82 protein-coding genes (2 of these 82 only partly in view) are annotated in these 115343 nt (G+C 45.7%); 11 read left to right on the top strand and 71 right to left on the bottom strand.

Annotated elements, in window-relative coordinates; genetic code table 11:
• From ASL11_RS22790 to ASL11_RS22745, 10 genes are all read right to left on the bottom strand, one after another.
• Positions 1–743 carry the beginning of an ABC transporter substrate-binding protein gene (locus ASL11_RS22790; RefSeq protein WP_056620136.1) on the bottom strand. The gene continues 808 nt to the left of window position 1, outside the view, so only the first 743 of its 1551 coding nucleotides appear in the window; it begins with the start codon at positions 741–743; its stop codon lies off the left edge, out of view.
• 82 nt (positions 744–825) lie between these two features.
• The gene (locus ASL11_RS22785) at positions 826–1710 is read right to left on the bottom strand and encodes a carbohydrate ABC transporter permease (RefSeq protein ID WP_063795659.1); all 885 of its coding nucleotides are present in this window, start codon (positions 1708–1710) and stop codon (positions 826–828) included.
• A 20-nt stretch (positions 1711–1730) separates the two neighbouring features.
• Positions 1731–2678, bottom strand: a complete 948-nt coding sequence (locus ASL11_RS22780) for an ABC transporter permease (protein ID WP_235550540.1) — start codon at positions 2676–2678, stop codon at positions 1731–1733.
• Positions 2679–2880: 202 nt separating this feature from the next.
• Positions 2881–5079 (bottom strand): helix-turn-helix domain-containing protein, encoded by a 2199-nt coding sequence (locus tag ASL11_RS22775; protein ID WP_056620133.1) that lies wholly within the window; start codon positions 5077–5079, stop codon positions 2881–2883.
• Positions 5080–5246: 167 nt separating this feature from the next.
• Positions 5247–6005 carry a DeoR/GlpR family DNA-binding transcription regulator gene (locus tag ASL11_RS22770; protein ID WP_056620131.1) on the bottom strand — a complete coding sequence of 253 codons (759 nt, stop codon included), beginning with the start codon at positions 6003–6005 and terminating at the stop codon, positions 5247–5249.
• 28 nt (positions 6006–6033) lie between these two features.
• Entirely contained in the window at positions 6034–6582 is a 549-nt protein-coding gene (locus ASL11_RS22765; protein WP_056620129.1) for a D-lyxose/D-mannose family sugar isomerase, read from the bottom strand.
• 3 nt (positions 6583–6585) lie between these two features.
• Entirely contained in the window at positions 6586–7809 is a 1224-nt protein-coding gene (locus ASL11_RS22760) for a carbohydrate kinase family protein (RefSeq protein WP_056620127.1), read from the bottom strand.
• A gap of 2 nt (positions 7810–7811) precedes the next feature.
• Positions 7812–8969 (bottom strand): Gfo/Idh/MocA family protein, encoded by a 1158-nt coding sequence (locus ASL11_RS22755; protein ID WP_056620125.1) that lies wholly within the window; start codon positions 8967–8969, stop codon positions 7812–7814.
• 28 nt (positions 8970–8997) lie between these two features.
• Positions 8998–9831 carry a class I fructose-bisphosphate aldolase gene (locus tag ASL11_RS22750; RefSeq protein WP_056620123.1) on the bottom strand — a complete coding sequence of 278 codons (834 nt, stop codon included), beginning with the start codon at positions 9829–9831 and terminating at the stop codon, positions 8998–9000.
• Positions 9832–10074: 243 nt separating this feature from the next.
• Positions 10075–12102: a beta-galactosidase gene (locus ASL11_RS22745; protein WP_056620120.1), complete on the bottom strand. Its 2028-nt coding sequence runs from the start codon at positions 12100–12102 to the stop codon at positions 10075–10077.
• A gap of 120 nt (positions 12103–12222) precedes the next feature.
• Between ASL11_RS22745 and ASL11_RS22740 the strand changes: the two genes are divergently transcribed.
• Positions 12223–13044 carry an AraC family transcriptional regulator gene (locus tag ASL11_RS22740; RefSeq protein WP_056620117.1) on the top strand — a complete coding sequence of 274 codons (822 nt, stop codon included), beginning with the start codon at positions 12223–12225 and terminating at the stop codon, positions 13042–13044.
• A 62-nt stretch (positions 13045–13106) separates the two neighbouring features.
• Here the strand turns inward: ASL11_RS22740 and ASL11_RS22735 are convergent, their stop codons facing one another.
• The 10 genes from ASL11_RS22735 to ASL11_RS22690 all read right to left on the bottom strand — a co-directional run bounded on the left by ASL11_RS22735 (position 13107) and on the right by ASL11_RS22690 (position 32704).
• Complete coding sequence (locus tag ASL11_RS22735; RefSeq protein ID WP_056620114.1) at positions 13107–16172, bottom strand: glycosyl hydrolase; 3066 nt, start codon at positions 16170–16172, stop codon at positions 13107–13109.
• 121 nt (positions 16173–16293) lie between these two features.
• Positions 16294–18510, bottom strand: coding sequence for an AraC family transcriptional regulator (locus ASL11_RS22730; protein WP_056620111.1), 2217 nt, complete (start codon positions 18508–18510; stop codon positions 16294–16296).
• A gap of 162 nt (positions 18511–18672) precedes the next feature.
• Positions 18673–21090, bottom strand: a complete 2418-nt coding sequence (locus ASL11_RS22725) for an alpha-L-rhamnosidase-related protein (RefSeq protein ID WP_235550555.1) — start codon at positions 21088–21090, stop codon at positions 18673–18675.
• Positions 21091–21120: 30 nt separating this feature from the next.
• Positions 21121–22614 (bottom strand): glycoside hydrolase family 28 protein, encoded by a 1494-nt coding sequence (locus ASL11_RS22720; RefSeq protein ID WP_056620105.1) that lies wholly within the window; start codon positions 22612–22614, stop codon positions 21121–21123.
• Between the two features lie 157 nt (positions 22615–22771).
• Entirely contained in the window at positions 22772–26347 is a 3576-nt protein-coding gene (locus ASL11_RS22715) for a polysaccharide lyase 8 family protein (protein WP_056620102.1), read from the bottom strand.
• A 176-nt stretch (positions 26348–26523) separates the two neighbouring features.
• On the bottom strand, positions 26524–28203 hold the full coding sequence (locus ASL11_RS22710) for an extracellular solute-binding protein (RefSeq protein WP_056620098.1): 1680 nt from the start codon (positions 28201–28203) through the stop codon (positions 26524–26526).
• A 124-nt stretch (positions 28204–28327) separates the two neighbouring features.
• Positions 28328–29203: a carbohydrate ABC transporter permease gene (locus ASL11_RS22705; RefSeq protein WP_056620095.1), complete on the bottom strand. Its 876-nt coding sequence runs from the start codon at positions 29201–29203 to the stop codon at positions 28328–28330.
• Between the two features lie 43 nt (positions 29204–29246).
• Positions 29247–30233 (bottom strand): ABC transporter permease subunit, encoded by a 987-nt coding sequence (locus ASL11_RS22700; protein ID WP_082595705.1) that lies wholly within the window; start codon positions 30231–30233, stop codon positions 29247–29249.
• A 163-nt stretch (positions 30234–30396) separates the two neighbouring features.
• Positions 30397–31521: a glycoside hydrolase family 88 protein gene (locus ASL11_RS22695; RefSeq protein WP_056620092.1), complete on the bottom strand. Its 1125-nt coding sequence runs from the start codon at positions 31519–31521 to the stop codon at positions 30397–30399.
• A gap of 598 nt (positions 31522–32119) precedes the next feature.
• On the bottom strand, positions 32120–32704 hold the full coding sequence (locus ASL11_RS22690) for a TetR/AcrR family transcriptional regulator (protein ID WP_056620089.1): 585 nt from the start codon (positions 32702–32704) through the stop codon (positions 32120–32122).
• A gap of 244 nt (positions 32705–32948) precedes the next feature.
• On the opposite strand from ASL11_RS22690, the gene gdhA reads away from it, so the two are divergent.
• Positions 32949–34319, top strand: a complete 1371-nt coding sequence (gene gdhA / locus ASL11_RS22685; RefSeq protein WP_235550538.1) for an NADP-specific glutamate dehydrogenase — start codon at positions 32949–32951, stop codon at positions 34317–34319.
• 1011 nt (positions 34320–35330) lie between these two features.
• Here gdhA and ASL11_RS22680 read toward each other — a convergent pair.
• The 11 genes from ASL11_RS22680 to ASL11_RS22630 all read right to left on the bottom strand — a co-directional run bounded on the left by ASL11_RS22680 (position 35331) and on the right by ASL11_RS22630 (position 51179).
• Positions 35331–36221 carry a glycoside hydrolase family 43 protein gene (locus tag ASL11_RS22680; protein ID WP_056620267.1) on the bottom strand — a complete coding sequence of 297 codons (891 nt, stop codon included), beginning with the start codon at positions 36219–36221 and terminating at the stop codon, positions 35331–35333.
• A 23-nt stretch (positions 36222–36244) separates the two neighbouring features.
• Entirely contained in the window at positions 36245–37900 is a 1656-nt protein-coding gene (locus tag ASL11_RS22675) for an MGH1-like glycoside hydrolase domain-containing protein (RefSeq protein WP_056620074.1), read from the bottom strand.
• Positions 37901–37951: 51 nt separating this feature from the next.
• On the bottom strand, positions 37952–38830 hold the full coding sequence (locus ASL11_RS22670; RefSeq protein WP_056620066.1) for a carbohydrate ABC transporter permease: 879 nt from the start codon (positions 38828–38830) through the stop codon (positions 37952–37954).
• A gap of 17 nt (positions 38831–38847) precedes the next feature.
• A complete protein-coding gene (locus ASL11_RS22665; RefSeq protein WP_056620062.1) occupies positions 38848–39741 on the bottom strand; it encodes an ABC transporter permease in 894 nt (297 codons plus the stop codon).
• A gap of 108 nt (positions 39742–39849) precedes the next feature.
• Entirely contained in the window at positions 39850–41511 is a 1662-nt protein-coding gene (locus ASL11_RS22660) for an extracellular solute-binding protein (RefSeq protein WP_056620059.1), read from the bottom strand.
• 114 nt (positions 41512–41625) lie between these two features.
• The gene (locus tag ASL11_RS22655) at positions 41626–43290 is read right to left on the bottom strand and encodes a response regulator transcription factor (protein WP_056620057.1); all 1665 of its coding nucleotides are present in this window, start codon (positions 43288–43290) and stop codon (positions 41626–41628) included.
• On the bottom strand, positions 43291–45039 hold the full coding sequence (locus ASL11_RS22650) for a sensor histidine kinase (protein WP_056620055.1): 1749 nt from the start codon (positions 45037–45039) through the stop codon (positions 43291–43293).
• 216 nt (positions 45040–45255) lie between these two features.
• Entirely contained in the window at positions 45256–46662 is a 1407-nt protein-coding gene (locus tag ASL11_RS22645; RefSeq protein WP_056620052.1) for an MATE family efflux transporter, read from the bottom strand.
• Between the two features lie 52 nt (positions 46663–46714).
• Entirely contained in the window at positions 46715–48565 is a 1851-nt protein-coding gene (locus ASL11_RS22640) for a cache domain-containing sensor histidine kinase (protein WP_056620049.1), read from the bottom strand.
• Complete coding sequence (locus ASL11_RS22635; protein WP_056620046.1) at positions 48541–50049, bottom strand: extracellular solute-binding protein; 1509 nt, start codon at positions 50047–50049, stop codon at positions 48541–48543. Before ASL11_RS22635 ends, ASL11_RS22640 begins: the two co-directional genes overlap by 25 nt.
• A gap of 29 nt (positions 50050–50078) precedes the next feature.
• Positions 50079–51179, bottom strand: coding sequence for an SGNH/GDSL hydrolase family protein (locus ASL11_RS22630; RefSeq protein WP_056620043.1), 1101 nt, complete (start codon positions 51177–51179; stop codon positions 50079–50081).
• 226 nt (positions 51180–51405) lie between these two features.
• Between ASL11_RS22630 and ASL11_RS22625 the strand changes: the two genes are divergently transcribed.
• From ASL11_RS22625 to ASL11_RS22615, 3 genes are read left to right on the top strand one after another with little or no spacing between them, the layout of a single operon-like run.
• Positions 51406–53004 carry an FAD-dependent oxidoreductase gene (locus tag ASL11_RS22625; protein ID WP_056620041.1) on the top strand — a complete coding sequence of 533 codons (1599 nt, stop codon included), beginning with the start codon at positions 51406–51408 and terminating at the stop codon, positions 53002–53004.
• A 32-nt stretch (positions 53005–53036) separates the two neighbouring features.
• Positions 53037–54095: a Gfo/Idh/MocA family protein gene (locus ASL11_RS22620; protein WP_056620035.1), complete on the top strand. Its 1059-nt coding sequence runs from the start codon at positions 53037–53039 to the stop codon at positions 54093–54095.
• 19 nt (positions 54096–54114) lie between these two features.
• Positions 54115–57270, top strand: coding sequence for an Ig-like domain-containing protein (locus tag ASL11_RS22615; protein WP_056620032.1), 3156 nt, complete (start codon positions 54115–54117; stop codon positions 57268–57270).
• A 94-nt stretch (positions 57271–57364) separates the two neighbouring features.
• On the opposite strand, the gene ASL11_RS22610 is transcribed toward ASL11_RS22615, so the two are convergent.
• Positions 57365–58288: a ketopantoate reductase family protein gene (locus ASL11_RS22610; protein WP_056620029.1), complete on the bottom strand. Its 924-nt coding sequence runs from the start codon at positions 58286–58288 to the stop codon at positions 57365–57367.
• A gap of 148 nt (positions 58289–58436) precedes the next feature.
• On the opposite strand from ASL11_RS22610, the gene ASL11_RS22605 reads away from it, so the two are divergent.
• Positions 58437–58988 carry a TetR/AcrR family transcriptional regulator gene (locus tag ASL11_RS22605; RefSeq protein WP_056620026.1) on the top strand — a complete coding sequence of 184 codons (552 nt, stop codon included), beginning with the start codon at positions 58437–58439 and terminating at the stop codon, positions 58986–58988.
• A gap of 125 nt (positions 58989–59113) precedes the next feature.
• Here the strand turns inward: ASL11_RS22605 and ASL11_RS22600 are convergent, their stop codons facing one another.
• The 31 genes from ASL11_RS22600 to ASL11_RS22450 all read right to left on the bottom strand — a co-directional run bounded on the left by ASL11_RS22600 (position 59114) and on the right by ASL11_RS22450 (position 101521).
• Entirely contained in the window at positions 59114–59950 is an 837-nt protein-coding gene (locus tag ASL11_RS22600) for a Gfo/Idh/MocA family oxidoreductase (RefSeq protein ID WP_056620023.1), read from the bottom strand.
• A 114-nt stretch (positions 59951–60064) separates the two neighbouring features.
• A complete protein-coding gene (locus ASL11_RS22595; protein WP_056620021.1) occupies positions 60065–61597 on the bottom strand; it encodes an extracellular solute-binding protein in 1533 nt (510 codons plus the stop codon).
• A gap of 110 nt (positions 61598–61707) precedes the next feature.
• Entirely contained in the window at positions 61708–62628 is a 921-nt protein-coding gene (locus ASL11_RS22590; protein ID WP_056620017.1) for a carbohydrate ABC transporter permease, read from the bottom strand.
• A 30-nt stretch (positions 62629–62658) separates the two neighbouring features.
• Positions 62659–63564 carry an ABC transporter permease gene (locus tag ASL11_RS22585; protein WP_056620265.1) on the bottom strand — a complete coding sequence of 302 codons (906 nt, stop codon included), beginning with the start codon at positions 63562–63564 and terminating at the stop codon, positions 62659–62661.
• 246 nt (positions 63565–63810) lie between these two features.
• Positions 63811–65409 (bottom strand): response regulator, encoded by a 1599-nt coding sequence (locus ASL11_RS22580; RefSeq protein ID WP_056620014.1) that lies wholly within the window; start codon positions 65407–65409, stop codon positions 63811–63813.
• A 19-nt stretch (positions 65410–65428) separates the two neighbouring features.
• Positions 65429–67054 carry a glycoside hydrolase family 10 protein gene (locus tag ASL11_RS22575; protein ID WP_056620011.1) on the bottom strand — a complete coding sequence of 542 codons (1626 nt, stop codon included), beginning with the start codon at positions 67052–67054 and terminating at the stop codon, positions 65429–65431.
• A gap of 182 nt (positions 67055–67236) precedes the next feature.
• Complete coding sequence (gene hisD, locus ASL11_RS22570; protein ID WP_056620008.1) at positions 67237–68523, bottom strand: histidinol dehydrogenase; 1287 nt, start codon at positions 68521–68523, stop codon at positions 67237–67239.
• A gap of 42 nt (positions 68524–68565) precedes the next feature.
• On the bottom strand, positions 68566–69468 hold the full coding sequence (locus ASL11_RS22565; RefSeq protein ID WP_268796218.1) for an aldo/keto reductase: 903 nt from the start codon (positions 69466–69468) through the stop codon (positions 68566–68568).
• An 81-nt stretch (positions 69469–69549) separates the two neighbouring features.
• The gene (locus tag ASL11_RS22560) at positions 69550–70335 is read right to left on the bottom strand and encodes a phytanoyl-CoA dioxygenase family protein (RefSeq protein ID WP_162261669.1); all 786 of its coding nucleotides are present in this window, start codon (positions 70333–70335) and stop codon (positions 69550–69552) included.
• 48 nt (positions 70336–70383) lie between these two features.
• Entirely contained in the window at positions 70384–71403 is a 1020-nt protein-coding gene (locus tag ASL11_RS22555; RefSeq protein ID WP_056619999.1) for a Gfo/Idh/MocA family protein, read from the bottom strand.
• Positions 71404–71442: 39 nt separating this feature from the next.
• On the bottom strand, positions 71443–72273 hold the full coding sequence (locus ASL11_RS22550; RefSeq protein WP_056619998.1) for a carbohydrate ABC transporter permease: 831 nt from the start codon (positions 72271–72273) through the stop codon (positions 71443–71445).
• 17 nt (positions 72274–72290) lie between these two features.
• Complete coding sequence (locus ASL11_RS22545; RefSeq protein ID WP_056619996.1) at positions 72291–73178, bottom strand: carbohydrate ABC transporter permease; 888 nt, start codon at positions 73176–73178, stop codon at positions 72291–72293.
• A 79-nt stretch (positions 73179–73257) separates the two neighbouring features.
• Entirely contained in the window at positions 73258–74691 is a 1434-nt protein-coding gene (locus tag ASL11_RS22540; RefSeq protein WP_056619993.1) for an extracellular solute-binding protein, read from the bottom strand.
• Between the two features lie 447 nt (positions 74692–75138).
• Positions 75139–77382, bottom strand: coding sequence for a helix-turn-helix domain-containing protein (locus ASL11_RS22535; protein ID WP_056619989.1), 2244 nt, complete (start codon positions 77380–77382; stop codon positions 75139–75141).
• Between the two features lie 149 nt (positions 77383–77531).
• Positions 77532–78320 (bottom strand): SDR family NAD(P)-dependent oxidoreductase, encoded by a 789-nt coding sequence (locus tag ASL11_RS22530; protein ID WP_200962467.1) that lies wholly within the window; start codon positions 78318–78320, stop codon positions 77532–77534.
• 37 nt (positions 78321–78357) lie between these two features.
• Positions 78358–79149 (bottom strand): SDR family oxidoreductase, encoded by a 792-nt coding sequence (locus tag ASL11_RS22525; RefSeq protein ID WP_056619986.1) that lies wholly within the window; start codon positions 79147–79149, stop codon positions 78358–78360.
• A gap of 13 nt (positions 79150–79162) precedes the next feature.
• Positions 79163–79990 carry an HpcH/HpaI aldolase family protein gene (locus ASL11_RS22520; RefSeq protein WP_056619983.1) on the bottom strand — a complete coding sequence of 276 codons (828 nt, stop codon included), beginning with the start codon at positions 79988–79990 and terminating at the stop codon, positions 79163–79165.
• A 35-nt stretch (positions 79991–80025) separates the two neighbouring features.
• Positions 80026–80967, bottom strand: a complete 942-nt coding sequence (locus ASL11_RS22515) for a Gfo/Idh/MocA family oxidoreductase (RefSeq protein WP_056619980.1) — start codon at positions 80965–80967, stop codon at positions 80026–80028.
• Between the two features lie 13 nt (positions 80968–80980).
• A complete protein-coding gene (locus ASL11_RS22510) occupies positions 80981–81772 on the bottom strand; it encodes an IclR family transcriptional regulator (RefSeq protein WP_056619977.1) in 792 nt (263 codons plus the stop codon).
• A gap of 21 nt (positions 81773–81793) precedes the next feature.
• Positions 81794–82552: an SDR family NAD(P)-dependent oxidoreductase gene (locus ASL11_RS22505; protein ID WP_056619975.1), complete on the bottom strand. Its 759-nt coding sequence runs from the start codon at positions 82550–82552 to the stop codon at positions 81794–81796.
• Between the two features lie 12 nt (positions 82553–82564).
• Complete coding sequence (locus tag ASL11_RS22500) at positions 82565–83884, bottom strand: aspartate aminotransferase family protein (RefSeq protein ID WP_056619971.1); 1320 nt, start codon at positions 83882–83884, stop codon at positions 82565–82567.
• A 55-nt stretch (positions 83885–83939) separates the two neighbouring features.
• On the bottom strand, positions 83940–85442 hold the full coding sequence (locus tag ASL11_RS22495) for a M81 family metallopeptidase (RefSeq protein WP_056619968.1): 1503 nt from the start codon (positions 85440–85442) through the stop codon (positions 83940–83942).
• A gap of 1 nt (position 85443) precedes the next feature.
• On the bottom strand, positions 85444–85839 hold the full coding sequence (locus ASL11_RS22490) for a RidA family protein (RefSeq protein ID WP_056619966.1): 396 nt from the start codon (positions 85837–85839) through the stop codon (positions 85444–85446).
• A gap of 41 nt (positions 85840–85880) precedes the next feature.
• Positions 85881–86990: an alanine racemase gene (locus ASL11_RS22485; RefSeq protein WP_162261668.1), complete on the bottom strand. Its 1110-nt coding sequence runs from the start codon at positions 86988–86990 to the stop codon at positions 85881–85883.
• 136 nt (positions 86991–87126) lie between these two features.
• Positions 87127–88278, bottom strand: coding sequence for an N-acetylglucosamine-6-phosphate deacetylase (locus ASL11_RS22480; RefSeq protein ID WP_056619961.1), 1152 nt, complete (start codon positions 88276–88278; stop codon positions 87127–87129).
• A gap of 600 nt (positions 88279–88878) precedes the next feature.
• A complete protein-coding gene (locus ASL11_RS22475; RefSeq protein ID WP_056619959.1) occupies positions 88879–92097 on the bottom strand; it encodes a discoidin domain-containing protein in 3219 nt (1072 codons plus the stop codon).
• 87 nt (positions 92098–92184) lie between these two features.
• Positions 92185–95295, bottom strand: coding sequence for a glycosyl hydrolase family 95 catalytic domain-containing protein (locus ASL11_RS22470; protein ID WP_056619958.1), 3111 nt, complete (start codon positions 95293–95295; stop codon positions 92185–92187).
• A gap of 46 nt (positions 95296–95341) precedes the next feature.
• Positions 95342–96214 carry a carbohydrate ABC transporter permease gene (locus ASL11_RS22465; protein ID WP_056619957.1) on the bottom strand — a complete coding sequence of 291 codons (873 nt, stop codon included), beginning with the start codon at positions 96212–96214 and terminating at the stop codon, positions 95342–95344.
• A gap of 12 nt (positions 96215–96226) precedes the next feature.
• On the bottom strand, positions 96227–97204 hold the full coding sequence (locus ASL11_RS22460; RefSeq protein WP_082595694.1) for an ABC transporter permease: 978 nt from the start codon (positions 97202–97204) through the stop codon (positions 96227–96229).
• Positions 97205–97291: 87 nt separating this feature from the next.
• Entirely contained in the window at positions 97292–98932 is a 1641-nt protein-coding gene (locus ASL11_RS22455) for a hypothetical protein (protein WP_056619953.1), read from the bottom strand.
• Between the two features lie 234 nt (positions 98933–99166).
• Positions 99167–101521, bottom strand: coding sequence for a helix-turn-helix domain-containing protein (locus ASL11_RS22450; RefSeq protein WP_056620261.1), 2355 nt, complete (start codon positions 101519–101521; stop codon positions 99167–99169).
• A gap of 185 nt (positions 101522–101706) precedes the next feature.
• Here ASL11_RS22450 and ASL11_RS22445 point away from each other — a divergent pair, with 185 nt between their 5' ends.
• The gene (locus tag ASL11_RS22445; protein ID WP_056619949.1) at positions 101707–102699 is read left to right on the top strand and encodes an aldo/keto reductase; all 993 of its coding nucleotides are present in this window, start codon (positions 101707–101709) and stop codon (positions 102697–102699) included.
• Between the two features lie 23 nt (positions 102700–102722).
• Here the strand turns inward: ASL11_RS22445 and ASL11_RS22440 are convergent, their stop codons facing one another.
• The 4 genes from ASL11_RS22440 to ASL11_RS22425 form a co-directional block, all read right to left on the bottom strand.
• A complete protein-coding gene (locus tag ASL11_RS22440) occupies positions 102723–103562 on the bottom strand; it encodes an AraC family transcriptional regulator (RefSeq protein ID WP_056619946.1) in 840 nt (279 codons plus the stop codon).
• 47 nt (positions 103563–103609) lie between these two features.
• On the bottom strand, positions 103610–104218 hold the full coding sequence (locus tag ASL11_RS22435) for a pentapeptide repeat-containing protein (protein ID WP_082595693.1): 609 nt from the start codon (positions 104216–104218) through the stop codon (positions 103610–103612).
• A 164-nt stretch (positions 104219–104382) separates the two neighbouring features.
• Entirely contained in the window at positions 104383–105210 is an 828-nt protein-coding gene (locus tag ASL11_RS22430; RefSeq protein WP_056619942.1) for an AraC family transcriptional regulator, read from the bottom strand.
• Positions 105207–107495: an AraC family transcriptional regulator gene (locus ASL11_RS22425; protein WP_056619939.1), complete on the bottom strand. Its 2289-nt coding sequence runs from the start codon at positions 107493–107495 to the stop codon at positions 105207–105209. The genes ASL11_RS22430 and ASL11_RS22425 overlap by 4 nt, the downstream gene beginning before the upstream one ends.
• 264 nt (positions 107496–107759) lie before the next feature.
• On the opposite strand from ASL11_RS22425, the gene ASL11_RS22420 reads away from it, so the two are divergent.
• The 3 genes from ASL11_RS22420 (at position 107760) to ASL11_RS22410 (ending at position 111251) form a co-directional block, all read left to right on the top strand.
• Positions 107760–108737: an ABC transporter permease gene (locus ASL11_RS22420; RefSeq protein ID WP_082595725.1), complete on the top strand. Its 978-nt coding sequence runs from the start codon at positions 107760–107762 to the stop codon at positions 108735–108737.
• Positions 108738–108749: 12 nt separating this feature from the next.
• The gene (locus tag ASL11_RS22415; RefSeq protein WP_056619934.1) at positions 108750–109631 is read left to right on the top strand and encodes a carbohydrate ABC transporter permease; all 882 of its coding nucleotides are present in this window, start codon (positions 108750–108752) and stop codon (positions 109629–109631) included.
• 84 nt (positions 109632–109715) lie between these two features.
• The gene (locus ASL11_RS22410) at positions 109716–111251 is read left to right on the top strand and encodes an extracellular solute-binding protein (RefSeq protein WP_056620257.1); all 1536 of its coding nucleotides are present in this window, start codon (positions 109716–109718) and stop codon (positions 111249–111251) included.
• A 147-nt stretch (positions 111252–111398) separates the two neighbouring features.
• Here ASL11_RS22410 and ASL11_RS22405 read toward each other — a convergent pair whose 3' ends face one another.
• Positions 111399–112280: an SDR family oxidoreductase gene (locus tag ASL11_RS22405; protein ID WP_056619931.1), complete on the bottom strand. Its 882-nt coding sequence runs from the start codon at positions 112278–112280 to the stop codon at positions 111399–111401.
• 130 nt (positions 112281–112410) lie between these two features.
• Here ASL11_RS22405 and ASL11_RS22400 point away from each other — a divergent pair, with 130 nt between their 5' ends.
• Positions 112411–113403, top strand: coding sequence for a helix-turn-helix transcriptional regulator (locus tag ASL11_RS22400; RefSeq protein ID WP_056619925.1), 993 nt, complete (start codon positions 112411–112413; stop codon positions 113401–113403).
• A gap of 35 nt (positions 113404–113438) precedes the next feature.
• Here ASL11_RS22400 and ASL11_RS22395 read toward each other — a convergent pair whose 3' ends face one another.
• The 3 genes from ASL11_RS22395 to ASL11_RS22385 form a co-directional block, all read right to left on the bottom strand.
• Positions 113439–113687, bottom strand: a complete 249-nt coding sequence (locus tag ASL11_RS22395) for a hypothetical protein (protein WP_056619923.1) — start codon at positions 113685–113687, stop codon at positions 113439–113441.
• Positions 113684–114214, bottom strand: coding sequence for a GrpB family protein (locus ASL11_RS22390; protein ID WP_056619921.1), 531 nt, complete (start codon positions 114212–114214; stop codon positions 113684–113686). Before ASL11_RS22390 ends, ASL11_RS22395 begins: the two co-directional genes overlap by 4 nt.
• Before the next feature lie 407 nt (positions 114215–114621).
• Positions 114622–115343, bottom strand: the 3' portion of a protein-coding gene (locus ASL11_RS22385) for an acyltransferase domain-containing protein (protein WP_056619918.1). The gene runs 430 nt beyond the window's last position; 722 of the gene's 1152 nt are visible here — the last part of the coding sequence; the start codon falls outside the window, past its right edge; the stop codon is at positions 114622–114624.

Below are 115343 nucleotides of genomic sequence, written 5' to 3'. Positions count from 1 at the left end.
CCGCTTGGTAATCCGCGAACGAATTCTTCTTTGAAGTTTAAGTCAAAGGAGGTGTTGCTTTGGCTCAGCGGTATGATTTCAGGATTATTTTTCTTCACTGCTGCGTAGAAGGCTAACATATCATCCAATGTTTTGATTTCCGGCAGCCCGTATTTTTCTCTTAGATCTTTTCTGACCGTGAATGTGGCATAGCCGGCAGCTGTGCCGATCTGTGCGGCAGGCACACCGTAGGTCTTACCTTTCACTTGAACAACAGGCCAGTAATAATCCGGAATATTCGCTTTTAAATCTTTACCTACCTTAGCAATCGCATCGTCAAGCGCTGCAACGGAATTAGAGCTGATTAATTGGGCAAGCAGCTCCGGATGTGTCCAGAGAATATCTACGTTTCCACCTGTCGAAGTCATCACTTTGACTTTCGTTGCATAATCGTCCCATGGCACGTACGTATAATTGAGCTTCACATTTAACTCATCTTTGACTGCTTTCTCAATCGCTGCATTGACAGTGGCTTGATCAGGCTGCGGATCCCCAGGGAACACAATGTTTAAGGTGACTTGATCAAGAGGCTTAGTTGTTGCTACAGGCTGAGCTGTCGCCGTTGTAGCTGTGCTGGCGGCAGGAGTAGCTGGTGCAGTAGTGGATTCAGTCGTATTGGAAGTGCAGGCTGCAAGTGTAGCCATCGTGGTAATCATCATCGTTGAAACCAATATCTTGGAACCTTTCGTCTGTAGTCCTGACATGGTTTGAACCTCCCATTATTTAATAGTTTCTGGGTAAAACTTTATATAAACGGTGGTTAACCGCATATATCGAAACTTCGTGCTAACCTTTGACCCCGCCAACTGTTAATCCCTTGATAAAATACTTTTGCACAAAGGGATAAACAAAGACGATCGGTCCGATAGTGACAATCGTTATCGCCATTTTGATGGATTCTGCGGGTACTGCTGATGCTGCATACGTACTGCCAACACCGCCAGAAGAAATATACTGCATACTGGATAGGACCATTCGCAGCAAATACTGTACCGGATACAGCTTCTGATCATTAATCAACAGGAGTGGAAGCCACCAATCATTCCAATATTGCAGCGCATAGAACAATCCCACCGTCATAACGCCAGGTAGAGCCAATGGGAATACGATCCGAAACAAAATGTTGACTTCATTAGCACCGTCTATTCTTGCTGATTCCAACATCGCATCGTCAATCGCCCGGAAAAAGTTCCTCAGTAGAAACATGTTCCACGCGTTCACCGTATAGGGCAGAATGAGTCCCCAAACCGTATCGCCTAGATGCAAATACTTTGTCGTCACGATATACCATGGTACCAAGCCACCATTGAAAAGAATCGTAAAAAAGACGATGAATGACAGACTATTACGAAACTTCAATTCTTTTCTGGACAGTGAGTACGCAAGCAAACCAGTGATGACCATACTGAAAGCGGTACCAACTACAGTTACAAAAATGGTCACCCAATAAGCCTTACCTATCGACGAATTTCCAGAAAAAATGTAAGCGTATGCTTTTAAGGAAAATACATGAGGAAGAATACTGTATCCGTTCAACTGTAAATATTTCTCATCCGTTATGGAGCCAGAGAACATGATAAAAAAAGGAATGACGCAAACCAAGGCCAGCAAGGATAGAAATACATACGCTGTGTACGTCACGATTTTATCTTGCACATAGTTATTTTTCATGCACAATCTCCTAAACGTCGTTAGAATAATGAGCCTTCACTTTTGTACTTTTTGACAAGCGAATTGAATCCTAGTACCAAGATAAATCCAACCACCGACTGATATAATCCCGCCGCAGATGACATACCTGCATCACCAATGGTTCGTAAGGAGCGATAGACGAACGTATCAATGACATCTGTTGTGGCATACAGACTCGCATTATCACCAACGAGCGCATAGATCATGCCGAAATCCCCGTAGAAAATCCGCCCGACTGACAACAGTATCATAATGGTTATGGTCGGTGAAATAACGGGCAGTGTAATATAACGAATTTGTTGTAATTTCGTTGCCCCATCCAATGCTGCGGATTCAAAATACTCCGTGTTCACGCCCGTAATTGCCGCAATGTAGATGACCGTCAGGAAACCTGCATACTTCCATATTGAAAATAATACGAGAATGCCCGGCCACAAATCCGCTCGCTGTCCCCAGGCTATCTCTGGGATGTGGAGGAACGCAAGAATGCTATTAAGCAGACCACCTTCAGAAGCAAACAAATTATAGGCAAATACACTTACAACGATCCATGAAATGAAATAGGGCAAAAAGATAAAGGACTGCGTCACTTTTTTAAACAACTTGGAACTGACTTCATTCAGAAATAGCGCTGTGACGATGGCAATGGCTTGTTGAAAGAAGATAAACATCGCGTTCAAGAAGACGGTGTTCCACGTAACTCTAAGCACTTTATCGCTGCTGAAGAGGAATTTAAAGTTATCAAATCCCACCCATTTGCTGCCCAAGATGCCCAAATTTACTTTATAATCTTTAAATGCTACGATAATGCCGGCCATAGGCAGATAAGCAAATAGGATGAAATATAACAACCCAGGCAACATAAAAAGATATAAAGCTTTATTTTTTGAAATATCGAGCAGAAATTCAAAAATGATGAATTTTCTTTTTCTGATTTGGCTCTCCACCTTTCTCAGTCCTCTTATTGCTTGGCTGTTTACACCGTTAGTCTAAGAGCTTTTGAGCAAATGTGAAAGTAAAAAGACTATACATGGTTTATATTTGCATACTTCTACGCTCATAAATTGCATACCCAGATTGCAAAAACATACTTGCGCTAAAGAAAAGGCCACTCCTTGATGAAAGGACGGCCTTCACTTAACTTGGATATCAGATTTTTAGTTTATTTCGATATTCGCTCGGAGACATGCCGGTATGTTTTTTGAATAACGTAACGAAATAAGACGAGTTGTTAAAGCCAACTTTAGTGCCTACTTCTTTGATGGCGATATGATCTTGTGCCAAATAGATCTTGGACTTAGTTAATCTCAATTCCGTGATGTACTCCGAGAACGATTGGTTAAATAACTCCTTAAATAACCGACCGAAATACATCGGATTATAGTCAAATCGATTGGCAACCATCTCAACGGATAACTCCGTATTGGCGTAGCAGCCTTCAACGAATTCGCGGATTCGCTCTAGGAGGTCAGAATTGAGGTGCTTTCTTTTCTCCTTAATTCGTTGCATGTCATGAAGAATGTATTGAGCGAACCAAAGCTTCATCTGCTCTAACGTCTCCAATTGCCTTAGTTTGCTAACCGCATTGTTAAAGTTCGATAGTAGGTCATCTTTTACATCTTGTATCGAAAGCTCAGTCGTAATAAACACCGTAAGCAATAAATGATTGACCGATAGCTTAATCAATTCGTATTGGCAGTCTTTTAAAGCATTAAAAATATCATCCAGTGCTCCCCAAATAAGCTCCTCTTTACCTAGCTTGATTGCTTCCAAAAGCGCTTTTAAATGCTGCTGTGGATACTCAAACTCATGCTTCACATTAGCAAAGACGGTTTCATACGTTAGCATGCTGCCTAAGCCGTACACCATTCTATAATCTGCTGCTTCCAACGCTTCTTGAAAGGATGCGTGATAATTCGCTGCATCATTCACATAAGTCCCCCATGCTACGGTGACAGAGGTACCCATCGCTTGCCTGAATTGTTCTTGCAGCCTTTTTATCAGATTCACTAGATGCTTATGACTATTGAAAGCGTTGTCATGATTGATTAACAGAACCACATCTTTATTGATTACAAGGGATTCATAGGAAAAGTGCGGTTGTAAGAGATCGAATACCCTATTCAACAAGCTCAGCCTCATTTGATTGTGAACTTCATCTGCAACCTCTTCCACTTCTAATGCAGTTGCATCAAAATGCTCATCAATTTTGAGAATCAGGATGCTCGTACCCTTAAACAAATCCACACGCAATGCAAATTCTAGTTCACTGGAAACCTGCGGCGCCTTTACTCCACCTAGGATATCTTTTAAATAATCAACCTTCAAATTGTTCTTTGATTTCTCTTTCATTAACTCCAACGTTTCTACAAGACCGCGTAATGGCGAAGAAAGCTTCCCACTCACAAACAATGAGGCGATCCCGCTAAAAGCAAATAAAATCAAGCTGATCCAAATTACCGTGTTCCTAAGTCTGCTGATACTGACGACCGCTGCTTGATACGGTACAACATGAAGAAAATGCCACCCCAATTGAGTAGAATAGCTATGTGTTACCAATACTTTTTCGCCGCTTAAGCTTGTGTCAACGAAACTGTTCGATTCCGATTCCGTAAGACTCTTTTTAATAAAGCCTAGCTCTGAGTAATCCTTTAAAAATTCGCCGCCTGATGGATCTGAAATCACTTTGCCTGTGGCATCTACAATTAGAATATTACCTTGATCTACCCTGTCATCCGGATTAATGCCACTACGAACCGCTTCCTCTTTCACATTTACTATTAGCGCATTGAGAATAGCATTCGTTGATTTATCCCTATTGTAATAAAAAATTGAATACACATTTTCTTCTTGATTTTTGCCTGAACTCAGTTTTAATTTTCGGGGCAATAGTCGGATTTTCGTTTTAGGATCAGAATTGTTCAACATTTCAATAGCTTCGTTATCGATATTCGGGTAGTCACTGGTTAAAAACGAGGTGTTATTCCCATTGTAGATGCCGATCGAATAAATACTTTCATTAATGAAGATGATATCGTTCAGCTTTTTCAAAGAATTGTTTTCTACAATTGGATCACTTTCAGCGGTGTTCATCTGTTGTATGATCGGATAATCAAAAGATAACTGTGCCGAAACTTGCATAGCTTGGTTCATCAGATACTCGGTAGACTTTTGACCTTGCATCAGTGTCCGGTCTGAGAGCTCATTGATTTGACGAATGGAACTGTTCGAAAAAATGTGAAATAACCAAATCGAAATAACTGCAATTGCAAGCGTTAACATAAGAAGATACGCGAAAAAAAACTTGGCAAACATGGTTTTGACAGGAAACTTCGTTTGAAAGACCATGACACCCCGCCTTACATTTTTAATAAGCTATCTCTACTTTATTTTACCAACGCTATACTTATTCGTCCTCCACTAGTTGACCTCCTTGTAATCGGTCTTAAACAGACATGAAGCCGTTAACTCTTGCAGCAGCAAAGTTGACGGCTTCCCTTATAAGATCCCAGGATTCAGTTTATTGCCAAAATTTCCACGGCTTCTTCCTTGAAGGCGTCAAATAATTCCTGCTTAGGAAATTGGTCCGTAATAACGCGGTCTGCGGCCTTCAAGCTTGCGAAGGAGAACAAGTCCTGCCTGCCAAACTTGGAATGATCCATCACAATATTCACTTCGGATGACTGCTGGATCGCAAGACGCTTGATCTCCGTCTCGTGCATATTGGAGTTGCTGAAGCCATGCTTCAAGCTCACGCCTGTTGTTCCAATAAATGCCCTGTTAAATGCCATTTTCTCCAAGGCCTCCGTTGCAATTGGACCTACAAGTGTTGAGGTTTGACCCATCAGCATGCCGCCAATAACGATCGTAGAAATCTGCTTTCCTTGCAGCTCCGCAGCAATATTAAGTGCATTGGTGACAACCGTAATATGCTGGTTCACCTGGATAAACCTGGCCACCTGAAGCGTTGTTGATCCGCCATCAAGAAATATAGAATCCCCGGGCTGAATCAGCTGCGCGGCTAGTTTGCCAATCCTTATTTTCTCTTCTATAAAGACGCCGGACCGCTCGTGCAGCGCAATATCATTGCCGACTAATATCGCGCCACCGAATGTTCGCTTAATATATCCCCCTTGCTCCAGCTTCTCCATATCTCGGCGCAGGGTCATCTCCGTGACCTCGAACATTTCTTTTAATTCAGCCATTTTGACTTCACCATCGACAGCCATCCGATCCAGAATTTGCTGCTGTCGTTGATTGATTGGGTTCTGCATGTTGAAAGCCTCCGTGTTAGTTCTGATCTTACTCATCTTCTTCGATTCGCGGCATCCGCTCAATGCGCGGGTCGGTAAATATATCAAACTCATCTCTGCTGGTGCTGGAAAATTCAGAAACAACCGCGCCTTGATCCCCTGCTTGAAACCAGTGTTTAATACCTGGTTCAATGGTATACTGCTCACCTGGAAGTAATTCAATTTCGTTAAATACCGTAAAGTAAGCCTCACTTCCGACAGGAATTTCTGCTTTAATTACGGCAGGTGCTTCACCCTCCACATATAACCAAACGCTTCCTGAGCGGCAGCGAAACGTTTCCATTTTACCGGGATCATTTCCTACTGGAGGATGTAGATGCTCTGGGCAGGTCTGCCTTGGGAACAAGACTAATTCCTTCGCGCAATAACGGTCTGTATTCACATAGGTAACCAACTCAAGACCTTGAACTTCCAATTGCTGAAGCCCGAAACCAGCTACTTCAATGTACCGAATTTCATCCTCCGTCAACACAATTCCGCTTAACTCCAAAATGTGCGCCGTCCGCTCCTGAGCTTGACGAATTTGGCTTCTTTTCATTAACTATCGGCTCCTTTGGCTTTTTTTGTGATGAGGCCCGACCCATACCTGCTGCTCATCCAAGACCCAGTTAGGTAAATCTAACTTCATCTCATGTTTGGCCCAAGCGTTATTTATTCGTTCCCAAACCTCTGAACCCGTTCGAATTCCGCTTATCGCATCTGCATGCTCCACATTGCAAGCACCTACACCTACTGCGGTTTGCAAGACATGCTCAAGCTTCATCCCCTTCATAAGACTATATAAAAAGCCTGCTATCGTACAATCACCAGCTCCTGTTGTGCCAGCAACATCGACTTGATAACAGGATGAAATGAGTTCGTTATCCAACCAATTCTCACACACATCTTCCGAAGGGGAACATCTTCCCATTGCGGATAAACGAGCCTCTTCGGAGGTCGTTCGAACATATAGTCCATGCTCGCCTAACTTTAGTCCGACGATTGCGACGCCCATTGCCAACAGCTCCTCCGCTACCTCAGAAAGAACGTCTCCGGTAGCAAAAGCAAGCAAGTCACCTGAATCTGATTCACGCATCCAAACTTCATACCAATCCCGATGAAGCATATACACAATCTCTTCAAAGCTAGGCAGAAACACATCAACATAAGGGAGCGCTTTTGTTAATATTGCACGCCAATCCGCGCGCCCTGCATCGGATGCAGGGTCAGGCTTTGCTAGATCAAGAGATACCGTCACCCCATGGCTCTTCACCTTTTCCAGCAAGAAAGCAAGCTCATCACCATCATTCTGATACATGCTGCGCATCAAAGGTGGATACCCAAAATGAAATAAACGAGCAGCTTCTAGCTGATCTACGTGCAGGTCAGCCGCTGCATACGTATCATTTGCTCCCGTCGAATGCAGAAAGATCCGGTCGGTCTGCGGCGGACTAATGACAATGGAGTAGGAGCTGCTTTCACTAGGTGCTATGATCATGCCCGTTGCTAATGATGGATTGTGCCCGCCAAGAATTGATAGAATGGCTTCACCAAATAAATCATTGCCCACTTTGCCCATTAGACTAACACTACTGCCGAGGCGATAGAGAGCTATCCCTGTATTGGAAACAGCACCTCCTGTTGAGATCACCGCCTTGCCAACATCAACAAGCTTTCCCGGTACAAATAACGCATCCAAACCTATTTGCTGGCCACGAATCGTTGGGATAATATCCAAACAAATATGTCCGGCTACAATCACTTCCGCTTGGCTCTGCCTGGACAAGTTTAATTCCTCCAGTCAATGGGTATCGTTTGACCTGTTCGATGCGATGCCAATGCCGCTGTAAAAATGATATGGCTATCCCCTGCTTCCTCAGGAGTAGCGCAGTAGAATGGCTGTTGGATTACCTCAGTGTGAACCAACTCATCGCAGAACGCTGCCCACATTTGAAGAATAGAATCAGAGAAGCCAAATTCAAAAATGCCTCCTGTAATCGTAGCATAGGCTGATTTATAGGGTGCATCTGCCACGTGCCAAGCCTGAACCCCTCCTGGTGTATAGGGTAAGGATGATACCTGCTTCGGATTTTTCGTTGTGAATTCGGCAGAAAATGCCGTTCCCGTAATACGTATAAACCAAGTATTGGCATGGCCTGGAGCAATTCTTTTCGTAGACAGCAACATCGGAAACTGCTGGCTTTCCGTCTGAACTTCACAGGCGAGAATGGCATTATCCCAAGTCTCACATGGCACCATAACCCCATTGCCATCAGGTCGGTTAGGCACAATTTTGGACAAGAGCGCTCTGACCGATTGGGGCTTCCAACCGAACCGCAATGGCAGATGCAGGACATGCATGCCTAAATCTCCCATACATCCATATTCGCCATTCGTGGCGATTCGCCTTTTCCAATTAATCTGTTTGGTAGGGTCCAAATCGCTGGAATGCCAAAAGCCTGCCTCCACTTCAATGATTTTTCCGAATTTATTTTCATTCACCCACGTTGCGATTTGTTGCGCACCTGGAAAAAATGGAAACTCTGAAGAGCATCTAACGATAACATGAGGATTCTCTAGAATGGCTTGCTGGATAAGGGAATTCGCCTCTTGATCTATACCGAATGGCTTCTCCCCTAACAAATGTTTGCCGGCCTTGATAATATCGATATAAATTTGTGCATGTAGATTATGCGGAACGGCACAGTAAATTGCATCTATATTCGGATTGGCCAACAACTCTTTATAATCCGTATAAGCAGCTTCTACGCTGGTGACATTCTCTTGAAACCACTGTGTAGCGGAAGCGTTTGCATCACAAACGGCTACGATGCTTGGCACAAAATCTACCTGTGTCAAATGACACCAACGAGCAGCCGCGCTTGCGAATTCCTTGCCCATTAGTCCACAGCCAATAACACCAAAGCGAATGATCGTTTTTGACATGCGTGCATCCTCCTTATGGATAAGTTGATTAGATGGACAACTGGGCAAGTGCTTGCTCGGCAGTTGCGCCATGATGAACAATGGACATTAACGCCTTGGTCATTCCTGCAGGATTCGGATGTTGAATGACATTACGCCCATAGACAATTCCCGAAGCACCTTGCCTCATCAATTCAACCGTTCGCGTCATGATTTCTTCATCACTTGCTCGACCACCCCCGCGCACTAATACAGGAATACCGGAAGCAATCTCAATGACACGAGCATACTCCTCAACGTGATCGCATGGATCTGCTTTAATGACATCTGCCCCCAGCTCAACCGCCTGCCTTACCAGTGGGAGGATTTTATTAATATCTCCATCTACCATATAACCACCCTTAGCTTCGTTCGCCAACATGACAAGGGGTTCTACCATCAAAGGCATGGCATACTTTTCACATTCCGTTTTGAGGAGGGAAACGTTCTGAACACATTGATAATGAAGCTCAGGCTGATTTGGCAATAAGAGCAAATTGACACATACCGATACCGCGTCCATACGAACGGCTTGCTCGATAGCCTGATGAATGAGTTCACTAAACACAAAACGAGGAAGTGTATTTCCGTAGATGTTAGCCGCGTCAGTACGAAGTACAAGCCCTGGCTTATGACCGCCTGGAATCGATTGGAGATGTCTAGCTTGACCAATGCTGAGCTGGATACAATTCGGTCCTGCTTCTACAATCGTTTCAATCGCTTGCTTCACGTTTTCAATGCCAGACAAGAAACTGATTTCGTTAAAAAAGCCATGATCAATCGCAACGTCAAAGCATTTGCCCTGCTTGCTGAACATTCGGTTAAGTCTAGGTTTTAATGACATCTTAACGTTTCACCTCATTCTTATTTTAATGTTATTTTATAACAATATATGTTCGTTTTCAACATAATTTTATTGCTTTACAACAAAAAAAAGGAGAAAGTTTCACAGCAACCTTCTCCTTTTTTTTGAATTATTGCTTGCACCATAAAAAAAACATAAGCAACATAAGCCCTACACATGAATGCAGGGCTTACGTTGATTAGGTTCCCTTACCATGTCTATTTCACCATGGAGAAATGTCGCTTACTTTTCAATAATGAGAACTGCTTTAGGTGGGAGTGTCGCTTCATTTTCAATGAAATCGCCGGAAATTAAATCCGTCCCTTTCAAGTCCCCAAGAGAAATCCTAGCAGCTTGATCATTATGATTCAAAATAAAGACGAATGACTCATTCTGCTCATTGGTTCTCGTAGAAACCTCAACACCAGGCACAGGTGGGATTGGTGCAGTAATCCCTTTATCTTGGCACAAGTTGCCTAACAGCCCTTGTAAAAATGCTGGCTCAGGACTGGAAGCTACGTACCACGCTTGACCTGCTCCATATTTATTTACAGTCAGCGCAGGCATCCCTTGATAAAAATCCTTGCCATACACAGCTTTTACTTCGGCTCCCTCAGCATGGATTAAATCACACAGGATACCGCATTGGTAGTTCCCATTAAGGCCGCCCCATTGCTCATTCAGCTGAATTTGGTTGCTCTGATCGGGGAATAACGCATCGATTTCTTCTGCCCAAATACCAAGAACACTGCGCAGCTCACCTGGATATCCACCAAGGGTTACGCGATCATGCTCATTGACGATACCGCTGAAGAATGTAGTCAGGAAGGTTCCTCCAGCATGAACGAATTGTTCCACACGCTTCGCATATCCCTCTTTCACCATATAAAGTACAGGTGCAATGACAATATCATAGCCCACGAGATCCGGATCTGTGCCGATGAGATCAACTTGAATATTTTGCTGAAACAGAGCGTCGTAATATTTATGAACTTCATCTACATACTTAAGGTCGATTGTCGGTCCACTTGAAAGTTCAATCGCCCAGCGGTTTTCCCAATCGAACACAATGGCAACGCGTGCTTTCACTCTTGCGTCCAACACTTTATCCGATAAACGCTCCAGCTCATGCCCGAGCTCCGCGCACTCGCGGAATACCCGTGTATGCTCATGCCCAACATGCTCAATAACTGCGCCATGGAACTTCTCGCACGAACCTGCTGATCGGCGAAGCTGGAAGAAAAGAATGGTATCCGCGCCACGAGCAACCGCTTGATAGCTCCAGAGCTTCATAACACCAGGGCGTTTCAACGAGTTATACTTCTGCCAATTCTGTTGGCTTGGTGTTTGTTCCATCAGCATGAACGGTTGACCATCCTTTAATCCACGCATCAAGTCATGCGTCATGGATGTCAGACTGACCGGCGTATCCAAGGAAGGATAATTGTCCCATGAGATCACATCCAAATAAGGCGCCCATTTGAAATAATCCAATGGCTTGTAAAGTCCCATTAAATTCGTTGTTATTGGCAATTGTGGGGAGTGGCGTCTGATCGCATTGTACTCCAACTTATAGCAATCTAGTAAACTATCTGACATGAATCGGCGATAATCTAAGGAAATAGGTTGAAAGAACGAACGATCTCCAGGCTCTTCCTCGGAAAGGGCATTGGGCGGAACGATTTCTTCCCAATCGTAAAAAGTATGACCCCAGAACCCTGTATACCATGCTTTGTTTAACTGATCTAGCGTCGTATATCGTTCTTGCAGCCAGGTGCGGAATGCGTCGGCGCAATTATCACAATAGCAATACCCGCCATATTCATTCGATACGTGCCAGATCAGAACAGCTTCATGATTGTTATAGCGTTCAGCTAACTTCTCAGCAATTCGTTCCGAATAGGTACGGTAAGTTGGACTATTGGGACAAGAATTGTGCCTCTTCCCAAATTTATGTTTGCGTCCTTCAAAATCTACACGACAAACATCCGGATATTTCTTGGCCATCCAAGCAGGGTGAGCCCCTGTACTCGTAGCTAAACATACATAAGTTCCATTCACATGTAGACGATCAATGATGTCATCCAGCCAAGTGAAATCGTAGGTATCTTCATTCGGTTGTGATAGTGCCCACGAGAAAACATTGATCGTCGCCACATCAATTCCCGCAAGCTTAAACATGCGTAAATCCTCATCCATAACTTCTTTATCCCATTGTTCTGGATTGTAATCTCCACCGTACCAAATTTTTGGCAGCTTAGCATGTATCACGATTCGCACCTCTTCATCTAAATTCATATAAGAATAAGTACATTATATTTGATTCATATTCATGTTAAAATATAATATAAATGCATTCTTATATAAGAAAATGGAACAGGATGATTCATTGTGCATACCCGATTTCTACTAACCCCTAGTACAGCCCAGCCTTACCCTTTATTTATAGACAGCATTGGTCATCACGAAGATCAGGAGAAACTTAATCGTAAAGATGGCCTCCCTCACTATCATTGGCTGCAGACTTTTTCTGGTGAAGGCGAATATGAAATGGGCAATCGGAAAGTCCTTTTATCAAAAGGTTCCGGTGTCCTCATGCTGCCCGGTGAACCGCACACTTATTATGCCGTTACGGATACCTGGTGCACACAGTACGTCACGTTCGGAGGCACTAGTGTGCATACGATCTTAAGCACATTAGATATGCTGGAATCCGCCGTCTTCCGTTGGGATGAGGAAGGTCCTTTAAACCTAGCTCTCACCCATATTTTGAATAAACTTCAGACACAAGCTGATTATTCCGGCTATGATGCATCCGCGGATTTGTACCATTTCTTGATTCAGATTAAAAAGCACGCACAAATCAATAATCGCACCTCGATTACGAATCAGATGCTTCACTTACAACCACTTACGGATTGGCTAGAAGATCACTATCCGAATCCGGATACCGGGATCGAACAGATGGCCGCGGTCTTAGCGATTACACCACGACATTTGAATACGTTGTTTCAGCATGCTTTCGGGCTATCGCCTTATGCCTACCTCATCATGATGCGACTTCGCAAATCCAAGGAAATGCTGCTAACCGACAGACATCGAGCCATTAAAGAGATTGCTGTGCGTGTAGGCTTTCGGGATACGAGCCACTTTATTGCCAGCTTTCGCAAACAAATTGGCCTTACGCCGGAGCGATTTAGAGAGTTGAATTAAGCGGCTGGCCAGCGAAAAAAACAGATCACAGGCAGATGATCCTCTGTCTATGATCTGTTTTTTTAGATAGATGAAATCACAATACGCGGCGGGAGTGGCAATCCGAACCTGACAAAAGTGTATCGGTCTACATACATCGAGACTCCCTGAGGTATCCCTTTGTCCGTCCAACCTGGTGTATTCGTGAAACTGGATGGGCCTACTTTGTAAATTTCACCATGGATATGATGATGTGGGCCAAGTAAGTTCCGGCAGTTATTCGTTAGCTCCATCTCGATGACATTCTCCCCAGCAACCAGGTATCTCCCAATGTCAGCCTCATACGGTTCCCATAAGAAGGTTCGAACTTCGTGTCCATTCAACCACAGTTTGCATACAGCAGCATGAGGTGGCTCAGGAAAGAACCATTTGGCAGCAGCGCCATCATTCCAATTCACAACGATGTGCTGGCGCAATCGAATCGTACCCGCGAAGAAAGGAAGTCCTTGCTGAACAAGTTCGCTCGCATGAACAACCTGAGGAATCTCCGTAAGGACAAAAGGCCCCTCCGTCTGAACCGCCCTTCGTTCACCGTACACATACCCAGAGCAGGATTCAACACCAAACTCACCCAGTAGATAAATGCTCTCCATTTCGGTATCGAAAGTTAACTTATTGCCTTCTGATTCAAATTTCTTCGCATTCTCAATCGCTTGATACGTTTCAGGTGAATTATAGAAATGTCTGTTTAACCGAATGTGATTTTCCCCGCTTTGCACATTGCCGCTGATAGCGACTTTGTGGAATGAACCGTCTCGCCATGTTCCGCAGCTCTCGGAGGAGACCTTACCACCGTTAACTTCTATGATGAAAAGCTCAGGGCTTTCCATGACAACAAATAGCTCCCTGTTACATCCAGTTTCCCATCCAACATAGAAAGGAAAGTCTAACTCGATATCAACAGATCGACCCAGATCTAATAATTGTTCCTGGATAAGAATCACAGGCTGTAGTTCAGACCACTCGCCATCCTCCACACGTAATCGACACGTATCCAAGGTGAGGCTGTTCGGGGTGAGGGAGACTACGTCCCAATGGGAACTCAATATGGTTGTTTCTGCGGATTGACTCTCACTCTTACTCTTTTCCGACACTTGTTCAATAACATTCGCAGGATGTCCATTTCGTGACTCCAGCCGCAGCATATAGGATTGACCAGGATGCAGCGGCAGCTGAACCCGAATGCCATCCGCCGTTGTGATCTGAGCTAGGCATTCCGTGTCGCCGCTTGTAAGATCAATCAAGCTTACTTGCCCTTTATGAAGCAACTCGATGTCAACCTGAGCATAATGCTCGTCCCCGGAATTGACGACATAATACAAACGAGATCCATCAAGTTCCAAAGTTTGCACGTTAATTGTGTCTACTGCAATGGTAACTCCGCGCTCATCGGTCATCCGAATGGAAGGTGCACTGACCTTCGTTATGGCGTCAACCATGGCAGCCGATGACCACTCCGGTTTGTTCGCTTGCAGCAGCAACTCTGCAAGTTCACTGTCCGGCATACCCTCAACTAGCTGGGGATAGGGTGCACAAGCAATCAACTGTCCTCCTTGCTGCACGAATTGTTTCAGCAACGTAAGTGTCGTTCGACTAATCGTCACGCTTGGCGGCAGAACCACCACACGATAGGCTGCCTCGCCAATGATGAATTGGTCGTCCTTCACATGACCATGCCCCTCCATGATACTTTCACTGCCGTAATCATGCTCGATAAAGGCTTGGCACATCCAGCGGGACAGCTGGGCGAACGCCGTGTGGAACCGCGGAATGTCGGAGCGATCCTCTCCGCGCTGCAAGGTCCACGCACTGCGAATCGGGTGCAAGAGCAGAACTTCGACTTGTCTTGTCCCTTCTGATAGCAGCATCGACAATCTGGCGAAATAATCGTTGAAGCCTTTATAATCCTCCCACCAAGGCTGTTGGACGAACAGGGATGGCGGATAATCCCGCTTCCGCAGCCCTTTCAGGCTATAGCTCTGCAAATGCTGGCAAATCATCGTAATGCCATGCACGAACTGCCATTCACCAATTCGCTTCAAATCCGCGAAGCTAATGTCCCAACCGGAACAACCGAAGCTTTCGGTAATCGTTTGTTTTTTCCCAAGTTGATGAGCGACAGATCCGACCTGCTTCGGGACAATCGGTTCATCACCAATAAAACGGCCGAGCCAATCACAACCTGGCATGTTCAAATGTTCATAGAACGCCATGGGATCTCCAACAGAGGTTACTTGAATCTGCAGCGCTTGTTCGTCAACAACATGTCCCGTAAATGACCATCCTTTACTTTGACACCATTCACCGATTTGTTTCGCGTACGCCTTCGTGAACATCGCTGTTACACACGCCCAGTAGTCGTATCTGGCTTTCGTAGTGCCGTCGACTTGCAGGAATAACGCTGGCAATACGTCCTTCAACTCATACCCATTTGCAGATCGAAATGCCGCTTCCAATTCAAAGGACCACGGTAATTGACCGCGAGCAAATTGAGGTTCGTCGGTAAAAAATCCTTGAATGACATCCCCAAACTCCACTCCAAAGCGCTCCCAATACGCGTCATAGGCGGCTTCAATGAACGCCCTCACTGCCCGCTCACTTAAGGCATCTAAATAGTAGGGATTAACCTCATAGTACAATCGAAGCTGTGCCTTTTCTGTATCCTCATCCCCAAGTAGCTTATACCCGGTCTCTGTTTGCTCGTAGTACGCGATCGTATGTTGGGCAGGACTTTGAAAAGGCGCGTGTTCACAGAGCAGCTTCTTTTGCTGAAATGCCTCGCCTTTGGCAGTCACCTTCCCATCAGCGAAGCCGCTAGGCCACCCATTTTCATCATACAGCCATGGAGATAGGCCTAATTCTTTGCCTTTTACGATACAAGCGCGAATCGCATCCATCCACTCCTCCCCCATGTAGGGGGTTTGAAGCCCACCTCTCGCATGCATGAAAAAGCCGCCAATCCCCGCTTTATGCATCTCTTCAATTTGCCGTTCTAATTCGGCGATCTCCAATTTATCATTCCATGACCAAAACGGGATCGTCCGATACTCATTAGGCGGATGAAGCAATTGTCCCCATATATGTGACATAAAAACCTCCGAAAGTATTTGTAGGTGAAAGGCAACATCGCGTCACTTTTCACTCACTTTACCTACTTTGGAGGTGCTCTTCAATCTACATTTTTTTGCCCAGTTAACATGGAGGCCAATCTTATTGATGAACCTTCCGATAATCCCCAGGTGTTGTGCCAATCATTTTCTTAAAAGCGCGAATGAAAGACATCTGATGTAAATATCCTACACGTTCCGAAATTTCTTGGATAGGCAAAGGTGTCGTTCTTAGCAATTCTTTGGCATGCTCCATCCGTATTTGGCAGAGATAGACGACGAACTTCTCACCGAAATCCTCTTTAAATATGGTGCTTAGGCTGGACGAATTCATATTAAATTGTTCGCTTAGGCTCGATAAAGATAGATCAGGATCACTAAAATTGGCCTCGATGTAGTCCCTTACTTTTTGCACCACACCGTGATTGCCCTTGCTGACCCGAATCTCTTCCATTTGCTGTGCACAGGACGTAATGGTTACCAAATAAAATGATTCCAGCTCATCCAGCGTTTCAAGTGTCTCCATATTCTCATCCCACGGTGTGCGGAACTCCCGATTCCATAGTTCTTGATACTCAGGAGGCAGCTCCATCATTTCCCGATAGAAATAATAGTTCATGTAACTGAGAATGCCGCTGATCTCCTCTTTGGGAAGCAAAAGCCGACGTAAACCCTCAAATAGCAGTTTTAGCTGCTCTTGCCACCCATCGTTACCAACACGGAAAGCTTGAGCAATCGTCCGTACATACTGCAGGTAAACGTATAGATCATCATGCGACAATAGCTCGATTTCCCAATGGCCGATCACCCGGTTGCTGCCAAGCGCAGACTTATAGTCCAGTGCTCTTGCCGATGATTCATAGGACCGGTGTATCGCTTGAACTTCGTGTACCGTACAGCCCAAACCGAATGTCACCGTCAACTTCAAATTGTTCTGCATCCATTGACGTACTTGATCCGTCAGCGTCAGCATCATCGTCTCCAGTGGAATCTCTTGCTGCTCTTCAAGAAAAATAATACACAACCGATGATTCGTGACCCATTCCTGCCAAATGCGCAGACCACAGGCTTCTGCCGATTCGTCGACTACTTTTTTCAAAATATACTTAAAAAGCCCCTGATCCTCACGGGAATGTCTACTAATGAATTCCGTATATTTATCAATTTCAACGATGCTGACAGCGGCACTCCCCAATTGCTTCATGCCAAGTTCCATCAACTCATTGTTCCAATCTGCCTGCTCTAACAGGCGACTTCCATCAATAATCTCGTGGAATAATTGGATACGTCGATACTTCTGATTTACGAGACTCTGATTCTGATACTCCTGACTCACCTCAATGATGTTGCTCAACGTGTAATCAATATAACTAAGCTCATCGACCGTTGGTCCTTGTATTGGATTCTCTTTATGCACTTGATTGTATTTCTCGATTCGCGACATTATCGTTTCTATTGGCTTATAGTTTTTACGTGTAATATATACAATCCAACCTATCGCTAGCAGCAGTCCCAAGAACCCGACAATAAACCAACCACTTTTCATATAGTTAAAAATATTACCTAGCTCTTCCTTCTTAAGCGAGCTCGTATACGTCCAGCCTGTATAGTTGGATATGATCGTAATATCATCAACCTTCGGATCCTTGCCTTTTTGTTCAAAAATCATCTGGCCTTGACTATCTTTGAGTGCAATCTGATTCACTTCCGAAATCCCGTATTTGCTTAGAAACTCTTGAATCGCACTGACTTTTACATTAATAACAAGCATAGCGATCCCTTTACTTTGCAAAGGAACACCTTGGGCCATGGAAATGACTGTACTACTTTCCTGATTCCCTTCTTTTACAATCCGAAAGGAACGAGGCAGACTCCAGCTGTCTAGTTCAGGATGATCTAAATGACTAACAATGAATGGTTTATCTGCAAATTGTTCGACGTTCATCTTTGTTTTATCACTAATAACCGTCCCATCCCCTGCCCGATACAAGTAGGCAGAATCAATCCACGGATTGGTCGCTGTTAAACTTTGAAGCAGCCGGGAAAGCTCGATGAAAAAGTTAGTATCACTTTGCATCCCAGCGAACGTCGTTATGTTAATATTACGAGTTATTGTTTCTAACATCATTAATTCAATGGAGTTCAACGACATGTCGATGCTGTTCTGGATATTTTGGACATACACGCCACTGGATTTCAGGGCTTCTTTGCGGGACAAATCATTGAGTTGTACGACTCCAATAAATACGAATAAACAAACGATCAGGATTAATACAGGAACATAGGAAAGTAGCAAGCGACGGAACCAATTTCTTCTCAAGTTGGGCTCTCTCCTTCATGATAAGAGGGTATTTATCCTACCATTCTATCCTTGAACGGATGGCGGAGCAATATACAACCTTTCGCGGAGTTAACATGTATTAGGCAGAATGGGGAAAAAGCCCCTGCAGCGTAGAAACTGCTAGAGGCATATGTTTTTACATCAGGATAATGTTGGAAATCCAAACTCATTCTGCCCCTCTTGCAAGGAATAGCTTTCACTACCCCAAACCAACGTACCAGGCAAACCATGAGGCAGTGCAACTTCGACGTGCCATTGGCTGCCCCGACACTCCACGTTCACTTCGATAAATCCATTCGGATGCGGGAGCTTACCGTGCAGACTCGTCAAAGATCCTAGCTGCGGACGAATCACGACCGAAGCAAAACCCATTGATGTCGGGCGGATGCCAAGCAAGTTGGTGTAGAGATGGTAGACCGGATGAGCCCCCCAAGCATGACAATCCGAACGCGTGGAATCTAGGAAAATTTCTGGCGTCGTCTTAAGACCAGTTCCCTCCATGCCGAACCAAGGCTCAAGTCTGTCCAACAGTGCTTCAATTTGATTGGCAGACGCTAACACATCGAACGTATAGTGATCGAAATACACGCTTGTGCGCATCAAGTCGGTGGCCGTCTTCAATATTTCGGGTATAAGGCGTCGGTTCAGTCTGGGCGAAATCGACTCGCATAATAAGGAAAGCACCTGTGCATGCTCCGAATAATACTGATGGCCAGTATCGTCCGCAAACAGCCCTCTCTCCTCATTCCAGAACAACTGCTCGACTGCGCTGCCCAGTTCTTTTGCCAGCCGTCTCGCTCGTGATTCCAGCTCTTTTTCACCTAAGTAGTCTTCAAGCTTGGCGACCAGCTCCAACGTATAAATCATTTGCAGATTGTAGGCTGCATTCAATCGATCTGCTCCATGCGGCGGGGTACCAGAACTCCATGCATCTGAAGGCGCTGTCTGCCAGTCTATGAAGTTCCATGAAATAGGCAGCTTTACCGCTCCATTCGATGAACGATTGAACAATAGCCGATCCAACTCATCTCGAACGCTGCTCATCATGAAACGAATCCATTCCCGATCCCCTCTCCACAAAGCATAATCGTAAACCATCGCCACCCACCACAAGGAGAAGGAGGAAATATGTTTACCGCTTTGGTCCGGGTAAGCACAGTTCACAAGTCCTAGATGGTTGTTGCGCGAAGCTCGGAACATGTCCAGTGCTTTACGCGGTAATCGAGCGTCGAGCGTGCTCACGTAGGTAACAAGCGACTGAATGCGTGTATCCCCCACATACATCAGTTGCTCCCAATAGGGGCAATCCATGTATGTTTCATGTGCACACATTTGCAAAGTCCTAAATGATGTACGAACGACTTGGTTTAGGCGTTCATCACTACACTGTATGGAGCCTTCCATTTCCAAGGGATATCTCGTTTCCAGCAATCCAAACGCATCTATGACGAGCGCCTCGCTACCCGTTTCTACGATCAACCCACCATAACGTCCCGCATGCCACCACAACGTATCGAAACTTCGACCTAACCCGCCATCCGCACGAAAGATATCGCCATAACCTCTAAACCATTTACCTGCAATCTCGTTCCTATTCGTCTTGCGTCCGCCATCTGCTTCATCATAGAAGGACTCCTCCCAATGGAGTCGAATGACAGAACCTTTTCCTCCTGAAAGGATAAGCGCTGGATAGAAACAATAATAATCACCTAAATCGATAATGACTCTTCTACGGGTATTCGCTGGAATGTGAGTTGGTTGCCCAGTAAGTAAACTATTCCAACGCTCATGCTCCTCTTCTAGATCACGACTAGCAACGAGCTGATGTCCATCTGCTTCCACGATTCCAGCTTGCTCAACAAAACGTACTGACATCGTCGTCACGCGAACTTCTTGCATCGGTGGCAAAGTAGCTGGACGCATAAGACGCTGTACCGACGAGAAATGATAATTGTCCTTATTATGGTAGACATTCGCCAAAGGTTGTACGGGAAGCCATCCCTCCCCACCCCCTAAGAGGGCATCCCAATCAAAGGTAGCGCCGTCAATGTTCAGCTTTGCACCAGTACCGATGCTAGAGGGCAGTGGAATAAAACGATAACCTGGCATCGGCTTCGCATCCCACTGAGCAACGCCTGTACCCATAAGTGGCGCGAGTGCTTCATCATCTGGACTCAGAAGGAAACCTGGCTGTACGCTGACTTGTGCCCATGGCTTATGTTCGCCAATTGCCCAACTACGCGCAATCCATTGATGTTCCCCTGCGGCAAGCTCGACTTCATACGTCTCATAGAACCAATTGCTGCGGTCTCCACGTTCGCTGCCTCGGCCGATCCTTTTTTGATCCAGAAACAGCTCATATCTCTCGTCGCCCGATACGTGGACCCTTAAGCGTAGAGCTTCGCTAAGAGAGAACTTGCAACGGTAAACGATGACATGAGGAGGTTTATCAGCCGCTGTGCATGTCACCCAACGGCATGGCCAGCCTGAAGCTTGTTCCCACGGTTTTTGGGATTGATTTCTCTTGATATCTTGACTATAGGGTAAGTCAGTGAGCACTACACGCAATCAGAGCACCTTCTTCATTTATTATCGGATATCATTCACAACGTAGAGTTCGATATTGCGGATATTCATCTCTTCCAACGTAGCTGATGGCTTCGTGCTGCCCATCATATAGACCTGCTCAAAGGTAACCCCTTCAATCAGGAAAGGATCTGTTCCACGCAGCATGGATGGGAGTCGGCCTTGATCGCGTACCTTAATATTTTTAAAAAGCACCTGGGTAACAGGCCCGATCCCTCTCCCACTCTCTTCGATTTCAACATGCAGCCAAAAAGGTCCATTTCTTGTATGGATGACTTGCTCAATATCGATGTTCTCAAAGGTGATATTCTCCGCGGTAGCCTTGCCAAAGCGGTGATGAATCGCTAAAGCACGGCTGGCTTGATATACGTAACTATTTGTAAAAGCGATATTCCGTTGCGATTGCTCTACGCCCATCCCTACCTTAAAAGCAGCACAACAAGTCCATGCTACACAATCATCGAACGTTACATTCTCAAGCATTTGAGGCGATCCCGGCCAATTATCGGCGATATCCGTTGCTTCATTCCAGGTTTTGGTGGAGAACGGGTCATCCTCCGAAATGGCGATTGTATGTGTGACAAGCACATTCTGTGACTCTACAATATCTATAGCATCATCCTCATAATCAACCAACGATTGGAAGCCCTTGTAGTTCGTAATCTTCACATGATTGGAACGAGTAGGGATAAGCGCCCAGAGACCTGCATCTCGCCCAATAATGCCATCAATCGTAAAGTTGGAGGTCAGCATAGGCACAATTATATTGCTAACAAAGCTTTGATTCGCTCTCATCCAGGAACCATTCCCATCAATTGTCCCTCTACCAGTGATCGCAATATGGGTGGAATTAGGTTCTGTTTGGATGAGCCAAGTTCCGTCATAATTTAGACTATCTTTATGAAAATCGACCGTGTAATCCTCTTTATGATCGGTTGCCCTAAGTACGGCTCCTCCTTGCAAATATAGGGTAACATGGCTTTTCAGAACCAGATTGCCGATCAGGAAAACACCCTCAGGCACATAGACAACGCCTCCACCAGCTGAGCTCGCATCATTGATTGCCTCTTGAATCGCTGAAGTTGCCATCCTTTTCCCCGTGAGATCAGCGCCATAATTAGCCACTACATGATAGATGCCATGGCCTGATGCAGGCGGAACGCTCACTTCAAGTGGATCTGCGATGAGGACGAGCTCCTTCAAATTGTTAATTTTCACAATGAGATATCGGGACTCTTGGAGATCGAAGGTAAGCTTATTCCCCACTACCGTTCCTTGGATCTCAAATGCTAACGGACTTATCGAATGCGTATCGATCGGCTCGCACACCGTGATAGTTATGGTCGTTGATCCTGAAAATGAGAAATGAGCGTAATCATAATCACGATCCGTCAGAAAAGAGATCACCGGTATTTCGGTGTTCTCAGCTTTTACCGAGAAATACGATGATTCCACATAAATAGACGGTACGGTGTAGGTCTCTATCGTTGCAGGCATATTAATCCTCCTAAGCTTCTTAGCTAACAGGTTTAACATACCTATTTTGCTACGTCCCATCAATCTACATTTCTTTGTTGGATTAACATGCGGAATAAAACAAAGAAACCTGAGACTTTGAGAACTCAGGCTTCTTTGCGTTTCTGCTCCCTAACCCTTACGGATTATAACTCAACTTGACATCATCTACACTCATGGAGCTAGCGTTGCCACCGATCGAAGTGCTCAGCTTGTCGACCTTGGTCAACCCGGTATACCGATAGTTCCACTGCGAGCCTCGCAACTCGCCGTTTACGTAGACATCGAACTTTTTCGTTGCTGTATTAATAATCACTTTTAAACGGTACGGAACTCCGTTCTCGATCGACGTCAGTAGGTTCGTTTGGGTCCCCCCGTTGTAGCCCCAGATTCTACCACTCTGCATAATGAGATGGGCAGCACTGCTGTTGGAGGTAAGACTGCTATCTGCGACGATCAAGGCATTTTTCCAGTTGTTGTCATCGGCCGTCACAGTCGCTTCTACAATAACAGTGCTGCTTGCCGGTGCGGTAAACACCTGATACGCCTCGGCTTTACCGCTGGTGGACGTCGTTGTCAATTTAACCGCTTTGTTCGTAGTCGATCCGCTTACCATCTGCACTACGCCTGTGTTCCCCGTGATACCGCCGTTATCGAATACCCAACCGCCTTGCCCATTCAGGTTACCAAGCGCCAAGCTGTTAAAGTTCTCATTAACTAGTGTAGTTAAAGTAAGCGGTGCATACGATACTTTCACATCGTCTACGCTCATCGAGCTGGCGTTGCCGGCAATAGAAGTAGAGAACTTGTCGAGCGTGGTTACTCCCGCGAAGCGATAACTCCAACCCGAGGCGAGCAGCGCATCATTGACGTAGACGTCGTATTTTTTCGTTGACGCATTGATCACGACTTTCAAGCGATACGGCTGGCCAGAGGTGATTCCTGTTAACACATCGGTTTTGGTGCTGCCGTTATAGCCCCAAATTTTGCCGCTTTGCAGCACCAATTGAGCCGCTACGTTATTAGCAGTTAAGCTGTTGTCCGCGATGATTAACGCATTTTTCCAATTGCTGTCATCAGCCGTTACCGTCGCTTCCGCTGTGATGTAGCCGCCTTGAGGCGCATTAAACAGACGATAAGCTTCGGCACCACCGCTTGTTGAGCCTGTCGTGACTTTCAGGGATTTGTCCCCGCTCACGCCATTCTCCTTCTGCACAACAACTGTATTCGCAGCCACGCCTGCATTATTGAAAATCCAGCCATTTTGACCGGTCAATGTGCCAGGCAGCATGTCATCAAAATCTTCGTTGACCGTGTAACCAGTAACTGGGCCTGCGGAAGGCGTTGCAAAAAACGCCTTAATGCTCTTGCCGCCAGCACCGTTCACATTGACGGTAAGGGTAGTCGTACCACCGCTCGTGCTGGTTGTTATCCGTGAATCCTTATAAACCACTGGCCCCAGAGGTTGCGTAAGCGTAAGTTGAATAGTACCCGTATTGGCCAATGTTGGATCAGATACGGAAACTTCGGTTCCATTCTCGGTCGTGCGGACCATAACAGACGCTTTTTTGTTGCTGGTGACACCGCTAACGGTTTTGGCAGCATCATTCCAGAAGTTAATTCCTAGTATGCCAAGTGCATTTTCTTGCACTGCCTGTGCAGCAGTTGAATTCTCGATTACCGTAATGTCCGGATTAGCTGCATACGTATCCAACTGCCCGCTGGACATACCTGGCAGTAGCACATAGGCATACTGGGCATTAGTCGGATTCGTGCCATGATCGAACCATAGATTCAAGTAGTTGCGTGTATAGTTCGTAAAGTATTCCGCCCCTGTATAGTACTGGTTAATGCTCGACCATTGGGCTGTTCGCGCCTCGCGCAATCCCTTTACTGTCGTTGCTGTAGGGAAATAGTAACCGATGTCGGAACCTGCCACATTACCGGCCAAATGAATTCGGTTTACATTAGTCATCGTCTCATTCCACCCAAGCGCAGCAGATTTCGCAGCGCCGTTTACAGTAAGCGCATTGTTACCGCTGCTATTCAGCTTCCGGTTTTCAACAATGGTTTCAGCAACCTTGTTGTCTGTAGACGTGATACCAGCACCCAAACTCACAATCTCATCATCAAACATGAACCATGATTTCTTTGCTGTCAGCGTAGCGGCATTAGCCGTGTACTGCATGCCTGTGATCCCGTATTGTCCTGATATTTCTGTGCCTCCAACCCAGCTATTCGGATTTTTGGCATTGGCTGTTGCCGTCGTGTTCTGATTAACTGTTGTGCCCGGCAAACGATAGCTGTTTACGGTAGGCCAGTAAGAATCCTTATACTGAGTCAAATCAGAATTATAGAGATAGGTCATCCCGTCTCCGGTATGCCAGCCCTTTAAATTCTCATTATTAACAATTTCAAAATTCCCGATTTTATTCGATGACATACTGATGCCAAATGCGAATCCCGATCTATGATGGATGGTTCTAGCCATGTTAGGGTATTGTTTGTTCATGATAAGCGCATCTCTCGTGGTAACGGAAGGATCACTCATGATTTGTTTCGTTTGCACGATGGAGCTGATCATTACCAAATCTGCATACTTGGTAGGAGACGTAGCGTCTGTCATCCATTTTTTAACCATAGATTTATAGGCTGCCCGATCTTCGGCGGATGGTGCTGATAAAGCCATCCTTGCCACAGAAGCACCAAGCGCTCCCATTGACGTTAACCCATTATCATCGCTGGCTAATCTTGCAATGTTTCTTCCTCTGACCATATCGGCCATGGAGGTATTATAAAATAACGGCTCAAAGGCATTATAAATCCATTGATAGATGTTATTCACATCCGGATCCGTTATATCCCAAGTAGACCCTGCAACTACGTACATCACCTTGGTTAAATTGTCGAGCAAACTTATGCCATATCCGCCGTTGTAGGGAATAAGTGCAGTATGTTGAAGAAACGAACCGTCGCTATACATGCCTTCACCGGAAGTCACATAATCAAATACCGAACTAAGCTGGTCTCTTCCCTCAATGATTTTTGCACTGTTCTTAACAATAATCCCGCTTGTTATTTTAATGTTACAAGCCCATACACGATTGGCTCCAGTCAGACCAGCTCCCCAAGTAAGCGCTTGATAGTCTATAACAGCGTGCCAATTCGTAATCTGTGTTGAGGTTAAACTGGAATAAATCCAAGTTGTTATGTTGTTGATGCTGAGTGGTGAAGAGATTTGCCAATCAAACCAATTGTCATAGCCTCTAAACGGTACACTAGTGTTATATCTGTTCGTGTACATCCAATCCATGGCACTTTTAATATCTGCAAGCAAAGTCGCGTTGTTCTGAAGCGTTGAACCTCTAGTTACATAAGCTAGCGTCATCGCTTCTAACCTTTGGTAGCTTCCTGAAACATGCTCCGATTCCGTTGTCGTTGCCATATCACTCCACAGATACGTTCTTCCTGCAGCCTTATTCATCGTATCCCAGTTCGTCTGAGCAAGCGTCGTAATATTGGTAATCTTGCCGCTGATGTCAGGGTCTGCTGGGTCGTAAGTAGGTCCTCCCGTGGTAAAATCATAAATCTTCGCTCGTAACGTGTCATACTCATCTGCCGCATAGGCAGGTTGAATGGGCAGTGCCAGTACATTGACAATCATAGCCAGCACTAATATAAGCGCTTTCATAAAACGGAATTTACCCATTAACATAATTAGCCCCCTCTTAAGTCAAACGATTTGTTGGCCTTATTTCAGCCCCTTCTTGCAGAAATCGAGTCATTGTATTGAAAAAATGTGCTTCCTTCCAAACTAACTTGCAGCAGGAAGGAAGCACATGATGGACTAAAGTGTTGATTTAACTGGTTGTGTAAATGATTCTAGTTAACTTATTTCGTCAACAATTTATAGTAGTCTTTCGTGTAAATAACGTCTTTTTTGTTATCCGCATAGGCTTTTGTATAGAAGTCATCGACTTTCTTACCGCCGCCTTTTTCCCAAGCCTCTTGTGCATCTTTCATCGCTTGATCAACGGTATACCCTGATCCACCTACAACAGCTTTTGTATAAATATTTGTTAGCGTATTTTTCAATGTGTTCTTAATGACTGTCAGATCATCCGTCAATGTAATTGGAAGTACGATTTCAGACGTTGTTGGACGATCCGGTGTGATATAAGCCTCTCTACCTTGCTTGACTAGATCGATATACGCTTTATCATTCGGCTTCGAAGGATCCAATTGGTTCGTGTAATCCACACATTTGCCCATTGTACCTGTCTGAGACATCATTTGGAAATCGCCATTCCAATTTAATTCTTTCTTGTTTTTCTCCGGATCAATTGGTTTCGGACAACCATCTACCATCTTATAGTTAACGCCTTCTATACCATACATTAACGTCTGTTGAACTTCTGGCGTCATTAGCCAATCCACATATTTCACAACGGCTTCAACGTTTTTGGCTGTTGCGTTAATCGCAGACATAAATTGCATTGGTACTGCACCAGCAGGTGAGAATTGACCGAATTCGGACTTCGGAAGCGGTAAAATCGCCACTTTGGCAGTTGGATTATTTTTCATCAATGTGTTGTAGACATCGTATCCAGTAGCAGCTCCTTCTAACCCGCCTGCTCCCCAAATACCGAGCTTGCCGTTTACCCAATCCTGCTGCGCTTTAGCACCATTTTTATCTGTAAAAGTATCTTTATCTACAGTGCCAGCATCATACAGGGCCTTCTTGAAAGCGAGATCTGACTTCGGACGATCCCAAGTACGCACATATTGATCATTAATCAAATGATAGGATGTAATCATCGGTAATGTCTCATCACTCGCTTGCCCTAATTGGAAGAAATAATCTACATCGAAGAACGTCGAACCGAGTGTATCCTTCTTGCCATTACCATCAGGATCTTGCTCCGTAAACGCTTTCGCAACTTGGAGATACTCTTCTGTTGTTTTTGGCATTGGAAGCTTCAATTTATCCAGCCAATCTTGGCGAATCATCACATAATGGTTCGTTGCAAATGGCAACGTACGACCAAAGAAGTACGTTTTCCCATTAAATCTCGTTAATTTCTGTAAAGACTCATTGCCAGTAATCACCTTTTTGTAATTCGTGGAATACTTCGAAATTGCATCATCGAGCGGAATAATTTGCCCTTTGGACGCCAGATCCTTCATATAGGGATTAGAGAATTCCATGATTAAGTCAGGTGCTTGCCCCGAAGCGAACAGGACGTTCCACTTCTCCGAAGAGTTCGTACGTGGAACAGGGATAAACTCAACTTGCACCGGAGCATTGTCGTTAATCCATTTCGTCCAGCGGTTATTTGTAATTGTGCCTTCACCCTCAGGTACATTGTTACGATCATAAATGGAAACCGTAATTTTCGGCTTAGGTCCAGCTGGTTTCGCACTTGCCGCAGCCGTGCTTGCAGCGCCTGGTGTCGTTGTTGCAGTGTCTGTTTTTTCTTTATCCGATGCGCAAGCCGCAAGTAGCGTCGTGCTTGAGATTGCCAAAGCTAAGGTAATGGATGCCGCTTTCTTTTTGCTAATTTTGTTCATATAAATAAGTCACCCCTCAAGTTATGTACGTGCAGTTTTAAGATAACCCCGATTAATCCATCTACTTGTAAAACTAAGCCTACCATGTTTATTGCTTCACATCACCCCTTTCAAGGAATTACCATTATCCTTTCACAGCGCCGACCATAACACCCTTGACGAAAAACCGTTGTAAGAATGGATATACGATCAACATTGGTAATGTCATAACAATAACGCCTGCCGCTTTAACGCCCTCTGGCGTGACCGCTGCTGCTAATTCAGGCTGAGTATTCGTCAGCTCCTGCATCAAAGTTTGATTTTGAATCATTTGTTGGACGAGTACCGCTAAATTCAACTTGCTGGCATCATTGATATAAATAAGTACATTCATGAACGCATTCCAATGGCCTACCGCATAAAATAAGGTTAACGCCGCTAGAACTGGCAATGACAATGGCAACACAATTTGAATGATCAAGCGCCATTCGGAGCATCCATCAATACGCGATGCCTCCTCCAACTCTTCTGGCAATCCTTCGAAAAAGCTTCTCAAAACCAAGAGATTCCACACCGTAATCAAACCAGGCAGCCACAGCGCCCCGTAACTATTAATTAGCCCCAATTTTTGGACTAGTAAATAAGTAGGAATGAGACCAGCTGAGAAGAGCATCGTGAAAATAATAGCGAACGAATAGAATTTGCGCCCGATAAAATAACGCTTGGACAAGGGGTATGCAGCTAGGATTGTAAACACGATATTCAGGCATGTCCCTACCACCGTAATAATCACACTATTCGTAAAATCCTTGATGATTGGGCTTTCCTTGAACAGCGCATTATAGCCGTCTAAGCTCAAATTAACAGGCCAAAAGCTAACCGTTCCTGACATTAACGCATGTTTATCACTCAGCGACAGCGCTAGAATATGCACAATAGGTAACAGACAGCTAAGACCAATGATCAGTAATAATATATAGTTGAGGGCGTAAAATACCTTCTCTCCTCGTGTATGCTTCATAAGCTTCTCCTTCTTAACTTTTGTCAGTGCGTAACACGTTCGCCTACCATAAACCTTGGCCGAAGCGGCGTGCAATGCGATTGGCTGCAAGCACCAAGATTAAACCAACCAGGGATTCAAACAGTCCCATTGCTGTCGCAAGACTGAAATTCGCTTGCTGAATACCGATTTTATACATGAAGGTACTAATGACCTCGGATATTTCAGAGACAGCATTATTCTGAAGGACATACACTTGATCAAAGCCTAACTCCATCAGATGTCCGATCTTCAGAATTAACATAATAATGATCGTTGGCAAAATCGCAGGCAGTGTAATCCGTATGGTTTGCTGCCATTTATTAGCGCCATCTATACTAGATGCTTCATATAAGCTTTGGTCAATGGCTGTTAATGCAGCGAGATAAATAATCGCGTTCCATCCTGCTTCCTTCCAAACACCTGATGCCAGAAAGATGGAAATCCAGGAAAACTCTTTATATAAGAACGGATACGTTTCGCCAAAAATCTTTTCAATCAGATGATTGAGCGTTCCTGTACTCTGCGAGAATACCGTAACAACAATGCCGCCAACGATAACCCAGTTAAGAAAATGTGGCAGATAAACCAGCGTTTGAACTAACTTTTTGAACTGGATCCTCCTTACCTCATTGAGCAGCAACGCTAATATGATCGGAACCGGGAAGCCAATGATGATGCTTAATCCACTCAGTTTTAAAGTGTTCCACACGATATCAAAAATTTGCTTCGTCTGAAAGATCATTTTAAAGCTTTCCAAGCCTGCCCAAGGGCTGCCCCAGATCCCTTTAATGAAGCTGTACTTCTTAAAGGCAATGACAAGTCCCGTCATCGGATAGTATTTAAATATAAGATAGAAAAGGATGATAGGCACAAACATGATGTACAATGGAATGTTCTGTTTTAATACGCGTTTGCCATACTTCCTTACTAGCCAATTGCTTTTGTTTTTTGCTGTACTCGCCTTCGAATTAACCAGCGTTGGTGTTGAAGGAGGGAGTGTCTGACTCATCGGTGTCACTTCCTTGCTCTGTAATTTGAACTCATCGTACCTGCTGATCCGTCATCCGTACAATATACATGATTTCGATCAGTTAACAGGCTTATGTAATGGGGATTCCCGCTGTCTGATATACACTTTTTCTAGCGATATACATGTGAAAATTCTTGATATATTAGGCTTTAGCTGCTCCTGTTTCCCAGAAAGAGGGATGTCCTTGCAGCTTCGCCAATGCTTCCATATAGTAATAGTCACCGTATATCAGCGGCTTATTGATATTCTGATTCATGGGCACGTTGCCCGTACCAGAGACTAGGATCGCTTCTTCGGAATCTTCTGCAGAATAATGCTGAGATAAAGATTGCAAGATCGAACACGCTTGTTCCTTATAAAAGAGTGCCCGATCGCCTGCACATACTGCAGCCAGATCCAGCAGTCCGCTTGCTGCAATCGCTGCAGCACTTGTATCGCGCGATGCCCCCTCGAAGGTAGGCAATCGGAAATCCCAATACGGCACCTTATCCTCGGGTAAGTGTGCTAGGAAGAATGAGGCTGCATGCTCCGCTGCTGCCAGCAGGTCGGCACGGCCGGTATGACGGTAGCTGAGCACCGAGCCATAGATCGACCATGCGGAACCTCGTGCCCATGCAGACTCTTCCGCATAGCCTTGGCCACCAAGCGCACCGGTGCGTTCGCCCGTCTCAGGGTCGAAGCAGACAATATGATACGCGGAGCCATCCTCGCGAATAAACTGCTTGGCGGCCATTCCCGCGTGCGCCTCTGCGACATGCTTGAAGCGAGGGTCGTTCGTTTGTTGCGACGCCCAGTAGAGCAGCGGCAAATTCATCATGCAATCGATGATGGCCCATCCTACGCGCTCCGGGCTGTTCCATGCGCGGATGAAGCTTCCCTTGATATTGAATCGCCCCGCCAAATGACTGGCAATCTTCAAAGCTCGGCGTTTGGATTGCTCATTGCCGGTGAGATGCCAATTCGCTATCGAAGTTAGCGTCCACATGAAGCCCATATCATGATCTAGGGGCTCGTAAGCCTCGATTACAGCATCCATTTGTGTTTCACAGCTCTCTGCTAAGAGGCGTAGCTGCTCATCTTGGCGATCTTGATAAATGAGCCATAAGATCCCAGGCCAGAAACCTGCTGTCCAGTAATGCGGCGAGGTCAATTGAAATTGCCCCTCATTCGATCCGTGAGGAAATGCTGCACCTACTCGCAGGCTCGTGTTCTTTACTTTGCAGACGCCTTGCTCCCAGGCATCTCCTATCCATTGTTCTTGTGTCATTCTCTCTACACTCCCTCCGTTGAATGTCCCTAGCATATCCATAGGAGGCCACTTGCTCAATATACATGTTTTCGTTGGGTTAACAGGTTAGGCGTGAGGGCATCCTGAAACATGAGAAAGGCGCCATGCAAGGGGTTTAACCTTACATGGCGCCTCGTTTCAACTATTTTATCGTAGTTGTTGTCTATGTTGGTGAGTGAATTCCCCAAATAACTAGATAACACACAGTTAAATTCAAGCGCTTCTCATTATTTCCAACAATAACTGGAAAAGATACATCTAATTTCATGTTAAATCGCTGATTGGAGTCATATCCGTCAAATTAACTACATAATTTCCATTTAACCCCAAGAAAGGCCTCATAAACAAGAAATTAACATCAGGTTTTCCAGTTAATTACTAGGTAGCGTCTGGGGATGAGAGTGGTAGAGTTTGGGGAGCTTGCTGAGTAGCTGGATTAGTACCGTAGCTTGATGAGTGGCAGGAGTGGTGGCGTGTTAAGTAGCTGTCGTTGTTTTTGATATTCGATTATAATCTTTTTCACGTATTCACTCGCTTTTTCGGCTATTTTTAGCGTAGTGTCGGATTACTGTCTCTTCTATGATAAGGAACGCATCAAGATAAATTGCTTAGCCAGATAGACAGGTGTATACGGCATATCCTGACGAAGCCAAGCAACAATTGTACCAATTAAGGCGGAGGAACCGTACCATATGGCAATATCCTTTTGAATACCTGCTGTAGCTAAAACGGATTCATCTCCCATCCTCTCAATTCGTGATGTTACCAATTCCGTTAGAAGCCTTAACATGCGATCTGTAAAAATCGGAGTTCGTCTTGAGGCGAGTACGACTTTATAAAACTTCGCATGTTCGGCAAAGTGCTCCAGCAAGTTTACCAACATCGGCCAATCCTCTTCTTCCTTTGAATGCTGATTCGCCGACGCATGGGTCAAAATACGATTGATGTCTTCAATCATTTCATCCGCCATCTTCTCCAACATATCTGGAATATCTCGATAATGCAGATAGAACGTAACTCTGTTAATGGTAGCGCGCTCTGCTATGCGATTGACTGAAATTTTCTCGATATCCATTTCCTGAAGCAATTCGACGAAAGCGTCTTTAAGCAATTGACGTGTTCGAAGAACCCGAGGATCTACGCGTGGTGTTCGATTATCCATGTATCCCAATTCCTTTTCTTTTCCATAATGAGCTTGTAACTATGAATGTTGCACATTTTCTAACCTAATTCACACTTCGCAAAGTATACTACAAGTTGTAAATTTAGTCTAATGATCACTTTCGTAACACCAATTAGTAAGCTTACATGACATGTAAATTTTGATTGCCCAATTGGCTCGAATAAGGTAAAACTATACTAATAAACTTTTTTATTATATTTAAATTGCGAAGGTGGATGACAGTGTGTTAGTTCAAGTGGACAATGATGTAGCTGCAAGAGAGTATGTACAAGGCATATACGAAACCGTAGTCAAGCGTAATCCGAACGAGACAGAGTTCCATCAAGCTGTGAAAGAAATTATTGAATCTTTAATTCCAGTTCTTACCAAGCAGCCGAAGTACATGAAACACGGCATTCTTGAGCGGATCGTGGAGCCAGAGCGTTTGATCACTTTCCGAGTACCCTGGGTAAATGACCAAGGGATTACGCAAGTAAATCGTGGATTCCGTGTGCAATTTAACGGTGCAATTGGACCGTACAAGGGTGGTTTGCGTTTCCATCCTTCCGTTAATGCTAGCATTATCAAATTTCTTGGATTTGAGCAAACTCTCAAGAACTCCCTTACTGGTCAGCCGATCGGCGGCGGTAAAGGCGGCTCTGATTTCGATCCTAAAGGTAAATCAGATAATGAAATTATGCGTTTTACGCAAAGTTTTATGACTGAGCTTTATAAATATATTGGCCCGGACACTGACGTACCAGCTGGAGACATTGGTGTAGGCGCACGCGAGATTGGGTATATGTTTGGTCAGTATAAGCGTATTAGCGGTGCTCACGAGTCTGGTGTACTGACTGGGAAGGGTATCATCTATGGCGGCAGCTTAGGCCGTACTGAGGCTACTGGATATGGCTGTGTTTACTTTGTTAATGAAATGCTGAATTCCAAAGGCCTTAGCTTCGAGGGAAGCACCGTCGTCGTTTCTGGATCCGGTAATGTGGCTACCTATTCCATCGAAAAAGCCGTACAATTAGGCGCTAAGGTCGTTGCATGCAGTGATTCCAATGGGTATATCCATGATCCAAACGGCATCTGTCTCGAGACGGTTCGACGATTGAAAGAAGTTGAGCGCACAAGAATCAGTGAGTACGTTAAAGAGCACCCTAGTGCGACTTATCACGAAGGTTGTAATGGCATTTGGTCCATTCCATGTGACATTGCGCTACCAAGTGCTACGCAGAACGAAATCGATGAGGAATCAGCAAGGCTTCTTGTACGCAATGGGGTAAAAGCCATAGGGGAAGGCGCGAACATGCCATCTACCTTAGAAGCGATTGATGTCTTCCTACAGGCGGGCGTTTTGTTTGGGCCAGCCAAAGCTGCGAATGCAGGCGGCGTAGCTGTATCGGCGCTAGAAATGTCTCAAAACAGCATGAGATACTCCTGGCAGTTCCATGAGGTAGACGATAAACTCCACGCGATTATGAAAAACATTTACAGAAGCGCTGTACAAGCAGCTGAGGAATATGGCCATCCTGGCAATCTTGTTGTCGGCGCCAATATTGCAGGATTTACCAAAGTAGCCGATGCTATGATCGCACAAGGTGTCGTTTAGAAGCTATTGTAAAGAGAACTCACATGTGCCATTACGGCTAATTTGAGAAATGAACATCGAGTGGGAACTTTAGTGCCTTAAAGGGATAGGGTGTCCCGAAGTAGAGAAATCTGCTTCGGGACACCCTATTTGTAGTTGTTTTTATGTGAGATATACGCCAATTGTTGAAGTAGCACGCTCCAAACGCCACTCTAAACACCACTAGCTTAGCTCCAATCACACATACAAACACCCAAAAGCCTTCACGTCCACCTGTAAGTCGAAATTATCGACTTACAGACTCACAAAAGCCCTCTCGCACACCTGTTAGTCGATTTATTCGACTATCTCCCCCCGCTGAGCTCCCGTTTCTCTCCAGTTAGTCGATTTATTCGACTATCCCCTCCCGATAAGGCCCCGTTTCTCTCGAGTTAGTCGATTTATTCGACTAACTCCTCACGCTAGCGCCCCGTTTCTCTCGAGTTAGTCGATCTATTCGACTATCTCCCTCCGCTTGGCCCCTTTTCTCTCCAGTTAGTCGGTTTATTCGACTATCTCCCCCGCTAGAGCCCCGTTTCTCTCCAGTTAGTCGATTTATTCGACTATCTCCCCTCGCTAGCGCCCCGTTTCACTCCAGTTAGTCGATTTATTCGACTATCTCCCCCCGCTAGAGCCACGTTTCTCTCCAGCTAGTCGATTTATTCGACTATCTCCTCCCGCTAGCGGCCCGTTTCTCTCCAGTTAGTCGATTTATTCGACTATCGCCCCCCGCTGAGGCCCCGTTTCTCTCCAGTTAGTCGATTTATTCGACTATCTCCCCGCTAGAGCCCTCATTTCTCTCCAGTTAGTCGATTTATTCGACTATCTCCCCTCGCTAGCGCCCCGTTTCTCTCCAGTTAGTCGATTTATTCGACTATCTCCCTCCGCCAGGCCCCTTTTCTCTCCAGTTAGTCGATTTATTCGACTATCTCCCCCCTTCAGCTCTACAAACAAAAAGAGCTACCTCTCGGTAGCTCTCATCATTCCTTATCCCTACATGTCAATTACCCTCAGTTTCCCTGCCACCTCTTCGATTTTTAGAAAAAGTGGGCGCTCATTCGGCGTCTGATTTGGCGTGTGGACAGCCAACATCAAGCTCCCATCGAATGCGTGGAACAGCATCCCATGCCCACCGTCACTCCTAAAGAGGGCTTCCTCCTCCTGCACCCACGGGCCCAGCACGTTTCCTGAGACAGACGTAGCAACACCTAAGGCATACGTGTTGTTGATAAAACTTGCCCACAACATTAGCAACACGCCTGCACCAGTTCGATACAGCGAAGGTCCATCGGTCACATAGTTGTCCTGCCCTGGATAACGAGCATGCTGAAACGCCGTTGGCCATGAAGCCTGCGAAGCGGAGAAGAGCACGACGGGCTCACCGATTGTTCCCTTCAGATCCTTAGTCAATCTGACTGCGCACACTTGGCCGTCCGCTACCTGCTGCCATTCACGGCAAAATACAATCCACGGCAATCCTTCTTCATCGATGAACAATGTCCCGTCTAGAGAGCACCAATCCTTCGGCGTGACAGGACCCTCACTGTGCGGCGTAAAAGGCCCTAGCAGACTGTCGCTTACAAGCACCGCTGTCCCCAGCAAATCGTTGTCCTTCCGCCGGAAGGTCGCAAACATATAATAGCGATCCTCGTACTTATGCACCTCAGGTGCCCAGAAATTGTTCTCGGCATAGAAATCCGCTTCTGGTCTAAACACAGCATACGGACCTTCCCACTCCATGAGGTCTCGTCCTACATAGACATTAAATCCAGTCCCTTTGCCCCAAATATTCGTATCTGTGCTGCCAAACAGATAGTACTGCCCCTCCTGGGCAACGGGTACAACAAAGGGATCACGAATCTGTAAATGACTATTTTGCACCATCACCATACCTACTTACCTCCCTATTACCGATATGTTGGATAAATAACACCTGTATCGCGCACACTAATAAACTGCCCATTTAACAAATCTACTTGCTCATTTCCTTTCACAAACAACGGAAACTCTTGCCCTTCATACCGAACTTTCCCCTCAATGGTGCGAACGCTCATCCCGATGATAGCTTTCAATCGCCCTTTACGATCCGTCACAGCCCTTGTTCCGAAGGGAATCTGCAAATAAGCTTCTCCATTCCGATACACAGTCCCACCGTCTCTCGTTGTAACGAATTCGAATGTGACCCCGTCGACGATCCGACTGTAACCTGTCTCTGCAGCCATAACCTCGCCATGATCCTGTGGATACGGCACCAGAGCCGTGAACCAAAGCTCTCCATCCGGTCTTGGCACAATGCCACACATCCGCTCGACGAAGTCTAGCAAGCATAAAATAGCCGGTGAATACGATTCCGTATAGCCCTCTTTCCCTGTCCAAGGGCTTACCGTTTGGGCGAAACGCGTCATCTGCGCCAATGCTGTAACAATCGGGTTCAGCACCCAAGTCAGCTCCACATAGCGATGATGATGCTCAAAGGCGTGCGGCGTACGGATCAAGCTCAAGAAATTCGACGTGCCAGCCCATGTATTGTAGTTCGAGAACGGATCGAAGCGCGGATCGTCCATAGCAACGGATGTAAATGGATATTTCGCGAAAAATTTGCTTGTATTGAGCAAATACTTCCGCAGTGACGCTGCGAAGAAATCCCCATCGCCTACCTCACAGGCAAGCACACGCAACAAGACGTCAGACTGCACGCGAACCCATTCGTCATTCCGATCTACATCATAGAAGAAAGCATCCTCTTTATCGAAACAATGTACGAACAAGCTGTTCAAGCTCATCTCTGCCTTTACATTCCACTCCCCCGCCGTCTGCTCATCCCCAAGCTCCTGCGCCATGCGCGATAAATAAAGACGCTGACAATACACATTCGCCGTCAAATCTGGCGCTAAGAAGGGCAACGTAGGTGAATCGGGGTTATACTGCCGAGCATCGTCCAGATGGGCGGAATCCGGCACGTGCCAGAAACGCGGGGACAAGTCGTGTCCCGTATCAAACGTGCAAAATGCCTCGACACAACCTGTTTGACGAGTATCACGATACGTCGCGAGCCATTCGTCATGACGTACCATGGCCTCATACATTTTCCGCAAGAAGGTTTGATTGCGACCGTTCAACACATAATGGTTCCACACGCTCCTAGCAAGCGGGGTCACCATTTGGATCTGCCTAAACGCCGGACCGTTCTCCGTCACTTTATAAGGTAGCTGACCATCTTCCTTCTGATAATCTGCGAATAGTTGAAAGGTATCCTCCGATACCGAAGGCAGGAAACGCGACAACAATTCATTGTTGATCGTCCCCGTACTTTCCATCCAGCAGCCTAGATAAATGCCACCCTCATGCAGCACAGGCGCATCCCCCATCGTAGGTACGATGCAATCGAACAGCTTGCTCAGCCCGTTATAATACGTCTCCTCCAAACGCCCGCCTGTCGAAGCAAACTTCACACCTGTACCAAGCCACTCTTTTAGCACATCATGATCTGTTGTTTTTTTTAGTTCACCTAACTGTGCCTCCACGGAAATACCACGAAGCCGATTTATCATGTTCTCACTCATACGAATAGTCCCCCTTTAAAAGAAATGGACTGCCTTAGGCAGCCCACTCTGTTATCCTTTCACACTGCCCATAACCAGGCCTTTCATGAAATATTTCTGTAAGAATGGATAAAAGATCAAAATCGGCATTGCCGCTAAGAATACTTGCGCCGCCTTAAAAGTACGATCGGATACTTCTGACATGTACAACTCAGTTGACGAAAGTGTACTGGAGTCAGGATTGACAATAATCGTTTGCAAATAGCTTTGCAGCGGATAATTCGAAGGTGAATTCATATAAATTAAACCATCGAACCACGAATTCCAATGCATAACCACGGTAAATAAGGTGATCGTTGCCAAGGCAGGCTTAGACAATGGAATGTACATGCTCCAAAGCACCTTCCAATGACCCGCTCCATCAATGTACGCAGCTTCTTCAATTTCCTTGGGTAAATTCCGGAAAAAGTTCAACAGCAAAATCATATTAAAGACGTGAACAGCTCCAGGAAGCACTAGTGCCCAAATGGTGTCCAGCAAGCCGAGTGCTTTCATTGTCATATAGCTAGGAATTAATCCGCCATGGAATAACATCGTGATGATAAAAAACCATGCATATACATTTCTTGCCCGAAGCGTCGTTGTTTCTTTGGAAAGTGGATAGGCAATCAAGATCGTAATCACCATATTAATGCCATAACCGAGCACGACTCTTTGAATGGAAACGAGTAAGCCTTCAAGAAATTCCTTTTTCGTTAAAGCATGTTTATATGAAGCAATCGTGAAATCCACGGGCCAGAGCTTGACGAAACCACCTGCCGCAGCGCTGCTAGAACTGAAAGAGACAGCCAGCACGTTAATAAGCGGCAATAGACATAGGAATGCGATCAAACCAAGCGCTATATAGTTAACTAACAGAAATACTTTTCTGCTCGTTGTCACTTTCTGCATAACCTTTCCCCCTCACCTTAAAATATCCGATAACCCGTATACCGATTGGCAAGCTTATTCGAAATTACAATCAAGATGAACGCAATAACGGATTTAAACAATCCAACTGCCGTCGCTACGCCATATTGCGCATCTACTAAGCCGATCCGGTAAACCATCGTATCAATAATATCTCCTGTGCTGTAGACCATCGGACTGTACAGATTGAACACCTGATCGAAACCAGCGTTCAGCACATTGCCTAAGCTTAGAACAGTCATCAGCGTGACAATAGGCAGCATGCCGGGGATTGTAACGTGGAGTGTTTGCTTCCAACGATTCGCGCCATCCACAACCGCAGCTTCGTACAAAGATTGATCTATGGCTGTGAGGGCTGCTAAATAAACGATCGTGCTATATCCGAATTCCTTCCAAGTGTCTGAAGCGACAAGTGTAAAAGGAAACCAGTTTTCGTTGCCAAGGAAAAAAATAGGCTTGATGCCAATTAGGCCAAGCATCTGATTCACAATGCCGCCTGAAGGCGAGAGGATATCAATTAATATGCCTCCCAGAATGACCCATGACAGAAAATAAGGAAAATAAATAATCGTTTGAATCGTACGTTTGAAAGCCGTACTTATGACCTCATTTAATAGAAGAGCAAAAATAACTGGCACAATTAAGTGTACGATGATCTTCATGACAGCAATGAAAACCGTGTTCCATACTACACTCGAAAAATTAGGCATCTCTAGCATGTAGCGAAAATTATCAAGTCCGATCCATTTGGAGTGAAAAATCCCTTTGGACGGTACAAATTTTTGAAAAGCAATGACGATCCCTGCAATCGGGACATAGCTAAAGATAATCGTAAGAATGACACCGGGTAATAGCATAAGATGCAAAGGAATTTCCTGCAGTTTTTTATTCATATCCGTTTGTACTCCTCTCCGTTTGCATACATGGACAAATAACGAAGGGGAAAGCAGTGTACGACCGCTTCCCCCTAAGCTCCAATCTCGTATTAAGCCGTCAACTTCTTATTTACTTTTTGCGTACCATTCGTTGACTTCCTTCGTAATCTGTTCACCGCCAAGCTTCTTCCAGTCTTCAACGAATTTATCAAACGTATCGATGGATTGGCCCATAATAATCTTTGTAAATACTTCCTCTTCCAACTTCAGAAGAGATGCATTCTTCTCAACCATCGTAGGTGTTGCTGCACCATAGAAAGCATCTAACAAATAGTTATCATCTTTCACGTACTTGCTGATCACGTCGAAGCTGCTCGGCGTACCGAATACGCGCTCTGTACCCCAATTCGCATTGTTACCTTTGCGGTAGTCTACAATTTTGTCGTAGTAGCCCTTCTCTTCCGTCGTCAGTTTGGACGGATCGTTCGAAGCAATCGCACTAAGCGTGTTGTTATGTGCGCTCAAGTTTTTATTCGCAGGCTCTGGATTCATCAGGCTATAGAGGTAGACAGGGACATTCGTAGGGCTGAAGCTCATCTCTGGTTTCGGCTTCTTGCTCTCGTCATAACCATCCATCGCGAAGTTGAGAAGCTTAATAATCGCTTCCGGATTCTTGCTCTTCTTGCTAACTGCGTAATAACGTTGAATCGGCATTTTACCGATTGGTGTTGCCTTCTTATCGTCAACAGACACCAGCGGGATCGCTTTCCAATCTGCTTTCGGATCGTTATCGATGTTCTTCTGAATGATCGACAATGGCGCAGACATGCTGCCGTAGAAGATACCGACTTTGCCGCCGACAACGGATTCCGTTACCTTCGCTCGGTCTTTAACACCAAATTCCTTATCAAGCAACCCTTGTGCGTACATATCCTGGAGCTGCTTCAGCGCAGTTTTCACTTCTGGTTGAATACTTCCATACACAAGTTGTTTACCTGATGCGTCCTTCACCCATTTACCCGCATAAGCATGAAAACCGGAGAAGAAGCCCGTTGTTCCGAAATGTGTATCCGCTAAGAACGACTTCGTGAATGCCATCCCGAAGGTATCATCTTTGCCGTTGCCGTCTGGGTCTTTCTTCGTGAATGCTTCAGCAACCGCTAGAACTTCCTTCATCGACTTCGGCTCCGAAAGTCCAAGCTTCGTTAACCAATCCGCACGTACATACAAGAGCGGTAATCCGTCGATGGCCGACGATGTCTGTGGAATCGCCATCAGCTTGCCGCCAATTTTAGCTGTATCGAACGCCTTCTGATCCTGTTGCAGAATACTCTTTGCCATCGGCGATGCATACTTGTCATACAGTTCTGTCAAGTCATAGAGCATATCATTATCAGCCAAATCGGTGAGTTGCTTGTTTTTCAGCCACATAACATCCGGCAGATCTCCCGCCGCAATCGCCACATTCAGCTTTTGATCGAATTGCTCGACAGGCACTGTCCATTGATATTTCAAATTAATGTTTAGGTCATTTTGATAAGCTTTTGTATAAATATTATTCTCGATCGTGTCGCCATTTTCGTACTTATAAGTGGCTTCCGTGTAGCGCCATGCTGTAATGTCCACTGGTTTCTCATACTTTGCCATCAAGTTCGCGTTAGGTGTTGCAGAAGCATTAGGTGTCGCCGTTGCACTATCTTTCGAACCCTCTGAGCTACAAGCAGAGAGCACCAATAGTCCTGCTGCCGAGAGAATTACTGCTGTTTTCGCTTTATCTCTTTGTCTCATGTGAACCTCCCCGAATGATCTAAATATACTAGAGTTGCTACATCTCTAATGGTAATGCGCAATCAATCGGCATTCAATATTCATGTCTTTACATTTGAATCACTTGTTTACTTGTTACTTGTTGAATATCGAGGTCCGATACTCCAGTGGCGTCATATGCGTGATTTTGCGAAAATATCTCGTAAAGTTCGTCGCCGTTCCATAACCGACTTGCTCAGCGACCTCTTGAATTTTAATATTCGGATTCTCCAGAAGACTCTTGGCTCTTGTCATACGGGTTGAAGAAATATAATCGGATAAATTGCTTCCTGTTACCTGTTTAAACAATCGTGATAAATAGGACGGATTGAAATACACTAATTCCGCTAATTTCACCAACGAAACCTCATCTGGATTATGGAGGTTATCCTTAATATGCTTTTGAATCAAGGAAATAATGGCATTCGCCCTTCGCTCTTCCTCTTGATTCTGAAGATTGAACAGAATGTCTTCTACGCGGGCTAGATACTCAAATGCAACCTTCCATGACTCATGCTCGCCTGGCTGCATAAGCTTGTGCAGTCCAATCTGCGTTGCAACCGTCTCAACCAAATGCCAACGATTCATATAGGATAAAAATACCAATCCAATGGAATAATAAAGTTCTTGCGCAGGGACATCATGCATGCTGTCGATCTCCTTCGCCGAATCGGCACAGGCAAGCAGCGTCTTGCTGAACTCCACCCGTTGCCCATGCTCTAATTGATCAGCGAGCTGCTCCAATTTGGCTTGGCGGATCTGCGACTTCTCCCGGTGGCTGCCGTCCGACTGCTGTAGCTCTTGCTCCACCATTTGCTTGTCCAGGAGGAGCATGCCGCAGCCCTGACCAATGCGATAATTCATCAACATCGTTAATGTCGCGAATCGTTCTGCTGCATCGGTCCACGCTACAGTGCTATCATCCAATACAAAGGACAATAACTCACCGACAGACTCCCGACAGGCCGCCTGCACCAACTCCAGATTCCCTTTTACGAATGTCAGCGTTCGCTCCCATCCCTCTTTATCCAAGTTATCCCCGAGTGGCTGAATCAGCCAAATCAGATCCATATGCTCATTCACCACATCGACAAACGACACATGCGAAGACAAATATTGCTCAGCGATCATCTTGATCCTATAGAGTTGCCGGGACTTTTCCGAATAAGTCGTCCGATTGGATAAGCTGTTAATTCTTCCGAGCATGATGAGAATAGGTCGATCTGCTTGAAGGGGTATCGCTAGTTCATCAAATTGTTCTTGATGAATCTCTTTCACGTCTAGTTGTTCATTCAAAATCCGCTTCACATACTCGTTCTGAAGCATCCCGCGCATGTTATCCAATTGCTCTTGGGCTATCTTCAGCAATGACTGTGCCTTTAGCTCTGTTTCAATCTCAGTCACCGCATGCTCCACCATCTGAATCACTTTCTCGTATCCTTCGGTCTTCAGTAAATAACTTACCTTCTCATACTGAATAGCGGAGTAAATATAGGAAAATTCATTGTATCCCGTTAGAAAAATGACTCGGCATTGCGGCCATCTCTCGCGAATTTTCTCTAGGAGCTGCAAGCCGTCCAGTCCCGGCATACGAATGTCAGTGAGCACGATATCGAAGCGCGTCCGATCGAATTGCCGAACGGCTTCCATGCCAGAATAGGCTTTATACACATCCAGCTCCAGCTGTGGAATGGTCTGAAGCACTTCATATAACCCGTCAGCAATAATCATTTCATCGTCTACAACCAGTACTCTGTACATTTAAACGCCTCCGCCTCCGTTCGTGTGATCAATCACAATCGTCGCCTTCATACCGCCCCATTCACTTCGCTCCACAAATAAACCGCTTGTATGGCCAAATTTCAAACGAATTCGTTGGTGAATATTCAAAATACCCGTCATCTCCAACCCTTCTTGATTGGATAATGCCTCCTTAAGGGACGCAATCCGCTCTCCATTCAATTCCTCTCCATTATCCTCAACGATCATCTGGATCTCGTTCCCAACCTTAAGGAGGCGAACCCGCAAAATACCTTTCTCAGGCTTCCGTTCTAGACCGTGTTCGAATGCATTCTCAATGATCGGCTGTAAAATTAACCTCGGTACCATAACGTGTCCGATATTGTCAGGCAAATCATCGAATTCGACTCGAAGCCGATTCGAAAATCGCATTGTTTGAATCTCCGCATATACTTTGGCGTGATTGACTTCTTTCCAGAGCGGCACCTCATCTGAGCTATTCCGTGTGACGAATTGAAAATACTCACCTAACTGATTCGTAAATTGCTCGAGATTTTCGTAATCACCAAGACGTGCCATCGTACTTAGAATAAACAGGTTATTGTAAAGGAAGTGAGGATTTATCTGCGATTGCAGCTGCTTCAATTCCGCTTTCTGCGTTAAAATCTGCTGTTTATACACCTGATCAATTAAAGATTTCAAGTTTCCTAGCATCACATTAAACCGCTTATAAATGTACTGAAACTCGTCATTAATCGCATGCTCGATGCGAACATCGAAATCGCCATGCTCGATTTTCCGGAAAGCTTTGACCAGCTTATCCAGCGGTTTGTGAATGTATTTATACACATATAAAGAGTAAATAACTATAATAACGAGGGCTACGGCTGCTAATAATAGAAACCAACTTCTATACTTCTGGAGCGGTTGAAACACAGCGTTTTCGGGCACGTATTTGCTCAACACAGCGCCAAAAAAGTCTGATGACGTATACACAGCCAAATAATGCTTGTCATGGATGACAAGTTTCTGTGCATTACCAATATTCGCTTTAGTGGACATATGGGCAGAGATTTCCTTATCGAATGCCGCATCGTGACTTGTTGTGATGACAAACTGTGAGCTATTAAAAATCAATCCCTCATCAGGGGAGTTAATCATTAATTTCAAATGTTCCTCCAACTTTTCCTTGGACAGCTCGATGGCCACAATGAAGAGCGGACCTCTTTTACTGCTAGGCGTAGAGAAGGGATACACAGCGCTTAGATACATACTGCCGTCCACATTCATAACTTGCGAATCCAGTGTCAAAGGAATATTCCTCAACTTTTCAAATTCTTGCTGATTAAATGAGGAAATCGTCAAGGCTGATACGTTTTTTTGAATAGCAGGGATGTAAGCGTACACATCTTTGATATACGTCGAACTGTTGCGAATGGCATTAAGTCGCTGCTGAAGTCGTAGAATGCTTTGCATTTTCTCTATATCATTCAACGAATCTGGAATAGCTCCTAATGCATTTAAATTATCATCGCTTAACACATCATACTGCAACGTTTGAATGCGTCTGAACTCTTCCTCCAACCCGCTGAAATACCCCGATACTTGTGAGATCATGGATTTGGATATTTCATCCTGCAACGTTCGGATCCCCCAATTATAAATAATCATACTGAGGATATAGAGCGGTAACAGAATACAAATAAACGAAAGAATCAATCTTCTAAGGGCATTTTTCTTCCAAGGATGCCTCGTTAGATTCAGATTCATAGTAGTCCCCCTTTTGTGGTAAAATTATCCACTTCTATATTCATTCGGATCCTATGTAAGACTACCCGAAAGTTAGTTTAGTAGCAATACTAACATGAACCGTACCAACTTTGAAGTGAACAATTCAACGGGTTAAGCCTCTATGCAGTATAACCATTCATTCGTCTAAGCATGAAGACACGAAAAAACACCTTCTCTTAAGAGAAGGTGCCTTCTTTATTTGGTATCCGCTGCTGGCTCGATCAATCGATGACGATACCATTGATCCCCCTTGAATCGCCAAAGGAAGATAAGCCCACGAACGCCCCATTCGATATTCATCGCTAACCACACACCAATAATGCCCATGTGAAACACGATGCCAAGCACGTAGCCCAGAACAACCCGGAACAGCCACATAGACAGCATCGAAGTTACGGATGTGAATTTGGAATCCCCCGCAGCTCGAAGCGCAGCTGGCAAGAGGAAGCTGATTGGCCAGAGCGGGACCTGTGCAATCGCATTGATCAACACGATGATGAATAGCTCCCGAATGATATCATCTGGTGGGTGAAATAAACTGACCAGCGGCTTAAACAACGGAAGGAGGATCAGCGCCATCAGCAAAAGTGTAAAGGACGCAAGCCAGAGAAACGATTTGGCAAATTTGCGAGCGTCTTTCACATTTTGCCCCCCCATACATTGTCCAATCACAGTTACAGTGGTCAGAGATAACGCGGCAGCCGGAATCTGTAACACACCTGCGAGCGTACCGCCGATTGCATTCGTCGCCATGGCATGCGTGCCAAGACTAACAATAAACACTTGCGTAACAATTTTACCCCCATTAAAGAACATCTGCTCCGCCGCAAATGGAAGCCCGATAAATAAAATCTTCTTCATCATTACGATATTGACATGTAATAAATCGTACAATTGCATTTGGAAATTGGTGTCTAATTTCACCACATATAGGACAGCTACGAATGCCGCCAGAAATCTGGACACATTCACAGCGATGATCAATCCATGTACCCCCATATGCAAGAAATGGATACATATCACGTTCAGTAGGACATACGAAAGATTCATGATTAAAGAGAGTTTCAAGGAAGTTCGGGACTTGCCGATCCCTCTCAATGCACCGCAAACAGCCTCTACAATGGCGATTCCCACATAAGATACACTGCTCCCTATCAGATAGGTCTTGGCATAAGCGAACACCTCCGGAGAGGCTGTCCCAAACAGCAGCGTTAAGATAGGCGTATGAAACACAATCATTAATAAGCTAATACCGAGCGCGAATGCTGACACCAAAGAAATAGAGCTCGCGGCAGCTTTGGCTACCATCCCCTCATTTCCGCTTCCTTTATACTGGGCAACCACAACCGTGCCACCAGTCGAGACGGCTACGAATACACTGATCAGAAAGATATTGAGCGAATCAATCATACTTACTGCGCTAACAGCGGCAACACCTGACGAACTAATCATGGCAATATTCACCAAATTAAGCCCGACAAGGAAAGTCTGATCAATGAGGATAGGTATATATAAGCTAATAATCTGTTGATAATCCATCACTTTGCCGGAGAAATACTTATGCATAAAGGCTTTTCGTCTCAAGCTAAATGCGGTTCCCATCACATCATCTTCTTTTTCGTTAAATTTATCATGCTGATTACTTCCGTGAGCGTTACCCTGCCTGCTCCTCTATCGGTGATTCACACATGCCCAGTGGGAGACGGAGAGTAATCCGAGTTCCCATCTGATGACCGCTCTCAAATCGAAATTGTGATTCATTACCGTAATACATCTTCATTCGTGCGACGACATTTCGTAACCCGAATAGATCCTTTTCTTTTTTCGTCTCCGTAGAAATCCCTTCTGCCGCTAGTCTCGCTGCCTCTTCCAATTTACCGCAAATATAGATCAGCCTTTCCTCACTGACACCGACACCATTGTCGCGTACTTCGAGGACGAGATGACCGCCATCCAAATAGGAGGAAATAGCGAGCTCCCCACCGCTGCTCTGTTTCTCTAAGCCATGCAGCACGGCATTTTCTACCAATGGCTGCAGGAGTAATTTAAGAACATGATAATGCGCGCTTTCCTCCGCAATGTCGAAGCGTACCGTGAAATGGTCCAGGAATCGCAGCTGCTGCACTTTAATATAATACTTCAAATGCTCGATCGTTTCCTTAACCGTAAAGGTCTCATTTCCTTTATTCAAGCTTAAACGGAAAAATTTCGATAGATTCAACACCATTTCACTGATTTCATCTGCTTCATAGTTTTTGGCCGTCCAATAAATCGAATCCAGTGTGTTGTAGAGGAAATGCGGATTAATTTGAGACTGCAAAAATTTCAGTTCCATTTTGGACAATAAAAGCTGCTTCTCGTAGTGATCCCGGATCAGTGTTTTCTGATTTTCCGCCATCCTGTTAAAGGATTCAATCACGTAACCTAGTTCATCTACCCGGGTATCCTCCAGTTGAATGGTGAAATTCCCCGTTCGGAGCTGCTTCATCCCATAAGCTAATTTACGCAGTGGCGCAGAGATGCCTCGATAAATGATCCAAGAAGTCCAAATGGCCAAGACTAAACTGACGACTAAAATACCATATGAAAAAATCTTCAGCGAGTCCGTATGACTCCGGATTTCCCATAAAGGCTGCTCCATCATAAGCGACCAACCAGATAACTTCGACTTCACGCTGATCGTTACCATTTCCGTCCCTGTTTGAGGTGATTTACGAATCGTTCTTACCTGGTCTACCTTCTCCCACGTTTGAGCATTTACACTTCCACCTGTCCCTGTGATCGATTTCCCGTCATTATCGAAGAGATAAATATTCGCATTTTTGGATGGCAGCAGAGGTTTCGCAAGCTCGATAAGTGCACTCTTTTTGACAGATAAAATAAGTAAATTCGGATTCATCAGCGTGCGATTATACGGATCCATCGTCCGAATCAGATGAACACTGTCTGCATCGAAGTAGGATTCCCCCGCCTGTGGTGTAAAAAAAATCGTTCCCCCATTAGCCTCCATCAAATGTTGATACCATTCTTGGTTCTCAGCCCCGGATGGCAGCTTGCCTCCACCGAATTTGGTGGAAATAACCGTACGTGAAGGCATGTGGATAATCGTGATTTGGTCCACAATCAGATTGACCGTCGTCATACTTGTAATCTGATCCATTACTTGAGCAAAGTGAACGAACGACTGCTTTTCCGGCTCTTGACCTACAGACTGCAGCGTGGTGTTAACATTCGTATCGAACGCGATCAAGGAGGACAGCTGTTCAATATTTTGCAAAGTCAGATCCAGATAATCCGTCATTGTATGCAGTGCTCCCTGCGTTCTTTCACCGGTCTGCACTTCCAGAATTACTTGCGATTTGGCAATCGCAAACAGGCTAAATCCAGCTAACGGGAGTAGAATTAGCAGAAAATACCAGGTTAGCCGAACTTGGATATAACCGGTTAGTAATTTACGAATTTTGGATAGGAACTCTTTGATCATTTGTTGGTTTCTCGCCACCATTCATTCACTTCCCCAGTAATTTCATCGCCGCCAGCTTCCTTCCACTTTTTCACAAAAGCGTCGAACTCCTCTATGGGGCTTAAGCCTGAAATAATTCGCGTAAAGGTATCCTCTTGCAGCTTAGACAGCTTAATTTGATGCTTACCCATAGCTGGTGTTGGGGGCCCATTGAATCGGTCAACCATCAAATTCTGTTCGATCCGTTGGATGTTATCATAGAGGCGGAACTGTGATCCAAGGGCATCCAGTCGATCTCGTGTCACATTCGGATCTGCCATATCCGCCAATGCACCATAGATACCACGATAGCCATGCTTCGAATGTTCATCAAAGCGAATGGATAATTTCCCATCGACCCGCGTCCAAATTTCGTTCTCAAAACCGAGCTTTAAGCTGGTTTGTCCTGGACCTGCGACGAAATCCAAGAACTTAACAACAGCCTCAGCCTTGTCGCTCTTGTTAGGAATCACGTTGTAGGAACGGACGTTGGACGTGCTGTAGACACCATGCTTCCCATTCGGTCCAACCGGGAAATCCAGTGGAATCCATTCCGCTTTCGGATCGACTTTCCGATTTGCGGCAATATGTGCGCGAGTGTCCGACCAGGCTGCTGAGAATAGACCAACTCGACCGCTAACGATCTTTTCACCTAGTACATCAATTTTATTCAAAGGGAATTCGGGGTCTAGTATGTCAGCATCATATAAGCCTCGCAGATACAGAAGCGCCTCCTTCATTTCCGGTAGTACGCCCGAGTAAACCAATTTCCCGTCACGTTCATACCAAGCTTTCATTTGTACTCCAAATGCGCCTAGAAATGGCGAAGTTCTGCGAAGCCGCTCCAGAATCGATAGGCCATACGTATCTTTTTTCCCATTACCATCTGGATCTCTCTCAGCAAATGCCTTCATCACCGCCGTGTACTCCTCGATCGTCTTCGGAGGCTGCAGCCCAAGCTTATCCAGCCAATCCTTCCTGGCATAGATGATCTCAGTTCCTTTCACCTCATTCAAACTCGGTATCGCATAGATCTTGCCATCCACAGTGACATTATCCCAAGCTTCCTCGGGGATTTTGGCTTTCAGATTTGTACCGTATTTCTCAATATAATCATTCAAAGGCGTCAGCGCCTTTTGATTTACGAAATGGATAAACCACGATGGATCACTGGTATTCAGCAAATCCGGGGGCTCGCCAGACGCCATAATGACGTTAAGCTTTTCATCATAACCATTGAGCGGAGGGAGCGTCACATTGACCTGAACACCAATGTTTTTCTCAATATAACTAAGATAAGGATTATGATTCTCATCCATCCCCTCCGGGAAATTCATACCTAGGCTGTTCGCGACGATTCGAATAGCAGGTTCGCTTGCTGTCCCCGCCTTATTCTCTTCCTTCAAGGTCAAATTCGGAATGCCGCAGCCAGCAGTTGAACAACAAACGAGCACGACTAGAATAGCTGCCCTCATTCTTTTCATCATTCCAATCCCCTTCCATCGTCGGCAAGCAACTAAGCGAGTATTTTCTTAAGAATAGGAGTGAGTCCGTCCGCCATACGCATAAATCCGAGATCAGTCGGATGCACACCATCGACGGTACATTCGTGCGCATGTTCCCCTAGTAAAGTTGATCCATCGTAAAAATAGATGTTGGCATCTCCATTTTCACGCATTTGCTCGACCGTCCGGAACTGGACTCCTTTACGCTCTTCCTTTTCTAACTTCAACTGCTTGCTGTACCTTTCTTTCGCATAAGGAATACAAGAAACCACGAGAATCGGCGTATGTGGATGTTTATTTCGATAGATACGAATGAATTCGGGCAAAGTCTTTTGCAGGCTCTCCGTGGATACACAGTTTGCCTCATAATCCAAGACGAGACAGGCAGGATCCGGTATTTCTGCTAGAATGTGCGCAAGCTCAGGCTCTCCTTTGCCATTACCTGAAAAGCCTAAATTCAGAAATTCCATATTCACTCGCCTGGATAAGATATTGGGATAGGCCATGCCAGGACGGATAGCACAACCTCCCTGCGTGATGGAAGTACCGTAAAGGAGAATCTTTTTGCTGTTATCGTAAGCTGGTGGAGGAGCCATTTGTGCAGATGGGTTTAGGCCAATCCACACCTCTTGAACGCCTTGGTACAGTGGGAAATTCAAAGTAATGCTTCTATCTATGGGTTCCATATCCGTAAACATAACGCTTTCATATTCGGTTTGTTTCGAGTCATAACGAGTCGTACTGTAATAGAACTGTTCACCTGTCTCTCCAATGTAACAATCGAATCCGCATTGACCTGTTGCGGGCATGTGATACATATTCGCAGCGCTGGACAACTTCACCTTAATGGATAGGGAGAGCGCATTCGTTGTAAACCGAATTTGCCCGCCAGCCGTACAATTCGCCAAGTTATCTACCGCCTCGGGCAGTGTCCACATGGGCTTTTCTGGCAGTCTGCGGTATAGTTGCTTCTCCTTCAGCCATCCAAAGCCTGCCAAATAAAAGGGTTGTTCCAATGGTGAGTACCATTCCAATCGTTGATCATCGAGTTGTGGAATCCTCATATTCGCATCCAATTTTAAGACGTCACCTGATTGATGTTGATTATTCATTAAGAATCTCTCCCTAAATTATGATTTCGCATCCACACACTATTATCTTGTTAGGTAATCAATCTTCGCCCTCGCTTGTACAATCCCTTTTTTTTCACGGCTAATGGGTTATTAAAGTACCAAAAGAAGTCATGGTCCTCCGCTGTGGCTATTTTCCAGCTGTAATACAATAGGGATAACCTGTGAATGCCTGCAGGCGAATTGGTTAAAGGAGGGACAATCATACTTGGTTAACACGAAAAGCAATCCCCATACGCACAACCACCAGGCTGATATCGTCGTGATTGGCGGTGGAACTGGCGGATATGCAGCCGCACTAGCAGCTGCCAAATCTGGAAAAAAAGTAATCATGACCGAAGAAACAGATTGGATCGGCGGACAATTAACGAGCCAAGCCGTTCCGCCAGATGAGCACCCATGGATCGAACAATTCGGCTGTACACGCAGTTATCGACAGTTCCGAGAAGGTGTGCGTGACTATTACCGAAGTCATTTCCCACTTACCTCAGAGGCACGTTCACGTACACTTCTTAATCCTGGTAATGGCGGCGTATCACGATTATGCCATGAGCCGCGGGTTGCGTTAGCCGTCCTGCAAGATATGCTCGCTCCCTATGTCAACAGCGGGCGGTTACAGATTCTAACTCGCCACCGACTAGAATCCGTATCCGTGGAAGGCGATGATGTCCGTTCCGTCACAGTTCGCAACTTGACGAGCGGCGATAGCGTGACGCTGCATGCTGCTTATTTCCTTGACGCCACCGAGTGTGGCGATGCGCTGCCACTTGCGGGTGCGGAATATGTGACAGGTGCTGAGTCTAAAAGTCAGACTGGCGAGCCGAATGCCGTAGAGGGTGATGCACTACCGCAAGACATGCAGGGATTCACCTATTGCTTTGCGATGGATTACATCGAAGGTGAGGATCACACCATTGCGCGCCCCGAGCGCTATGACTTCTGGAAGACATACAAAGCAGACTTCTGGCCTGATCGTCTGCTCAGCTGGTCTGGTGTTCGCCCGAGCACGCTGGAACATGTCTCCTACGAACTGTTTGAAGGCACGGAGAAGTACTCCTTATTCTTCTATCGTCGCATTATCGATAGCCGTAACTTCGAAGAAGGCTTTTACCCTGGTGACATTACATTGGTCAATTGGCCGCAGAACGACTACTGGCTAGGCTCAGTTATTGATGTCAGCGCAGAGGACAGAGAGCAACACCTATGGGATGCGAAACAGCTCAGCTTATCCCTGCTCTATTGGCTGCAAACAGAAGCGCCTCGGCCTGATGGCGGGCAAGGTTACCCTGGTCTTCGCCTGCGTCCAGATATCGTCGGTACAGATGACGGGCTGGCTATGTATCCGTACATAAGAGAGTCGCGCAGGATCAAGGCGGAGTTTACCGTTCTGGAACAACATGTGAGCACAGCATGCCGTCCTGACGGGAAAGCCGAACAGTTCCATGATTCGGTTGGTATCGGTTGTTACCGCATCGACCTCCATCCGAGTACTGGTAACCGTCATTATATAGATGTCTCTTCCCTACCTTTCCAGATTCCACTCGGCAGCTTGATTCCGATCCGCATGAACAATTTGTTGCCAGCTTGCAAAAATCTGGGTGTCACCCACATCACCAACGGATGTTACCGACTGCATCCCGTCGAGTGGAACATTGGCGAAGCGGTCGGTTTTCTCGCAAGCCGCTGCATCGACCGTGGCATCTCGCCTCGGGAAGTACGCAATGAGGCTTCTGAGCTTCGCACTTTCCAGCATATGCTTGAAAGCTACGGCATCGAGTTGGCTTGGCCTACGATTCGTCCTGTTTAACATTATTCATTCATAAGAAGAGGAGCATGTACATGAGTAAAATACGTATTGGTGTTATTGGCGCAGGTTCCATATCCGAAATGCATTTGAAATCGTATCATACGAATCCGGATGCTGAACTTTATGCCATCTGTGACTTGAACGAGGAACGTGCGAAAGCAAAAGCTGAAAAATATGGCATTCAACATATCTATACAAGCTATGAGGATTTGTTAACGAATGAAGCTATCGATGCCATTAGCATCTGTACATGGAACAATAGCCATGCCCAAATATCCATTGCCGCCTTGGAGGCTGGTAAAAACGTACTCACCGAAAAGCCGCTATGTACATCGGTGAAAGAGGCGTTAGAAGTCGAGGACGCCGTTCGCCGTACTGGCAAAACGCTACAAGTTGGTTTCGTTCGCCGCTACGCTTCGAATACCCGCATCATCAAATCGTTCCTCGATAACAACGAGCTCGGCGACATTTACTACGCAAAGGCATCGTGTATTCGTCGTTTGGGCAACCCCGGCGGCTGGTTCTCCGATGTGGATCGTTCGGGCGGCGGCCCTCTGATTGACGTAGGTGTACATGTCATCGACCTTTGCTGGTACTTGATGGGACGCCCTAAAGTAAAATCCATTTCTGGTAATACATATAAAAAATTGGGTAATCGTGCCAATGTGAAGAATCTGGCTTTTTACAAAGCTGCCGATTATGACCCTACTCATAATACGGTCGAGGATTTGGCCAATGCCTTGATTCGATTTGAGAACGGCGCTTCGATTCTCGTTGATGTTAGCTTTACTCTGCATGCTAAAGAAGACGAATTGACGGTGAAGCTGTACGGGGAAAAAGGTGGAGCAGAATTAGAGCCTCAACTATCCATCATAACAGAGAAGTACGATACCATCTTGAACCTCACACCGCAGATTAATAACCTTTCCTTTGATTTTGTTGCCGGTTTTCAAGATGAAATCAATTACTTTATTGAAGTCTGCCAAGGTAAAAAGGAGACCCTATCACCTGTACAGGACGGGGTTGAGATGATGAAAATACTTTGTGGTGTCTATGAATCTAGCGAAAAAGGTGAAGAAATCCGCTTCTAGGGAAGGAATGTGAAACCAATTGAATAAATCGAAATGGCTAATCATGACTTTATTGATTACATTACTCGCTTCTTCTTGGTCCATAACCGCATCTGCGGCAACCAGCCCCACTGATTTTATTGAAGTCGAAGCAGCTCCCGTCGATATCACCATCGATATTGAGGGTCCGCGCAAGCAAATCAATGCTATTGATACGGATATGAGTAGAATTACCGATTACGTCGCTTTATTCACCACAGAATTTGCAACATCTGTTACCGTTGGCACCACCTCCGTCGGCGTTGTCGTCGATGCGACAAATCATGTGACTCGGGTTGTCAATCCATCTGTTAACGGCGGTGTGCCCGTCTGGACAGGGCCTACTACGCTGAACATCCCGCAAGGCGGCTTCATCCTTGTCGCGAACGATGACAGTTGGGCGAATAAAACCTTTAAGCAGTATCTGGCGAAAAATTTCAAGGTTGGCGACCTCATTAAGCTGCGTAAAAATGGTGAAGTGGTCCCCGTCTCCGCACTCATGACGGGTCAAGGACTTCAAGCGCGTCTTAAACTAGACAATGACGATTGGTTTACGGTAACCGCGCCGAAAACGACGGTTTCCGGCAAGCTGGAAAACCTAGAATCTGGCGTCACGTATGCGATTCGCATTAACCAAACTTCGGTTTCTTTGCAAGCGAATGGCTCTTTCCAGAGTGAGTTTACCCTCGCTGAAGGCGTGAATTACCTAGATGTCGTCGCGTCGAAGAACGGCGTTGAGAATGATCGAAAGACGCTTGTTGTATTTTATAAAAAACAAACCAGTGCTGCCAAGGAAGTCGTCCTCTGGGTCGACCAAGGCACCAATATTTTCAAGCTGCAAACGCCTGAAAATATCCGTGATATGCTAACCAAAGCCAAAGATGCTGGTGTGACAGCCATTGCGCTTGATGTCAAAGGCGTCGAAGGCTTCGCCAACTATAAGAAGAACGATTTGACGAATCGTCCGCACATCTCACAAATGACAGCACCGACGCGTGCAGGTGCCAATCCGAATCTGGATATGTTGGAAGAGTTTATCAAGTACGGGCATCAGCTTGGTATCAAAATCCATGCAGCCTTTAACGTTTTTGCTGAAGGCTCGCCTGCACATAACGAATATGGACTGCTGAACCAGCATCTGGATTGGGAAGAGCATGTATATCGGCCCGAGGATAATGGTCAAATTTTGCGCCTGCGTGAGAGCAAATACTATACATCGGGCAAGTCACTTGTAGCTTTTGTGAACCCAGCCAACGATGATGTTAGAGCTTTTGAGCTAAAAAACATGGAAGAAGTAATTAAGAACTACGATGTAGATGGCGTTGTTCTCGATCGCACCCGCTATGACAACGAAACGGCCGACTTCAGCCCACTGACGCGTGCGAAGTTTGAAGCGTTTCTCGCCACACGGGGTAAGCAGTTGACGAATTGGCCAGCGGATGTGTTCAGCTATGTGAACAATGTTCGTCAAGCGGGTCCGCTCATCAATGACTGGTGGGAGTTCCGTTCGCAAACGATCAAAACGTTTACAGATGAGGTCCGTTTACTAACGGATCGGTACTCCGCCTTGAAAGGTCATAAGGTTTTTTCATCCGCTTATGTAGGTTCCTGGTTTGAGTCTTACTACTTAAACGGCGTTCATTGGGGCAGCCCGAATTTCAAGTACGACAGCCGTTTACAACTACCGGATGACAGCCTTTATACCGACTCTTATGCGCAGACTGGTTATTCGGGCAACATCGATTTCCTCATGATTGGTACGTATCAAACGACACAAAAGGAAATCGAACATCATATTACCTTGGGCAATATCGTAACCAACGGTGAAGTTCCGATGTACGCTAGTATTGCTTTGGCGAACATTCAAGACCCTCCACTGCAACGTTCTGTGTTCCAAGCTGGATTGTCGCAATCCAATGGCCTCATGCTCTTTGATCTTTCACAAGTGAACTGGTCCGTGGTGAAGGCATCGCTCCATGATGTGGCCTATGTAAAGGATTATCAAATCGGCTCAAGCATCCCAGGTAGTCCGGAGTCATTCCTTGAAGCGGATCTCTTCAATGTGAGCCGGAACGAGAATAATCTCAACATTTATTCCAATGACTTCGGCCAAACAACAGCCACCAGCACGTTCGGTGTAGAAGCTATCGTGGACAGTTCCGGTAAAGTCACGAAAGTTGTGAACCAACAGCAGGCGCTTACCTGGAACTGGACCAACATGTCGCCGAATAACAGTGTGATTCCACAAGGCGGCTTCGTCATCTCTGCGCTGGATGCTTCCGGTGTACGGACGAGAAGGCAACTGGTCGCTAAAACCTACAAAGTCGGTGATGCTGTACGTTCGGCTGTGCTGCGAGGGTATTTGGATTATGCGAATACGAGTACAGCACTGCGTAATCTAGAGATCAAAGGCGAAGTCGAAGTGATTGGACCGGGGAGTGCACGTGTTCTTCTAAACGGCGTACCGGCTGAGGTGTCCAGTAATGGGAACTTTATTGGAAGTGTCCCTCTCGCAATCGGCGTTAATAATGTGCAGATTTCCGTCTATGTGGACAATCGCAAGACGAATGAGAAAACCATTAGCATCACACGTACAGCCCCAACGCTAACAGGCATCGAACTGGATGCTGCAGCTTATCGTCTAGTTGCAAGCGATATGCATGCTTCCGTTACGACCGCTGTGTACTCGGATCAATCGAGAGTCGTTGTCGCTGGAGCTTCGTACAGCTCCAGTAATCCATCGGTAGCAACTGTTGCCGCAGATGGTAACGTTACCGCATTGAAAGCAGGTACGACAGAAATTACGGCTACCTACGAGGGCAAAACCGCTAAATCCGTCGTAACTGTCGTGGAAGTAGCGAGTCTCAGCTTCGATGAAAACAAGCACAGTCTTGTTAAAGGCGAAACCTACCAAGCACCGCTTAAAGTAATTTACTCAGATGGCTTAGTTGGCTACATCAACCAAGGCGTGACCTACAGCTCTTCACTCGATAAAGTGGCGTCCATTACAGCTGACGGCATCATCACAGCTGTGAAGCCAGGAACAGCAACAATAATAGCTTCCTATCGTGGCAAGCAGGCTGACATTAAGATTAAAGTGTTCAACAGTCATAAGGACAAAAATGACGATGCCATGATGGAGGAATCCATCGACTGAGATTACTCCAAACACGTCCCTGCTTATGCACCCGAGTTCGTCGATTCGTCGATGAACTCGGGTGCTTTGCTCTGCCGGCACCATTAGTCTGAAATTACTGAACATGTATGTCCGATTTGATATCATGTTGACTTAAAAATTTCATTAAATCATTACTCAGCTGCACAATCTCATTGGTGGCACTATTCGCATAATCCAACAGCATCATATCACTTACCATTTTAGTTCGCAGCCATGCCATAAAGAAAAGATCCAAAAATATGTTTGGAAATATAAGCGCCATTTTAAGCATTGGTGGATCAATTGAAACGCCGGCTTTTTGTATTGCCCTTAGATACGTTTTTAAAGTGACTGTTATTTGGCGTGCTGTCTTTCTGGTTCTGACTGTTTTTTTGTCAATTACTTTATTCTCAGAATGCAAAAAGCTCAACAGGGCAATGTCTGCTACGGAATGTGTGATTAGATATGCTTGCATATCCTTTTTAATAACGTAGGGAAGCTTTGCTCTTTTAAATATTTTTGCGAGGTTTTCTATGCGCTCTGTCACTACGCCATTCATTTCACCAAATACAGTTGCCACTATAATCTTTGGCATAAATCGAGCATGCAATACGCCATCTTTAATCTGTCCGCCGAAGCCGGGAAAAGCTGGTAAAAGTCTATCCCCTACGATATTCAGCCACGAAGAAAATCCAATTGAATTATTCGTCATCGTAACGATATGTTTGCTTTGATTATCTTTTAGCGCTAACAACGCGGATTCGGACCGATCATAACGAACGGTAACGAAAATAAAATCGTATACATCGTCATTTTCGAGCGTATCAATTACATTCACTTGTATGGATCTAACTCTACCTTTTTCTTTATATTGCAGGCCATTTTCTCTTAATGATTTAAATCTATTAGATCGCGCAAACAGGCTAACGTCAAACCCTGCTTCAATAAGCTTAATTGCGTATATGCTCCCGATAACACCTGCACCAAAAATTAAAATTCTTTCTTGTTTTGCTGACATGAAAACCACCCCTACTTATGAACATTTTCTTTTGATTATCAGACAACATGTTGTATGATGTGATTGTAAATTTTTATTATTCCTTGATCAACCATCAGTATTTCAGTATTTGTCGGATGATCTTCTTATTCGCCAGTAGGAGGGAAACATGAAAAAGCAACCCCAAATAACGGAGAAAACGAGACAAAAGTTTGTAGAAGTTTTTTGTGAGTTATATAGCCAAAAGCCGATTGAGAAAATTTCGATTCAGGAAATTGCGAATAAGTCAGGTTTTAACCGCAGCACCTTTTATCAATACTTTACTGACATTTACGAATTGTTAGACGCTGTTGAAAATGACTTATTAAATGACATGAAAAAAGAATTGGCGAAGAAAGAGCTATCGATGCATACGATTCAAGATACGTTCTATTGTATGGACAATAGAGAACATCTCCTGGTTCTTAATGCCCTTTTGGGTGATTATGGAAGTACCCGTTTTTTAAAACGCTTAAAAAAAGAAATCACTTTAAATCAATTAGAATTAAACGTCCCGAATAACCATTCCTTAACGCCATACTTCATTGAGTTTTACCTGACAACTTCCCTTTCTTTATTTCGTCTTTGGCTCCAGCGTCAACAGGATTTATCGTCAGAAGAATTTTTCAAGTTAGTGGAGAACCTATATACAAGAGGGATTACGCCCTATTTTAAAGAATGAGTCTGTCATTCAAACCAATGGAGCATCGTCAATCTAGAACTTTATTTGCTCCTTACACTTCCAGACCAAAAAAAGATCCGGCCCCCTCCAGAAGGAAGGTGCTGGATCTTTCAATGCGATACGGCTTACGGCAGCTGCAGCCACTGATACGGCTTCTTCGCAGCCTTCATACCGAAATCTAGAATCGTAGCAATCGCTATCGTTTCCTCTTGGGAAACCGGTGGTTTGCCCGACTCGAAAAAGCCAACCAAATTCTCGATAAACGCCCCGAAGAAATCCGACTCAATCTTAAGAAATTTCGATGCCCCTCCATCATAATAAAGGGCCATACTAAATGGACATTCCCAGCCGTATTGATGAAATATCGCTTGCCGGCCATCCCCATATCCAATTAACAACGCTGGCGTTTGGTCCGTGCCAACCCACATCACACGTCTCACATCCGTCCCCATCAAGGAGACGATTGGCTCCACCTGATGAATAGCATAGTTGGCAAACATCCCTGGCCCTAAGCTAATGATGGACTCGATCCCATGCTTCTCGATGCCCGCAAACTCCGCTGCAAAGCGCAGCGCAGAGGTCGAATACATCGGGGTTCGGTGCTTCTCCGCGAGCTCAAACATCCGTAAGGCAGCTGCTCGATTTGGAGCAAACGTTTTATCAATATAAGTAGGCTTGCCCGACTGAAGCGCCAACTGTGCCAGCTCTTCATGATACTCGGGATGATCCGGTGAAAGAACGACCAAATAATCGCTCTGCTCCACAACCTCCTCGATCGAATCAAGCAGCTGAATCCCCTTCCTTAGGCTCCATTCTGCATTACTAAGCTTCCCATCCATATTCGTTTTCCCATAAGCATATGCAACCTGCATACGTCCACTAGACGCCTTATCGATCCAGCCTGGGTATTTCTCCGCATGCCATTCATCAAGAAAATAATCAATAAACCCAATCTTCTTCATCTCAATATCCACTCCCTCTGGGCATAATAAACGGCTTCACTGTCCAAATCGAACAGCTAGATGCGCTTATCTAGAAGTAAAACCCCCACGGCATCACCGCAGGGGATTTCGCTGCTACTTTTTGTTTGCTGCGTACCATTCATTGGCCGCTTTCGTCATTTCTTCCCCGCCATCTGCTTTCCATTGCGCTACGAACTTGTCATAGTTTTCAAGTGGTTCTGCACCTGTGATGTATTTCAAGAACGTATCTTCCATGAGCTTTTGCAGCTTCAAGTTGTATTTACCAATCGCTTCCAGTGGTGGCGCAAAAGCAAGCGGGTCTAGAACAATGTTGCCTTTGGCTGCTTCTTGAATCTTATTGAAGGATTCCGTTAAAATCGGATCTTTACGAACACGCGCTTGCCAGTAGATCGGGTAATTTTTCTCATCCACACCCGTTAAGAACGTGGAAGCATTGTTATATTCATCATTGAACTTCGGCAGTATAGGGAAGTAATTGCCATTTTCAAACTTATAGTGAACGCCTTCTTTACCAATCGCCGCTTCTTTGAAAATATCTTTATCCAGCTTAAGATCCAAATATTTAATAATATCTTCTTTGTTCTCTGCCCATTTCGGAATGCCCACATAGAAGCTGATGCCTGCACTTCCCATGACTTGGACTTTGCCATCATCCCCTTTGAAGTAAGGGAAACTTCCGATTTTGGCATTTGGCGAGTTTTTCAATAACGCATTTTGCACAGTTGGCGCGTTAAAATAAGCATTTGAAATGATCGCCGCTTTACCGCTTGTGAAGTTCTCGATGACTTTATTGGCTTGGTTCAGTGACCATTCCTGATCAATCAATTTCTCCGAGTAGAGTTTTTTCATGAATTCCAAATATTTCTTCATATTCGGATTCTCAATCGCATTCACCAATTTACCATTGACATCCTGCCAGCCGGTCGTTGCTGTCGCCGAAACCATCGGTATGCCAAACGTAGGAAGTACCTCAGGTAAAAGCGGACTTTTCCCACCGGTTAATCCAATTACATTTTTCTTTTCTTTCAACGTTTTCAGGACCGTATACAATTCATCACGTGTCGTAGGTGCTTTTAAACCAAGCTCATCCATCCAATCCTGACGGACGATTAACTGTGTATTCACAATTGTCCCTGATCCCGTTTGCGGTATGCCGAAAATTTTACCATTCAGCTTCGCGCCGTTCCAAGAGGTTTGTGAAATCACATTCTTCATATTCGTACCGTATTTGTTGACCAGCTCATCAATCGGCTCAAGCGCACCAGAGGCAGCAAGCTTCGAATATTGAGGTCCACTGAGCAGCATGTAAGCATATTTCTCTTTGTTCGCCATCAGTAGATTGAGCTTGTCATCTGGATTTTCAACAGGCAGCATGTCGTAGGTCACTTTGTAGCCCGTTTTTTCATTCAGGAACTTGGCAACGACTTCGGTATTCGGATCAAATCGCGCATATTGCAGCAGTGCTTTGAACTCCGGCTTTGGTTTATTGGCTTCTACGGTTGCAACAGGTGCAGTAGATGCAGCTGGCGTTGTAGAACTGCTAGTGGTTTGACTGGATCCACCACAAGCCGTAATCGCTGCTGTCATTGCTGTGATGGACATGAGAACTAACATTTTTTTTACCATGTAAGAGCCTCCCTATTTTTCCCTTTGAGTATGGATACTGCCATATACCAACTATTATGGAACCCTTGTAGAGCTGGCCCACCACCACCCTTCATAATTCGCCTTTGACTTCATCCCTTTACTGAGCCTACCAGCACACCTTTAACAAAATATTTCTGTAAAAATGGATACACACATATGATCGGAAGTGTAGCTAGAATGATCGAAGCAGCCTGAATCGACTGCGGTGATACGTTCAACGAAGCATCGACATTCGTACGCATGAATGTATCTGTCGAGGAAACGAACAATTCCTTCAAGTACAGCTGCAAAGGCTTCAAATCGGCGGAGTTAATATAGATAAGTGAAGTAAAATAATCGTTCCAGAACGTAACCGCATAGAACAGGGCAATCGTCGCAAGTACAGGCATGGAAAGCGGTAGAATAATTTGCGCAAATATCCGCATATTGCTAGCCCCATCCATTTTGGCCGATTCCTCAAGGCTGTCTGGCAGGCCTTCGAAGTAGCTTTTGACAATGAGCATATTGTAGACGTTAATCATGTATGGCAGGAAGAGAACCGGCAGCTTATCAATGAGATGCAGCTTGTGCATGAGCAGATACGTCGGGATTAGACCACCGCTGAACAGCATTGTAAATAAATACATGAGAATGAACAACTTACGTGCCCTTAGTCTAGGTTTGGATAGCGGATAGGCAGCAAGTGTCGTCATGAACAACGAGATGAGTGATCCAACAAGCGTTACCGTGATGGAGATCGTAAATGCACTCAGAAACATAGCATTGCTTGCCACATACGTATAGGTCCCTATTTGAAAATCAATCGGATATAGATTCACCATCCCCGCAACAACAGCCGCCTCACTACTTAGTGATTTGGCAATCAGGTTAATAAACGGAAAGATGGTCGATAAGCCCAATAGAATAAAGAATAGGTGATTGGCCACAGTGAAAATTTTCTCGCCGAGCGATAACGGGATGGCTGAGGATTTCCTGCTGGACCTAGGTTGTAAACTGCTTTTCATATTCATCTCAGATCCTCCTTATGCTTGATACACCGTTTACCAGATACCTCGTCCAAAAAACTTTCGGGCCAGCCCGTTACCCGTTAGGATCAAAATAAACGCAACAACGGATTCGAATACCCCTACAGCTGTTGAAAAGCTATAATCCTGTTCGCCGAGTCCGATCCGGTACACATACGTGCCAATCACGTCTGCGACGTTGTAAACACTTGGGTTATACATGACGAGAATTTGTTCCGTTCCGGCTTCCAAAACATAACCCAGACGAAGAATGAACATTAGTAAAATAATCGGGATCAAGCCAGGCAGTGTGATATGTACAATTTGCTTCCATTTATTGGCGCCATCGATCTTAGCTGCTTCATACAAACCAGGATCAATACTAGCTAAAGCAGCCAGATAGATGATCGTATTCCAACCGGTTTCTTTCCAGCCTGCCGTCCCAATGAGAACAGAACGAAAAATCTGACTGTCTAAGAAGAATCGAATGGGTTCGCCGCCCATGGCGACAATAATTTTGTTCACGATACCGCCATTCGTAGAAAGTAGATCAATGAATAATCCGCTGACAATGACCCAAGACAAAAAGTGAGGTAAGTAGACGACGGTTTGTACGCTTCGCTTGAACGCCATGTTTTTCAATTCATTGAGTAGTATGGCAATGATGATCGGAAGGGGGAAGAGGAACAAGATTTTGTAAACGGAAATGAGCAACGTGTTCTGGAATACTTGCAAAAAGCTTGCTGATGAAATCAATTTATCGAAATGCTTCATCCCAACCCATGGACTTGCTGCCATCCCATCGAAAATATTGAAATCCTTGAACGCAATGATAATTCCGTACATCGGGGTGTACTTGAACAGCAGGAGAAATGCGATGCCAGGCAGGAGTGCGAGATACAAATCCCAATCTTTCCTGACATCGATCCACAATTGACGCATATATCTTTTTTTAACATTTTTATTAATGGGTAGGACCGTTTCTTTCGTCGTGTTCGTTTCGCTCAAGGTGCCTCCTCCTTCGTACTCTCTTTCTAAACTTAGTGTACCATCCCCCGTTTTAATGCGAATTAGAGGAATATTACTTGTTTTGGTACTTTCATAACTTCTCGAATAGGAAAATCAAAATGGAATAAAAAAAACCTTCCCGAGAAATCCGAGAAGGCTGCCGAATCGCATATTTGGTTATTAATTACGTATTTCCCCAGGTGTGACACCCCAGTATTTACGGAATACTCTTGTAAAATAACTAACATCTCTGTACCCAACGGCAGAAGCGGCATCATATACACGTGAGCCCTCTTGAAGGATCGCCTTGGCCCGCTCCATTTTCCGTTCCATCACATAGGTGGAGAACGCTTTACCGGTTTCCTGCTTGAACAGACGGCTTAAATAAGAGGAATTCACATACATCCTGTCTGCAACAGCATGCAGGGTCATTTCCTGATCAATTTCATTTTCCACGAGACTAAGAATAGTCTTGATCATGCCATGGCTGGTCGATTTGCGCCTATGGCCTGCATAAGTTAGATACGCCTTAATCATGCGCTCCAGCCAGAATAAGATCTGTTCTTTGGTTGCCAGTTCCGAATGGTTATGAAAATAAACATAATCCTCGCCGGCTACTTCCCGTACGGGCCATCCCTGCTTTTGAATCATCCCGACGAATAAATAAGTAAAATACAAAATATGCTCATTAATCTCATCTACGCTCTCCGCCTTCGCCATCCCGCTGTCCCAAAGTGCCGTCAACATGTCTAATGCCTTTTCCCCATCTCCGGTTTCAAGGGCAATTTCCAGCGTTTTCTCATGGTTCGGTTGAAACGTCAGTTCCGGCTCTCTCCCTTGCTCCGCCCGGTAAGGGATCGCCAGATCATGGCCCAGTACAATTCGATCTTGCAGTGCGCGCACAGCTTGCACATAGAGCTTATTCATATCCGCTAAGCCGCCGGTCATCCCACTGATCCCGGCACTCGCACTAAGTTTGAGACAGCTTTTTACCGTAAATAACAGTTTTTCGGTCAAAGCATTGATTTTTTGCAATGCCAATTTGGGTTCCTCTTCACGATCCATTTGAAAAATGATGACCGTACATCCCGCATAATTGGTAGATACCCAGCAGAGTGTAGACGCTAGAGCTTCCTTCACGATACTGCTGAGCGAGAATTGAAGCAGTGACATATCCTTTCTGCTAAACCGGTTGTCAGTCTCTGAGATTGGGTCCATATCCACGATGGTAACGGCATAAGCGGCATCATTTGGCAAATCCAATTGCAGATCCCTACATTTCTGACCAATCTCCCAGTTTTCGTACTTTCCATTCAACAAGCCCTGGAAAAATTCATTGACCAAATAAGGAAGATGGAGCTTCCATTTCAATTTCAACTCATCTTCGTTATGACGCTGCTCAAGTTCGCTTTTCAACTTCTCTGCAGCTTCGAGCACGGTCCCCAGGATTTCTTCATCACCTGCTGGCTTTAACAAATACTTCATAATACCAAGCCCCAGTGCCTCCTGTGCATAAGAGAAATCATCATGTCCGCTAAGTACGATGATTTTCAACAAAGGATCTACTTGGCGAAGATGTCTTGCCAGCGTTAATCCGTCCATTTCTGGCATCTGCACATCCAGCAAAATAATGTCCGGCTTTTTACGGTCAATGATTCGAAGGGCTTCCGCACCATTGCCAGCTTGGCCCACGACCTCGATGCCATGCTTATCCCATGGAATATTATTAGCCAGCGCGTTTCTGAGACGGATTTCATCTTCCACAATTAATAAATTCATTATGAGACCCCCGCTCGATTTACTTCACTTGCTTCAACTGTGCGTATTGTAGAAGCTCTTGTACGTCTGTTAATGTGTTCGTCAAGTGTTCCACGACAACAGGATGAATCATCCCATCTACTTGATATTGAAGCAGTAATGGCTTGAACTCCGCGATCTTCTCATCCAAAGTGATCGTTAGCTCTTCTCCCTCATGCCTTTGCAAAGCATCAAGAAACACATCCAACCTTGCTATGATGGCAAGCGCCGCTTGTTCATGAATCGCAAGCCGAGGAAGGTAAACGTGTTTCATATCTGTTTTTACTGCTTCCAATAAGGCTTGAATCGCGCGTAGTGGATACATCCCTGTGGAAATCGCAGCGTTTCGCCACGGCCCTAAACGCAGAGCACGAATCGTTTCGTCTGTCGCTTGGCCAAAGGCAAAGATGACAGTACCCATGTCTATATCCTGCGCTGCAAGCACCTGTTCAATCGTTTCCTGTGCGCCTAATTGTGCGTACATCGGGTAAATGCCGCTGTATACAAGATTACCAGGCATAAGCTCTTTCTTGTGCAGCAGGACAGAGGGTCGAACCTCAGAGGCTGTAGCATAATAAGCCTGTGGGATAACTACATCAACGTGCTGTGACCAGTTGCCAATTTTAGTAGACTCCGCCCCTGGTTCAGGTGCAGCCGATACAATTAGATTCGAGCTGATCCGCTTCATCTCCTTGTACAAGTGCGATACAAATTCGTCTTCTTGCTGCTCCAACCATTTCGTCCATATCGTCCAAAGCTCCCTCTGCTCACTAGAAATCTCAAGCGGATCCCAGCGATGTTCACGCTGGAAAGCCTCACGGGCATACAAGCTGAAGCAATAGGTATCCTGCCAGTCTTCATCCGTATGGGGGAACCTCATAAAATCCAAATTAATACCTGCAACTCTGTACGTAGAAACAATCTCTATAACAATATCTAAGAGATACTTGCGTACAGAAGGATTAATCAGATCAAGCCAAAAGTAACCCGTCCCTTGTTGAGGTACTGGCTTCTCTGAATGTGCTTGTCTGTGCGAAAGTGCAGACCATTCTGGATAGGCTCGCAGCACAGGCCCTCCCGTCGTGTCAACACCAACCATGAACCCGTCCAACCAAGCATGAACAGCGATTCCCCGCGACTCTCCCTCCTTAACGAAAGCTTCCAACGGGTCATACCCTCGAAAAGCTGGATGCTGCGCCTCTATCCCTTTCACCATGGCCGTATGACTCGGGTAGATCGTATATCCCCAAAGCCATGTCTCTAGATACAGCTCATTGAAGCCAGCCGCTTGCATACGGTCCAACGTGCGCCCCACTTCTTCACGGTTTTTCTCTACGGGTCGATACCAGACACCTCGTGCCTCCGCTACACGACTGGGCAGAGATAATAAGTACCCTTCCCATGCCTCCGTTGACGCAAGCGTCGCTTTGGATCGACATCCCTCCATATCGGTAGACGCTAATTGTCGCGCCTCTTCAAGCAGCTGATCAGCTCTCCCTAGATGAAGTCTAGCCAAGTCATACGGAGCGTTGATATAGCGATCCCAGTTGTTCTCAATCATCCTTTTCGCACTAGCAATACGCGTTGTAACCTGCTCTAAGCATCGGGCGGTTTCCTGATCAGCCATGGCTTAAGCTCCCCTTTTGAGTGTTTGGTATAGAAAATAACATATCCATCCTGATCTTCCTAGAGGGCTTTGATGACTTCCTTTGGTAATTTGATGTGGGTGAACTAGAAAAAAGCAAGTCTCAACCATCAGAGATGGAAGAGCTTGCTTATCTTTGCAGAGTATCTTTGCGTAGCCTTCAATCAAACGGATGCTTTGCTGCCATATCGACGCACACGCAAATCGGCTTGTTCCTTATGACCCATGAAATTCTCGATTTCACAAAGTCGTGATACATACTCACCAACCAACGAACTAGCTTCCTTCGTACAACGCTGATAGGTGCATGTTTTCAAGAATTTCCCTGCCCAGAGTCCGCCTGTATATCTGGCAGCACCTTTGGTCGGAAGAGTATGATTCGTACCAATGGCTTTATCCCCGTACGCTACATTGGTTTCAGGACCGAGAAATAAGGCACCGTAGTTCGACAGGTTCGCCAGGAAATAATTCGGATCCTCGGTCAATACTTCCACATGTTCGTATGCGAGTTTATCTGCTTCTACGACCGCTTCCTCCAACCTATCCACCACCATGATGGCGCCGTAATCACGCCAAGCGATACCAGCTATGTCAGCAGTTGGAAGAACCTTCAACTGTTTCTCTATTTCAAGAAGGGTCTCCTTCCCCAATGCTTCGGAAGTTGTCAGCAAGACCGCTGGAGACGTAGGGCCATGCTCAGCCTGACCTAACAAGTCCACAGCCACCATCTCGGCATCTGCCGTATGATCGGCAATCACCAACACTTCCGTTGGTCCTGCTATCAGATCGATACCGACTTTTCCAAAAAGCTGCCGCTTGGCCTCCGCGACGTAGGCGTTACCTGGCCCTACAAGCATATCGACAGATTCGATCGTCTCTGTCCCAATCGCCATAGCTGCCATGGCCTGAATACCGCCTAACACATAAATTTCATCAGCGCCTGCAAACACCATCGCACAAATCGTCGCTGCTGGGATTTCGCCCTTGATTGGTGGTGTACAAGCAATAACCCTTTTAACCCCCGCCACTTTCGCCGTCAAGATACTCATATGTGCCGAAGCGACCATAGGATAACGTCCACCAGGAATATAACAGCCAACACTACTCACAGGAATATGTTTATGTCCTAGAAATACACCTGGTAACGTTTCAACCTCGAGGTCACGAACCGTTTCCAATTGTTTCTCAGCAAAATTGCGAACTTGCCGCTGCGCGAATCGAATGTCTTCCTTCACTCGATCTGGCACACTGGCGACAATTTCTTGAAGGTGAGATTCACGCAATCGAAAGCTTTCAGGCGACCAGTTATCGAATTTCTGGGAAAGCTGACGAACAGCTTCATCTCCACGGATTTCAACTTCTTGAATGACATCCTTAACGGTTTGATAGATGGCCTCTTCGCTTGCAGCAGATGATGATCGGGCATTACCTTTTTTAAGATATGTGACCATGATGATCTCCTCATTTATCCCTATATTTGGACTGCACTGCCCTTATTTCACTTCCCACATGGAAGGTGTAATGACTTGTTCAGGCACCTTTGCGAAAGCTGTCGCCAATTCCTGCAAGGTCTTATCACTTATAGGCGGCGTTCCTAAAAGCGCAATATTTTCTTTCACTTGCTCCGGCGTTTCAGCACCAAAAACGATGCTGGAGATGCCAGGGAGATGATGAATATATGAAAAAGCTAATTCAGGTACAGACATCCCTTCTTGCTCCGCATATGAGTGTAACAAGGTAAGCCAAGGCTTAGCTGCTTCCAAGTTCCTCCTTAATTCTGTTGGCTGAAGGAAGAATAATCCTTGCAGATAGATGCTTCTTGCGAACAGCTTCTTATTCGCATTTCTAAGCTTATCAAAGGTTCCGTTCGTAAACATACGACGATCCAAGATATTGATAGGCAACTGTACGATCTCGTACAAGTCATCCTGGAGTTCTTTCCAATTTGCCGCAAATTCCTGCGTTTCGTAGGAAAGGAGTGAAGCCCCCATCGTGCCGATATTCCCTCGCTTCACTTGCTTACGCAGCAATTCAGTCACTTTCTCACCAAATATCTCTAACACGTTCGGTCGATGCAGCAATACTGCGGGTATACAAGAGGTCTGCAATCGTTCCATTGATCTACTTATACTTGCTTCAATCTGCTCTTCCAAATTGGCAAGGGTTGTATCATGATCCACAGTCAGATGGAGTTTCGTTATGATATGGGCTGATCGTGTTTGTTGCCCAAAATAAGTACCTAGTACCTGCTCTGAGCTTCCGTAAGCGCTTGCCGTATCGAGACAGGTAATGCCTCCCTCTAAGGCAGCATCCAAGATGTGCCCTGCCACTCTCTCATCAGGCTGACCCTGTTGATTAGCGATCCCATAGGGCATTCCCAGCTGCACAGTCCCCAACGTTAAAGATGAGATCGTCGATGTCCACTGCTTATCGTAGCTTAAAATAAAGATTCATCTCCCTTTCTTTGGCAGCTGCCATTATTCCCTTTTACGAATACGCTTCGTATAAGGAGGACGACCAAACGGCTCTACGGGCAATTCCCCTTGTGGGTGGAAGCCATAGTCGTCTTGTCCTCTCATCATGTAGAGTTGGAAATTGGGGTACACTTGCGGATCCCATCTCACCATCGTCTTGGAATACCGGATAACAAATCCGATGCGCCAACGGTCTGAGGTATTGGGACCCGAGCCGTGAATAAGAGAATCTACATGCATGGAAATGCCCCCTGCGGGAATGACCATGGAAACCGCATCCTTCTCGCTGAATGTTCCCTGCTCCAATTCAAAGGACAGAATGGCGTCATCGCCCGCAATTTTATGCTGAATAATGCCCGCTTTATGTGTACCTGGAATCACCTTCATCGCACCATTCGCTTCGTCCACATCCGAAATAGCAAGCCAAACCGTGACCGTGTTGTTGAGCGCAGTAGACCAATAATAGGAGTCCTGATGCCAAGGCACCGTTTTATCGGAATGAGGCGATTTGGTAATAAACTCGCTTGCCGCTAAGTAAAAATCATTGCCCAACACACCCTCAACGTAATTGAGAATTTGCGGATTCGTACAGATGTCATATAGCCATCGGCTCGTCTTATGCCAGCCCATAATGTCCGAAGGATTCTCATCATCCTGCAAGAAAGAAATGAGCTGTTCATAGCCCTTTTGTAATTGTTTCGCTTCTTCTCCAGGAAATATGACAGGCAAACCTAATAAGTAACCATGATCCTCATAAAATTGTTGCTGCTCCGTCGTTAGTTTGTTCAACTCCATCATCAATCTCCTTCACTCAAGATCGAATTGACTATCCGACTTTCATTTCAAATTCACTTGCTCGGAGGTACCACCTCTTGCATAAGACTGGTTCAACGCTTCCGCCACATAAAGCGGGTAAATGCCATCAGCCAACGAGCATAAGGGCTCCACGCCGGCTTCCAGCATGTGAACAAGGTGAGCGATCGCATTCCCCATGTTGCTGGATTTGCCGAGCACATCTTGCTCATCTCGTTCGAGGACCAAGTTCCGCATGCCAGCTTGCAGGGGATGCGGCTCGGTCCCATAATAGCGGATTACGTCCCCGCCTTGCAGCATTTCGATTACACCGCGATCGAAGTACAGATCTAACTCAAAAAGGTTATAATGACGATCATCAAAAGCCTCCGCATAACCAGTTACATCGTTATTTTCCGCTGTAAACAAGAAGGAATATGTCCAATCCTCGATAGCATCTAAGTTGGTGGGAACCCGTTCTACAACTGTCACTTGCTCAATCGATCCTGCCACATAACGCACCAAATCGAATAAATGGGAGCCCGTGTTGTAAATGCCACGACTATAACGCAAGTGAATTTTCTTCAACTTTCCATACGTCTCGTTCCGGACCGCCGCACGGATCTGCATCGCCCCCTCACTCCATCTGCGTGATAAGTTGACGACGACCGTTCGTTCGGTATGCTTCTTGCATAGCGCGACGATACGCTCTGCTTCCTCTATACCGCTAGCAACAGGCTTTTCTAGAAAGATAAGCCTTGCAGTGGATTGCTCCAGCACCGTTTGAAGCAGCCCATATCGAATCGTCGGCGGTGTGCAAATACTGATGATATCGATCTGATGACTCTTCAGCATGGTTGACAACGCCTGATCCCCATAGTATGCTGCCTCTGGCGCGATCATTGCCAGCTGATCTGCCTGTTCTTGCCGTCTGCCGACCGCTGCAACCAAGGCCACATCAGGATGCAAGTGGTAGGCCATGGCGTGGCTATTAACTCTTCCCTTATAGGGGATATCAAAGGTTAAGCCGATCTTGCCAAGTCCGATAATGGCTGCGTGATACATGCAAGTCCCTCTCCTTCCCCTCCTCTTTTCCAAGCCCCATCAACCTTTCAATGCACCTACCGTAATGCCTTCGGTAAAGTATTTCTGAAAGTATAGAAAAATGATCAGCACGGGAAGTGTCGCGAGCATGGCACCCGCCATGGCAACGCCGTAGTTCGTTTCCAATTCAGATATTTTCTGGGCAACTTTAATACCCACCGGTAAAGTGAACATCTTTTCTCCGTTTAGCACAATCACTTGCCACACATAGTCATTCCACGTATTGACGAACGTAAAGATGGCCAATACACCGATGCCAGGTTTGGCAAGCGGCAGGATGATGCGACGAAATATTTGCCATTCCCCACATCCATCGATTTTGGCAGCTTCCACTAATTCACTTGGCAGTGAAGCCATAAATTGTTTTAACAGGAACACACCGAAAGGCCAACCCACAACGGGAAGCAGCACCCCCCATTTGGTATTAATAAGACCTAGATCATTCAGCAGCTGAAAAAGCGGAATAAATAAGACTGTATGCGGGATTGTCATGGCAGCAATCATCACAGTGAACAACAGTTTGGATCCCATAAATGGAATTTTGGCTAGCGCATAGGCTGACAACGAGCTGGCCGCGATGACAAGTACGGTGGCAACCAACGAGATGAACATACTGTTATAAAACCAAGTGAACACCGGATTGTTCGTGACCAAAGACGTATAGTTATGAAATGTCGGGTGGACTGGCACCCATTCCGGCGGTATTTGCAAAGCAACCTTGAGGTTCTTGAGTGATCCGCTAACCATCCAATAGAAGGGCCAGAGGAAGAACAAGGTTAATATCCAAAGAAACACATGTCCCCCCCAAAGCGGTGACTTTTTATTCGGCATCCTCGTTTCCTCCACCCTTAATATTCAATATCCGATTTAAGAAACTTGAATTGCACATAGGCGATCAGACTGATAATGACACATAAGACAATCCCCATGGCATTGGCCACGCCAAAATTCATATTTACGAACGCCTGCTGATAAATTAACATCATAATCGTCGTTGTCCGGTAAGCAGGACCGCCACCTGTCATGATGAGAATAATGGCAAACACTTGAAAAGCACCGATTGTGCCCGTAACGACAACATACAGCATCGTTGGCTTTAACATGGGAAGCGTGATTCGGTGAAACATTTTCCAAGGCTTAGCGCCATCTAAGGAGGCAGATTCATAGAAATCCTTAGGAATTCCCCCGAGTGCCGCTGAAAATACAACAACTGCTGAACCAACTGAAATCGTAAGAACAATTAAGGACAAGGCAATTGTTGCCGAATTAACGCCCAGCCAATTGACAGAATCCAACCCAAATCGTCCAAGTATGTAATTCCCTAAACCAAATTGACCGTTATAGATGTATTGCCATACTAACGTTAACGAGACAATCGACGTCACACCTGGAATATAAAATGCTGCTTTAAAAAAGGATTGCATTTTTTTCGGATACGTATGAAGAGTAACCGCTATCATCAAAGCAATAATGGTGATCGACGGCACCAGATATAAGACAAACTCCAACGTATTGCGAATCGACTTCCAGAACAATTCATCGCTCAAAATGGTACGATAATTGTCCAATCCTGCCCAATAATATTTCGTATAATCGAAGCCATAAAAACTGCTTTTAATTGCTTTGAGAATGGGATACACGACAAACAACAGGAAAAACAACAGCATGGGAAGTACGAAAAGCCAACCACTGATTTCTCTGCGCAAACGAATGCTGCTGATTCTACTCTGTTTCATGGTTCACCTTCCCTTCTTTCACTAGGCTGTATAAGCAATTGCGGCAGGAGACCACAGTCATCCTGCCGCATTGTAATGATTACTTATTGTATTTCGCTATGGTGGCGTTAAATTTCTGGGAAATTGTATCGATTGTTTGCTTAGGCGTAGACATGCCGATAAACAATTTTTGTATTTCAGGGAACATAGCCGCTCTCATCTCTGGATAACCCTTGATACCCCAGCCTGGATCAATGACCGGCCATTCCTTCGTTTTCGTCGATAATTTGGCCAGGAACTGAAGCTCTGGATCGGTTTCCGTCCAAGCGGGTGCTTTGCCTAGCGGATCGAACGATTTCATTGCTGTTTGGAAAATGACGTTATCTTTCACAGACCAATAGAGGAACTTCTTCGCCCATTCTTCTTTGACAGCATCTGTGTTCTTGAAAACAACACCAAAGCCGATTTCCGATTTCAACGCAGCTTGACCAGGCGTCGTAGACGGGAAGTTGACGTACATGTATTCATTAGGCCCACTGACACTGCCGTCTTTCAAGCCGTTCTTAATAATATCGGAGTGCGCCGCAGACGCCACAGCCATGCCATTCTTGCGTTGTTTCCAATAATCAAGTGCATTCGTGGACGTTAATGTTTCTGGATGTGGGGTAACTAAGCCTTCATCCACAAGGGATTTGAAGAACGCCAACGCCTTTTCCGTTTCTGGACTGTCTCCTGCCGTATATTTCGTATAATCGGCGTTGAACAATTTGGCCCCATAACCAGAAATGATATTGTTATAAATTTGATCCCCTTGTTCGTTCAATGCGAATAGCGTCAGTCCATAAACACCCTTATCTTTATTAGCCACAGCCTTCAGTGCTGCCTTGAATTGGTCTGGTGTCCACGTGCGGAATTCATCCTGCGGAAGCAATTTTTCAGCTCCTGCTTCTTTCCACAGGGACTTGTTGAGAATCAAGCCAAGCTGTGTTGAATAATACGGCAGCGTCACGACCGTGCCGCCAACAGATACCATTTTCATCATATCCGCACTCTTCTTCACTTGAGCAAGATCAGTTGGTGGAATAATACTCTCAAGGGAAGCGAGCGCTCCCATTTGGCCATAAGCCAATGTTCGACCTGGGTAATCCAAAAAGACGTTAGGTGCCGACTTGGAGGCAATGGCTGTCGTAACCTTCTCATTAATTCCGTCGAACGGAATGAGTTCGATGTTGACTTTGACATTCGGGTGGAGCTTATTCCATTCAGGCAGCAAATCTTCTTTGAACCAGTCGCCAGCTTTCTGACCAGGTTTATACGTCCCGTTCGGAGCCGCCCACACCGTAAGCTCGATCTTCGGATCTTCTTGCGGTGCTGTTGTAGCCGTTGCTCCTGTACTGGCCGCTGGAGCAACACTAGCAGATGGCTTCGTGGAAGCGCTGGACCCTTCATTTGTACTGCATCCTATTGTAGAACCCATCAGCAGTGATACGCTTGCTGCGACAAATAGTGATTTAAATTTCATGTTACGGATCATATTCGATGTCCTCCCTTATCCTATTTCATAATGAATTAGATTTGCAGTGGATCTGTGCCTGGTTGGAATCTCAACAAACATGAACATTGTGAAATTAGCTTACTACTGGAGAAGGGTAGGTAAATAAGTAAAGTAATGTGAAACTAAACCTGTTTGTTTGGGGAGACTTACGCAGCTGCCATATGCGGCAGATATTGGTGCGTTACGTTGTATACGTTTTAAATCCGAACCCTCCTTCTTCTATCGATTGTTTGCAACCCATCATTTCTTCTTTGTGAACCCACCTGAGTCTGTTGTAAACAAATTGTTAACGTAACCTACCACCAAATTAGCATGCCTTGCTACCCTCTGAGTAGGTGAAAATAGTTAGAAAGACGTGGAATTCGTTAGTCTTCTGCATAAACATAAAGAATTTAACCTATTTCTATAAAAAACCAAGTTCTACTTTCATCCAATCTGCCCTAAAAGCTGCTTGCGAAATTGCGACGGAGACAGTCCCGTGTTCTCCTTGAACCAAATACTGAAATAATGCGGATCCGTAAAGCCGACCTGTCCAGCCACATTCTTGATTTTGTTTCCCGGCTCCATCAACAATCGCTTAGCATGTTCCATTCGTACTTGGCACACATAATCTGTAAAACCAACGCCAACCTCTTTCTTAAACAATTGGCTAAAATAATTCGCATTCAATCCAACCTGCTCGACAACCGAGTCAATGCCAAGTCCGACATCACTATATTGTTCGTGAATAATCTGCAAGGATTTGATAATGTTCCTACTTTGCTTCTTCTCTTGTTGTTCATTCATGCCTAAATGGTCTCTAAGAAGCGCGATAAATTGCCGTCCATTCTTTTCTAAGGGTTGAGATAGCAGCTTCTCTTGCACATCACCGAACCAATTTTTGTCCAACACTGCGGAATGCCCTGACTTGATCAATAACTTATACAAGTGATTGTATAGGGCTGCCATTAATGCATAGAGAACATGTGGAACGAGTTGGCTTGCTCTAGCGTAAACAATCAATTCCTCCATCACAGCGGCACAGTTGTCGATATCCCGTTCTTCCATATAGTAGAGGAGCTTATTTTCAAAAGCTTCCGGATATTGCGATTTCCAAGAATCGCCAACGAAATAAATGCTCGTCTGGTTGTCCATTCGCTCCCCAACCAAGTAATTTAACAATGTTTTGGCTTCTTCAAATGAGGTTTTAATCAGGTTCAACTGCTCGTATTCGTTGCCTACGAAAGCATACATTTGCAGATCAAGCCGTTCTTTCAGCACGGCCATCAGCTCATTGATTTTATTCAAAGATTCATTAACAACACCATTGAAGATCAAGCAATACTGCTCATCGGATAAATAGATACTGATCATCTCATGACCCTCTTCGAATTCATGAATAATCGATTCGAGCTTATCTAATTCTTCCTTCTCATACCGGCGATGCAGATGTAGAAGCACCACCCGGAACGAGGCGCTGCCCAGTCGGAAACCGAGTCGTTCTTCGAAACGCAGCGCTTCGGATTCCGTCAAACTTCCTTCAAGCAAGGAACGGACCAATTTCTCCCGCATGATCGGCTCGCCCTCTCGGACCTTGTCGATCATGTGATTGAACGCCCTCCCCATATCACCAAGCTCATCTTTATATAAAGGATGAAATTTCAAATTCAGATTGCCTTGCTCGACATTTCGCAGCATTCGAATCATTTTGCGCAGCGGCATCGAAATCGTCCTTGAAATAAAAACCGATACGACGACCATCAGCGCGAGTGATCCTCCGAGAAAAGCTATCCACAAATTGTTAATATTCTTAAGATCCTTGAGCAATAAGTTCTGAGGAATCGAATGTACAAATGTCCAATTGGTCAAAGCGTGCTTCGAATAAGCAACGACAATGTTGCTAGGTACTTGGGTGTAATGCCCTTTCATTCCAGTTAGATTGGAAACATCAATGGGAGGGATGCTTTCTCCGGTCCCTGCAGAAAAAATATAACCATTTGAATCGATGATGCTGTTCGTACCTTCGTCCAAATTCGATGAAGCCAAGTAATTGTCGAGAATCGTTGGGGAAATCGAAATAATAAGATAACCGAGGATTTGTAAATTGTTTTTATCGTAAATGGTTTTGAACATCACGATGGACGTTTGCTTATCACGCCACTTGATGAAGGACCAGAGGGAATTGCTGCTCTTATTGTTTGCCATTCTGTCATACCAGCCTTGGCCTATGAACTCATCGCTGACCAAATAACTGGGGGTAAAATTCATCCCAACGCCGCTGTCATAAACATTCTGATACTTATCCACGAGATATATGGCTTCAATGCCATAAAACCGGTCGGATAACTGCCTTAACTGGTCATAGATATAATTGTAAGCCTGAATACGAGGAATTCCGTTCAAATTCGCTGCATTGCCGCTCAGGGGGTCTTGAATATTTTCATTGTAGACTAACAGCTGTGATGATTTCTCAATACTCTGGAAGTAACTGTTCATGCTGCCTGTAAAATACTCGATTTTTTGCAGCATCGCATTGCCTTCCCTGTCTGTCATGAATCGTTTGATATACGTTGATGACAACATCGCAAAGATGCTGAGCGCGATAAGTGTCACAAGGGAAAACGATAACCATAGTTTCTTCACCAGTTTTAAATCATGAAACATCTTAAAACCATTCGAAAAACTTCTCATATCCAGCATCCCCCCATCTATCACTTCTTTCTATTATACAAAATAAATAAGAGGCAATAACACCCAATATCTTTTGAGATGAGGTAGGAAACTTAACTACGAAAACATGAAAACGGCACCTCATATCGATGCCGTTCGTTTCCTTCCGTTTACTTCGCTGTGTAGCCTCCGTCCACCGGAATGTTCGTACCTGTCACGTATAGGGAAGCATCCGAAGCAAGGAATACAATAGGTCCCCAGATATCATCCGACTTAGCCATTCGTCCCAGCATTGTTCTGTCATTATATCGTTCAACAAATTCAGGGAGATTCTTCTCCGTTTGAAAGCCTCCTGGTGAAATGCAATTGCACCTGACTTGGCGTGGCCCATAATAACTGGCGATAAATTTGGTGAAATTGACCATACCGCCTTTGTGGAAGAAGTAGTCGGGGATAAACCCGTTTAATGGCAGTCCTTCATACAGGGTATGGTCAGGTCCAACCATGCCTTGTATTGAACCGATGTTCAGAATCGAGCCTCTTTCTTTCTCGGCCATCCAATCGCCAATGACACGGGTAATTTCAAACAAGCCTGTTGCGTTTACGGCCATACTTTTGGCAAATCTTTCAAGTGGATCGTTATAGTGTGACATGGTACGAGCGACAGCATTGTTGATAAGCACATCGCATTTGCCTTCTCGATCTTCCAACTTAGCTCGGATGGAAGCGATAGTGTCCAAATCTTCTTGATCAAATTGTAAAGCATGCACCTTGTAGCCGTCTCTCTTGAAACTCTCCTCAATATCATTGAGTCGTGATTCGTCACGAGAAGTTACATAAACGTTTCCTCCTGCTTGTGCGCAGGCAATCGCAATTTGCGTGCCGTACAGTCCTGCTCCTCCGGTAATTAGCACCGTCTTACCAGTAAGTGAGAAACTAGTCATCACATTCTTATTCACTTGAAATTCCTCCTATCAGTTCACGCTGCTATGAACGTTACCAAGCCGTCCATCCGCCATCTACCATAAGATTCGTGCCGGTCATATAGCTGGAAGCGTCAGAAGCGAGCAAGACGACCGCACCCACCATTTCCTCTGGTTTCCCCACGCGGCCGAGCATGGTCTTGGCATTCAAGTTCGCAAGGAATTGTTCGTTTTGACCTGTCATCATGTTGGGAAAAGGTCCCGGCGAAACGCTATTGCAGCGAATGCCGTACTTAGCTAAATGAGCGGCACAGTACCGGGTAAGCTGGACGACGCCAGCCTTGCCCGCGCCATAATTCGGCGGGTTGTTCGCACCGCTATCGCCATATATAGAAGGATCTGGGGATACTACACCGTACATCGAGGCAAAGTTGATGATGGATCCACCGCCGCTTTCTCGCATACATGGGATTGCTTCCCGTATACAACGAAACGTCGTACCCGACGCCCCATCCACCCCCTTCTGCCACACTTCGTCCGTCATGAATTCAAGCTCTGCCTCTTTGCCATAGCCCGCTCCATAATTGGCACAGTTGACCAATACATCGAGGCGACCGCTGGCTTCTTTATGGGACTGAAACATCGCCTTAATGGATTCGGTCTCGGCGACATCGCACACGACGTTCCGTAATCGACCTTCTTGCCGTGCAGCGTCCAGTACCGGGTTCGTGCGGAAGGTTAAATCCGCCAGCGTAACGTCAGCGCCAAATGCTAACAGCGCTTCCGTCAATGCGGAACCGAGATAACCAGAGCCGCCAGTTATAATGACACTTTTATGCTGTAAAGAGAACAACTCCGTATACATGTGGCGGCCTCCCTCAATTTTTGGTCGAGCCGTACACGGAGTCCGTACCAGCTCCAGCGCTGCGATTAAGACTTGAAGCAATTCCACTTAAATATTGACCCATGCCTACGACATCGGCCCCCACGCTAACAAAGTTATAGCCCATCGCCGTTAAATCTGCCAGATTGCTTGTGCTGCCAACGGTGCCAGCAAATTTCCCGTGCTTTTGTGCCAGTCGTGCCACGGATTTACGCGTTTCAACAAGCATCGGATGATCCCACTTACCAGGAGCACCAATTCCTTGACTGAAATCTCCCGGACCGAAGAAGATCATATCCAGGCCAGGCAAAGCAATGATTTCCTCCAGCTCGGAAAGCGGCTCGGGATCTTCGATTTGCAGCACATTGAAGCGTTGATCATTCGCCTGAGCCATGTAGGCATCCAGCTCCAAATTGCAAAAGGCGCCATCTGCATTTCCGCCATCCAGCGGACGACGGCCGATCGGGTAAAACTTCGTTTGATGAATAATCTGCTTGGCATCCGCCAAATTCATCACATGAGGAATCATGATCCCCGCTGCATCCATCTCAAGCGGACGAATCAGATCACTATAACTACCTCTAGCTACGCGTACAAGAACATCCACATCATACGCTTTTGCCGCCCAGATTTGCTTTTCAATGACAGAGAAATCATTCGGAACATGCTCCATGTCCGTCCATAAGCAGTCCACTCCAGAGATTCTAGCAGCCATTTCCGTAATGCGCGGATCGGCAAGATTCAGTTTCAGTGCAATTGCTGTTTCCCCAGCGCGGAGCTTGCGCAAGACACGACTCGGGCGCATAGTAAAGTTGGTAGCCATTCCTTTTGTCCTCCTTAACGTTATGGTCCGCCGCATCAATCTGCAGCAATCTCCTCTAGCAAGACAACTCTTCCGTTCTCTTCTCGGCTTCGAATGCCGGCAATCACCATACGCATTAACTCTTCGGTTTCACTAAAAGGAAACGGTCTCTCCCCCGTTCGAAGGTAGGAGATAAAGGCTTCAAGCTGTGACTTGAAGGAATAGAACGTATCTTGAAAACTAACCGCTGCGCTTGCACTCGTGCCACACAACTGAAGCATGCCGTGGGATCCGTACATATCTTCAATCGCTATGACGGCGACATCACCATGAATACCATGCTTGAATAGAACAATATTCCGCTCCTTCGTGCCAGTGTTCTGAGCCGAGATAAAGCCTGGTCCAAGTATCGGGTAGATGGATTCCAGCGCATGTATCCCATAGCGTTCCCAGCTTTTACACGTGGTGATGCTCGAGAAGCGGAGCTGTCCTAACGAATAAATGGACGTACGATATGGCATGAACTCCTTACAGTAGCGCATGCAACTGGAAGACATGATTCTGGCGCCATCTCGTACCCATCGCTGGAACTGCTTCAAATCAGTCTCATTATCGACCAGCGGTTTATCGACAAATATAGGCAGTCCTGCCTCGACAAACGGGCGGCAGCGCTCCACATGCTCATACCCTTTATCTGTCGTGATCAACACAGCATCCACATGCCCGATGACATCCTCTGGTCGACTTACGACATTGGGAATTCGTGCTGCTTTCGCCACATGAATGGCGTCTGCAGGATCATCTGTCCATATATGAGTGACATTCGCTCCGGGAATTCGAAGCTTATCTTCGGGTTCTTTTGCTAAATAGCCCGGGATGGCAGGATATGGGCACTCGGCCATGATTTCCTTGTCATAGTTGTTAAACATGGCGCTCCAGGAGTAAGGATGCCCGTTCCCATCCACCATACCGAGCACAGCGATGCGCAATGGTTGCATGTGAATTCTCCTCTCAACTCACAGATGGATATCCTAGCTTTTGAGAAATCCGATTCGCTGCTGCTTTCATACTTTCGGCCATTTCAGGAATGACCTCATCTGCAAACCGATGCATAGCACCTGACATACTAACTGCGCCCTCTACGTTTCCGTACATGTTGAATATCGGTGCGGCTAAGCAACGTGCGCCTTCCACAATTTCTTGATCATCCAAAGCAAAACCTTGCTCACGAACCTGCTGCAGCTTTAGTTGAAATTGCTTTTCTGAAACAATCGTATTTTTGGTTAGTGCAGGCAATCCTTGAAGCATAATCAGTTCTTTCACCTTCTCTTCTGGTAAAAAAGCAGCCATCGCTTTTCCCATCGCTGTCGCGTGGAAAGGTGATTTGGATCCCACTGTATCGGTCATCCGAAGTGGCTGTGTGCTTTCCAGAATTTCGACGTACAGCACTTCGCCCTCCAAGAGCACACCCAAATTAATCGTGTCGCCATACATCTCAGAAAGCTTCTTCATTTCGTGAAGCGCAGCTGATCGCAGCGTATTTCTTTCTAACATGCCTCGCGTCAACATCAATTGTTTATAACCAAGACAGTATTTACCGTTCTCGTCATCTCTGCTGATGAATCCTCGATTCTCGAGCGTTAACACGATCCGGTAGGTCGAAGATTTGGGCTGATCCAGCAAATCCGTTAATTCCAATAAATTGAGGGAACCATGTTCGGCCAACAACTCCAGTAAATCCAACGCTTTGTCAATCGATTGAATCGTATAGCGTTCTTGTTTCTCTCCTGTATCCTTGCTCATAATTTCATATGTTCTCCTTTGTCAAGATAGCTTGATGAGTTGACCGCCATCTACGACGAGGCAGTGGCCTGTCATGTAGCGCGAATCATTCGTCGCCATAAAAAGGGCAACATCTGCGATTTCCTCTGGGACGCCGGCACGACCCATGGGTATCGTTCGTAAATAAGGCGCAAAAGCAGTAGGATTGTCGATCAAAGGCTTCGTGAGCCGTGTCTCGATAAATCCTGGGCACAGTGCGTTGACGCGAATACCAAGCGGTGCTAGCTCAAGCGCCATCGACATCGTGAGCAAGTTAATGCCGCCTTTCGTTGCGTTATAATGGGCTTGATCACCTTCCGCAGCCAAGCCGTTCACACTGGACATATTAATAATGGAACCGCCTTTTCCCTGTGCAACCAGCACTTTAGCAACCGCTTGCCCAACAAGAAAGGTTCCCTTCAAATTAATTGCCATGTGTCTATCCCACTCCGATTCCTCGATGTCAAGGAAAGCAGCCGGGCTGCAAATACCGGCATTGTTAACCAGTATATCTATGGTGCCCCATTGACTCAGTACGGCATCGAGCATGCGATTGACGTCCGATTTCAGCTGTACGTCTCCGTCAATCCAAATGACCTCGCCGTTCTGGGCCGCAATTTCCTCAGCCGTTGCTTGCAGCGCTGCTTTATCTCGGCCAGTAATTGCGACCTTGGCGCCTTCTGCAGCGAACCTGACAGCCGTCGCTTTACCTATGCCTGTTGAGCCGCCAGTAATGAGAGCAATAGAGTCTTTCAGCCTCATGTGATGTCCCCCTTATAGATGCGCTAGCGCTCGATCGACCGCTGCCAGCGTTTCTTCAATCTCTTTCTCCCCATGCACAGCCGATAAATACCACAGTCCGTTCGACCTGACGAGCACGCCTTCCTCCAACATTTTACCTGAAAATTCGGAGTACTTCGCAGCATCCCGCTTCGTGAAAGCAGCAAAATCTTCCACTTTGGGCTCCTGCGTAAACATCATATGAAATACCGGACCAATCTGGTTGATGATACCTGGAAGGCTGTGCTTGGCGAGTAAGCGGCGAATTCCTTCAACCAGCAGATCAGCGTTCTTTGTCATTTTCGTATAAACCGCACCCTCGTCTTTGGAAAGCTCAGCAATAGTTGCCAAGGCAGCCGCGGTCGCAACACCATTTCCGTTCAATGTACCGAGGTGGCTCACCGTTCCGTTCTCAATTAGCGCCATGATGTCGTGAGAGCCAGCGACCGCGCTTACGGCAATCCCTCCTCCTAACGCTTTCCCGATCGTTACCAGATCAGGCTTCAAGCCGAACTTGCCATGAGCACCACTCAGGCTAAGCCTAAATCCGGTAATCACTTCATCGAGAATCATGACGATGTTCAATTCACTCGTTAGGTTGCGCATCTGCTCCAGATAGCCCGGTTTCGGGAGCACGCAGCCAGAATTACACATCACTGGCTCTGAAATAACGGCAGCGATATCATCGTGATGGTCACGTAAAGCTGTCTCCAGCGCTGCAGAGTCGTTCCACGGTAAAAGGATAATATCTTCAAGCGCAATCTCACTCTGTCCACTCGTACCTGGTAATATGGTTTGATCCACAGGAGAGCCTGGTGCAGTTGTATCGGACTGACGCATATCCGAGCTTGGGAATGCCGTGAAAATCGTATCCGACCACCCATGATAATGACCATGAAAACGTACAATCTTGCGTTTACCGGTATATGCTCGTGCTAAGCGAAGCGCCAGCATGACCGCTTCCGTGCCTGAACCGCTTAATGCCACTTTATCTGCACAGGGTAAAATCTCGGTTAGCTTTCGTGCTACTTCAATTTCTCCCTCGTGCTGAAGTCCGTATGTAATCCCACGTTTCATCGCTGCATAGACGCTCTCCGTGGTTGCTTCATGCGCATGACCCAAGATTAATGGACCGTAGCCAAGCAAATAATCAATATAGGCATTGCCGTCTACATCCCAGATGCGTGGACCCGATCCTTTGGATGCAAACAAGGGGGTGGGCTTCATAGCACTTCTTAAGGAGCTCGCGACCCCACCAGCCAAATAGGCCTTCGATTCGGTGTATTTATGCCTCGACTTCTCAACATTCTTCATAGGGGAACGCCTCCTCATTCTGATGTCTTCGGAGAGTGGTTTCGTCAACAAAAGTCTAAGGTGTCACATACAATCCGAATCTCGGTTGTGGCTCCGCATCCAATGGATACAAGGGCCGACGTACATGGTTATATGGAAAATGCATAAGATTAGCGTTGCAGCAGCCCGGTGAATCAACGTTGATGATATGTTTCGCAAACGTCCCAAACGCCGTCTGCCAGGCGAGCGCCGATTTGGCAACAATGATATGATAATCGCCAGGCCATAACCCGACTGAGCGCACATGGCCCACATCCCAAGGAGCTACCCGCTTCTCAGTCAAAATGATGGTCAGTTGTCCGCATTCGAGGACAGCCGTCTTCCCCATTTCGGCCTGTTGACCTGTCATATACGGTCCCACATGTCGGTAATGACCATCAAATAACAGCCGAATCCGTCCATTCACCGCTACAGGCTTGCCGTGCAAGATATCGCTTTTGCCCCCGATTTCACCTGCAAATGCACCTCCGACACCCATTCGCCATGCGGTTTCCACCGCTTCCTGATCGCGAATCACGATCAACGCTTTGCGTGGTACCGTCGTTAGTTCCGCAAGGAGATGCGTAGCATCTGCTGGGGCACCACCGCCAACATTATCCGAACCTTCCGATAAGATAACCGGTCCTTCTGGCTGTGCCAATGCCTCATCTATCGCCTTACGCGGTGTGACATAGGAAACATTAAATGCTGCCTTGTCGTGGGTGGCCATCTGCGCAAGTTCCGCCGCACAACGCTCAGCTAGCTCCGCATTATCATTTGTCGTCACCACAAATGACATCCCTGCATCCGGCACATCACTGTATGGAAAGCCACCAGCCACGGTCACGTTCAGCACATCGAGCTGAAGCTCCATGCTAAACGCACGCTCCATCAATGCTTTCATGCTGCCTTCCTCTGTCATCATGCCCTGCGGAACAACAAGCATTCCCGTATGAGCGAGTGCTCTTACCGGGCGGATTTCCCCACGGATTGTTCGAATAAGTAAACCGAAGGCCTCGATAGCCCGTTCATACATATCCACATGCGGGTACGTATCGTATCCAACAATCAGATCTGACTGTTGAACCATCTCTTGGCTTATATTGCCATGAAGGTCGAGGGTCATTGCGATTGGGAAATCCGCACCGAACCTAGCACGCAGACGACGAAGGCATTCACCCTCATAGTCAAGGTACTGCTCCGACACCATGGCGCCATGCATGATTAACACGAGCCCGTCCGTTTGACTGTCGAGGGATTCGACAAGTGCTTCGATCAACGCGTCGCCTGTCGCCGCATCGACCATGCCGCTTGGGGTTGCCGCGACATACAAGCCAGGAACCAACGCGATGCCTTGCATCTCGGCTGCCGCGATAACACCACCCATCGACGTTCGAGTTCCTGCGTACCTTGCGGTGAATGCCTCGCCTCCGACCGTCCACTGCTCTCGGAAATGTCCAATGTGGGTAAATCCGGGAGCAAATGTATTCGTTTCATGTAAAATGCCAGCCACCGCAATCCGAAGTTGATGGCTGCTCATATTAGTTGCTCTCTCCGCGAATGGAACCCGCGTATGCAATTGCATCAATTTCTATTAAATAGCTTCCAATGTTACAACCAATTGAGGTTCTAGTAGGAAAGGGCCGCTTCATGATACTTTCATACGCTTTATTGTAGTTTGGAAAATCTTCTTGTCTGGACACGAAGGCATTAATTTTGACAATATGATCGAGGGAAAGTCCGGCTGCTGTGAGGATTGTTTCAATATTACGTAAACATTGTATGGTTTGTTCTTCGATCGTTTCTCCGACGACTTCACGCGTTGTGGGATCTACGCCGACTTGACCCGAAACATAAACGAAATCGCCAGCGCGGAGCGCTTGAGAGAAAGGAAGAGGAAATTCTGGTGCCAGGTTCGTATGAATTTGTTGTGACATGCGTATCAATCTCCTTTATAGGTAAGGTGTAGATAGGCCAGCTAGGTAACTTTCCCTCTTGCATCGACGGTAATGATTCGCTCAATCTGCCCATTCCGCATGCCGAGCAGCCGATCATGCAGATTCGTTACGGCGCAGCAATGATTGGGGATAATGGCTACTGTGTCGCCAACTTGCAGCGTAATTTCTTCTGGGACGGATAAAATTCCATGCTCTTCACTAAGGCGCTCGACATAAATGTCAGGCAGCTCTGGGATGATGCCAAAGCCTCTGCGATGAGCACTGCTGTCATTCGATAGCGTCTTCGAGCCGGAATCAATGATCACTGTTCCCGGCCTCGGTGTACTGACGACTGTGGCATAGATACTCATCGCACATTCCTCTTCTTCGATAAGGCCCGTGTATAACTGCGAACCATCGCCGAAAACGTACGCGCCAGGTCGCATCTCCGTTACGCCTAAACCAGCGAGTGCGCTGATAAACTTCGAAGTCGGTGTCGAGCCGACGCTAATGTCCGGCACATCTACGCCCAAGCGTCGCAGCACGCGCTGCGATTCCAAGAGTGCTTCTGCTTCGGCTAGCGCTACCTCCAAGCAATCGTCGGCACGACTCTTGCTGTACGCTTGACCCGCATGGGTCATTAGTGCAGCCAGTCGAATACCCGGCAGCTTCGCTATCGCCAGCGCCAGCTCCGCTGTTTCTTCACCAGGTTCCTTCCCACAGCGGTTCAAACCGCTATTCACATCTACGTAAAGTGGCACACGCAGCTTCAAATGCTCACCGAGATCCGACAATCCCTTGGCCACCTCGTAGCTATCCACGCTGACAGACACTTGGATTCGCTGCAGCAGCCGTGCCAAGCGTTCGAGCTTCAATCGCCCGACGATCGGGTAAGCGATTAAAATATCATCCATGCCGCCTTCCGCCATGACCTCAGCTTCACCAAGCTTCGCAACCGTAATGCCAGAAGCCCCATGTCGAAGCTGCTCTTGCGCGATCCAAATGCTCTTATGCGTTTTCGTATGTGGTCTTAATCGGACGCCCGCTGTGGCAGCTAATTCAGCCGTTCGTTTCAAATTAGCCTCCAATCGATCGAGATCAATGACAATTGATGGGGTATCCAGCGTTTCCTGCCATGCATCTAATCTCACAACTGCACCGCCTTTAGGTTTCATTAAATAAAACCTTGGTTTCATTTATTTGAATTATATCAAATCACCCGAGGATATGACTACCATTTTTTCTCAACTATTTCTCAGAAATAGCTGCATGCCGACTTTCATTTTATTAGCTCACGAGTTGGCCTTGCAAAATCACCTGTTGTATGTTTATTTCTCCATCTATAAGGATCAGGTTCGCCAGTTTGCCTCGCTCAATGCTCCCCATCCGATCATCCATATGAATGACTTTAGCTGGATTTAGCGAGGCCATGCGGAACGCATCCACGAAATCTACTTCTGCATGTCTCATCATATTGCGAACAGCCTTATCCATCGTTAGGCGACTACCCGCCAAATGTCCGAGATGGTTCCAATTCAAATCCGAACCATTTCCATTGTCCACGCCAGCTTCAGGCATGGCGTCCGTAATGATAATCACACGGTCTGTTCCTTTGGTTTTGTGAATCAGTTTCAACATCAAGGGACGCACATGAACGCCTTCTGAATCCGGAATGACTTCCGCATAGATGTCGTCATGCACGAGGACAGCTTCGTCGACACCCACTTCGCGTGTTCCACCATATCTAGACGGAGAAGGTGTCGTACCCGATGCGTTCGTACAGTGACAGCCAATGCGAAGACCTTGAGGGACAAACCGGAAAATCTCTTCCGCAGTAGCCTCGGAATGACCGACAGATAACGAAATCTGATATTTCGCTGCCTCGTTCACGAAGGCTTCCTGTCCTTCCAGCTCCGGAGCGAGTGTCCATACCTTGATGCGGTCGCCAGCTACTCGCAAAATTTCCTGGTATTCAACCGGATCAACGGGTCGGATTGGCGAGGTGATGGCACCATATTTTTTATTAATATACGGCCCTTCCATATGGATACCGACTATTGCGTTGGCGAAAGGCTCCCTTGAATCCATGGCCTCTAGAATCGTCTGGAGCCCATCTCGTACCTGTTCCCGACTTTCATTGTAAGTAAATGTAGGTAAGATGGCTGTTGTCCCATGTTTCAAATGCGCAAACGCAAACGCATTGGGATGTTCCCACGACCATACCCCACCGCCGCCATGACAGTGAATATCGACGAAGCCTGGAGCAATGTAGGCGCCTTTCGCATCCACGACAGGTAGGTCAGCTGGCACCTCTACCTCCCCCGCTTCCCCGAAATCGGTAATTAAGCCCCTTTCAATTAGAACAACCCCATTTGGGATTAACCTGTTAGCCGTAATTAGTGTACCGTTCTGAACAACTAAACTACCCTTCACTTGCATCCATCCACCTCCTCCCTGAAAATAAAACCATGGTTTCATTTTATTATATCACCTCAACAACCACGCTTGAAGAAAATTTTTCCAACCCACTTCCTATCCTGAACGGATATACCAAAGACCCTTCTTAAACATGAATCCTACACCTCTTTATTATCCTTGTAGCATCTCACGTGGATTTCGTCTACCAAATACAAGGAAATCACACTACAATCCGAATATTTCGACCTTTTTTTGAGGTGGTTTTTCTGCCTATGATTGAAATTACATGGAATAGGGGGAGGTGAATAAAACAATAAGGGAATGAAGGCATCACCTAGATCCGACATCAAGCGGTGCATGAGCAGTGAATCGTATAGATCACAATTTGATCTGTATGACGCACTTCGTTATGTGGCCGAACTACCGACAGCCTAAGCGCTGCGAATCCTCCAAATTCGAGAATTCCACTTCAAATAGATGGAGAAAATCCAGTTACATGTGGAAAGGCAGGTTTATTACTCATCGGTCATTAACGTAAAAAGAGGCTATTTCAAATAGTCAAAATTGACTCTTGAGACAGCCTCTTCTTTTCAATTCGTTCGTGTCGGGAATGCAGCTTTATTAATTATACACCTTGAACTCATAGGCCGAAGCACTGCCACCAGTGTAAGTAGAGCCTATGACGGTAACTTTGACATATCTGTAAGTGCCGCTAAAGGTATCTGTGGTCAACCCTGGCGTCGTATTACTTGTTCGATCAAGGATGGTTGTATAGGTCACATCGTCATGGCTGCCTTCAATTTTGTACGCGTACGATCTTGGATAAGTTGTGCTGTTGTACCAGTAGCTTTCAAGCTTCGTAAGCGCCATGCTGCTGCCTAGATCGACTTTCCACCACTGCGGATACGTGTTGGTGACAGCTGCCCACCGAGTTGTCGTTGTGTTTCCATCGTTGGCATTGCTTACATCATAACCAGTTTGGACGGAGCTTGCCGTCGTTGTCTTGCTCTGTGAAACAACTTGCCCTGTTGGGTTTGTGCCTTCAAATACTCTGAATTCATAAGCAGAAGCGCTTCCACCGCTGTAACTGGAGCCTGTTACGGTAACCCTGACATACCTGTAAGTGGCATTGAATGTATCTGTCGTTAAACCTTGTGTTGTATTACTACTCCGGTCAAGGATCGTTGTATACGTCACATCATCATTACTTCCTTCTATTTTATACTGGTAGGATCTAGGATAGGACGAGCTGTTGTACCAGTAGCTTTCAAGCTTGGAAATCGGCATGGAGCTGCCTAGATCAACCTTCCACCACTGCGGATTCGTATTTGTAACGGCTGCCCATCGGGTAGATGTCGTGTTTCCGTCATTGGCATTGCTTACCTCATTACCGGTTTGAAAGGAGCTTGCCGTCGTTGTCTTGCCTTGTGAAACAATGCCTGTACCTGTAGTCGCACTGACAGATGAACTCCACATACTTGAACCTTGGCTATTCTTCGCCCTTACCGTGTACGTGTGTGTGGAACCTGCCGAAAGTCCTGTATGTGTATAGGGGCTGCTTACGTTGCTTACCAATGTGCCATCAACGATCAGGTCATATCCGGTAGCGCCTGTGACATTATTCCAGCTGACGTTAATCTGAGACATCGAGGCTGATGTCGCAAGTACACCCGTTGGCGTCGCTGGTACATTCGGATTTGAGGCTACTGGGGTAATGGTCATCGCTTGTGGGTTACTTGACCCAAACTTCATACTCTGTATATGTGCTTGACCTGAAGTAAACTCGACACCAAGTGCACTTGCTCGGTTAACCAGTCGATAAGACGTTAGGCCATTCAGACTTGTATTCGTTGCCGCTGCGATCGTGGAGGCAGAGGAAGATGGTGTGAGATAGGCTGGTGTTGCATTTCCGATAGGCAAAAGATACCATTGATCACTGCCGCTTGCAGCGCCATTACCACCATTTCCGCTCGGATTGGCATTGGCATCGGCTGCACCAGTAATCACCGTTGCACCCATCGCCCGCGTTGCTGGCGCCGTTGACCCGGCCACCTTCAAATACTTACCTGTGGAGATGTTCTGTAAGCGATAAAACCCGCTGTTCTTGGAAGCATCAAATTCATCAGGAACAGGAACGAATTGCCACTGCCCAGCGGTTCCATCTTGGAGAGTATTTCCGCCTATGGCGATGGTATAAGCTGCAGACGTCGAAATCGCCGTACCATTCTGATCTTTTGGTGGGTTATATGCTGAATAGTACGACTGTCCTGCAGTAGGTACCGCTGTCGTATAATTTTTCTGAGAACCCGATAAATCGGAAATTGTTCGGAAGGAATACCCGCTCACTTGTTGATTAGTCAGACTGCCTGTGTCGAGTTGAGACAAATAGCTCCCTACCGTCGATGGAAGTTTACCTACCACTTTGAATGTGTCTGGTTTACCTAAATCATCCGTCTCGTAAACGTACCCGTCATAGCCGACGGAGCGGTATTTGTCACTATAGGCATTATAGGAGAAGGCATTTTGGTATTGTGTATTGACTGGAAGGAACAATCGCTGCGTCGCCGTATTTTTGAATACGGCATTGCCGCTTGATCCGGCTTGAATGGAAGTCAGGTATCCTGTGGAGTTGTTTTCTTGGTCAATCCAAACTTGGCTGTTTTTAATATAAACGGTTATTGTAGCATCCAGTGCTGGATCTGAGTAGGAGACTGAAGGAATGCTGGTACCGCTCGCATTTTTAATTGTTCCATTGGTCTTATTGGCCGTATAAGTGTTGCCTGCGAGATCTTGGAAGGTGAAATCTCCACTGCTTGTTAGCTTCGTATAGGTGATATTTAAGGCGGAACCGTCCATGCCCGTACCTGTTAAAGTCAGACTGTCTGTAGCTGGTGTATAATTGACGGTCAGATTATGATCACTACCAGCCCCCATTGGACTACCAATCCAACCTGCATAGCCTTTCAGTGCGGATCGGGTCCAAGTACCGTTATACCATACATCCCAAGAGCCTTCCGCCATTTTGGCAGAGATTGGAGAGCGGGCCAGACTGAAGTAAGTAAGAATGTTGCTGTAGCCAGGTTTCCAATTAATGTGATTGTTGTAGAGAGCATAGAAGTAACCATTGACATTATCGACAAAAAAACGAGTGCCTGCCACACCATATGACCAAGTCGTGCCAGGAAAGTTCGTACTGGTTGCGGCTTCATTGCTATCGTTCCATGGTGAAGTGGCAACCTGCCCAATTAACTGCCAAGTAAGTCCTTTGTCTGTCGAGTAGGTGGATAGAACCCGATTGTTGTGGATGCCCGTGGCAATCCGCTCATTGTTCGTCGGGTTATTCGTCGCAAATGGTGAGAATTGATACTCATCATTGATCAATGCATACCAGTATCCTGTATCCGGATCTATCCAGACGCCGATCCCATCATTATGATCATCCTGGTATGGCGTTGGGATACCATAGGCTTCGTCAATCTTATAATTGAAGGTTCCCGGTCGATTCCAATACGAATTATAAATGGTTGTCGTGCCCCAATTCGTGTTTAAAGCCCCCATGTCCGTATTTGTATTGTATTTAATCCACGAACCTCCGCTGTCCGATGCTGAGTAGTCAGCTAGTGAATACATCCAGTGAAAATCCCCGTCTTTGTCGACGAACGCAGAGCCAGCAATATCTGCTCTGCCCGATGTGAGACTTGGAACGGCTGTATTCTGTACATACGTTGGGAATTTCTCTGTCGCAGCAGAAGCTGTCTGTAATCCCCCTACTGCTTGAACCGTTAGCAATGTCAGAATAGCAAGTGATCTTGTTAATTTCACTTTCTTATGAACACGCATACCGTAACCTCCATGATATTCATATTTGCCCCGCAACAACCACTTGACCTACATCAGAAATAACTCACCCCCTTTCAGAAATTTCTTTTATAAGTACGTGTAATTTTTATTGATAATCAACACGTTTACTCGCCACGCCATACCGTTGCAGCTGTTAAATTTAATTCTCACATACCCGTCCTTTCTCTGGGTGATAGGTAGTATCTCTGTGGCAAATTGTCCGGCTTTCAATGCCAATTCGGGCTTCCATCTGCTGTGCTGGACGATCTCAATCTCCGTATAGGAGGGTTCCCTCTGATCCCCAGTTACGAATAGCACATCATAACGTCCCTTCGGAAGCTCTACGATAAACGTGGCATCACACGTTCCGCCAATAAAGTCCCTCCGCAGCTCGTCAGGTACTTCACGATCCATTGCATGTAGTTGATCTCTGCTTTCCCATCCGATCCCTGTGTACGGTTGAAACACGGTTTCTGGCGTTATTTTACAAAACGTTTGACCGAGAACGCCCTCCATATGAACCTGTCTTGGCAACACTTTCGTGTAATCTTTCTCCAAAACATGAGAGGCTACACCAAAATCAAGCCGATAGGCAGCCAATCTGGATTCACGAGAATTGCCTGAGTAATAATCGAAAGTAAAATGGTCCAGCATTCGATAGTGCTGCGTGTCTCGGTTTTTGCCGAGGAAAACTCGCCGATGGGTATGGGCTACATGAACCAAGGGATCATTCTTCTTCACCGTTAGGCTAGTAGACTCCGCTGCATAAAGCTCAGGTTGGAAAGATGCCAACACCGGATATATGGCATACTCCCCTCCCTGCTCTGTCTCAAATGAAATGCGCTCATTTTCCTGAACGGCATCCATGGCACGCCACGATGAACCGACTTTGCATGTAACTACGGCTTGTGTATTTGCCTCAAATGGGTTGCGCATAACAACCTTGTTCCCTGCCTTACTTCGAATCGTGACCCAAATCGTGCGACCGTTATTCCTTTCTGCACTCACTTCGAATGCCCCTACAGCCAGCAATCCCTGAAAGGAGCAATCACTCCATTTCTCATATTGCTTTACATTCGTCTCTACCACATGGTCATATAAACCAATCGTCCGTTCCGGTTCAGGCTCGCCTGAAGGCAAAGCTGGGAACACCTCGATCACCCCTTGATAGCTCTGCAGCAGCATTTCGTTCACTGCAGCTACCATTTCTCCCGATGCCTCCATCATGTGTGGATGGTATAAGGGTTCATTCGTGATGTTGCAGTAGTTCATCCAACGTTCGGTTTCTTCTGCAAACAGACCATTGCACCGGAGTGACAAGTCAATGCCTTGCTCATACAGCAGTCTAAGTGCCGTATTGCCCTTGCCCAATCTTGAGGCAGTACAGGAAAGCCACCCGAACTGAAACATGCCATATTCCGTCTGATGTTCCGCATAACGAAGCGTATTCTCTGCTTTTTTCTTCAACGTAAACTCACTGTCCTTATTGATTTCTCCAATAGGATAAATCGGCATAAGCAGCGAAGGATGCCGTAAATGCAAATCAACCGGTGCCCATTCAGAATCCCGCAGGACATCCCCATAGTGCTTGGAATCAGCCGTTGGATAAGGCGCCAATTTATCAATCAATTGTTTCCATTTCAGCTGATCGGCCTCATTTTCACTAAGTAACGCATTCGCTTCAACAGCTATTTTCAACACATATTTGACTGTCGATAGACTGCAGGTTGAGTTTCGGGTCAACGGCCCCTGTTCTGGCGAAATATCCGGAAATATCTCATAAAGTCCTGACTTCGGATTCACCTGCAAATAGCCTTCGAAAAAACGTGCAATCCCCTTAAATAACGGGTACGCCTTATCCTTAAGGAATTCATAGTCCATACTGTATCGATAGTAGTCCCACAGGAACTGCGCACACCATGGCCAAATGCTGACATACAGCGCATGCGGATAATCTCCGGCAATGCCTTCCAGACCATGAAACTGCTTCGACATCTGTGATGCTAGATCAACGTAGGATAGCAGTCCTTCATTGAAAACTTCCGCAACTTCGAGGTGATTAGCCGTATAAAGCGGCCAAAACGCCGCTTGAATATTCACATCCCAATACCACATGCTGCCCCACTTGGTCGGCTGTTTAATATCCCATAGTCCGTTCAATCCGCATGCTTGCTCGCGCATCCTGCCGCCTTTTCCGCTGCAGCAAGCGATCGCATATAAATTGATATACCAAAGATCCTCCAGCATTTTGTCCGGCAAGGAGATGGAGGAACGCGACCAGAAGCTGCGCCAATGTGCTTGATGATGGGCTATCCGCTCCTGTACTTGAGATGATGCTTCATTTAGTCTCCTCTGAGCAGTAAGAAGCAGATCCTTCGTTTCCTCCTCCGTCACCACTGTTGCCAGCAAGGTTATGTTTTCCTCCGCTTCCTCAAGTACAATTCGGAGAGAACCCGTTGAACTATCGATTCGGCCTTTGGCTCCAATCATCTTCATCATTACGATGAACCTGAAGGGTTCATATTGGTCCTTATCCTCACCATCGGGATAAAAACTGCCTTGGTAGTAGAAGGTCTCCTCATCCAGACCATGATACGCCACTTGCATATCCACATATCTCCCTTGTGGGACGGACATCGCAACGGATTGCAACAAGGATGACGCTGTCTGCTTGATTTCCGTAATGACCAAGTCGCCATCCTGAGCGATTCTCGTCTTCACGTCTAGCTGATCGAGGTCCTTCTCCACTCGCAAGTGAATAACGGCCTTTTCCAAATCAAGCCCAAGGGAGTAATGATCAGGTTCTGCCAGATTCTCCGTAGGAAAGAGCCCTATCTCACCAGTTGGGTAGTGCGATGTTCCACCAGAGGATTTGCCATATTTTCTATACATACTATTGTCAGATAACGCATCCCCATATAGAAATACAGATTCCTGCTCAGGATCACGATACCTTTTTGTAGCCAATGTGCTCAGTTCATCAGAAGTCCGTCCATATTGTCGTGTAAAATCAGGTCCTTCCCCATTTCGATACTTCTGACTGTACCGATGGAGATTCTGATAATAAACCTCATAATGATTCAGCGCTAGTGTCAGCTTGTTGTCCTCAAAATACGCCATCCCACCAAAATGTCCATTGCCTATCGGTAAAGCCTCATTCCAGCTGCTCGGAGCATTCTCGAATGTAACGCCTCTCACACGTATCTCTCCTTCTGTCTATCTATCCTGGTGATACTAAGCGTACCTATTCCTTAATGGCTCCAATCATCACACCTTGAACAAAATACTTCTGAAGAAACGGATACAAACAGATGATTGGCAGCGTCGAGACCATGATTGCAGCATATTTGATGGTTTCTCCGATGGCATATTTGTCGTCGCCTCCCCCTGACATCATCGAATCCGTATTGTTGGAGATCAAAATTTCACGGAGCACTAACTGGAGGGGGTAGGCTTCCCTATTGCGCAGATAGATCAGCGCGTTAAAGTAGGAATTCCAATGCCCTACGGCATACCACAAGATCATGACGGCAATGACCGGCATCGAAAGCGGGATGACAATTCGGAATAGAATCTTCCAATCTCCTGCGCCATCCATTCTAGCGGATTCCTCCAAACTGACCGGGATGCCTTGAAAAGAAGTACGCATAATAATCATATTAAACGTGTTGATCGCACCTGGAATGAGAATAGCCCACATGGTATTCATCATGCCGAGATCGTTCACGAGCAGGTAACTCGGAATAAGCCCCCCATGGAACACCATGGTCACGACAATAAAGAACATGATGATATTTTTAAAATAGAGATTTGGCCTGGACAATACGTAAGCACCAATTGCTGTCATAAGTAGGTTTATCGCCGTACCGAGAAACACGTATACTAGCGTGTTCTGATACCCTTTCACGATCATCGGGTTCTCGAAAACGGCTTTATAGGCGCCTAGATCAAAGCCTGCTGGCCCCAGCATAATACCGCGTTGCTGCAGCAGCGATGTCGCATCACTAAGCGAAGCAAGTGCCACATACAAGAATGGATATAAGGTGACCGCGCAAAGTATGAGCATGAATAATATGTTGAAGTAGCCGAATGTACGCTCTCCACGGGTTAGTTTCATATGCAAATCTCCTTACCACAGTTTGTTCTCACTAATCCGCTTAACAAAGCTATTGGCCGTTACAATCAGAATAAAGCTGATCACCGAGTTGAACAGACCCACAGCTGCTGTAAAGCTATAACTTGCTTCTAGTACCCCTTTGCGGTACACATAGGTCGAAATCACGTCTGCTGTTCCGTAGGTCAGTGGATTGTACAACAGGAGCACCTTTTCACTGCCAACCGTCAGCATATTCCCCATTTGCAAAATAAACAAAATAACGATCGTTGGCATAATGCCTGGAATCGTAATATGCAGCGTCTGCTTCCAGCGGTTTGCGCCATCCATCCTAGCTGCTTCATACAGTGTTGGATCAATGGTAGACATGGCCGCCAAATACACGATGGATCCCCAGCCAATGCCTTGCCAGATGCCAGAGGAAACGAAAAGAAAGCGGAACCAGCCTTCTTTTTGCAAGAAATCAATCGAATCAATGCCAAAGCTGCCTAGGATTTGATTTATGAGTCCATTGCGGCTTAGAAAATCAATCATCATCCCCGCCACTACAACAATCGAGATGAAATGCGGCAAATAGGAGATAGACTGCACGACTCTTTTAAACACGCTATGGCGGATTTCGTTGAGCAATAACGCGAGAACGATCGCTGCAGGGAAGCCGAACAGCAAATCGTAGAGGTTAATTAAGATGGTATTCTTGATTAATCGCCAGAAGTAAATTCCGTTAAAAAAGCTCTCGAAATGTTTAAGGCCCACCCATGGACTTCCCAAAATCCCTTTCGCTGGGGAGAAATCTTTAAACGCAATTTGCAATCCGTACATCGGTCCATAATGAAAAATCAAATAATACGCAATAACAGGAATGGCCATGACATAAATGGACCAATGCCGTTTCAAATCCCTACGTATGGTTTCCAGAACAGTCGGATTGCGATAGGTTTTCGTTGTCTTTATGGCCTCTACGGCCTCTATAGGTGCATGGCTTTGCCTCATCGTTTCCCCTACCCTTTCATTCAGTGTCTCTAATTAGAAAAAGGGGATAAACCCTAACCGCCCGTTCATCCCCAGTTACACCATGCCTTAGCGTTTATTGAAACGCTCCAAAGCTCCTTGCTGGATTTTGATCGCATCGTCAATGCCCATGCTCTTAATCTTTTTGACATAGGAATCAAAGTTATCGATCGGTTCCACGCCCATGATGAATTTCAACAGCATTTCGTCTTGATACGTCTGAATGTCCGTTACGATGGAAGCAAATTTGCTGCTTTCATCCTGCGTTGGAGAGACGAGCGGGATCTTGCGCTCAGCTGTTGGTTTCGACCAAATTTCCAAGGCTTTCTTCTGCTGTGGCAACGCGAGATATTGCATTTGGAAGTTATCGCTCAGCACGAAAGGCGCACTCCATGTCGCACGATTATATTTGGCAATCGATTGTTGAATGCTTGTTCCTGCTGGCGGGTTCAAAATTTCTGGTAAGAAGGTTGCTTTGCCATTCTCCATCTTATAGCTCGTACCTTCCACACCATAGTTGAACAGCAGATCGCCCTTCTCCCCATAAGCGTAATCGAGCCATTTCACCGTTTCGATTGGGTTTTTGTTCACTGCCGAAATGGCTGCCCCAACACCGTTATAGGCAAAATCCTTTTGTCCCCAAATTGCTTTGTCGCCAGCTTTCAATACCGGATATGGAGCTGCTTCCAAATCGAACTTGGGATCTTTATCCTTCATGAGACCAGCATATTTCCCAATGCCCCCGCCATTGAAGGACGCCGTTGCACCAATGAGGTTGGTCGTCATTTTGTTATCAAATAATTTATCGTTCGGAGCTGCGAAATCCTTATCCAGTAAGCCTTCCTTGTACCATTTGTTCATGGTTGCGAGAAATTCCTTATATTCAGGCTGAATCGGACCGTATTTGACCGTGCCGCCATCTTGATAGAAGCTGTAGTTAATGCCCCATGCGCCAAGGAAAGGAGCGTCAGTTGAGAATAAATTTTTATCCAGATAGATTGGAATCTCATCCGCTTTGCCATTGCCATTGGGATCTTTTTCTTTAAAAGCTTTCAGCACGGTATACCACTCGTCGATGGTCGTCGGCATCTTGAGGCCTAACTTATCCAACCAATCTTGACGGATCGAGGGTCCAAAAAACACTCTGACTTTATCATCACCACGTAAGAACGGGAACGCATAGATGCTTCCTTCATCTGTTGATATCTGCTTTTTCCAATCCGGATGAGCGGCAAGCAGCTTCTTCAGGTTCGGAGCATATTTATCGATGAGATCGTTCAGCTTAATGATTTTCTTATCTAAAATCGCTTTCTCCGGTCCGCCTGGATAACGGATAACGGCACCACTTGTTGCTCCCCAACTCGCTTCAATGACGTCCGGAAGTTCGTTTGTCGCAATCATGAGGTTGAATTGCTCTTGTGCTTGCGGTACCTCGAGCGGTGGATGCTGGAAGTCAACCTTGACCCCAGTAGCTTTTTCGAGCTCCTTATACATGCCCATTTCTGCGTACGTTTTCATTTGACCGGAGGCTGCGGAGTGATTAGCTACCCAATACGTTAATTTCGTCAATTTGGGCGGCTGGGATTCCACACTTGACTGTGGCGTTGCCGATGAGCTAGAACTGCTCGTATCATCGCCGCATGCGGTTACTGAAATGACTAGGGCAGAAAGCAATACAACAGATCCTACTTGTGTTAATCTTTTCTTCATTTTTCTAGCCTCCCTTTAATATGAGCAACGCTTAACTTGATTGGCACCGATATTCTCGTCGTCGTCAGCACCTGTTCCCAAGTATGCTTCTCTAGTCCCAATATGAATACTGCCTAGTTCTCATTTCCATTGTATTTTCCTAAGAAATACAGGCGTTCTGAGAAATCATCAGTCCGTATTAGAAATCGGCAGTAGCTATTTTGATGCAAATAAGCAGCCCCTAAAGGCTGCTCTTTATGTGTCAGAGCCGGTATTCTCCGCTAAGCTCGTTTCACGATATTTTCCTGGCGTCACACCTTCAAGCTTCTTGAACGCTCGGATGAAGACGACATCATTGTTATAGCCGACCTTCTGTGCGATTTGGACAATTGTCAGTTCTTTGTTCTGCATGAGCTGCTTCGCATGTTGAATCCGTTTCGTTGTGATGTAATCCAGCAGATTCTGACCTTGCTGTTTTTTGAAGAAGGTGGACAAATATTGTGGTGTCATCTGGATACGTTCAGCAATCTGTGCAACCCCCAAATTCGAGTCATCTAGATTGTCGTGCACAATACGGACGATTTCCTGAAGTCTACTCAAACTGTGATCAGAACGATCGAGATTAAACGAACGGGTAAGCGTTTCGTATAGCTCCTTCGTTTTCGTATACATCCCCTGTGCCGTTGGATAACTGAATACTTCTCTAATCGGATCAAAGTCTGCACCAAGCACTTCTTCTTGATTCGTATTCGTCGCGTTCATAATTTTCAAGAGCGTACTCGTCACATTGAAAAATAAAGCTTTGCCTAGCTCTGGTGTGATCTGATTGGCATCGAAATTCATCGAATACATTTTATCGAGCAATTTCCCTACATTTTCGGCATCGCCGCTGCGAACAAAATTAATCAACTGAATTTCGATTTCCAACGGATAATAATAATGCTGCTTTACATCGACAATATCCTGATAATAAATAATGGCATGTTTACCCTGAATAAGTCGATATTCAAGCGCTGCCAGTGCTTCTGGATACGAATCGCGAATGGCTTTAGGGCCTTCATGAATGCCACCAACGGCGATGGTAATACCGATTTGGAAGCGTTGCGACGTGATGGTGAAGAGTGATTGAGCAATTTCCCGAATATCCGCTTCAGCGAATTTCTCCCGATTTGCCGATAGATTCATGAGTAGTGCAATACGATCACGGTCGAGCTCCAGCGAAAATCCGCGATGATGAGCCGCAATGAGATCCGTACCAATATTCGAGGCGATAAATCTGGCATGTGCCCATTGCTGCTCATTTTCACCTAGTAAATCAATATCCTCGATCTTCACGATAAGAACGGCAAAACGGTCACTGACAAATTTCAAATCCATGAACTGCAGCGAATCTCCATTAGCTGCCGAAATATCTACATCCATGTGACCATTCAGAAGGCGAGACAAGTAATTCGCTCGAATAAAAGGCGTTTGCTGTGCCAAGGTACTTCGCAGATGTTTCTCTTCATGGATAGAACCTTCAACGGTTAGCCTGATAAACTCGTATTCATTCGAGAAAGGACGCTTAATCAATTCTTTTCCAGACATAATCGCATGTACGGTTTTCTGAAGTGGTTTATACGTACGATATACTCCGACGCTGACCGCGATGAGTCCAGAAAACAAACAGAGAATAAATAGACCGACTGACCAACTTTTAATTTGATTCACCTGCTGCATGAAAACATCGCCCGGCATAATGGACACGTATTTCCATCCTGCTTTTTGCGAGGAAGTAAACGATACGACTTGATCTACACCCGCCAGTCGGTAATCAAATGGTTCCGTACCGCCATGGATACGCGTCAGCAAGTCAGACGGAAACGGTGTCTCACTGTTGCTCATAATGGTTTTTCCCGCATCATCAATGATGTAGACAAGGCTATGGCTGGCCGATTCCATCTGTGCAAACAGTTGCTTAACCTGATCGACGTCAATCAATACAATAAAGCTTCCCAGATTTTGAGATTGTGAATGAATGGGAAGTGACTGAATATAGGTGATAACATCTTTCGGTGATTGATCCGCTCCATTGGATACCGAAGTGAGCGGCATGTACGACATGCGATGCTCCTGATCTAGAAGCTGACGCCAACCTTCGTATGACATGTTCTTATAGGAGTAGTAGAGGGAATAAAAGGTACGAGAGTTCGTCACCAAATCCGATTTGACAATCGAATCACTGCTTGCGAAATACACATAGTAATCTAAAATAAAGCTGCTGGTCATACTGTGATATTTACTCATCTTGTCCCGCATGAATTGGATAAACTCATATTTATCCGTATCCGTCGAATTGGCAGGTATTCTAAGCATGTAATCCAGCTTCGGATCAAATACGACTTGACGCATTAACGTATCCACTTCCGATAACTTGTTATCGAGTGACAGTTTCAGCTGCTCAAGCATGGCCACATTGGATCTTGTCGAGCTCTTCTCCAGGCTTTGTTCCACCTTCGCGTACAGAAAAAGCCCCATTGCAAGCGGTATCAATAGAATAAATAAATTGGAGGCGATGATCGTTGAAAGTGCACTTTTGCGACTATTGAAAAGACGTATAATGAAAGGCATTTTCAAACCAAGCTCACCATCCAGTCCGAGAACGAATTTACTAAAAATTGTAGCCTCTCTTCATCAAAGTTGCAATAAAACATTTTGTGCAGACATTAGGACATAAACAACATCCTTATGAACATTGTCTTATGAATCAAATCTCTCTAGAATGAAACTTATTCACACCATTAGGAGGTTCAAAGATGAGTTATTCAGCTAGTACGTCCAGATATGATTCCATGACTTATAACCGGAGTGGTCGCAGCGGCCTGTTGCTGCCAGCCATTTCGTTAGGACTTTGGCATAATTTCGGCGGGACTGACACGTTTGAGAATGGGAGAACGATGCTCAAGAGAGCGTTTGATTTGGGGATTACGCATTTCGATTTAGCGAATAATTACGGGCCGCCGCCTGGTTCAGCTGAAGAGATGTTCGGGAAGATGCTGAAAGGTGACCTTGCTGCCTATCGAGACGAACTTATCATTTCAACGAAAGCGGGATATTACATGTGGCCGGGGCCTTACGGGGAATGGGGTTCCAAGAAGAACTTGATTGCCAGCTTGGACCAAAGCTTGAAGCGGATGCAAGTGGACTATGTCGATATCTTCTATCATCACCGTCCAGATCCGAATACACCGCTTGAAGAAACGATGGCTGCCTTGCATCAAATCGTTCAACAAGGCAAAGCGTTGTATGTTGGTATTTCTAACTATAAACCTGAAGAAGCGAAAGAAGCATCCCGTATCTTGAAGCGACTGGGGACGCCTTGTGTGATTCATCAACCGAGTTATTCCATGATGAACCGTTGGATTGAGGATGGTCTTCAGGATGTTTTGGAAGAGGAAGGAATCGGTTCGATTGCCTTTTCACCCTTGTTCAAAGGGATTCTTACAGATCGCTATTTGAACGGTATCGCTCCTGATTCACGAGCTGCAAGCTCAAGCGTATTCCTTAAAGAATCCGATATCAATGAAGAAAAAATTTCGAAAGTTAGACAATTAAACACACTTGCTGCTGAACGTGGCCAGAAAATGTCTCAGATGGCACTAGCGTGGGTGTTGCGCGGTGGTCGTGTCACATCAGCTCTTATCGGTGCAAGTAAAGTCAGCCAAATTGAAGATGCGGTTGATGCCTTGAAGGTTCCTACATTTACCCAAGAGGAATTAGACCTGATCGATGGGATTTTGAATTCATAAGCACACGCAAACTTCGGCAAATATCAGGCGTTCTTATATGTCTGATTCCGAAATTGTTTCGGGGATACGCCTTTTACTCGCTTAAACATTTTGGAGAAGATCAATTGATCCTGATACCCGACCGAGTTCGCAATTTCCCCTATGGCATAGTTGCTCTTCTCCAGTAATTCACTTGCTTTATTCATCCTATATTGCAGGAGATATTGCTGGGGAGGCAGCCCTGTCGCCTCTTTGAAAATAGCTGAAAAATATTTACGATCCAGCTTCAGAAGTGCAGCAAGCCCCTCGATCGAAATAGACTCATTATAATGAGCATGAATAAATTCCATAGCTTGGATCATATAGCTATCCCATTTATTAGGAAATACATCCCCCATCGAAAAGGCGGGAGCCGCTTCAAGCAGTGCCGTCATAAATTCATATAAGATGACTTTAAGCTGTAAGTCAGCGCTATGCGCATGCGCATTCGCTTCCGTTAATTGTTCATACATGCTCGGCATGACCCTCCGATCCATCGGAAAAACGGGCTGCTCCGGCGATAATCTTGTTCGTGATAAGATCGATTCCACTTGTACTCCTTGGAAGCCAATCCATGAATACGTCCAAGGCTCAGCCTCATCTGCTTCATAATAACTTATCACATGCGGATAAATAAGAAATCCTTGCCCTGGATTCAGCTGATGTGTCTCATTTCCAATTCGGACAAGTCCCGTACCTTTATGAATAAAATGAATCTTGTACAAATCACGAACCCCTGGCCCTACGGTATGACCAGGTTTACAATCCTCTTTGCCCCAATACAACAAATGTAGATCCGGATCCTTCCGATATAAACGTTCCTGATTGTATTGAAAGATCGCCATTGGTCATATCACCCCCTCTTGTGCACAGACATTATACCATAAAGGGATCAACCATTTATCTTGGCTCCATGAGAAATCGTGAATAAGACAGCTTGCTCTCGATCCATTCGCATGCCCGAAATGGTTAATGATTTGAAATCTACGCCAGCCATTTGGGCTCCTCTGACATCAGCGCCTTGTAAATTGGCTTTGGCGAGGATAGCCATGGTCAGATCACTGTCTCTTAAATCAGCTTTTTCCAAATTGGATCCGGAGAAATCTGCTTCATGAAATTTCACCCCACGCAAATCCTGTCTGATCAATCGGCTATGCCTCAAATTCGTATAAGACCAATCCCCGCGATAAATCGTAATCCCATCTAAATTCGCGTTCGAAAAATCTGATCCCATCATTTTACAGTTATCGAATTTGGTAACAAACAGATTGGCACCGTTAAAGCTACAATTTTCAAAAGCGGATTCTTTATGTAGCGAGCCATTTAACGAAGCTCCGCGAAAGTCACATGCAATAAAGCGACAATGACTGGTATTAATTTCCTCTAATGAACCGTTCGCAAACGAGCATCCATCAAAAATGCAACTGATCAGCTCGCCGTATCTTAAATCTTGTGTACCAAAGTTAACTCCTGAATAAGTTTGATTCATTTGCTGAAACATGAGATGCCTCCTAAGTGTGGTTATTTTAATATAGCACATGGCAGTCAAGTACCTGCATACCATCCCATGAAAGTCAATCCTATTATTTTTTCATGAGAAGAAGCGCCATCCTGGCTTCAACTAGAAGCTCCCGATGTCGCCTTATTCCGTGTGTATCAGCCGCACTAAGCGTTTCTGTAGTCCCGTGGGTTCATTCCTGTATCTCTAGAGAAAATCCGTGAGAAATAGAAGGAGTCCGTGAACCCGCAGTCCTCCGCGATTTGTTTAACTGGCAGCTTCGTACTTTTCAGTAAAAATTTCGCCCGATCCAACCTAATTTTGGTCACATATTCGATTAAACTTAACCCTGTATGCTTCTTAAAAGTAATGGATAAATAACCTGGGGACATTGCAACATAATCCGCAATTATTTCCCGGGTGATATTTTCTTGATAGTTGGTTCGAATATAAGCTGATGCCCTCTCAATCATACTTGCTGTTGAACTCTGTTCTAGTTTCCTACTTGCAAGCTCATTCACGGCCTGTACGTTATTCAGAAACTCTAGCTTAACCAGCCATTCATAGTTCCTGCTTTTGGACTGCCACAGATGGAACGCTTTGCGAAAAGATTCTTCGATATTTATTTGTCCTATTGGAAAAACATCCCCACAAATCGGCAACTTCGCCGTATTGTCCACGGATACCATTTCGCCATTTTCCCATCGCACCAATCGATACAGAAAATGAAACGAAATAAAACAAACGGGAAACTGGGGATTCATTGTGATTCGCATGTTTACGCCAGGCCGTACTTGAAACAAATGTCCTGCTTGAAGTGAATACTTCTCCCCGTCAATCTCAAGTGTTCCTGCACCTTGATACACGTAAGACAGGGTATGCAATTTGGTTTTATCGCGCAGTAATACATAGTTAAAATCCTCCCAAAATGCCGGATCCCGCTCCACAACATCGATAATTCTTGGTGTGAAGCTCGTCAAAAATTCATCACTCATAACTGATCCGCCTTCTCACGGTATTGACCTGGCGTAATACCCTCATACTTCTTGAATAACCGGTTGAAATAGGGCGGCTGATACCCCACTTGCATCGCAATATCATTAATTTTTTCATCTGTTTCTACTAGCAGCTTCTTAGCTTGATTGAGCCTGAATTGTGTTAAGTAGTCGATGAACGTCTGCCCTGTTACTTGTTTAAATCCAAGACTTAGTTTCTTAGAATAGGTGCCATGAAGATCAGCACATCCCTCGAGCGAAATATCTTTGGCATAATTCGTATGAATCGTTTGCAGCACATTCTCAATGAGTTGTTTCAGCTGCATATCTTGCGTGCTGTGCAACCGCGACACATAAGGCTCAATAATATGCTGCTTCATCCAAGCAAGCATCGCTTCTGGCTCCCGTACTTCGGCAAGTTGTTCCCACATATCCAGCCCTTCATTCAAAGCAAGCGGATTGTAGCCCGAAATCATAATCGTATTCAGCATATTGCTGCACAATTGAAGCAGCCCTTGCCGAACACCAAGTTCAATAATCGATTGATTCTTCAATAGACGAAGAAACTCGTCCAACCGCTGCGTTAACTCTTCTTCATTACCTGATCGCAAAGCCTTTAGAAGTAAACTCTCTTCTTCGAAAGGGTACATGATGGCATCATGTCCACCTGGAATCAGTTCATTCACATCAAGAATCTGCTGCTCTTCGCCGAGCTTCCGATAATTCAACGCACTGCGCGCATCATCGAACAGAACAGGAAGTCTTCGCAACTCAGATGTACGCGTACCAACACTTACAGTTACTTCCAATTTAAGCAAACTGTTCAAGGTATGTGCGAGCTCTTCTGCCAAATGAAATAGACTTGATTGTATGCTTTCTAAGGACATATTCGCAGGTTGACGGATGAGTATCCCGAGCGTCATATCCTGAAAATTAACCGTATTCGCCTCCAAGCCCTTCCCCTTCGTTAACTCTTGGGTAATATTCACGGCGGCAAAGGTAACGAGTTGTTCGTCCCCTTGTGAGAATTTGCCCTCAGATCGATAAATGCCATGCATCTGGACGGCTAGCACGGCAAATACACGATCTGACATCTCCCACCCATACTGTGCCATGCGATCTGCTAATTCAATTTCGCTCAGAAAGGAAAGATGCCCTTGTAACAGTTGAAGGAGGAAATTTTCACGTAGGGAAGGCAACTGTTGATCAACCCGCTCCTGCAAAATCTGACTCTCTCGCGAAAGATGCTTCCACTCATCCGCGATGGTAGCAAACTCATCTGTCGTAACGGCAGCTCGGCCAGGTAAAAGTTGCTGCATCAGTCGTTGGACAGGTTGATACATGTGGCGGTACGAGTACCACGAAAGGAACAAGGCCAACAGGATTCCCAAGCAGCCGGTCAGTATCATGACACGTGACACCGTCTGGACAGGTTTGGTCATTTGTTCTAGCGGCGTGGCGGCGGCTATGATCCACATATTTTCAATCCGCTTCATCTGACCATAGGAGACTGAATAAGCTTCACCATCCCAAGATTCAACAGAGGAAGCATGCTCTGTCTTTTGTCCTTGAACCGATTTCATCAAGGCCTTATCCAGCACGGTTGGCTGATGAATATCCGTTGCACCTAACGAAACGATTCCCCCATCCTGCTGCATGAGCAGGGTCGCTCCAGTCCCTTCCGAATCTAATTCGGCGATTAGCGCATTTAATTGTTTGGCGCTCACATCTATAATCAATGCTGCTTCCGTTTCTACTAGCCCTCCCGGAATACGAACAACTAACGTATAGGGTACGTTCTCTTTACGCGGCGCCAGCCGATTCGTCCAATAGACATCACGCTGATAGGAAGCTAATGCGCGGTACAACTGCTTCTCTTCGATGGATTCGATACCCACAATACCCGTACTTTCTTTGATCAGCACTTGCTGCTTGTCCAGATAGAGAGTTACTTCTTGAATGAGTGGGTCTGACGCTTTGATCCAGGACAGCGCTTGATAAATCGAACGTGTACTTCGGTAATCTTTGTACAAATCCAAATCCTTATAACTGCTGCTTAAATTTAAATTAAATGACCACTGCGCCATGATCGATTCTAAATGATTTAAATTCTCATTAATCCGCTCTGTTGCGTAGGCGACTTGATTGCGGTGTGTTTTCTGTCCCTCAGCCTCAATCTGCTGTGTGCCCACCACATAGAGAATCATTCCGATAATCGCTGCCGGTAGACAAGCACTTATTATGGCGATGAGAAATCCCTTCCGTTGATAATGCTGTCTCCGCATGCTATACGCCTCCCTATCAACATTCGATGATTGTCTGACACCCACGCTTTGTCCATCCATCATATAAGAAAAAAAAGCCATCTGCAAAGGGAAAATCATCAAAAACAGGTCAAGAATGAATGTGCAATGGCAGGAAATGAACTTTGCTGAAAAGTGAAAGGCTAGGAAATATCCTAGAATAACTGTCTAATTGTCGGAAATTAGCTCCTTCCCTATAGTAAAGCCAAGAGACCGAAACTACTTCCTCTGGGAAAGGTGAAAATGATGAAAACCGAAACAACACACACAACTCTTTCTCGTGAAAGACAACCCGCATCTACCCCCGCTCTCTCGCAAAGCAGGCGTATATGGCAAGGGTTAAAACGAGATCGTATGCTGTACCTTATCGCTTCTCCCATGTTGGCCTACTTCCTTATCTTCAAGTATCTTCCAATGTGGGGAGTTCTGATCGCCTTCAAAGATTACTCGCCTTATCTGGGTTTCTGGAACAGTCCATGGGTTGGGTTCCAGCATTTCGAACGTTTTTTCGCGAATGACAGCTTCTTCCTATTATTGCGCAACACGCTCGCTATCAATTTACTTAACTTGATCTTCTTCTTCCCCTTACCGATCGTACTCTCGCTCATGCTGAATGAGGTACGCAAAGAATGGGTGAAACGCATCATTCAATCCATTATTTATTTGCCGCATTTCTTATCGTGGGTGGTCATTGTAGGAATCACTTACTTGATGCTATCGACTTCGAGCGGTTTCGTGAATAAATTTCTGGAGTCTCTTGGTTATGACAAAATCAATTTCTTAACAAGTCAGGGCATGTTCTGGGCGTTACTTACCCTGCAATCCATCTGGAAAGAAGTAGGCTGGGGTACCGTGATCTTCTTGGCTGCTATCGCATCTGTGGATACACAACTCTTCGAAGCAGCTCGCATGGATGGAGCAGGGCGACTTCGCCAAATCTGGCACGTTACACTTCCTGCGATCCGCAATGTCATTATCATTCTGCTCATTCTGCGCATCGGACATATGATGGATGTCGGGTTTGAACAGGTTTATCTCATGATGAACGGCGCTGTTTCGGATGTCGCCGATGTGTTTGATACGTATGTGTACCGCAGCGGTATTCAACAAGCTCAATTCAGCTTTAGTACAGCTGTTGGTTTGTTTAAATCCATTGTGGGTGTCATTTTGGTAGTTTTAACGAACCGGCTTGCCAAGAAATTCGGCGATGACGGCATCTATTAGGAGGGCTAACCCATGAATCAACGTACAACAGCCGACAAGTGGTTTGAGGGAAGTATTTTAGCTGCATTGATACTGGTGGCTGTAGTCATGTTATTTCCCTTCTACTATATAACTGCTGTCTCTTTCACATCACCGATTGAATACTTACAGAAGACCATCGTTATCTTTCCTGAAAAATGGACACTGGACTCCTATCGCTATCTGTTTTCCAATAATGTTTTTATCCAGGCTGCTGGTGTCAGCACCTTCCTAGCCACGGTCGGTACCGCCCTAAGCTTGATCATTACATCTGCCGGCGCGTATGCCTTGTCTAGAAAACGTCTTCAAGGCCGAAGAGTGCTGCTCATCTTAATCTTGATGACAACTTTATTCAACCCAGGGATCATTCCCCCTTATCTCGTTGTTAGAGATTTACATCTGATCAACACCATTTGGGCACTTATTTTACCCGTGCTGACAAGTGGTTGGTATGTCATCTTAATGAAAGGCTTCTTTGACAGCATCCCCGATGAGCTCGAAGAAGCCGCCAAGATCGATGGCGCAACGGATATGGGCGTATGGTTCCGAATTATTTTACCCTTATCCTTACCTTCGCTTGCAGCATTTGGACTCTTCTATGCCGTCGCATATTGGAACACATTCTTCTCTGCCGTGCTGTATATCACCAAGCCCGATCTGCGGCCCTTGCAAATTGTGCTTCAACAGCTCCTTATTGATTCCTCATCCTCTTCATCAGGAGAGATTGCCAATAGCATGGTTGGGGAAATTGCCATTCCGACAGATACGCTGAAGATGGCTGCAGTCGTCATCGCGACAGTTCCTATTCTACTCGTGTACCCGCTGCTTCAGAAACATTTTGCTAAAGGGGTGATGGTCGGTTCTATTAAGGGGTAAACGATATGAGGAATGTATCTCGATTTCAGGCAGGTTTATAAGTTCAATGAGAAATTGTATGATAACCATGGGAGGTTGATTCATTTGAACACTAACAAACATGTATTTACAAAAAGCACCGTGATCGGCGTGATCGCGGCCTTAACGCTCACAGCTTGCAGTTCCGGACAAGAAGCAACAACGGATAAGAAATCCGAAGCTACGAGTAACGAGCCGGTCAAGATTTCCATGTTCACGAATCAACAGGGGGCTCAGGCCGTTGACCCATCGAATCCTATTTTGCAGGAGATAGAGAAGAAAACCAATGCGAAGCTGAATATCACTTGGGTACCCGTAAACACCTACTCGGAGAAAACGAAGGTCATGCTTGCTTCCGGCGATTTATCCGATCTTACTTTAGTGATGAATGTCTTTGATTCACAGGTTGTCCAAATGGCGACTTCTGGCGCTTTCTGGGACATTACGCCATACATTAAAGATTATAAGACCTTAAGTGCGATGCCCGCTGTGGTTTGGGACAATGCCAAAATTAAAGGAAAAAATTACGGAATCCCTCGTCCTCGTCCGTTAGAAGGTTCTTGGGGCGTACACGTCCGTAAAGATTGGTTAGATAAGCTTGGGATGAAAGTCCCCGAAACGATGGATGAGATGTATGCCGTGTTGAAAGCTTTCACTGAAAAAGATCCAGATGGTAACGGTAAAGCGGATACCATTGGGATCACAGGTCAAGTTGATGCGGATGGCATGGGCTTGTACGGATGGATTGAGGACGTATTCAACAACAATAATGGGTATTGGAAGCTTTCCAATAATCAAATTACCATCGCTTCCTTAGAACCATCGGAACGTAAGGCATTGGAATGGCTCAAGAAAGCATACGACGAGAAAGTACTTACGCAAGACTTCGCCGTGATCAAGAATTCCCAAGCGCGTGAGCAATACATGGGTGGCAAGGCTGGTGTACTCGGTTCTGCCCTTAATCCACAATGGCTCTACACAGATGCTATGCGCAAAATTGATCCGAAAGCAGATTCATTGCCACTCACTTATTTGATGACACCAGACGGCAATAAATTTGCCGCACAAGATTCGGGGAACTTCGGTATGTACGTCATTCCGAAAACGGTGCCTGAAGCCAAAATGAAACAACTCTTGAGTTTTATGGATAAAATTTTATCCGATGATGTCGCAGATCTCGCCGCTTATGGCATTCTTGACAAGCATTATACGATTAAGGATGGATTTAAACAGGCGACTGAGCAGGCCAAAGTGGACAACATCCCTGACGTTTCCAATAATCTGCTGCAAATTGCTCAGAAATACGATAAATATACACGCGCTTATTACAACGGTATTCCCAAAGAGTTCTATGATCGCAGCAAGAAGATTATTGATGACCGTGGCGCTTTCAGTAAACCGAATGTTGCTTACGGCCTCATTTCACAAACCAACTTAACGAGCGGTCCTGAATTGAATAAGAAAATTTTGGATATGAAAATCAAGGTGATCATGGGCAAGGAATCCTTAGCCGCTTGGGATGAATTCGTTGTCAAAACGAAGGCCGATCCCACGTATCAGAAAATTGTGCAAGAAATGACGGAAGCTTATAAAAATAAATAACATGATGAACCGACTAAACAGACCTAACATAGGTACAATCGTACCTGTGTTAGGTCTGTTTTCGGTTCTGCGTTATTTTCTGGCATGTGCGAGATAAACACCTGGCGTCAACCTGGTGCAAAAGTGCAAAAAAGCATTAGCCACAACTCAGAATCCATTCTCCTCAGCGTACCTCCCCCAGTGTGGACTACGCCCATCGATATCGATGAAGCCGTAATCGTCGGACAAAGACCAGGAACTGAGCAGTTGCCCCGATTTCTCCGCCACCTGCGGATCAGCAGCGAGTGCAGCGATCCCCTGAGCAACGAAGTATGGGGTCTCGGATTGTAGGAAATGGATGTCCTGCTCCGCAGCATCTCGCCAATTCTCCTCCTGCACCCCGAAGTACTCCAGCATCGCCTCCGATCGAAGGAAGCCCGGCGTTACCGCAAGTGCTGTCACACCGTGAGGTTTCAGATCTGCCGCCATCCCTTGCGCCAAATGGGAAACTCCGATTTTAGCCAGACTATAATACAAGTTACCCCGATAGTGATAGCCGACGCCATCTGTAATTTCTACTATAATCCCAGCTTTGCGTTCGACCATCAATGGAGCTGCATAATAAGCGGTCATGATATGAGAGTGAACAGCTTGTTTCTGAATCAACAATCCGTTTGCAAGCGGGGTCTCCCAGAAGCCTTTGCCCCATTCGGTAAGCGGGTCCCCTCCCCAGAGATCATTCACGAGAATATCCAGTCGCCCCTGTTGCTCACTCTTTATTCGATTGAACAATGCAACAACTTCCTCTTCCTTCGTATGATCCACGCAGACTGCGATGCCTTCGCCCCCTGCCTTCGTTACAAGTTCAGCAGTTTCCTCAATCGTTTCCGGTCGGTTCATCGGAGATCGTTTCGCCCTCGTCGAACGTCCTGTCACATAAACCGTTGCTCCAGCACGGCCGAGTTCGACTGCAATCGCGCGTCCCGCTCCTCGAGTCGCTCCTGCGACTAAGGCGATTTGATTACGTAATGGTTGATTTTTCGTTGTCATGTAAACAACTCCTTCAATTCATAAATAGTAGACTGTAATATCATAGCTTTAGTCTTATTGTAGCCAATGAATCATGTCACCTGTTGTCATATATGTGTGTTAGAATCAAATTACATGAAGGGGGATGCAGATGAGAGCGGATCGGTTATTGCAAATAATGATGCTGTTGCAAACGCGCGGCGGCATGACAACTCGAGAGTTAGCCGCAAGACTCGAAGTCTCGGAACGGACCATTCATCGGGATATGGAAGCGCTAAGCACAGCGGGAGTTCCCGTCTATGCGGAACGCGGATCTGCAGGTGGATGGCGGCTAATGGAAGGATATCGAGCGGATTGGGCAGGGTTGCACAAAGATGAGATGCTAGCATTACTAGCCGCTGAGCCCCATCGACATTTAACCGATCTAGGTTTCGGAGATGCTTATGAAGCGGCGGTTTTGAAAGTGCTCGCTTCACTTTCTCCTTCGTTGCGCCGCGATGCCGATTATATGCGCCAACGGGTTTATGTGGATGCAGCCGGCTGGCATCAAAATGCCGAAGAATTACCATGGTTATCCCTCCTGCAGGAGGCTGTATGGGAAGACCGAAAACTGCGACTGCTATACGCCTCAGGTGGCGACTCAGCAGCAAGCGAACGCATCTTGAGTCCTCTCGGGCTTGTTCTCAAGGGGGCACTTTGGTATCTCGTTGCGGCTGGCATCGAACAAGAACCACGCACCTATCGTGTTTCACGCATCCAGGATGCTTCCTTACTGGATGAGCCGGTGGTGCGCCCGGATCATTTCAACCTCGCTGCTTATTGGCAGCGTTCGGTCGACCTGTTCCGCAGCTCACTTCCACACTACGCGGCACAAGCACTTGTGCATCCGAGCGTCTCCACTCGGCTTGAGATGACTCGCTTCGTTCGCGTAGTCGCATGGCACGAGGGACACGAAGAAGCAACCAGCTCGGCAAGCGCCACCGCGGTCTGGCGCAAAGCAGAGCTGGAGTTCAATACGCTGAGCTCCGCATGCGAAATTCTGCTTGGCTTTGGGACAATGGTACGTATCTTGGAACCCTTAGAGCTCCGCGAAGCACTGCTAGAGGCAGCGAACAACATTGCTTCTATGTATAGAAGCAGGTGAGGACTCATAATAAGTATGCTTAACCTCAAATGTCCCTATGCTTTTCGCCTAACGTATCGCACGACCCTAGAAATTGCTGCATACATAATGAAAGTAATTACAGCAATGACTGGAAACATGACTGGATCTATATGAAGCACGGTGAAGTAAGAATCATGATACTGAAAATCTTCTTGAGGCTCTCGTAAACTACTAAGATTGACACTAGCACCCATTGCAAAATACGCTAATAAAGGTACAATCAAGGATACTAGTATCCCGGCAACCATGTTCTTCCTACTCATGCTAATCGTTCCCTTTCCTCTTCTCCCCATCGCAGAGCCTTCTCAACCAAGTGATTGATGCGATTTTCCTTCACTTGTTGGTATTGATCATTCGGATAGGACGCTAGTATGTCCAGCTTGAGTTGACCGTATTTTTCAGCTTCAGATGGATGTTGCATCAAATAGGCTTTAAAATCCAAATAGGTTCGTATCCTTGGATCCCCTTGCTGGTAAATATGAATGTGATGTGTTCGTTGTAACTCCCCTTTAGTGAAGTACCTTCTATTCGGAATGCCGTTCTCCCCTCTTACTCGGTATCCCGCGCTGATCATTTGCTCGTTATATTCATTCACTTGTTCAATAGCTTTCACGATGATCAGAATATCGATAATGGGTTTGGCATAACCGATTGAGGGCACTGAGGTACTTCCAACGTGATGGATGTCAACAAGTTCAGTCTGAAAAATTTCCCGTAAAACTTTGGACTCCTTCTCAAATTGTAGGTTCCATTCCTGGGTCCATGGAGAAATCACCCATTGTCTCTTCAATTGTTTACTCCTCCCACATGCACGCTACTCCTATCGTATCCGTGCTATTTCTTTCTATTTCAATATGGATTGGAAAAAACCTCCTCACCACTTGCGATGTAGTACGACGCTACATACTTATACTAACTGGAAAATATACAGTTATTTACGAGACATTTGCTCGAAAAATCGATTTAACTGGAAAACATGTAGTTAAATTTGGCTCTTTTGCTCAGATCGAGTGAAATGGTAAAAATTAACTGTAGGTTATCCATTTATTCTGCGTTCGATGGGAAAATCTTAAAAATTAACTACAGAAAATCCATCTATTTGCTGGGAGCACAAAGTAGTTAGTATCGCCTGGCGAACAACAAAAAGGAGCAATGCCCCGCGGCAAGCTCCTCCACAATCGATTCTCGATAGCGTCCCTATTTATCTTCCTTTTGATAAGTAACCGTTCCGAAATCACCACATATATCAAGAAATACGCCATTCATATCAAATATCTCTTTATCTTCATCTAAATAAGCAAGGACCTTTCTCCTTAACGATGTATCCGGTTTCGCATCCTTTACTTCGGTCAATTCATTGAATACAAAATTCCATAAAAAACGCACCGAACCCGCCGTCGGATAGAGATAGAACTGCTCTTGGAATCTGACGATATTGCTTGTAGGCGGTAACATTTCCCTAAGTTGTGGCGTAAAAAGCCATGTATGGCATGCCATACCTTTATATTGGACTTCCGGAAAATAAGTAGCATAAAATTCCTTGGCTTGTACGTAGGTGTCTTTGATTTGTTCCATATCAAAAGCCGTATCTCTCGGGATATGAATCTCAAGCATCGTATCATCTTTGTCTAATACTTTTTCCCATTCATCCCGCTTAAGCTTCACGGGTTCGTTTAAACCTTTGCCATCAGGGGTAATTGGATTTCCAATGAAATAATCTTCTGTTTCCTCATATTCCGTCACAAATCCATCGGTTGTCTTCTCTTTATTGCAAACACCTTGCTTATCACCATTTGCTCTTAGCTCCATGCCTGCACTGCATAGAAGCAATAAACAATCTTCTTTCGCATTGTAAAAGCCTTTAACGATCCCAGAAAAATTCGTTGCAATAAATTGCATACCACCAATCCGAAACATTC

Source organism: Paenibacillus sp. Soil750, assembly GCF_001428045.1.
GTDB classification, from domain to species: domain Bacteria; phylum Bacillota; class Bacilli; order Paenibacillales; family NBRC-103111; genus Paenibacillus_E; species Paenibacillus_E allorhizoplanae.
Note: the sequence above shows the minus strand (reverse complement) of the source record. Positions and strands in the feature narration are given on the sequence as shown.

Bases quoted from the DNA above. Each gene is read 5' to 3' on its own strand.
- ASL11_RS22785 (WP_063795659.1), bottom strand. From the start codon at position 1,710: ATGAAAAATAACTATGTGCAAGATAAAATCGTGACGTACACAGCGTAT.
- ASL11_RS22775 (WP_056620133.1), bottom strand. From the start codon at position 5,079: ATGGTCTTTCAAACGAAGTTTCCTGTCAAAACCATGTTTGCCAAGTTT.
- ASL11_RS22770 (WP_056620131.1), bottom strand. From the start codon at position 6,005: ATGCAGAACCCAATCAATCAACGACAGCAGCAAATTCTGGATCGGATG.
- ASL11_RS22765 (WP_056620129.1), bottom strand. From the start codon at position 6,582: ATGAAAAGAAGCCAAATTCGTCAAGCTCAGGAGCGGACGGCGCACATT.
- ASL11_RS22755 (WP_056620125.1), bottom strand. From the start codon at position 8,969: ATGTCAAAAACGATCATTCGCTTTGGTGTTATTGGCTGTGGACTAATG.
- ASL11_RS22750 (WP_056620123.1), bottom strand. From the start codon at position 9,831: ATGTCATTAAAACCTAGACTTAACCGAATGTTCAGCAAGCAGGGCAAA.
- ASL11_RS22735 (WP_056620114.1), bottom strand. From the start codon at position 16,172: ATGTCACATATATGGGGACAATTGCTTCATCCGCCTAATGAGTATCGG.
- ASL11_RS22720 (WP_056620105.1), bottom strand. From the start codon at position 22,614: ATGCCTGCAACGATAGAGACCTACACCGTACCGTCTATTTATGTGGAA.
- ASL11_RS22715 (WP_056620102.1), bottom strand. From the start codon at position 26,347: ATGTTAATGGGTAAATTCCGTTTTATGAAAGCGCTTATATTAGTGCTG.
- ASL11_RS22710 (WP_056620098.1), bottom strand. From the start codon at position 28,203: ATGAACAAAATTAGCAAAAAGAAAGCGGCATCCATTACCTTAGCTTTG.
- ASL11_RS22705 (WP_056620095.1), bottom strand. From the start codon at position 29,203: ATGAAGCATACACGAGGAGAGAAGGTATTTTACGCCCTCAACTATATA.
- ASL11_RS22700 (WP_082595705.1), bottom strand. From the start codon at position 30,233: ATGAGTCAGACACTCCCTCCTTCAACACCAACGCTGGTTAATTCGAAG.
- ASL11_RS22695 (WP_056620092.1), bottom strand. From the start codon at position 31,521: ATGACACAAGAACAATGGATAGGAGATGCCTGGGAGCAAGGCGTCTGC.
- ASL11_RS22690 (WP_056620089.1), bottom strand. From the start codon at position 32,704: ATGGATAATCGAACACCACGCGTAGATCCTCGGGTTCTTCGAACACGT.
- ASL11_RS22680 (WP_056620267.1), bottom strand. From the start codon at position 36,221: ATGGTGCAAAATAGTCATTTACAGATTCGTGATCCCTTTGTTGTACCC.
- ASL11_RS22675 (WP_056620074.1), bottom strand. From the start codon at position 37,900: ATGAGTGAGAACATGATAAATCGGCTTCGTGGTATTTCCGTGGAGGCA.
- ASL11_RS22670 (WP_056620066.1), bottom strand. From the start codon at position 38,830: ATGCAGAAAGTGACAACGAGCAGAAAAGTATTTCTGTTAGTTAACTAT.
- ASL11_RS22665 (WP_056620062.1), bottom strand. From the start codon at position 39,741: ATGAATAAAAAACTGCAGGAAATTCCTTTGCATCTTATGCTATTACCC.
- ASL11_RS22660 (WP_056620059.1), bottom strand. From the start codon at position 41,511: ATGAGACAAAGAGATAAAGCGAAAACAGCAGTAATTCTCTCGGCAGCA.
- ASL11_RS22655 (WP_056620057.1), bottom strand. From the start codon at position 43,290: ATGTACAGAGTACTGGTTGTAGACGATGAAATGATTATTGCTGACGGG.
- ASL11_RS22650 (WP_056620055.1), bottom strand. From the start codon at position 45,039: ATGAATCTGAATCTAACGAGGCATCCTTGGAAGAAAAATGCCCTTAGA.
- ASL11_RS22645 (WP_056620052.1), bottom strand. From the start codon at position 46,662: ATGGGAACCGCATTTAGCTTGAGACGAAAAGCCTTTATGCATAAGTAT.
- ASL11_RS22640 (WP_056620049.1), bottom strand. From the start codon at position 48,565: ATGGTGGCGAGAAACCAACAAATGATCAAAGAGTTCCTATCCAAAATT.
- ASL11_RS22635 (WP_056620046.1), bottom strand. From the start codon at position 50,049: ATGATGAAAAGAATGAGGGCAGCTATTCTAGTCGTGCTCGTTTGTTGT.
- ASL11_RS22630 (WP_056620043.1), bottom strand. From the start codon at position 51,179: ATGAATAATCAACATCAATCAGGTGACGTCTTAAAATTGGATGCGAAT.
- ASL11_RS22620 (WP_056620035.1), top strand. From the start codon at position 53,037: ATGAGTAAAATACGTATTGGTGTTATTGGCGCAGGTTCCATATCCGAA.
- ASL11_RS22610 (WP_056620029.1), bottom strand. From the start codon at position 58,288: ATGTCAGCAAAACAAGAAAGAATTTTAATTTTTGGTGCAGGTGTTATC.
- ASL11_RS22605 (WP_056620026.1), top strand. From the start codon at position 58,437: ATGAAAAAGCAACCCCAAATAACGGAGAAAACGAGACAAAAGTTTGTA.
- ASL11_RS22600 (WP_056620023.1), bottom strand. From the start codon at position 59,950: ATGAAGAAGATTGGGTTTATTGATTATTTTCTTGATGAATGGCATGCG.
- ASL11_RS22595 (WP_056620021.1), bottom strand. From the start codon at position 61,597: ATGGTAAAAAAAATGTTAGTTCTCATGTCCATCACAGCAATGACAGCA.
- ASL11_RS22590 (WP_056620017.1), bottom strand. From the start codon at position 62,628: ATGAATATGAAAAGCAGTTTACAACCTAGGTCCAGCAGGAAATCCTCA.
- ASL11_RS22585 (WP_056620265.1), bottom strand. From the start codon at position 63,564: ATGCGTCAATTGTGGATCGATGTCAGGAAAGATTGGGATTTGTATCTC.
- ASL11_RS22580 (WP_056620014.1), bottom strand. From the start codon at position 65,409: ATGAATTTATTAATTGTGGAAGATGAAATCCGTCTCAGAAACGCGCTG.
- ASL11_RS22575 (WP_056620011.1), bottom strand. From the start codon at position 67,054: ATGGCTGATCAGGAAACCGCCCGATGCTTAGAGCAGGTTACAACGCGT.
- hisD (WP_056620008.1), bottom strand. From the start codon at position 68,523: ATGGTCACATATCTTAAAAAAGGTAATGCCCGATCATCATCTGCTGCA.
- ASL11_RS22555 (WP_056619999.1), bottom strand. From the start codon at position 71,403: ATGTATCACGCAGCCATTATCGGACTTGGCAAGATCGGCTTAACCTTT.
- ASL11_RS22550 (WP_056619998.1), bottom strand. From the start codon at position 72,273: ATGCCGAATAAAAAGTCACCGCTTTGGGGGGGACATGTGTTTCTTTGG.
- ASL11_RS22545 (WP_056619996.1), bottom strand. From the start codon at position 73,178: ATGAAACAGAGTAGAATCAGCAGCATTCGTTTGCGCAGAGAAATCAGT.
- ASL11_RS22540 (WP_056619993.1), bottom strand. From the start codon at position 74,691: ATGATCCGTAACATGAAATTTAAATCACTATTTGTCGCAGCAAGCGTA.
- ASL11_RS22535 (WP_056619989.1), bottom strand. From the start codon at position 77,382: ATGAGAAGTTTTTCGAATGGTTTTAAGATGTTTCATGATTTAAAACTG.
- ASL11_RS22525 (WP_056619986.1), bottom strand. From the start codon at position 79,149: ATGTATACGGAGTTGTTCTCTTTACAGCATAAAAGTGTCATTATAACT.
- ASL11_RS22520 (WP_056619983.1), bottom strand. From the start codon at position 79,990: ATGGCTACCAACTTTACTATGCGCCCGAGTCGTGTCTTGCGCAAGCTC.
- ASL11_RS22515 (WP_056619980.1), bottom strand. From the start codon at position 80,967: ATGCAACCATTGCGCATCGCTGTGCTCGGTATGGTGGATGGGAACGGG.
- ASL11_RS22510 (WP_056619977.1), bottom strand. From the start codon at position 81,772: ATGAGCAAGGATACAGGAGAGAAACAAGAACGCTATACGATTCAATCG.
- ASL11_RS22505 (WP_056619975.1), bottom strand. From the start codon at position 82,552: ATGAGGCTGAAAGACTCTATTGCTCTCATTACTGGCGGCTCAACAGGC.
- ASL11_RS22500 (WP_056619971.1), bottom strand. From the start codon at position 83,884: ATGAAGAATGTTGAGAAGTCGAGGCATAAATACACCGAATCGAAGGCC.
- ASL11_RS22495 (WP_056619968.1), bottom strand. From the start codon at position 85,442: ATGAGCAGCCATCAACTTCGGATTGCGGTGGCTGGCATTTTACATGAA.
- ASL11_RS22490 (WP_056619966.1), bottom strand. From the start codon at position 85,839: ATGTCACAACAAATTCATACGAACCTGGCACCAGAATTTCCTCTTCCT.
- ASL11_RS22480 (WP_056619961.1), bottom strand. From the start codon at position 88,278: ATGCAAGTGAAGGGTAGTTTAGTTGTTCAGAACGGTACACTAATTACG.
- ASL11_RS22475 (WP_056619959.1), bottom strand. From the start codon at position 92,097: ATGCGTGTTCATAAGAAAGTGAAATTAACAAGATCACTTGCTATTCTG.
- ASL11_RS22465 (WP_056619957.1), bottom strand. From the start codon at position 96,214: ATGAAACTAACCCGTGGAGAGCGTACATTCGGCTACTTCAACATATTA.
- ASL11_RS22460 (WP_082595694.1), bottom strand. From the start codon at position 97,204: ATGAGGCAAAGCCATGCACCTATAGAGGCCGTAGAGGCCATAAAGACA.
- ASL11_RS22455 (WP_056619953.1), bottom strand. From the start codon at position 98,932: ATGAAGAAAAGATTAACACAAGTAGGATCTGTTGTATTGCTTTCTGCC.
- ASL11_RS22450 (WP_056620261.1), bottom strand. From the start codon at position 101,521: ATGCCTTTCATTATACGTCTTTTCAATAGTCGCAAAAGTGCACTTTCA.
- ASL11_RS22445 (WP_056619949.1), top strand. From the start codon at position 101,707: ATGAGTTATTCAGCTAGTACGTCCAGATATGATTCCATGACTTATAAC.
- ASL11_RS22440 (WP_056619946.1), bottom strand. From the start codon at position 103,562: ATGGCGATCTTTCAATACAATCAGGAACGTTTATATCGGAAGGATCCG.
- ASL11_RS22435 (WP_082595693.1), bottom strand. From the start codon at position 104,218: ATGTTTCAGCAAATGAATCAAACTTATTCAGGAGTTAACTTTGGTACA.
- ASL11_RS22430 (WP_056619942.1), bottom strand. From the start codon at position 105,210: ATGAGTGATGAATTTTTGACGAGCTTCACACCAAGAATTATCGATGTT.
- ASL11_RS22425 (WP_056619939.1), bottom strand. From the start codon at position 107,495: ATGCGGAGACAGCATTATCAACGGAAGGGATTTCTCATCGCCATAATA.
- ASL11_RS22420 (WP_082595725.1), top strand. From the start codon at position 107,760: ATGAAAACCGAAACAACACACACAACTCTTTCTCGTGAAAGACAACCC.
- ASL11_RS22415 (WP_056619934.1), top strand. From the start codon at position 108,750: ATGAATCAACGTACAACAGCCGACAAGTGGTTTGAGGGAAGTATTTTA.
- ASL11_RS22405 (WP_056619931.1), bottom strand. From the start codon at position 112,280: ATGACAACGAAAAATCAACCATTACGTAATCAAATCGCCTTAGTCGCA.
- ASL11_RS22400 (WP_056619925.1), top strand. From the start codon at position 112,411: ATGAGAGCGGATCGGTTATTGCAAATAATGATGCTGTTGCAAACGCGC.
- ASL11_RS22395 (WP_056619923.1), bottom strand. From the start codon at position 113,687: ATGAGTAGGAAGAACATGGTTGCCGGGATACTAGTATCCTTGATTGTA.